Below are 112,371 nucleotides of genomic sequence, written 5' to 3' on the forward strand. Positions count from 1 at the left end.
GCGCGGGCCTCGCTGCGCACATGGGCGAGGACCTCGCCGGTGCACACCCGGGCGAGGGCGGCGAGGGCGGAGGAGGCGGTGGCGCCCGCGCCGAGGATCGCGGCGGACTCCACCTGTTCGATGCCCCGCTCGCGCAGCGCGGCGACCATCCCGGGGATGTCGGTGTTGTCGCCGTGCCGGCGGCCGTCCTCGGTGAACACCACGGTGTTGACGGCCTCGACGGAGGCCGCCGTCTCACTGATCCCGTCGAGCAGGGGGATGACGGCCCGCTTGAGCGGCATCGTGAGCGAGAGCCCCGCCCACTCGCCCCCGAGCTCCTCCAGGAACCCCGGCAGCCCCGCCTCGTCCACCTCGAACCGGTCGTAGGACCAGCCGGTGAGCCCCAGCTCCGCGTAGGCGGCGCGGTGCAGCACCGGGGAGAGGGAGTGGGCGATCGGGGAGCCGAGCACGGCCGCCCGGCGGTCGCTGTCGGAGCCGGTCATCTGCGCGTCGTCATCCCTTGTTCTGGTTTTCCAGGTACTTCTGGCGGTTCCGGTTCTGCTCCTCGTTGGTCTCGGCGAAGAGCGTCTTGTCCTCGCTGACCGAGACGAAGTAGTACCAGTTCCCCTCGGCCGGGTTGAGGGCGGCCTTGATCGCGACGTCGCCGGGGTTGCCGATCGGCCCGGGCGGCAGACCCTTGATCTTGTACGTGTTGTACGGGTCGTCGAGCTGGCGGAGCTGGTTCACGGAACCGGTGGCCAGCTTGGACTCGCCGCGCAGGTAGTTGACCGTGGAGTCGAAGTCGAGCAGCCCGTAGGTCTCGGTGTTGTCCTTCTTCAGCCGGTTGTAGACGACCCGGGCGACCTTCTCGAAGTCGGACTTGTTCTTGCCCTCCGCCTGGACCAGGCTCGCCACGGTGAGGACCTGCAGCGGGCTGTCGAGGCCGAGGCTCTTGGCCTTCGCGTCCAGGCCCAGCTCGGCGTACCGCTTCTTCGCCTGGTTGACCATGTCGGCGAGCACGTCCTCGGGCTTCATGCCCTTGGACGCGGCGTAGCTGGAGGGGAAGAGGAATCCTTCCAGCGGGTCCTTTATGGCCTCGTCGCTGTTGGCCCAGCTCGGCAGGCCGAGCTTGGACCACTTCTTCGCGGCGACACCCTTGGTGGTGCCCTTCTCCAGGCCGAGCTTCTTGTCGAGGTCCGCGTAGACCGCGGCGTTCCGCTCGCCCTCGAAGACGATCAGGCTGTTGCGGCTCTTGGGATCGAGCATCAGGGCGACGGCGCTGGCGGCGGACATCTGCTTGCGCAGCGTGTAGGCGCCCGCCTGGATGGTGTTGCCCTGCGGGTTGTTGGCCTGGGCGGCGACGAACGCGTCGACGCTCTTGACCACGCCGGCCTTCTTCAGCAGCTGCCCGATGGCGGCGCCGTTGGTGCCCTTCTCGACGGTGACCGTGACGTTCTCGCCGGTGCCCTCGCCCGCGTAGTCCGGGGCGGTGCCGTAACGGTTCTGGTAGAAGTGGTAGCCGACATATCCGACACCGCCGAGGCCGCCGCCGAAGACGAGGACGACCACCAGGCAGGCGCAGCCGTTGCGGCGCTTGCGGCCCTTGTCCTTGCCGCCCTTGGCGCCCTTGACGGGGGCACGCCCCTTGCCGCGGCGGCCTTCGGGGGCGTCCCGTTCCTCGGGGTCGTCGGAGTCCTCCGCCGGGTCGCCGGCGCCCGGCCCGTCCGGATCGCCCGCGAAGAAGGGGTGTTCCTCCTCCTCGGGCGGCCCCGGATCCCAGTCCGGGCGCGGCTCGGTGCCGGTGGCGGGCTGGGCGGCGTAGGCCTCGCCCTGCTCGGCGGCGTACGGAACCTGCGGCTGCTGCGCCCCCGCCGGGACCTGCGGCTGCTGTCCGGGACCGGGCGCCTGCGGCTGCTGTGCCATGCCGTCCCAGCCGGCGTTGCCCTGCCCCTGCCCGTACTGCTGGACATGGCCGGCGTAGCCCTGCCCGTCCTGCTGGGGGTAGCCGCCCTGCACGTTCTGGTACGGCCGGCCGTACTGGTCGTGGCCCTGGTAGTGCTGCCCCTGCTGCTCCGGGTACTGCTGCTGGTAGGGCTGCTGTCCCTGGTCGTAGCCGGGCTGCTGCTGCGCCTGGCTCCAGTCGCCGTAACCCTGCGCCTGCGGCTGCTGATGGCCGCCGTAGGGGGACTGGCCGGCGGGCGCCTGCTGTCCTCCCCATCCGCCGTCCCCGTACAACGGGTCCTCGGGATGCCACGGTTCGGAGCCCGGGCCCCGGCCATACTCAGTCATCGATCCCCTAGAGCCGCGAGGCCTCCATCGTGCCGCGCCCGTGCCCGGCTTTGGTTCCGCCTCTTGCTGTGCGGTGGCTGTTCGAACCCCATCCGCATGGCGCGGAACGTTACCGTATCGCGATCAGATGACCACTTCGACGCCCTCGCCGGGAGACGAACCTGACACCCGTTCGGATTCCAGGGCCTGCTGGAGGATGATCACAGCGGCGGCCTGGTCGATCACGGAACGCCCCTTCTTGGACTTCACGCCGGAGGCGCGCAGCCCCTGGCTCGCCGTGACGGTCGTCATCCGCTCGTCGAGCAGGCGCACCGGCACGGGCGCGATCAGCCCCGCCAGTTCCTGGGCGAAACCGCGCACCTTGACGGCCGCCGGGCCCTCGCCCCCCTTGAGGGAACGCGGCAGCCCGACGACGACCTCGATCGGCTCGTACTCCTCGACGAGCTGTTTGAGCCTGCGGTGGGCGGCGGGCACGTCCCGCCCCGGGACCGTCTCCACCGGGGTGGCGAGGATCCCGTCGGGGTCGCAGGAGGCGACCCCGATCCGGGCGTCCCCGACGTCGATCGCGAGGCGGCGTCCCCGGCGCACTACTTGACCGTCTCGGCGACGAGGCGTTCGACGGCGTCCACGGCCTCGCCGACGGCGGCCGGGTTCTGCCCACCGCCCTGGGCGACGTCCGGCTTGCCGCCACCGCCGCCACCGAGCGTCTTGGCGGCGGTGCGCACCAGGTCACCGGCCTTGAGACCGCGCTCGCGGGCGGCCTCGTTGGTGGCGATGACCGTGAGCGGCCTGCCGTTGTTCACGGCGAACAGGGCGACCACGGCGGCCCGGCCGCCCTGGATGCGGCCGCGCACGTCGAGGACCAGCTTGCGCAGGTCGTCGGCGGAGGTGCCGTCCGGGACCTGCCCGGTGACCAGGGCGAGGCCGCGCACGTCCTTGGCGGACTCGGCGAGGCCGCCGGCGGCCTGGAGCACCTTCTCGGCGCGGAACTTCTCGATCTCCTTCTCGGCGTCCTTGAGCCGGGCGAGCATGCCGGCGACCTTCTCCGGCAGTTCCTCCGGGCGGCCCTTGACCAGCTCGGTGAGCTGGTGGACGACCGTGTGCTCGCGGGCCAGGAAGCTGTAGGCGTCGACGCCGACCAGGGCCTCGATGCGGCGCACGCCGGAACCGATGGACGACTCGCCCAGCAGCTTGACCAGGCCGAGCTGGGCGGTGTTGTGGACGTGCGTACCGCCGCACAGCTCCTTGGAGAAGTCGCCGATGGTCACGACGCGCACGCGCTCGCCGTACTTCTCCCCGAACTCGGCGATGGCGCCCTGCTTCTTGGCCTCGTCGATGCCCATGACGTCGGCGCGGACGTCCAGGTCGCGGGCGAGCACCTCGTTGATCTTCTGCTCGACGTCGGTCATCACGGCCGTCGGAACGGCGGCCGGGGAGCCGAAGTCGAAGCGGAAGCGGCCGGGCTGGTTCTCGGAACCGGCCTGGGCGGCCGTCGGGCCGAGGGCGTCGCGCAGGGCCTGGTGGGTGAGGTGGGTGGCCGAGTGGGCGCGGGCGATGGCCTTGCGGCGGCGGTCGTCGATCGAGGCCTGGGCCCTGGCGCCGACGGTCACCTCGCCGACCTGGACGACGCCCTTGTGGACGTAGACGCCCGGCACCGGCTTCTGGCAGTCGCGGATCTCGATGACGGCACCGGAGTCGGTCCGGATGCGGCCGGTGTCACCGATCTGGCCGCCGCCCTCGGCGTAGAACGGGGTGCGGTCGAGGACGATCTCGACCTCGTCGCCCTCGGTGGCGGCCGGCGAGGAGAGGCCGTCGACGAGGATGCCGACGACGGTGGACTCGCCCTCGGTCTCCGTGTAGCCGATGAAGTCGGTGGCGCCGGCACTGTCGGCGATCTCGCGGTAGGCGCCGAGGTCGGCGTGACCGGTCTTCTTGGCCAGGGCGTCGGCCTTGGCGCGCTCCCGCTGTTCCTTCATCAGGCGGCGGAAGCCGTCCTCGTCCACGGACAGCCCCTGCTCGGCGGCCATCTCCAGGGTGAGGTCGATGGGGAAGCCCCAGGTGTCGTGGAGCAGGAACGCCTTGTCGCCGGCGAGCACGGTGGAACCGGCGGCCTTGGTCTCGGTGACGGCGGTGTCGAGCACGTTGGTGCCGGCGTTGAGGGTCTTGAGGAAGCGGGCCTCCTCGGCGAGGGCGACCTTCTCGATGCGCTCGCGGTCGGTGACCAGCTCCGGGTACTGCTGTCCCATCGTGGCGATCACGGTCTCGACGAGGTCCTTGACGACCGGACCGGTGGCGCCGAGGAGGCGCATGTTGCGGATGGCGCGGCGCATGATGCGGCGCAGCACGTAGCCGCGGCCCTCGTTGCCCGGGGTGACGCCGTCGCCGATGAGCATCACGGAGGTGCGCATGTGGTCGGTGACCACGCGCAGGGAGACGTCCGAGTCGTGGGCGTCGCCGTAGGCGACACCGGTCAGCTCGGTGGCCTTGCCGATGACGGCCATGGAGGTGTCGATCTCGTACAGGTTCTGCACGCCCTGGAGGATCATGGCGAGCCGTTCGAGACCGAGACCGGTGTCGATGTTCTTGCTCGGCAGGTCGCCGAGGATCTCGAAGTCCTCCTTGCCGATGCCCTCGCCCCGCTCGTACTGCATGAAGACGAGGTTCCAGATCTCCACGTACCGCTCGTCGTTGACGGCGGGGCCGCCCTCGACGCCGAACTCGGGGCCGCGGTCGTAGTTGATCTCGGAGCAGGGGCCGCAGGGGCCGGGGACGCCCATGGACCAGAAGTTGTCCTTCTTGCCCAGGCGCTGGATCCGCTCGGCGGGGACGCCGACGATGTCGCGCCAGATGCGCTCGGCCTCGTCGTCCTCCTCGTAGACGGTGATCCAGAGCTTCTCGGCCTCCAGGCCGTAACCGCCCTTGTCCTGGGGCGTGGTGAGCAGCTCCCAGGCGAGCTTGGCGGCGCCCTCCTTGAAGTAGTCGCCGAAGGAGAAGTTGCCGCACATCTGGAAGAACGTGCCGTGCCGGGTGGTCTTGCCGACCTCCTCGATGTCCGGCGTGCGCACGCACTTCTGGACGCTGGTGGCACGGTCGAACGGCGGCTTGACCTCGCCCAGGAAGTAGGGCTTGAAGGGCACCATGCCGGCGGGAACGAGGAGCAGAGTCGGGTCGTCCGCGATGAGCGACGCCGAAGGGACGACGGTGTGCCCGCGCTCCTCGAAGAAGCTCAGCCAGCGGCGGCGGATCTCGGCCGACTCCATCAGTGGTCCTCATTCCGGTTGTACGAGTGGTACGTCGGCCTCTCGACGTACCGCGGTGTGTCGTGGTTCTCGATGGCGGCGTACCGCCGGGGCGCGGGGAGTTCGTGCTCGGGGACGGGGGCGTTGATGCCCAGCGCGTCGCCCAGCTCCGCCTCCCGGCGGGCCATGTTGTCGCGGACGTCGAGCGCGAAGCCGACGGCCCGGTGCTTGATCCGGTGGCCGGCCTCCAGGGCCTTGTCGGCCGCGGTGGCGGCGAGGCTCTCCGGGGTGAGCCGCCTCAGCTTGCGGTTGACCTTGGTGGTGGCCCAGACGCCTGCGGCGACGCCGGTGCCGAACCAGAACGTACGGCGGAACATGGCTGGGTCAGTTCCCCTTTTCGCGGTGGGCGCGGTCGGCGGCCCGCTGGGCGCGCCTGACCCGGCGGGCCGACGGGACGGTGCGCCCGACGATCACCTCGCGCCGGGGCTCGGCGGACGGCCGGTCCTCGCGGCGGCCGGTGAGGGCGCGGCGCACGCCGTAGCCGAACGCGGCGACCTTGACCAGGGGGCCGCCGAAGGTGGAGGCGACGGTCGTGGACAGCGCCGAGGCGTTGGACGTGACTTCCTGGACGTCGCTCGCGATGGCGTCGACCCGGTCGATCTGGGTCTGGGCCGAGCGGACCGCCGCGGAGGCGTCGTTGAGCAGCGGGACGGCCTGTTCGGTCACGTCCGCGACGAGTTTGGTGGTCGCCCGGAGCGTCTGGGCCAGCCTCGCCAGTGCCACGGCGAGGAAGGAGACCAGGATCGCCCAGAACACGGCCACCAGGATCCCGGCCACCTCTCCACCGGACACCTGTGCGCACCCGCTCCCTGAAACGTGTCTGACCGTCGAGTCCACTGAACCCGTCGGTCGTGTCGAAACGCGCCGGACCCGGCGACGAGCAGTACCCCCGAGCCTATCGCGCCCGGGGTGCCGGTCCGTACCGCATTACCGGCGCCGGCGCCCGCAAACGCCGGAGCCCGCCGCCCCGGCCACGAGGGCGGGGCGACGGGCCCGGGCACACGGTGTGCGCCGCGTCCGCTGAGGGGTGATCAGCGGGCGTAGTACTCGACGACGAGCTGCTCGTCGCAGATCACCGGGATCTCCTTGCGGTTCGGCTCGCGGTCCAGGCGGAACGCCAGGGCCTTGAGGTTCACCTGGAGGTAGCGCGGGGTCTCGCCCTCGGGGGCGAAGCCGCCCTCGCGGGCGATGGAGAAGAGGGTCTTCTCACGGCTGCGCTCACGGACCATGACGACGTCGTCCGGCTTCACGCGGAAGGACGGCTTGTCGACCTTGTGGCCGTTGACCTCGATGTGGCCGTGGACGACCATCTGCCGGGCCTGGTAGATCGTGCGGGCGATGCCCGAACGCAGGACCAGCGCGTCGAGACGGCGCTCGAGCTCGATGACCAGGGCCTCACCGGTCTTGCCCTGCGTCTTGGCGGCACGCTCGTAGGCGCGGACGAGCTGGCGCTCGGACACGTCGTACTGCGCGCGCAGACGCTGCTTCTCGAGCAGACGGACCTTGTAGTCCGAGTTCTGCTTGCGGCCGCGGCCGTGCTCACCCGGCGGGTAGGGGCGGGCCTCGAAGTACTTGACGGCCTTCGGGGTCAGCGCGATGCCGAGGGCACGCGACTTCTTGACCTTGGGGCGGGACTGGTTCGCCACTTCTTCTTCTCTTCTCTTCGCTTACGGCTTCACCAGGGTTACGGGAGGTCGCATCCGCAGCCGGGGAAACCCGCCGGGTCCGGTGAACCGGGCCTGCCGGGCAGCCGCTCCCCTGATCTGGGCACATACGTGCAGCACGCGAGTGGCCCACCGACCGGGGCCCCGGGGTCCGTGGGGACCTCGGGGGTGGTGGTGGGCTGCCCGCGACACCTTCGACGGTGCGCGACGCTCCTGGATCCTCCCGCCGCGGGGCGAGGAGGTTCCGGCTGGGTGTCCCGCTCTGGTGGCGTCGACCGGGGCCGACACGGGACGCAGCACTTCGGGCGAGTCTACAGGGCGGCGGGCACTGCTCTCGACCGGGGCGGCCGCGGCACGGAGCCGCCCGGGGCCCGGCGCCGGTACCGCCGCCCCGGCGCCCCGGCGTCCGTGTCGCCGCGGGGCCACGGCTGCTCGCCGTCGCTACGGCTGCTTGCGGCCGAGGTGCTTGCGGGTCCACTCCACGGCGTCCGCGTACCGGGCCTCCCCGCCGTGCCGGGTCGGTTGGTAGTAGGCGCGGTCCTTCAGTGCGTCCGGGGCGTACTGCTGGGCGGCGATGCCCTCGGGCAGGTCGTGCGGGTAGACGTAGCCCTGGGCGTGGCCGAGCTTGGCGGCGCCCTTGTAGTGCCCGTCGCGCAGATGGGCGGGGACGGGGCCGGCGAGGCCCTTGCGGACGTCCTCCAGGGCGGCGCCTATCGCGGTCGTCGCGGCGTTGGACTTGGGGGCGAGCGCGAGGGCGATGGTGGCGTGGCTGAGGGTGAGCGCGGCCTCCGGGAAGCCGATCATCGCGACGGCCTGGGCTGCGGCGACGGCGGTGGGCAGGGCCGTCGGGTCGGCGAGGCCGATGTCCTCGCTGGCGGAGATCATCAGCCGGCGGGCGATGAACCGGGGGTCCTCCCCGGCCTCGATCATGCGGGCCAGGTAGTGCAGCGCGGCGTCCACGTCGGAGCCGCGGATGGACTTGATGAGGGCGCTGGCCACGTCGTAGTGCTGGTCGCCGGAACGGTCGTACTTCACCGCGGCCCGGTCGACCGTCTCCTCCAGGGTGGTCAGGCCGATCTCGGGCTCGCCCTTGTCCAGCGCGGCGCCGGCGGCCGCCTCCAGGGCCGTCAGCGCCCGCCGGGCGTCGCCGCCCGCGATCCGCAGCAGGTGCGCCTCGGTCTCCTCGGGCAGGGTGACGGCGCCCTTCAGGCCGCGCTCGTCGGCCAGTGCCCGGTGGAGCAGCCCGCGCAGATCCTCGTCGGTGAGGGGTTCGAGGGTGAGCAGGAGGGAGCGGGAGAGCAGCGGGGAGATGACCGAGAAATAGGGGTTCTCGGTGGTCGCGGCGATCAGGGTGACCCAGCGGTTCTCGACGGCGGGCAGCAGGGAGTCCTGCTGGGCCTTGCTGAAGCGGTGGATCTCGTCGAGGAAGAGCACGGTCTCCGTGCCGTAGCCGCCGGTGGCGCGGCGGGCGCCGTCGATGACCGCGCGGACCTCCTTGACGCCGGCGGTGATCGCGGAGAGCTCCACGAACCGCTTGTTGGTGGCCTTGGAGACGACGTACGCCAGGGTGGTCTTGCCGGTGCCGGGCGGGCCCCAGAGGATCACCGAGGAGGGGCCGGCCGGGCTGCCCGCGGAGGTGCCCTCGCCGACCAGCCGGCGCAACGGGGAGCCGGGCTTGAGCAGGTGCTGCTGGCCCATGACCTCGTCGAGGCTGCGCGGGCGCATCCGGACGGCCAGGGGGCTGGCGGCCGGGTCCTTCTCCTGACGGGCCTCGGCGGCGGCGGTGAACAGGTCGGGTTCCACGGAGAAAACCCTAAGTCACGCCACTGACAAACCGCGGCCGGCCGTCGGGAGCGCCCACACCGGGGCCGGCCCGGGAAGGGCCACGGGCTCAGGAGGCCCAGAGCTGGCTGCCCCAGCGGGTGAACACCAGCATGGCGATGATGCCCACGTGGGTGACCGGCAGGACCCAGGTGAACTCGCTCAGGAAGTTCTTCACCGGGCGGGGGGCGGGAAGGAAGTCGTTGCGCACGTTGTGCGAGGTCACGTACCAGAACATGGTGATCGTGATCACCCAGGCCAGGGAGCACCACAGGCACAGGGCGTTGATCTCGTAGAGCGTCTGGAACTGCAGCCAGGTGCAGAAGCCCACGCCGAACAGCGTGCCGAAGTTGAAGGTGAGCCAGTACCAGCGGGGGAAGCGGACGCGGGTGAGCAGGGTGACGCCGACGCAGATGACGATGCCGTAGCAGACGAGGCCGAGGAACGGGTTGGGGAACCCGAAGACGGCGGCCTGCTTGCTCTCCATCACGCTGCCGCAGGAGACGATCGGGTTGATGCTGCAGTTCGGGGTGAACGTCCTGCCCTCGGCCTTGGCCTCGGCAATCTTGATCTTGTCCAGGGTGATGACCCAGGAGGCGAGCAGGCCGAGGGCGCCGGTGATCACCAGCATCACGGAGAAGGCGCGGCCGGCGCCGACGGGGCGGGGCGCGTCGCCGCGCTGGGGCTCCGGGTCGGTCGCTTCTGTGGAGACGTCCCTGACTGTCGTCTTGCTCATCACGCCGATTCCGTCGTTGAGGTGGCTGGGCGGGCAGGGTCATTGTGCCGCACGGAAGGGCCTGTTCACCGTTGGCTGCGAATAAGGAGGGGCGGCCGGGGGGTACGAGGTGCCGGGTTCACGCCATCGAAGGACGGCGCGGGGGCACGGGTGAGCGAACGCGGGGGCGGGCGTTCGTTTCCCCGACGGCGCCGACGCCCCGCTCCCCCGTGCGGGAGGCGGGGCGCCCCTGGCGCCTCAGCCCAGGCGGGTCTCCAGCTCGGCGACGATCTCGTTGAGGCCCACCGGGGCCTGCTCGCCGGACTCCATGTCCTTGAGCTGGACGACGCCCTCGGCGAGATCCCGCTCGCCGGCGACGATCGCGTACCGCGCACCGCTGCGGTTCGCGTTCTTCATCGCGCCCTTGAGCCCCTTGCCGCCGTAGGCGAAGTCCGTCGCGATGCCGAGCCTGCGCAGCTCGGTCACCTTCGCGAACAGCACCCGCCGTGCCTCCTCGCCGAGCGGCACCGCGTAGACGCTGGTGACCGACGGCAGCGGCAGTTCGATGCCCTCCGCCTCCAGTGCGAGGACCGTGCGGTCCACGCCCAGCGCCCAGCCGACCGAGGGCAGCGCGGGGCCGCCGATCATCTCGGAGAGCCCGTCGTAGCGGCCGCCGCCGCCCACCGCGGACTGGGAGCCCAGGCCGTCGTGGACGAACTCGAAGGTCGTCCGGGTGTAGTAGTCCAGGCCGCGCACGAGCCGCGGGTCGTCCTCGAAGGCGACGCCGGCCGCGCGGAGCAGCTCGCGGACCTCCTCGTGGTACGCCTTGCACGCGTCGCACAGGTAGTCGCGCAGGATCGGGGCGTCGGTGAGCTGCTTCTGGACGTCGGGGCGCTTGTCGTCGAGGACGCGCAGCGGGTTGATCTCCGCGCGGCGCAGGGTCTCCTCGTCGAGGTCGAGGCCGCGCAGGAAGTCCTGGAGGGCGGCGCGGTAGACCGGCCGGCACTCCTTGTCCCCGAGGCTGTTGAGCAGGATGCGGAAGCCGCGCAGACCCAGCGAGCGGTACGCCTGGTCGGCGAGGATGATCAACTCGGCGTCGAGCGCCGGGTCCTCCGCGCCGATCGCCTCGGCGCCGACCTGGGAGAAGTGGCGGTAGCGGCCCTTCTGGGGGCGCTCGTAGCGGTAGTAGGAGCCCGAGTACCAGAGCTTGACCGGGAGGTTGCCCGCCTTGTGGAGGTTGGCCTCCAGGGCGGCGCGCAGCACGGAGGCGGTGCCCTCGGGGCGCAGGGCGAGCCGGTCGCCGCCCTTGGTCTCGAAGGCGTACATCTCCTTGGTCACGATGTCGGTGGACTCGCCGACGCCGCGGGCGAAGAGGTCGACGCTCTCGAAGCCGGGCGTCTCGATGTAGCCGTAGCCGGAATTGCGCAGCGGCCGGGCGATCGCCTCGCGCACCGCCAGGAAGGTGGCGGAGTCGGGCGGCAGCAGGTCGTACGTGCCCTTGGGGGCCTTGAAAGTGCTCACGGAGGGTTTCTCGTCACATTCCTCGTCGGGGAGCGCCGGACGTGCCGCTCTCGCGGCCGCCCGCGGCCACCTGCCGCAGATACGGGTTGGTGGTGCGCTCCTGGCCGATGGTCGTCTGGGGACCGTGCCCGGACAGCACCACGGTCGGGTCCTCGAGCGGCAGGCACACGCGGGCCAGCGACGCGAGCAGCTCTTCCGTGTCACCGCCGGGCAGGTCGGTGCGTCCCACGGAGCCGGCGAACAGCAGGTCGCCCGAGAAGAGGATCGGCGGGACGTCCGCCGCCTCGGGCAGCCCGAAGGTCACCGACCCCTTGGTATGGCCGGGCGCGTGGGCGACGGAGAACTCCAGGCCCGCCAGGGGCAGCGCGGCCCCGTCGGCCAGTTCCCTCACGTCCTCGGGTTCGCCCACGGTCAGCTCGCCCATGAGCTGCGCGCCGATGGAACGGCCGAGCGCCTTCTCGGGGTCGCCCATCATGTAGCGGTCCTCCGGGTGGATCCACGCCGGTACGTCGTGGGCGCCGCAGACGGGCACGACCGAGGCCACGTGGTCGATGTGGCCGTGGGTGAGGACGACGGCGACGGGCTTGAGCCGATGCTTGCGCAGCGCGTCCTCGACTCCCTGGGCGGCCTCGTGGCCCGGGTCGATGATCACGCACTCCTCACCGGCGGCGGGGGCCACGAGGTAGCAGTTCGTCCCCCAGGCACCGGCGGGAAATCCGGCAATGAGCACGTTCGTCCTTCGTGTCGTCTTCTGCCCGCTCTTGTCGTCGTACGGCCGGACATGGACGTCGTACTCGGACGGGCGGGCACCGGTCAGAGCCTACCGGCGCTGCCGTTTCCTCAGCGAACCCATATACGGTACGGGGCTACACGCAGACGGTCGGCCACATCACGCAGCCGGACCGGTCGACGCACGAGACGCTTCGTCCCAGACGCTTGAGGAGACAACACCGTGGTCAGCCAGGAACAGCGGCGGCGCCAGCTCGCCCGGGAGAAGTTCTTGCGGCAGCAGCAGCGGCGCACCGAGGCGCGCCGCCGCGCGAAGGTGCGCAACTCCGTGATCGCCTCGGTGCTGGGCGTCGTGATCATCGGCAGTGTGGCGCTGTACACGACCGGTGTCATGAAGGACGACGACAAGAAGGAGAACGCGGGCGCGGAGGTGACGCCGAGCGCCTCCCCCACCACCAAGGCGCCGGACCCCTGCGAGAAGCCCGCCAAGGGCAAGGTCAAGCCGCTGAACTGGAAGAAGGAGCCGGCGGTCACCATCGACAAGTCGGCGGACTACACCATGAAGCTGGACACAACGTGCGGTGACATAGACATCGCGCTGAAGGCGGCGGCCGCCCCGCACACGGTGAACTCCTTCGACTTCCTGGCGGGCAAGGGGTACTTCGACCACACCAAGTGCCACCGGCTCACCACCAACAGCATCTACGTGCTGCAGTGCGGCGACCCGACGGGCAGCGGCAGCGGCGGTCCGGGCTACACGATTCCGGACGAGAACCTGAAGGACAAGGTCCTCAAGAAGAAGACCTACCCGGCGGGCACGGTCGCGATGGCGAACACCGGCCAGAAGCACACCGGCGGCAGCCAGTTCTTCCTGGTCTACAAGGACAGCCCGCTGCCGCCCAGTTACACCCCGTTCGGCACGGTTTCCGCCTCCGGCATGAAGGTGCTGAAGAAGATCGCCGATGCGGGTGAGAACACGGGCGCGGGCGACGGCGCCCCGAACGCGACCGTGGTGATCGACAAGGCCACCGTGACGAAATCCTGACCGTCAACTGCGTAATTTCGGTCGTGCGGGATGCGGACAGCCGCCCCGCCGGTCGCCTAGATTGGCCGTGACGAAACTGTGGACGATGCCCGGGGGTGTACCGCTCCCCCGCGCGCATCATGTGGAGGAGGCGCTGTGAGCAGCGACCCGTGGGGCCGCGTCGACGAGACGGGGACCGTGTACGTGCGTACGGCCGAGGGCGAGCAGGTCGTCGGTTCCTGGCAGGCCGGCTCCCCCGAGGAGGCGCTGGCCTATTTCGAGCGCAAGTACGAGGGCCTGGTTGTCGAGATCGGCCTCCTCGAACGGCGGGTGCGGACGACCGACCTGTCCGCGAAGGACGCCCAGGCCGCGATCGGCCACCTGCGGGAGCAGGTGGACGCGCACCACGCGGTCGGCGATCTGCAGGCCCTCCGCGACCGGCTGGACAAGCTGGTCGCGACCGTCGAGTCGCGCCGCGAGGAGCGCAAGGCGCAGCGGGCGAAGCAGTCCGACGAGGCGCGGCACGCCAAGGAGGCGCTGGTCGCCGAGGCCGAGGAGCTGGCCGGGTCCGAGCAGTGGCGCTCGGCCGGTGAGCGGCTGCGGGCGCTGGTGGACACCTGGAAGGGGCTGCCGCGGCTGGACCGCAAGTCGGACGACGAGCTGTGGCACCGCTTCTCGCACGCCCGTTCGGCGTTCTCCAAGCGCCGCAAGGCGCACTTCGCGCACCTGGACGCGCAGCGCGAGGACGCCCGCAGGATCAAGGAGCGGCTGGTCTCGGAGGCCGAGGCGCTGTCGGGTTCGACCGACTGGGGTCCGACGGCCGCGCGCTACCGCGAGCTCATGACGGAGTGGAAGGCAGCGGGCCGCGCCCAGCGCGAGCACGAGGACGACCTGTGGAACCGTTTCCGCGGGGCGCAGGACGTCTTCTTCGCCGCCCGCGGCTCGGTCTTCGCCGAGCGGGACGCCGAGCAGGCCGAGAACCTCAAGCTCAAGGAGGAGCTGGCCGAGGAGGCGGAGAGGCTGCTGCCGATCGGCGACCTCAAGGCGGCGCGGGCGGCGTTCCGGTCCATCAACGAGCGCTGGGAGGCCATCGGCCATGTGCCGAGGGACGCCCGGCCCCGGGTCGAAGGACGGATGCACACGGTCGACCGGGCGCTGCAGGAGGCCGAGGAGGCCGAGTGGCGCCGCACCAACCCCGAGGCGCGGGCGCGGGCGGAGGGGCTGACGGGTCAGCTCCAGGCCGCCGTGGACAAGCTGAAGGGGCAGATCGAGCAGGCCAGGGCGCAGGGCAACAACGCGAAGGCAGACAAGCTGGAGCGTGAGCTCGAGGGACGCCAGGCGCTGCTGGACCAGGCCCTGAAGGGGCTGCAGGAGTTCGGCGGCTGAGCCGCCCGCGGCGATGACCGTGTCCGCCCCCGGTGCCTGGTGCACCGGGGGCGGTTGCGTGTGCGGGGCCCGCGTCGGGGATGCTCAGGGCCGGCGTGCGGAGGTCACGCGGTAGACGTCGTAGACGCCCTCCACGCCCCGTACCGCCTTCAGGACGTGGCCCAGGTGCTTGGGGTCGCCCATCTCGAAGGTGAAGCGGGAGGTGGCGACCCGGTCGCGGGAGGTCTGGACGGCGGCCGAGAGGATGTTGACGTGCTGGTCCGAGAGGACCCGGGTCACGTCCGACAGCAGGCGGGAGCGGTCCAGGGCCTCGACCTGGATGGCGACCAGGAAGACCGAGGACTGCGTCGGCGCCCACTCGACCTCGAGGATCCGTTCGGGCTCGCGCGAGAGCGAGTCGACGTTGACGCAGTCGCTGCGGTGCACCGAGACGCCGCTGCCGCGGGTGACGAAGCCGATGATCGGGTCGCCCGGCACCGGGGTGCAGCAGCGGGCCAGCTTGACCCAGACGTCCTCGACGCCCTTGACGACGACGCCCGGATCGGCGCTGGAGCGCCGCTTGCGGCGGCCGCGGGAGGGCGGGACGCTCTCGTCGATCTCCTCGGTCGCGGCCTCCTCGCCGCCGAGGGACTGCACGAGCTTCTGCACGATGTTCTGCGCGGAGACGTGGCCCTCGCCGATCGCCGCGTACAGCGCGGAGATGTCCGAGTAGCGCATCTCGTGCGCCAGGGTGACGAGGGAGTCGCCGGTGAGGATGCGCTGGATGGGCAGGTTCTGCTTGCGCATCGCGCGGACGATCGCGTCCTTGCCCTGCTCGATCGCCTCGTCGCGGCGCTCCTTGGAGAACCAGGCGCGGATCTTGTTGCGGGCGCGGGGCGACTTGACGAAGCCGAGCCAGTCGCGCGAGGGGCCCGCTCCGGGCGCCTTGGAGGTGAAGACCTCCACCAGGTCGCCGTTGTCCAGGGTGGACTCCAGCGGCACCAGGCGGCCGTTGACGCGTGCTCCTATGGTGCGGTGGCCGACCTCGGTGTGGACGGCGTAGGAGAAGTCGACCGGGGTCGATCCGGCCGGCAGCGCGATGACGTCGCCCTTGGGGGTGAAGACGAAGACCTCGTTGCGGGAGAGGTCGAAGCGCAGCGACTCCAGGAACTCGCTGGGGTCCTCGGTCTCCTTCTGCCAGTCCAGGAGCTGCCGCAGCCACGCCATGTCGTTGATGGCGGCCGCTTCCTTGCCGGACTTCCCGCCCGCCTTGGGGGCGTCGGTGCGGACCTTGGAGGCGCCGGCGACGGCCTCCTGCTTGTACTTCCAGTGCGCGGCGATGCCGTACTCGGCGCGGCGGTGCATGTCGAAGGTGCGGATCTGGAGCTCGACCGGCTTGCCGTTGGGCCCGATGACCGTCGTGTGCAGCGACTGGTACATGTTGAACTTGGGCATCGCGATGTAGTCCTTGAACCGCCCCGGAACCGGGTTCCAGCGGGCGTGGACGGTGCCCAGGGCCGCGTAGCAGTCGCGGACCGTGTCCACCAGGACGCGGATGCCCACCAGGTCGTAGATCTCCGCGAAGTCCCGGCCGCGGACGATCATCTTCTGGTAGACGCTGTAGTAGTGCTTGGGCCGGCCGGTGACGGTGGCCTTGATACGGGCGGCGCGCAGGTCCTGCTGGACCTCGTCGGTCACTATCGCGAGGTACTCGTCCCGCTTGGGGGCGCGCTCGGCGACCAGGCGCACGATCTCGTCGTACATCTTGGGGTAGAGGATCGCGAAGGCGAGGTCCTCCAGCTCCCACTTGATGGTGTTCATGCCCAGCCGGTGGGCCAGCGGCGCGTAGATCTCGAGGGTCTCGCGGGCCTTCTTCTCCTGCTTCTCGCGCTTGAGGTAGCGCATGGTGCGCATGTTGTGCAGGCGGTCGGCGAGCTTGATGACCAGGACGCGGGGGTCCTTGGCCATGGCGACGACCATCTTGCGCACGGTCTCGGCCTGGGCGGCCTCGCCGAACTTGACCCGGTCCAGCTTGGTGACGCCGTCGACGAGCAGGGCGACGACGTCGCCGAAGTCGCGGCGCAGGTCCTCCAGGCCGTACTCGGTGTCCTCGACGGTGTCGTGCAGCAGCCCGGCCATGAGCGTGGCCGGGTCCATGCCGAGCTCGGCGAGGATGGTGGTCACCGCGAGGGGGTGCGTGATGTACGGGTCGCCGCTCTTGCGCTTCTGGCCGCGGTGCCAGCGCTCGGCGACCTGGTAGGCCTTCTCGATCTGGCGGAGCGTGGACGTCTCGATCTTGGGGTCGTTGCCGCGCACTATCCGCAGCAGCGGCTCCAGGACCGGGTTGTACGGGTTGGAGCGCTGGACACCGAGGCGGGCGAGACGGGCGCGGACGCGGTTGGAGGAGCCGGAGCGCGCGGTCTGGCCGGTGTTGGCGCGGGCCGCCGGGGCGGTGGGGTGCTCGGGGGGAGCCGGCTTGGGACGCGTCTGGGACGCGGGCTTGTCGACCGGCGCCGGGCCGTGCTCCACCGGCCCGCGGGGGTCGTTCTTGGCGTCCGACGCGGGAGTGGCCGCGGGCTTGGGGGTCGCCCCGGGCTTGGCGGCGGTCAGTGGCTGGGCCTCGTCTGGCAAGAGGACTCCTCGTGCGCGATCCGGGTCCCCCGGCAGGCTCCGGAGACCCCATGGTAGCGATCCCGGGCCGTGGGCTCCCGGTCAGGCGGCGGAGACGGGACGCTACCAGCGAAACACACGGGGCGGGCGCCGGATTCCTCCGGGCCCGCCCCGTTCTGTCACGACCTGCGTCCTGCCGGGTCAGACCTGCAGCAACGCCTCCAGCGGGGCGCCGTCGAGGGCCGGCTCCAGGCGGGCCCGGCCGCCCAGGAAACCGAGCTCCATCAGCACCGCGACCCCGGCGACCTCGGCGCCCGCGCGCCGGACCAGTGCCAGCGAGGCCTCTGCGGTGCCGCCGGTGGCGAGCACGTCGTCGATGACCATGACGCGATCCCCGGCGCTCAGGTCCTCGGCGTGCACCTCGATCTCGGCGGAGCCGTACTCCAGGTCGTAGGCCTGCCGCAGGGTGGCCCCGGGGAGCTTGCCCGCCTTGCGCACCGGGACGAAGCCGACGCCGGCCCGGAGCGCGGCGGGGGCGCCCAGGATGAAGCCGCGGGCCTCCAGGCCGACGATCTTCGTGGCGCCGTGCCGCACGGTCAGTTCCGCGAGGGCGTCGGTGAGCGCGGTGAACGCGGCCGGGTCGGCGAGCAGCGGGGTGATGTCCTTGAACACCACGCCCGGCTCCGGGTAGTCCTCGACGTCCCGGATGCGGCTCAGCAGCAGCGCCGTGATGTCGGTCAGCTCGCTCATCGGCGCTTCCCCGAGGGCCGGCCGCGACCGCGGTTGCGGGAGGACGGCTGGGTGCGCGGGCCGGAGGACGTGGCACCGGTGCCGGAGCGCGGACGGGGGCCGACGACGGCCGGGGCGGCGTCCTCGGAGTCCGCGGAGTCCTCGGAGTAACCGCCCTCGGAGCCGGCGCCGGTGTGCCCGTCGTCCGCGGCCTGGGCCCGCTTGGCGCGGACCCGCTTGGCGAGCGCCCTCATCGCCGGCTCGCGCTCCTTGAGGTCGGCGACGAGCGGGGTGGCGATGAAGATCGAGGAGTACGCGCCGGCCGCGAGACCCACGAACAGCGACAGCGAGATGTCGTTGAGCGTGCCCGCGCCGAGGAAGCCGCCGCCGATGAAGAGCAGTCCGGCCACCGGGAGCAGGGCGACCACCGTGGTGTTGATGGACCGGACCAGGGTGCCGTTGATCGAGCGGTTGGCGACCTCGCTGTAGGTCCAGCGGGTCTGTTTGGTGAGGTCCTTCGTCTGCTCCTTGAGGCTGTCGAAGACGACGACCGTGTCGTAGAGCGAGTAACCGAGGATCGTCAGCAGACCGATGACCGTACCGGGCGTGACCTCGAAACCGACGAGGGCGTAGATGCCGGTGGTGATGGTGATGTCGTGGATCAGGGCGACGAGGGCGGCGACGGCCATCCGCCACTCGAAGGCGATGGCCAGGTAGATCACGACCAGCACCATGAAGATCGCCAGGCCCTCCCAGGCCTTGTTGGCGATCTGCTCACCCCAGCTGGGACCGACGAGATCGGCGTTGATGTTCTCCGTGTCGATCTTCATGTCCTTGGCGAGGGCGGCCTTGATCTCGTCGGACTTCGACGTGTCCAGACCGGCGACCTGGATGCGCAGGCCGCCCGTGCCGAGCTTCTGCACGACCGCCTCGTGGCCGGCCGCTTCCTCCGCGTACGTCTCGGCCTGGGAGACCGAGACGCTCGTCTTCGGGGTGGTGAAGACCGCGCCGCCCTGGAAGTCGATGCCCATGTTGAGGCCGCGGACCGCGAGACCGACGATCGCGGTGATCGTGATCAGGATCGAGACGCCGTACCAGATCTTGCGGTGGCCGACGAAGTCGTAACCGACCTCGCCGCGGTGGAGCCGGGCACCGAGATTGCCGAGCTTCGACATGTCTCACGCCTCCTTCGGGTCGACGGGGCCCGCGGCAGGACCGGAGGGACGACGGGTGCGCCGCAGGGGCGGCTTCGCGCCGAGGCGCTTGGGGTCGAGACCGGACCAGCTGTGGCCGTCGTGGAAGAAGCGGCGGCGGGCGAGGATCGTCATCAGCGGCTTGGTGAAGAGGAAGACGACGACCACGTCGAGCAGGGTGGTCAGGCCGAGGGTGAAGGCGAAGCCCTGGACCTTGCCGACGGTGACGACGAACAGCACCGCAGCGGCGAGGAACGACACGAAGTCGGAGACCAGGATGGTGCGCCGGGCGCGGGGCCAGGCTCGTTCGACGGCGGGGCGCAGGGTGCGGCCCTCGCGGATCTCGTCCCGGATGCGTTCGAAGAACACGATGAACGAGTCCGCCGTGATGCCGATCGCGACGATGGCACCGCAGACCGCCGGCAGGTTGAGCGCGAAGCCGATGGTCGGGCCCAGCAGCGACATGATCACGTAGGTGAGGGTCGCAGAGACCAGCAGCGAGGCGATGGCGATGAGCGACAGGCCCCGGTAGTACGCGACCAGGTAGATGATGACCAGCGCCAGGCCGATCGCGCCGGCGATGAGACCGGCGTGCAGCTGCTCACCGCCGAGCGCGGCGGTGACGGTGGTGACGCTCTGCTCCTCGAAGGAGAGGGGCAGGGCACCGTAGGACAGCATGTTGGAGAGGCCCTGGGCCTCCTCCTGGGTGAAGCTGCCGGAGATCTCCGCGTTGCCGCCGGTGATGGACTGCTGCACGAAGGGGCTGGAGACGACCTCGCCGTCCAGCACGATGCCGAACTCGTTCTGCGGCTGCTGCTTCTGGGCCAGCTGACCGGTGATGTCGGCGAACTTCTTGGAGCCGCTGCCGGTGAAGGTCATCTGGACCTGCCAGCCGGAGGCGCCCTGGGTGTCGAAGACGGCCTGGGCCTTCTTGACCTCGGTGCCGTCCACGGCCGCCGGGCCGAGCAGGTACTTGAACCAGACGCCCTGGTTCTTGCCGCAGCCGACGGTGGAGTCGCCGGGCTTGGCGTTGTCACCGGCGGCGGCGCGGTCGGAGGGCTTGCTGCAGTCGAGCGCGGCGTACTGGGCCTGCAGCTTGTTGTCGTCGTCCGAGGCGCCGGTGCTGGAGGACTTCTTGCCGCTGGCCGAGGAGGACGGGCTGGCGTCCGCCTTCAGCGCGCCGGTGACCGCACGGCCCTGGGAGGTGGCGGTGGACGACGGGGACGAGGACGTCTTGTCCTTGGAGTCCTTGGACTCCTTGGAGTCCGGCGCGTCGACCTTGGCCGAGGAGGAGCCGCTGGGCGAGGCGCCCGGGGACTCGCTCGAGGAGGTGCTCGGCGAGGCGTTGGCGGCGGGGCCGCTGGCCTCGGTGGCGAGGACCGGGCGGAAGTACAGCTTCGCGGTGGTGCCGACCTGCTCGCGGGCCTCCTTGGAGTTGGTGCCCTTGGGGATGTTGACGATGATGTTGTCGTTCCCCTGGGTCTGCACCTCCGCCTCGGAGACGCCGAGACCGTTGACACGGCGGTTCATGATCTCGACCGCGGTGTCCATGTTGGCCTTGTTGATCGCGGACCCTTGGTCGGCCTTCGCCTTCAGCGTGATGCTGGTGCCGCCGGCGAGGTCGATGCCGAGACGCGGAGTCGTGTGTCCCGAGGCGAACATTCCCCCGGTGAGCGCCACGATGGCGATCAGGATCAGGGCCAGGGCGCGCCACGGCTTGCTCTGGGCACTCGCGCTCCGGCCCTTTTTCGGTGCTGCCACCTTCTGTTACTCCCTCTCGGGCCGTTCGCGCGCGGGGTCGGCGCAGGACGGCCTGCCATGGTGTCGGGATTCCGTGCGTCGCCGCACACCCCGGTCGCCGCGCGGCCCGAGCCGGTCGCGCCGCGCTCCGGGGCGGCTACTTCGCGTCGGCCTCGCCGTCGGTCTTCTTCGGCTCCGCATCGTCGGCCTTGGTGGCGCCGGCGTCCGCCGGGACGTCCTCGCTGTCGGCGGCGGGCTCGGCGTCCTTCTTGCCGAGGTCCACGGGCTGCTCGTCGGAGGCGTCGGTCACGGCGTCGGCGGCGGGCTCGTCGGTCTCGGTGAGGGAGGAGGCGTCGTCCGGCACGATGCTGCCGTCGGCCTTCAGGTCGTGCTCGACGCCGTGCACGATGCGGTTGTACTCGTCGTCGGTGAGGACGGCGCCGATCGCGTTCTTCGCGAAGAGGAGGTCCACGCCCGGGCCCGCGTCGACAAGGACGGTGTCGTCGTTGACCTCCTTGACCGTCGCGTACATGCCCCCGATCGTGCGGACGCCGGAGCCGGGCTGCATGTCGTTCCGCATCTGCGCGGCCTGCTGCTGCTTTCGCTTGGCCGATCGGGTCATCAGGAGCATGGCCCCGATGAGCACGATGAACGGGAGAAGGGTCACGATATTCACGGGACGGAGTTTCCTTCGCACGACCGCCCGGAAGGGCGGCCTGTCGGATGGGGGTGGTCGGCGCCGCCCACAAGGGCGGCATCGGCGGAGTCTAAGGGAGTCCGCACGCCAGGAACAACGCCCAGCATGGCACCCGGGTTCCTGCCGGGGCGAGTACCGGTGCGTCACACTCCGGCGTCGGACACCCTCCGGCGGGCCGCGGCGGACGCACCGGTGGGGGTTTCAGGCGCCGAACAGGTCCTGCTGGCCGCCGCCCGCGGCGGTGGAGCGGGGCGGGGTGAGGCCGAGGTGTGCCCAGGCGGCGGGCGTGGCGACGCGGCCGCGCGGGGTGCGGGCCAGCAGCCCCTCCCTGACCAGGAAGGGTTCGGCGACCTCCTCGACCGTCTCGCGCTCCTCCCCCACCGCCACGGCGAGCGTGGACAGGCCGACCGGGCCGCCGCCGAACAGCTTGAGCAGCGCCTGGAGCACCGCGCGGTCGAGCCGGTCCAGGCCCCGCGCGTCCACCTCGTAGACCTTCAGCGCGGCGGCGGCGATGTCCCGGTCGATGATGCCGTCGGCCTTGACCTGCGCGTAGTCCCGTACCCGGCGCAGCAGCCGGTTGGCGATGCGGGGGGTGCCGCGGGAGCGGCCGGCGATCTCGGCGGCGCCGTCCGTGTCGATCTCGACGTCGAGCAGGCTCGCCGAGCGGTGCACGACGCGCTCCAGCTCGGTGGGTTCGTAGAACTCCATGTGGGCGGTGAACCCGAACCGGTCGCGCAGCGGGGGCGGCAGCAGTCCGGCCCGGGTGGTGGCGCCGACCAGGGTGAACGGGGGCAGTTCGAGCGGGATGGCGGTGGCGCCGGGGCCCTTGCCGACGACGACGTCGACGCGGAAGTCCTCCATCGCCATGTAGAGCATCTCCTCGGCGGGCCGGGACATCCGGTGGATCTCGTCGAGGAAGAGGACCTCGCCCTCCTGGAGGGAGGAGAGGATCGCGGCCAGGTCGCCCGCGTGCTGGATGGCGGGCCCGGAGGTGATGCGGATCGGGGCGCCCATCTCGGCGGCGATGATCATGGAGAGGGTGGTCTTGCCGAGGCCGGGGGCGCCGGAGAGCAGTACGTGGTCGGCGGTCGCTCCGCGGGCGCGGGCGGCGCGCAGGACGAGGTCGAGCTGTTCGCGGACCTTCTCCTGGCCGATGAACTCGCCCAGGTCCTTGGGGCGCAGGGCGGCCTCGACGGCCTGGTCCTCGCGGTCGGCGACGGAGCCCACCAGCCGCTCCTCGGCGGAGGCGGCGTCGGTGGTGTCGTCCCAGTTCATGGAGTGTGCCTCGGGGTCTCGTCGGGGCTGCGGCGGTGGGCGGGGGCGCGGGCCGGCGGGCGCTGCCGCGGGGGTCAGCGGGCTCTGTTGAGGGTCTGCAGGGCGGCCCTGAGCAGCGGGCCCACCTGGGGGGTGCCCTCGGCGGCCTCGGCCTGGGGGGTGACGGCGGCGACCGCCTCGTCGGCCTCCCGGGTGGCGTAGCCGAGGCCGATGAGGGCCGCGTGCAGCTGGTCCCGCCAGCCCTGACCTGCCGGGGCGCCGACGACGGGGGCGCCGAGGGGCTCGCCGAGCCGGTCCTTCAGTTCGAGGAGCAGCTTCTGGGCGCCCTTCTTGCCGATGCCGGGGACGGCGGTGAGGGCCTTCTCGTCACCCGTGGAGACGGCGCGGCGCAGCGCGTCCGGGGAGTGCACGGCGAGCATGGCCTGAGCCAGCCGGGGGCCGACGCCGCTGGCGGTCTGGAGCAGCTCGAACACCTGGCGCTCGTCCTCGTCGGCGAAGCCGTAGAGGGTCAGCGAGTCCTCGCGGACGACGAGGGAGGTGGCCAGCTTGGCGGGGCGGCCGAGCCGCAGTGTCGACAGGGTGTTCGGGGTGCACTGGACGGCCATGCCGACGCCGCCCACCTCGAGCACCGCGGTGTCCGGGGCGAGGGCGGCGACCGTGCCGCTGACGAAGGCGATCATGCCGTTCGGCCTTTCGATGCGGGGTTCGGTGCGAGGGGGGCCCGGCCGGCGTGCTGGGCGGCGGCCCGCTGGAGCCGGTTCTGGGCGGGGGCGCGCCAGATGTGGCAGATGGCGAGGGCGAGGGCGTCGGCCGCGTCGGCCGGCTTGGGCGGCGCGGCCAGCCGGAGCAGCCGGGTGACCATGGCGCCGACCTGCGCCTTGTCGGCCCGGCCCGAGCCGGTGACGGCGGCCTTCACCTCGCTGGGCGTGTGCAGGGCGACCGGGATGCCGCGGCGGGCCGCGCACAGCATGGCGACGGCGCTGGCCTGGGCGGTGCCCATGACGGTGCGGACGTTGTGCTGGCTGAAGACGCGCTCCACCGCCACGTACTCGGGGCGGTGCGCGTCGAGCCACTCCTCGATCCCCTGCTCGACGGCGACGAGGCGGTGGCCCAGCTCCGCGTCGGCGGGGGTGCGGACGACGCCGACGCCGAGCATGGTCAGCGGCCGCCCCGGGACCCCCTCGACGACGCCGACACCGCAGCGGGTCAGCCCCGGGTCCACCCCCAGTACGCGCACCTGCCGCCCCTTTCCCCGCTCACCCGTCCGTACAGGCTCTCGCTCACCTGTTTGTGCAGGCTATCGGGTGCCACTGACAGAGCGACGGGCCGACGGGGTGTGTCCCGCCGGCCCGTCGGTGGTGGACGCGTCAGGCGTCGACCTTCTCCATGACCTCGTCGCTGACGTCGAAGTTGGCGAAGACGTTCTGCACGTCGTCGCTGTCCTCCAGCGCGTCGATCAGCTTGAAGATCTTCTTGGCGCCCTCCTCGTCCAGCTCGACCTGCATGGTCGGGACGAAGTTGGTGTCGGCGGAGTCGTAGTCGATGCCCGCCTCCTGGAGCGCGGTGCGGACCGCGACCAGGTCGGTGGCCTCGCTGAGGACCTCGAAGCTCTCGCCGAGGTCGTTGACCTCTTCCGCGCCGGCGTCCAGGACGGCGGTCAGGACGTCGTCCTCACCGAGGTCGCCCTTGGGGACGATGACGACGCCCTTGCGGTTGAACAGGTACGACACCGAGCCCGGGTCGGCCATGGAGCCGCCGTTGCGGGTCATGGCGACGCGGACGTCGGAGGCGGCGCGGTTGCGGTTGTCGGTGAGGCACTCGATGAGCACCGCGACACCGTTCGGACCGTAGCCCTCGTACATGATCGTCTCGTAGTCGGCGCCACCGGCCTCGAGACCGCCACCGCGCTTGATGGCGGAGTCGATGTTCTTGTTCGGCACCGACTGCTTCTTGGCCTTCTGGACGGCGTCGTAGAGCGTCGGGTTGCCCTCCAGGTCGACGCCGCCCATGCGCGCCGCGACCTCGATGTTCTTGATCAGCTTCGCGAAGAGCTTGCCGCGCTTGGCATCGATCACGGCCTTCTTGTGCTTCGTCGTAGCCCATTTAGAGTGGCCGGACATCTGCCTGTCTCCTTCGCGTAACCCCATCACTGCAACGAACGCAGGAATCCTACAAGGACTCGGCCGCCCGCTCGGCGCGCACCATGTCCACGAAAAGGGCGTGCACGCGGTGGTCTCCGGTCAGTTCGGGGTGGAACGAGGTCGCGAGCGCGTTCCCCTGGCGCACGGCGACGATGTGACCGCCGTGTTCGGCGAGCACCTCGACACCGGCGCCGACGGACTCCACCCAGGGGGCGCGGATGAAGACGCCCTCCACGGGAGCGCCGGCCACGCCCTCCACCTCGACTGCGGCCTCGAAGGACTCGTTCTGCCGGCCGAAGGCGTTGCGGCGCACGATCATGTCGATGCCGCCGACGGTCTCCTGGCCCGAGCGCGGGTCGAGGATCTTGTCGGCGAGCATGATCATGCCCGCGCAGGTGCCGTAGACGGGCAGGCCGTCCCGCACACGGGCGCGCAGGGGTTCCATCACGCCGAAGAGGACGGCGAGCTTGGAGATGGTGGTGGACTCGCCGCCGGGGATGACCAGGCCGTCCACCTCGGTGAGCTCCTCGGGGCGCCGTACCGGCCTGGCCACGGCGTCGGCCACGGCCAGGGCGGTGAGGTGCTCCCGTACGTCGCCCTGGAGGGCCAGGACGCCGATCACGGGGGTGTCGCTCATGGAGGGGCGCCTCACCAGCCGCGGTTGGCGTAGCGCTCGGTCTCGGGAAGGGTGTCGCAGTTGATGCCGACCATGGCCTCGCCGAGGTTCCGGGACGCTTCCGCGATGATCTTCGGGTCGTCGTAGAAGGTGGTCGCCTTGACGATGGCGGCGGCGCGCTTGGCCGGGTCGCCCGACTTGAAGATGCCGGAGCCGACGAAGACGCCCTCGGCCCCGAGCTGGCGCATCAGCGCGGCGTCGGCCGGGGTCGCGACCCCGCCGGCGGAGAACAGCACCACCGGGAGCTTGCCCAGCTCGGCGACCTCCTTGACCAGCTCGTAGGGGGCGCGCAGTTCCTTGGCGGCGGCGTACAGCTCGTTGTTGTCGCAGCCGCGGAGCTTGGCGATCTCACCCTTGATCTGGCGCAGGTGGCGCACGGCCTCGACGACGTTGCCGGTGCCGGCCTCGCCCTTGGAGCGGATCATGGCCGCGCCCTCGGCGATGCGGCGCAGGGCCTCGCCCAGGTTGGTGGCGCCGCACACGAAGGGGGTGGTGAACGCCCACTTGTCGGAGTGGTTGACCTCGTCGGCCGGGGTGAGGACCTCGGACTCGTCGATGTAGTCGACGCCGAGCGACTGCAGGACCTGGGCCTCGACGAAGTGGCCGATGCGGGACTTGGCCATCACCGGGATGGAGACCGCGCCGATGATGCCCTCGATCATGTCCGGGTCGGACATCCGGGCCACGCCGCCGTCCTTGCGGATGTCGGCGGGCACCCGCTCCAGTGCCATGACGGCGACCGCGCCGGCGTCCTCGGCGATCTTCGCCTGCTCCGGCGTGACGACGTCCATGATCACGCCGCCCTTGAGCTGCTCCGCCATGCCGCGCTTGACGCGGGCGGTGCCGGTTTCGGGGGTGGGGGCGGGGGACGTGACGGACATGAGGTGACCTCGCTCGGGGGAAGGGGTTCGCTCGGCTTTCTGCCGGTTCGAGGAAACGGCAGGCGGCCGGTCCACGGCAAGGGCCAATGAGGGGGCGGTGGATCGTTTTCGCTCCGCCGCTCCGCAGATCCGCGGCTCCGCCGGTCCGCAGATCCGCCGCTCCGCCGGAACGAGGCGCGCGAACGGCGGCCGTGCCGCGCCGGCCGCGCCGCCCCTCGGCGGGCGCGCCGGTGACCGTCCGGCGCTCCCTACCGGTCCGTCAGGGCCGTCGGCGGCTCGTCGTCCATCTCGAAGGCCATCGGGAAGGGGGCGTGGCCGGCCAGCCGGAACCAGCGGACCTTGCGGTGCAGGCGCAGCGCCCTGGCCGCGCGCACCGCGTCGTTGTGGAAGCGGCGGGCCATCGGCACCCTGCGGACGGCCTCGGTGAGCTCCCGTGCCGCGTCCTGCCCGCCGGGCGCCCGGCGGACCTCCTCGACCTGCTGGGCCTCGGCGAAGACCGCGCGCAGCGCCTGGCTCAGCTCGCTCTCGGCGACCTCCCGCTGCTCCTCCTCGGCCTGCCGGGCCGCGTGGGCTGCCTCGTACAGGACGATGGAGGCGGCCGGGTCCAGCACGCCGGAGGTGGCCAGTTCCTGGGCGACGGAGGCGCGGCGCAGCAGGGTCGCGTCCAGTGCGGCGCGGGCCGCGTCGATCCGGGCGTGCAGCCGGTCCAGCCGCCCCGCCGTCCAGCTCAGGTAGAGGCCCACGACGACGAGGGCGCCGAGGGCGGCGAGGATCCAGATCAGCGTTGCGGTCACGGGCGGCAAGGCTACCGGTCCCCGCGCTCAGACCCTCCCGGCCCGTCCGGGCCCCCTGGCCCGCCCGCCCGTCAGTCCCGGGCCAGCCGCAGCCGGGCCCGCAGCCCCGGGGTCCGGTCGTCGTCCTCGGCGGCGGCCACGGCCGCCGCGCCGGCCGTCACCGTCTCGTAGACCGAGAGGATGTCCGCCCCGACCGTGGACCAGTCGAAGCGCCGCACGTGGGCGCTCCCCCGCTGCCGCAGTTCCTCGCGGCGGCCGGGGTCGCCCAGGAGGCGGATCGCGGAGTCGGCGAGGGCGTCGGCGTCCTCGTTGGCGAAGAGTTCGCCCGCGGTGCCGTGGTCGAGCACCTGGGCGAAGGCGTCGAGGTCGGAGGCGAGCACCGGGGCGCCCGCCGACATCGCCTCCACGAGGATGATGCCGAAGCTCTCGCCGCCGGTGTTGGGCGCCACGTAGAGGTCGACGCTGCGCAGGAAGCGCGCCTTGTCCTCGTCGCTGATCATGCCGAGGAACTCCACGCGGGCGCGCAGTTCCTTCGGCAGGTCCGCGACGGCCTCCTTCTCGTCGCCGCGACCGGCGACCAGGAGCCGGGCCTCCGGGTGGGCGGCGAGGATTCTCGGCAGCGCCCGCATGAGCACGGGCAGGCCCTTGCGGGGCTCGTCGATGCGGCCCATGAAGCCGATCGTGCCGCCCTGCCACGCGGGCTCGGGTTCGGCCCGCGCGAAGAAGTCGACGTCGACGCCGTTGGGGATGACCACCGCGTCCCCGCCCAGGTGTTCGACGAGGGTGCGGCGGGCGTACTCGCTCACCGCGATCCGCGCGCTGATCTTCTCCAGGGCCGCCTGGAGGATGGCGTACGCCGCGATCATCGCCCGGGAGCGCGGGTTGGAGGTGTGGAAGGTGGCCACGATCGGGCCCTGGGCCGCCCAGCAGGCGAGCAGGCCCAGTGAGGGCGAGGTCGGCTCGTGGATGTGGATGACGTCGAAGGAGCCCTCGTGCAGCCAGCGCCGCACCCGGGCCGCGGACAGGAAACCGAAGTTCAGGCGGGCCACCGAGCCGTTGTACGGGACGGGCACCGCGCGGCCGGCGGAGACGACGTAGGGCGGCAGCGGGGTGTCCTCGTCGGCGGGGGCGAGCACGGAGACCTCGTGGCCCTGCCGGAGGAAGTACTCGGCGAGGTCGCGGATGTGGAACTGGACGCCGCCCGGCACGTCCCAGGAGTACGGGCAGACGATGCCGATCCTCACGAGGGCTCCCCGGCGGCCGGGACGGCCCCGTCGGCCCCGTCGGTGGCCGCGGGCGCGGACCGGCCGGTGCCGGTCCCCTCCCCGTCGGCCGGCGAGCGGCGCGGTTCCAGGTCGGCGAGCCACAGTCGCTGCAGCATGTGCCAGTCCTCCGGATGGTCGGCGATCCCCGAGGCGAAGGCATCGGCCAGCGCCTGTGTCATGACAGACGTCTTCTCCGTGCGCGTACCTGACTCGGGTACCTCGATCGGGGGATGCACCCGCCCCCGCATGACGGGCGAGTCGTCGTACCAGAGGGTGACCGGGAGCAGCAGGGCGCCGGTCTGCTGGGCGAGCAGCGCGGGGCCGGCGGGCATTCGCGCGGTCTCGCCGAAGAAGTCGACGGCCACGCCGGAGGAGGACAGGTCGCGGTCGGCGACCAGGCAGACCAGGCCGCCGGCCCGCAGCCGCCGGGCGAGGGTGCCGAAGGCGGCGCCGCCGCTGTGCGGGAGGACCTCCATGCCGAGGCCCTCGCGGTAGGCGACGAAACGGTCGTACAGCGTCTCGGGCCTGAGGCGTTCGGCGACGGTGGTGAAGGGGGTGTTCAGCTCCGTGGTGACCCAGGCGCCCGCGAGGTCCCAGTTGGCCAGGTGCGGGAGGGCGAGGATGACGCCGTCGCCCGCGGCGAGGCCGTCGGTGAGGTGGTGCACGTCCTTGGGGGCGAATCCGCCGCGCACCCGGTCGGCGCTCCACGCGGGCAGGCGGAAGGACTCCATCCAGTAGCGCAGGTAGGAGCGCATTCCGGCGCGGGAGAGCGCGGCGAGCCGCTCGGGGCTCGCGTCGGGCACCACGCGGGCGTAGTTGGCCTCCAGGCGCAGCACACCCTTGCCGCGCCGGCGCCAGGCGAGGTCGGCGATGCTCCGCCCGAGGCGGACGGCGGCCGGTTCGGGGAGTTTCTTGACGGTGCCCCAGCCGAGCCCGTAGAGGGCGTCCGTCAGGCGCTCGCGGGCACCGCTCACTGCCGGGCTCCGCTGCCCTGCTCGGCGGCGCTCTCCCCGGCGGCGGCCTCGGCCTCGGCGGATTCGCGCCGGACCGTGACGACCCGCTGGATCAGCGTGACGAGGCTGCCCACGGCGACGATCCACAGGGCGACCGGGAGCAGGTACTGGATGCCCGGCACCCCGAACTTGTGGAGTCCGGCGAAGCCCGCCGCGACGAGCGAGATCACCAGCCGCTCGGCACGCTCCACCAGCCCGTTGACGGCGACCGGCAGGCCGATCGACTCGCCGCGCGCCTTGGTGTACGAGACCACCTGGCCGCTGGCCAGGCAGAAGATGGCCACCGCGCAGAGCAGGTTGTCGTCTCCCCGGCCCGCGTACCACAGGGCGAGGCCGCCGAAGATCGCGCCGTCGGCCACCCGGTCGAGGGTGGAGTCCAGGAAGGCGCCCCAGCGGCTCGTGCGGCCGAGCTGGCGGGCCATGTTGCCGTCGACGAGGTCCGAGAAGACGAACAGGGTGATGACGACCGTGCCCCAGAAGAACTCGCCCCGCGGATAGAACACCAGCGCTCCGGCGACGACACCGGCGGTGCCCAGGAGCGTGACCGTGTCGGGGCTGACCCCGCGGCGGATGAGGAACGAGGCGAACGGTGTGAGAACACGCGTGAAGAATGCACGCGCGTACTTGTTCAGCATGGCCTTCCCGACGGTCGGTGTGGCCGCGGCCCCTGCTGACCGCCGGCTGGCCCATCGTAGTCACGCGGGCGCGGCGGCGGCGGGTGGGCACCCGCGGCCCCGGGTCACGGCCTGGCGGCGCCCCGGTCACGGTGCGGTCGCGGGCGGCGGGGTGCCGGTCGGGGAGCGGTCGCGGGCACGGTTCCGGGGCCGAGGGTGTCGCTCGTATGGACGCACAGTGACAGCGGTGCCAAGCTCGAAGGACCGCGGGCGTCGCCGGAGCCGTCAGTGCACGCGGTCCCGCGTGTCCGCGCCCACAGTGACCTCACCGTGTACGGGAGGCAGGACCATGGGCGACAAGACGCACACCCACCCCGGGGCCGCCGGCAGGGCGCCGGCGGTCGACCGTCCCACGTCCGTGCGGAACGTGGTGCTGGTCGGCCACAGCGGATCGGGCAAGACGACGCTGGTGGAGGCGCTCGCGCTGACGGCGGGGGCGGTGAACAGGGCGGGCCGTGTGGAGGACGGCGGCACCGTCTCCGACTACGACGACATCGAGCACCGCCGGCAGCGCTCGGTGCAGCTCTCCCTCGTTCCCGTCGAATGGGACGGCATCAAGGTCAACCTGCTGGACACCCCCGGATACGCCGACTTCGTCGGGGAGCTCAGGGCCGGTCTGCGCGCCGCGGACGCGGCCCTCTTCGTCGTCTCCGCCGCCGACGGCGTGGACGGCTCGACCCGGATGGTCTGGGAGGAGTGCGCCGCGGTCGGCATGCCGCGCGCGCTGGTGATCACGCACCTGGAGGCGGCGCGCGCCGACTTCGAGGAGACGACCCGGGCGTGCGCGGAGGCCTTCGGCGCCGACGACCCGGACGCCGTGCTCCCCCTCTACCTGCCGTTGCGCGGCCCCGCGGGCCCCGACGGACACGCGCCCGTCACCGGGCTGATCGGGCTCCTCACCCAGCGCCTGTTCGACTACGCCTCCGGGGAGCGCGAGGAGGCCGAGCCGGGCCCCGAGCAGCTCCCGCTGATCGAGGAGGCCCGCAATCGGCTGATCGAGGGGATCATCGCCGAGAGCGAGGACGAGACCCTCATGGACCGCTACCTCGGCGGCGAGTCCCTCGACGTGAAGACGCTCATCGGGGACCTGGAACGGGCCGTGGCGCGCGGCTCCTTCTTCCCGGTGCTGGCCGCCGCCCCGGCGGCCGACGGGGCACGGCAGGGCCTGGGCACGGTGGAGCTCCTGGAGCTGATCACCGGTGGCTTCCCGACCCCGCCCGAGCGCGTGGCCCCCGCGGTCACCACTCCGGACGGGCGGGAACGCGCGCTGAAGACGTGCGATCCGGAGGGCCCGCTGGTCGCGGAGGTCGTCAAGACCGCCTCCGACCCGTACGTGGGCCGCGTCTCGCTCGTACGGGTGTTCTCCGGGACACTGCGGCCCGACGAGACCGTCCATGTGTACGGACACGGCCTGACCGACCGCGGGGGCGAGGGCCGCGCCCGGCACGAGGTCGACGAGCGGATCGGCGCGCTGTCCACGCCCTTCGGCAAGCAGCAGCGTCCGGTCGCGCACTGTGTCGCCGGGGACCTCGCCTGTGTGGCGAGGCTCGGCCGGGCGGAGACCGGCGACACCCTGTCCGCGAAGGACGATCCGCTGCTCATGGAGGCCTGGCGGATGCCCGACCCGTTGCTGCCGCTGGCCATCCGGGCGCACAGCAAGGCCGACGAGGACAAGCTCTCCCAGGGGCTGGCCCGGCTGGTCGCCGAGGACCCCACGATGCGCCTGGAGCAGAACCCGCACACCCACCAGGTGGTCCTGTGGTGCCTCGGAGAGGCGCACGCGGACGTGGCGCTGGAACGGCTGCGCAGCCGGTACGGCGTGCAGGTCGACACCGAGCCGCACCGGGTCTCCCTGCGGGAGACGTTCGCGGCCCGGGCCACCGGGCGCGGCCGGCACGTCAAGCAGTCCGGCGGGCACGGCCAGTTCGCGATCTGCGAGATCGAGGTGGAGCCGCTGCCCGCCGGTTCCGGCATCGAGTTCGTCGACAAGGTCGTCGGCGGCGCGGTGCCCCGGCAGTTCATCCCCTCGGTCGAGAAGGGGGTGCGCGCGCAGGCCGCCAGGGGCGTCGTCGCGGGATATCCGCTGGTCGACGTGCGGGTGACGCTGGTCGACGGCAAGGCGCACTCGGTGGACTCCTCCGACGCGGCGTTCCAGACCGCGGGCGGGCTCGCGCTGCGCGAGGCGGCCGCCGGGGCGCGGATCCACCTGCTGGAGCCGGTGGCGGAGGTCTCGGTACTGGTCGGCGACGACTTCGTGGGCGCCGTGATGAGCGACCTGTCCGGACGCCGGGGCCGGGTGCTGGGCACCGAGCAGACGGTGGGCGGGCGGACCGTGGTACGGGCGGAGGTGCCCGAGATCGAGATCGGGCGCTACGCCGTGGACCTGCGGTCCCTCTCGCACGGCACCGCGCGCTTCGACCGCGTGTACGCCCGGCACGAGCCGATGCCGGCCCAGGTCGCGGAGCGCCTGCGGGAGGAGGAGAAGCAGGCCTCCTGAGGGGGTCACGGTCGGACTTTTCCCCGCACGATGTCGGTACGGGCCGTTACGCTGATCACGTGATCGCTTGATGGCGTGATCGGGACGCACGGCCCGTTCAACAGGTGTGCGGAGCAAGGAAGTCGGGAAAAGCCGCAAGCAGCGGGGTACAGCGGCGAGTGGGGGCGGCAGTGGCGGACGACGGATTCGATTTCACCCCGGGGGCGCAGGTCCCCCTCGCGGGTGCCGCGGGCCAGACGGCGGCGACCTACGCGCTGGCGTCCGCGGCGTACCGCGACGACGAGGTCACCAAGATCCTCGAGGCCGACAACGAGTGGCACAAGTCCAAGGTCTCCGAGCCGCGCGTCAAGATGCTGCGGCCCCGGCTCGGGGAGGCGTACTCCCGTGCCGTGATCGACCGCATGCTGGGCGCCGGCCGGGCTCCGCTCATCCAGTCCTTCGGCACCGAGCCGCAGGTCGTCGTGGAGCACTGTCTGGCCGCCCACCGCATACGCCGTGAGCGGGACAACTGGCTCACCGCGGTGACGGTGCTGTGCGGGCTGCTGTTCCTGCCGGGGTTCCTGGTCTGGCTGCTGATCTTCATCCTGCGGGCCAATGTCGCCAAGGCCACGGACAAGCGGGCCTCCGCGCTGGGCACGGGAGTGCTGGTCGCCTTCGGGGCCCTCGCCGTGCTGTTCCTGATCAAGATGCCCTTCGGCGGCTTCTGGGGCTGGTACGCCCGGGCCGCGGTCGTGGTGCCGGTCCTGGGCTGGGTGTGGGCCAAGCGCATCTGCGAGCGGACGGCGCGGGACCTGCGGGAGCGGTGGGACAGCCTGCTCGCCGGCGGCGGCCTCGGGGCGAAGATCCCCGAGGCGGTGCCCGGTAGTCCCGGGGAGTCGGCGGCGGAGCAGCTGCGCAAGGAACTGGTCCGGCTCAGCGCCGAGCAGCGGTCCAACTCGGTCTTCTACGCCGGTCCCAAGGGCATCCTCGGCATGGGGACGCGGTGGGGAAGCTGGCAGCTCGCGGAGGACCTCGTCCCGCGCGAACCCGGCAAGGAGATCAACCCCTTCCGCAGCTGGGACGTGGTCCGCGCGATCCACGACCAGCTCAAGCTGCTGGAGCGGGGCCCGCTGAACACGGGCGGTTTCCCGGCGCCCTCGGTGAAGCACTGGATCGTCACGCCGGTCGGGGAGAACGCGGGGGCGGTGTCCCGGCCCAGCGGTACGGACGTGGACGCCTACCAGGTCAAGTCGCACGCGATACAGGAGATCTGCAACAAGCAGCAGTTCGGCGCGGGTGACCGGCACTACCTCGGCGTGCAGTGGACGCTGTGGGACGGGCAGCTCGTGCTCACCATGATGATCACGGTGACCGTGCTGCACGAGACGCTGCGGATCGAGGTGACCGGGCACGCGCTCGGGCCGGTGCACTCGCTGTTCACCAGCAAGCCGGCGGCCAAGACGAAGACGGTGCAGAAGTCCGTCAAGTTCTGGGAGACGCGCTCGGTGAAGCTGCCGCTGGTCGACGCGGACGAGGTGGTGCGGCTGGCGGCGCGGGCGCCGCTGACCTGGTACCCGCCGCTGCTGAACTGGCTGGGCGGCACGCTGTCGCTGCCGGAGCCCTTCGGCCTGCGGCACGCGTGGGCGGACCAGCCGTGGCGCCACCGCTTCATGGCCGACGACGCGCTGCGTGCGGCGACGCCGGTGCTGCGAGTGGTGCACTCGGCCGCGCTGAAGGTGCTCGCGGAGAACGGCGTGGACACGGAACGGTTCGGGGCCCGGTCCTCGGCCCTCAGCGGGCAGGTGCAGGAGGTCTCGCCCCGCAAGGCCGACGTGTACGACGCATAGGGGACGGGGGTGGGAAGTCCTCGACTCCCCACCCCCGTGCCCTGTGGCGCTCCGGGCGCCGGTGTTCCGGCGCCCGGACCCCGCGACGATCGCCTTATGCCGTCGGCCAGGCGTCCGCGAGCATCTTGCGGGTGTCCGCCAGGAGCTGGGGCAGCACCCTGGTGTGACCCACCACCGGCATGAAGTTGGTGTCGCCGCCCCAGCGGGGGACGATGTGCTGGTGCAGATGGGCGGCGATGCCCGCGCCCGCCACACTCCCCTGGTTCATGCCGATGTTGAAGCCCTGGGCGCCCGAGGCCGTGCGCAGGGCCGTCATCGCCTGCTTGGTGAGCTCGCCCAGCTCGGCCGTCTCGGCGGGGCTGAGGTCGGTGTAGTCGGCCACGTGGCGGTACGGGACCGTCATCAGATGGCCGCCGTTGTACGGGTACAGGTTCAGCACCGCGTAGACCTGCTCGCCGCGGCGGACGACGAGGCCGTCCTCGTCGGACTCGGCCGGGATCGAGCAGAAGGGACAACCGTCGCCGGACCCTGGACCGGTCGGCTTGTTCTCGCCCTGGATGTAGGCCATCCGGTGGGGTGTCCACAGCCGCTGGAAGGCGTCCGGGGTACCCACTCCGATCTGCTGCTCCGGCTCACTCGTCATGCTGTGCAGCATATGGCGTCACCCTTGGGCGGCGTGTCCCCGGGGCGCCGGGAGGCCGGTCCCGGGCGAAGCTGGGGCGGTGCGGGACGACAGTCGTACGAAGGCGTGGGAGCGGCGCAGTGAGCTGCCGCTCGGTGTGGCGTCCCTGCTGTTCCTCGGCGCGTACGCCGTGCACGTGCTCGGGCCCGGGCTGCCCACGTGGGTGCACGTGGTGTGCCTGACGGTGATCTGCGCGGCCTGGGCGTTGTTCGTGGCCGACTTCCTGGTGCGGTGGGGGGCGGCCGGCCGGCGCCTCGCCTTCGTCCGACAGCACTGGCTGGACGTCGTCGTGGTGGTGCTGCCCCTGCTGCGGCCCCTGCGGGTGGTGCGGTTCTACGAGGCGGTGCAGCGCCGCAACGGGCGCCCCCGGCTCTCGCTGCACGTGCGCGTGATGCTCTACGCCGGGCTGTCGGCGGTGCTGCTGGGGTTCGCGGCCTCGCTGACCGTCTACCAGCACGAGCGGACGGCCCCGCACGCCACGATCCACACCTTCGGCGACTCGGTGTGGTGGGCCTGCTCGACGCTCTCCACGGTGGGGTACGGCGACGTCGCCCCGGTGACGGTGGTGGGGCGGCTGGTCGCCGTGGGGCTCATGGCGTGCGGGCTCGCCCTGCTGGGGGCGGTGACCGGCTCGTTCTCCTCGTGGCTCGTGGAGGTCTTCACCCGCGAGGAGCCCCCGGAGCCCTGAGCCCCCGCCGACGGTTGCCGCCAACGCCCCCGTGATGCGGGCGAGTTCGATCGCCACATCGCAGAACCGCAAAGGCTCCTGCCCGTGTTGGTCTCTTCGGGCGTACGCCGCAAACGACCCGGGTATCACCGAACCGGCAGCGAAGGGGACATCAGCTGCCGTGGGTGAACAGGGAGTTGGTGCGGGTGGCGAGCTGGTACGAGGGGCCCCTGGCGGCCTTCGACACGGAGACGACGGGCGTGGACGTCGAGGGCGACCGCATCGTGTCGGCCGCCGTCGTGGTGCAGGAGGCGGCGGGCGCCCGGCCCCGGGTGCGGCGCTGGCTGGTCGACCCGGGAGTGCCGGTGCCCGCGGAGGCCACGGCGGTGCACGGCCTGACCGAGGAGCACCTGCGGCGCAACGGGCGGTGGCCCGCGCCCGTGATGCGGGAGATGGCAGACGAGCTGCAGTACCTGGCCGCGGCGGGACGGCCGCTGGTGGTGATGAACGCGCCCTTCGACCTGACGCTCCTGGACCGGGAGCTGCGGCGGCACCGCGCCTCCTCGCTGGACCGGTGGCTCGCCGCCTCGGCGCCGCTGCGCGTCCTCGATCCCCGGGTCCTGGACAGGCACCTGGACCGCTACCGCAAGGGCCGCCGCACGCTGACCGACCTGTGCGCCCACTACGGGGTCACGCTGGAGGGGGCGCACGACGCGGCGGCCGACGCCCTCGCCGCACTGGAGGTGGTCCGGGCGCTGGGCCGCCGTTTCTCCACACGGCTGGAGCGGCTCACCCCCGCGGAGCTGCACACCCTGCAGGGCGGCTGGCACGCGGCGCAGACGCGGGGGCTGCAGGCGTGGTTCACCCGGACGGGATCCGAGGAGTGCGTGGACCCGCAGTGGCCGGTGCGACGGGAGCTGCCGACGGCGGCCTAGGGCGTGTTCCGAAGCACGCCCTGGCGAAGCGGGGGCCTGATGGACCTCGCACACGCCCGCTGCGACGCGCGCGGGCCCCGTGAGTTGCTGATCGATAACTGTGGGTGAGGCGGCCCGTCCAGCGAGCCTGAACAACGTTAAGGTATCCGGTATGAACAAGGGCGTCACCCGGGACCGGATCGTGACAGCGGCGCTGGACCTTCTCGACGAGAAGGGCATGGACGGCGTGACCGTGCGTGCCCTGGCGACCAGGCTCGACGTACGCCCCTCCGCCTTGTACTGGCACGTGCGCAACAAGCGGGAACTGCTCGACGAGATGGGCACCGCCGTCATGCGCCGGGTCGGCTCCGCCCTGTCGGAACTCCCCCCGGGTGACGACTGGCGCGATGATCTGGCGGCGTTCGCGAGTGTGCTGCGAGCGGAGTTCCTGCGTCACCGCGACGGCGCTCGCATCTTCAGCGGCACGCGCATCGCCGACCCGGAAGTGGTACGGGTGAAGGAGTTCTGGTTCGTCCGCTGGACCGCGTGCGGGGTCGGCCTCTCCGACGCGGACGACGCCGTCGACCTGGTGACCGCCTTCGTCGTCGGCTTCGTGATCGAGGAACAGGAACACCGCCAGTCCGCCGAGACCGACCCCGCTCGCTATTCCCTCGCCGAGCGCGACGCATGGCTGGGCGGGGACGCGCCCCTGGTCAAGCGAGCGGGCCACCTTCACGACCACGGCGACCAGCGCTTCGAGCGGCACCTCGACATCGTCCTCGACGGGCTCGCCGCCCGGCTGAAGGTCTGACACCGGGCCAGGCCGCCTGCCGGCGGACCGTCATGTCGTCCGGAGTGTCCGCTCCACGGCGGAGCGGCTGATCGTCGCCCTTCCACGCCCGGACCCGCCGGGGGTTGCGTGAGGTCCGGTCCAGGACGGTCCTGACCGCGCCGGCCGGAGGGCAGGCCCAGCGCCTCCGGCTCCACGGCCTCCCCTGGTGCGCCACACACCCGTTCGAGAACTCGTCGGCCTGAGCACCCTGCGACCTGAACTAAGTTCATGCTATAAAGAACACAGCGCCTGAACGACGTTAAGGAGTCGCCGGACGCTGAAGCCCTTGCCCATCGGCGAGGGCGGGGAACGTCCTCCGGTCCATGCCCGGTCGGCATGGGCGGGGGTGTTCGCATCGGCATTACCGGCCGGACCGAGGCACTGGTTGGATCACCGAAGGACGTTCGACATGCCGACCGGACGGAGCGTCACGCGGACGGCTCGCCCCGGACGGCTCACCCCTTGCCGCGCCGAACTCGCGTGTCCCTCCCCGCAATGCGCGACCCGCACGCCGCCGGCACCACCGAGGAGACTGGATGCGCATCGGAATTGTCGTGGATGAGGCAGGACCGTCCTTGGGGGCGGTCCTCGACCAGACCCGGGCTGCTGCCGCAGCCGGTTTCGACGGGGTCTGGCTGAGCCAGCGTACGAGCCGGGACGCACTGACCACACTGGCGGTCGCGGGACGGGAAGTGCCGGGCATCGAGCTCGGCACGGCGGTGGTCCCCACGTACCCCAGACACCCGCTGGCACTCGCCGCACAGGCGCTGACCGTGCAGGAGGCCGTAGGCGGCCGCCTGGTGCTGGGCGTCGGCGTCAGCCACCGGGCCGTCGTCGAAGGCCGGTACGGCTATTCCTTCGACCGTCCCGCACGCCACCTCCGCGGATACCTGTCCGCGCTGATGCCCGCGCTGCGCGGCGAACGCGTCTCCTACCGGGACGAGACACTGACGGCGATCGGTGAGGTTCAGGTGCCGACGCGCGGCGCACCCACCGTACTCGTCGGTGCGCTCGGCCCGGCGATGCTCCGGGTGGCCGGCGAACTGGCTGACGGAACCATCACCACATGGGCCACCCCGACGGCCGTCGCCGATCACATCGTGCCCACGATCACCAAGGCGGCGGGGCGACGTACGCCTCGCGTGGTCGCCTCGGTGCCGGTCTGTCTCACCGCCCGCGAGGACCGACTGCGGGCTTGGGCCGCCGAGAACCTCGCCGCGGTCGCCGACCTCCCCAGTTACCGCGCCATCCTCGACCGCGGCGGCGCCGCGGGCCCCCAGGACGCGATCGTCCTCGGCGACGAGGTACGCGTCGAACAACAGATCCGGCGTCTGTTCGACGCGGGCGCCACTGACGTCGTGGCGGCGCTTCTGGGATCACGCGAGGAACAGACACGAACCGCCGAACTATTGACCGCTCTGACTGGCTCACTGACTGGCTGACTGACGGCCGTCCGGCGATGAGAAGCACGACGCCCTGTCAGAGGGGGCGGCCGGCAACGTCGGTAGGGGGGCGCGCAGCGCCCCCCCTCATCGAGAAACGAGGAGAAGATGCGGAAATCGCTGGTGCGGAAGAACCTGGCCATCGGGCTGGTCATCACGACCGTCATCACGACGCTGTCGGTGATCATGGCGGACGACGGCAGCAGGATGGAGGAACTCAAGATGTCACTGATGGTGGGCTTACTGGTGACGGGGACAGTGACAGGCGGTACCTGGTTGCTGCAGCGCAAACGTTCGGCGCCGTGACGGGCGTGGGAGCACCGGCCCCACGGTTGCCGATGCTCCCACGGGAGTCCATGTTGTCCATGCCCTCCTCCTGCGCGAGCAGGGCATGAGCCGTTCCTGTCCGCCTCTTCGCTCGTCGTCCTGGGCGCGGGGGCGGGGTCGGCGTTCATACGGGCGAAGGCACCCCCGGCCTACAGGGGTGCCTTGAGGGAGCCCTTCGAGGTCCCCGCCCATCACGGTGCCCGCAGCGCGGGCGCACCGGGCTCCGGCGTCACGCATCGTCCCTCCTCGACGCGGACGCCGTCGTCACCGCGACGTGCCGGACAGCGCCGAGGCCCGCGACCCGCCCGCCTCCGTCGCCGACCGGCGGCCGCGGATCCTGCGGGCCAGACCGAGAAGGACCGAGCGCAGCGCCTCGGCCCGACGGCTGGACGGGACGAACATCTGCTGCTTGAGGCGCGCGGTGCGCTGGTGCTTGGTGATGAACGGACGCAACCCGGTCTCCCAGGCCTCCAGGGCGGCGGCGAGGTCGTCGGGGTGCTCCCGCAGGGCCGCGCCCAGTGCGGCGCCGCCGCGCAGCGAGGACGTGGCGCCCATGCCCGAGTAGAGGTTCATGCACCAGGCCGCGTCCCCCACCAGCACGACCCGCCCCGCGCTCCACCGCGGCATCCGCACCTGGTGCACCGAGTCGAACAGGTGGTCGGGGGCCTCCTCCAGGGAGTCCAGGACGTGGCGCACCACGGGGTCGTCGTCCATCCCGGAGAAGACCGCACGCAGCCGCTCGACCCGCGATCCGCCGAACTGCTTCTGGACGTCCTTCGTCCGGTAGGTCAGCAGCGCGGTGGGCGCGTGGTCGGCGAGCCCGAACACCCACACCGCCCGCTTGGCGCGCGCGATGATGACGCTGTCGCTCGCCTCGTAGGTGGGCACCTGCTCCTTCAGCTGGAAGGCGCAGATCATCGCGTTCCACGTGGTCAGGTGGTCCTCGTGCGGACCGAACACCATCCGGCGCACGCTCGAGCGCATTCCGTCCGCGCCGACCACGAGATCGAAGTCCTCGCTGTACCGCTTCCCGGTGCCGGCGTCCTCGAGCAGGACCCGCACCCCGTCGGCGCCCTCGGCGATCTCGACCGGAGTGGTCCCGAACCGCACCTCGACGCCCGTGATGCTCTGCCACAGCGCGGCCTCGATGTCCCCGCGCAGCACCGCTGCCGGCTCCCCGGGCTGATCCAGGAATCCCAGAGCCGGCCTGCGCCTGCCCCGGCGATCCACCGACCACGCATTCGTGCCGGCCGCCTGTTCCGGGTTGCGGGTGTGCAGATGGTCGGCGATCCCCAGGTCGACCGCGGCCTGCCGGCCCTCCGGGAACAGCCCGACGAAGTAGCCCCCGGTGCGCCGTTCGGGCGCCCGTTCGACGATCACCGGCGTCCAGCCGGCCCGGCGCAGCCCGATCGCCGCGGACATCCCCGCGATCCCGAGCCCGACCACCAACGCCCTCTTCGCCATGGCGGTCACCGGGCCGTACCGGACGGGGCGGCGACCGCCGCCGCGGTGAACTCCGCTGCCATCCGGCGGTGGACGACCCTGCGGAGCAGCTCGAGAGCACCCGAAACCACTACTTGGACCGGACGGCTGGACGGTACGAACCGCTGTTGCTTGACCCGTGCGGAGCGCCGCTGCCTGGTGATGTAGGGACGCAGGCCGGCCTCCCACGCCTCCAGAGCGGCGGCGAGATCGTCGGGGTGCTCCCGCAGGGCCGTGCCCAGTGCGGCGCCGCCGCGCAGCGAGGAGGAGGAGCCCATGGCCGAGTAGGTGTTCATGCACCAGGCCGCGTCCCCCACCAGCACGACCCGCCTCGTGCTCCACTTGGGCATCAGCACCTGGTGGATCGAGTCGAACACGTGGTCAGGGGCCTGGTCCAGGGAGTCCAGGACGTGGCGCACGACGGGGTCGTCGTCCATCCCGGAGAAGGCCGCGCGCACCTGTTCGACCGACGGCCCGGCGAACCGGTCCGGGATGTCCTCGGTGCGGTAGGTCAGCCAGGCGCAGGGTGCGTGGTCGGCGAGTCCGAACACCCACATCGCACGCTTGGGGCGCGAGACGATGATGCTGTCGCTCGCCTCGTAGCCAGGCACCTGCTCCTTCAGCTGGAACGCGCAGATCATCGCCTTCCAGTTCGCCAGGTACTCCTCGTCCGGACCGAACACCATCCGGCGCACGCTCGAGCGCATCCCGTCCGCACCGACCACGAGATCGAAGTCCTCGCTGTACCGCTTCCCGGTGCCGGCGTCCTCGAGCAGGACCCGCACCCCGTCGGCGCCCTCGGCGATCTCGACCGGAGTGGTCGCGAACCGCACCTCGACCGCGTCCTCGGTCCCGTCACCGGTGATGCCCTGCCACAACGCGGCCTCGATGTCGCTGCGCAGCACCGCTGCCAGCCCGCTGGGCGCGTCCAGCAGTCCCAGAGCCGGCTTCCGCCTGCCCTTGCGATCCACCGACCACGAGTTCCCGCCCGGGCGCCACTCCGGATTGCGGGTGTGCAGGTGGTCGGCGATCCCGAGGTCGGCCGCGGCCTGCACACCCTCCGGGAACATGAAGATGAAGTAGCCCCCGGTACGGCGCTCGGGTGCCCGTTCGACGATCACCGGCGTCCAGCCGGCCTGGCGCAGCCCGATGGCCGCGGACATCCCCGCGATCCCGAGCCCGACCACTAATGCCCTCTTCTGCACGGTTCTCTCTTCTCCGAGCCTCAAGGCTCTCCTTAACTAAGTTCAGGACTGTGACCAGCTTGCCTGAACGCTGTTAAGGTGTCAACCGTGATCGAGGGCAGCACCCGGGAGCAGATCGTCGGGGCGGCGTCAGAACTCCTCGGTGCAGGGCATGGACGCGCGCACCGTCCACGCGCCCGCTTCCCGGCCGGACGCGCGACTCGTCCTCGACTCGGACATCGCCGTCCTCGGCGACGCCGGACAGCCCGGCGGGCCGCGTTCAGCACCCGCGGAGAGGGCCGTCCAAGGAGTTCGTCCGTCGTGTGCCGGAGGGCGTCACGGCCCGCCGGGGTGGGTCCGGATCGCTTCCAGCCCGCCGATGACCATGGCCACGGAGAACTCGGTCGCGGTGGCCAGGTCGTAGCGCGAGTGGTCCACCGACGCGGTGTAGGCGGGGAGGGTTTCGCGGATGTGATCGGACATGGCCGGCGCCGGCAGACCCTGGGCAAGACCGAACGCCTGGAACTCGACCATGGCGACGACCAGGCGGAGCTGGTCTCGCCGGAAGCCTCCGTCGATCAGCGCGGCGAACATCGGCTCGTACACCGCGAGGGAACGGTCGCAGGTCATCGCGGTGGCGGCGAGGAGCGGCAGGATGCGCCGGTGCGTGGCGTACAGGGTGGTGAGCCGGCGCAGGAGGTCGGCCACGGCTTCGCGCCAGTCGTGCGCGGGGCCGAGGGGTTCCATCCGTTCCAGCATCCGCAGCCGGGCGAGGTCGATGACCTCCGCCCGGCCCGAGACGTGGGAGTAGAGGGATGACGGGGCGACACCGAGGTGCCGGGCCAACTGAGTCATCTGGACGTCACCGGTGCGGTCGGCGAGTTCGATCGCACCGTCCGCGATCCGTTCGGCGGACAACAGCGGCGTCTTCGGCCTGGCCACGCCCGCCACCCCCGTCGAATGGTGTTCAGCGCAGCAGGTAGCCGCGCTCCTCCAGCGTACGACGCAGGTTCTCACGCCCGTCCATGTACTCCAGGCCCGTGCCCATCACGACGGAATGGCTCCACGTCTTGTCACGCAGTCCGTACTCGGTGCGGAAATCCTTGAACGCGATCTCGTAGTCCTCGATCCACTCCTTGGTCGGCCGTGTCCGGTAGCGCTCGCGGTGCAGCACGACGTCCTGCGCCGGGCGGGGATGCACCGCGCTCGGGCGGTGCGGGTCCGGGGTGCCGATGGCCATGCCGAATACGACGTAGGCGTACGCGGGAAGCCCGATCAGGTCGGCGAGCTCCTTGGCGTGGTTGCGCAGCGAGCCCAGGTACACGCCTCCCAGGCCGATCGCCTCTGCCGCGACGAGACCGTTCTGGGCGGCCAGGGCCGCGTCGACCGACGACATCAGGAAGGAGTCGACGTAGTCGGTGACGACGGGGTCACCGCCCTGCTCCACGCTGATCTCGTGGCTGCGCGACATGTCCGCCACCCACAGCAGCACGCTGGGGGCCTGGGCGACGAAATCGAACCCGGCGAACTTCGCGCCGTGTGTCAGCCTCGCGAGCTCGGCCTTCGTCCCGGGGTCCGATACGGCCACGAGACTCCACTGGTGAAGGTTCGACGACGTGGAGGCCGACTGGGCGGCCGCCACCACCGTCTCCAGAGCACCGTCGGGCAGCGGTTCGTCGGTGAACGCGCGCACTGAGCGGTGCGCGAGCAGCGTTTCGATCTGCTCGTTCCAGATGATGTTCTCCGGCGTCGCCTGCTGCCCGTAGCGGGCCTCCAGGAGTGCGCGCCGCCGCGAGGAGTCAGTCATGACTGTCCTTCCACTATCCGAATCAGATTCGGTTATGGCAACCACGAGTCCGCCGGGTCCATTCCCCGCCGTCCTGGTCTGTCGGAAAGAAGCCGGGCGGATGCCGTGCCGGCCGCGCGGACGGTTGTCCGCCCGTGCTCCACAACAGCTCCGCGCCCGGCGCTGCGCGTGGACGCGTGCAACAGGCCGAGCATCATGTGCGGCACGTGCGGCATGTGCGGCATGTGCGGCTCGTGCGCGTCTTCGCCGTGCCGCTCACATGGTGCGGTGGGTCACCGGCGCTCGTGGCCGGGGGCGTCCTCGCGGGGTCCGCTGCTCAGTTCGCGGGAGATCGCTCGTGCGCAGGTGCGGACGGCGGGTGTCATCGCCCTGTGGTCGACGGTCCCGCTCGGCAGGACCACCGACAGGGCGCCGCAGAGGGTGTCGTCGGGGCCCAGGAGCGGCGCGGCCACGGAGGTCCGCGGCCACGGAGTGCCGAGTGTCACGGTGGCGAACCCGCCTCGGCGTACGTCGGCCAGGGTCCGGCGCAGTTCCGTGAGGTCCGGCGCCTGCGCTCCGGCGGGCCGGGCGGAGATGCCCTGCAGGATCCGCTCCTGCTCGGCGGGGGGTGCGCCGGCGAGCAGGACCAGTCCGGCCCCGGTGGAGTGCAGCGGCATGCGGCCGCCGACGCGGTAGAGCACCGGATCGGCGTCGTGGGCGGACAGCCGTTCGACCAGCAGTGCCTCGTCGCCGTCGCGGACGGCCAGCAGGACGTGCTGGCGGGTGATGTGGAAGAGGTCCTCCATGAACGGCATGGCGACGGCCCGCAGGCCATGACCGCGAAGTGCCAGCGAGGCGATCTCCAGGAGCCGCAGGCCGATGGCGTACCGGCCGTCGTCGCGTCGTTCCAGTGCTCCCGTTCCGACCAGTTTCCTCGCCAGGCGCAGGGTGGTACTGCGCGGCATACCCGTGCGCCGCGTCAGTTCGGCCAGGGACAGGACCCGATGCGTCGGGTCGAAGGCGCCCAGGATCGTGAAAGCGCGGTCGACGACCGCGTCACCCTGCGCGGGCCTGCGCCCGCGCCGCGGCGCCGGTTCACCGGGTGGGACCGCCTGAGCCATTCCCCAGCTTCCTGTTCCATTCATTGGCATCTGTGCTGCCACTCTACGGCACACACTCCTACGGTGGCCGGTACCCGCGGGGCGACGTCCCGCCGGTACCGCGTCCCCCACCCAGGAGCGATCCATGAAAATCCTCTCCAGTGACATCACGCTGCTCCACGGCAGGACGACCGGCATCGCCGCTCTGCCGGACGAGGCCACCGACCAGCCCCTGCTCGTGTTCGTGCACGGCGGTGGCGCCACCTCGCGGTCGTTCGACATCCCGGGCCACTCGCAGATCCTGCGGGCCGCGCGGAACGGATTCCCCGCCTACGCCCTCGACCGCCCCGGCTACGGCGGCAGCGAGCCTCTGGGCCTGCCGGCCGACTCCGACACGGGGGTGCTGCGGGCCGCCGCGGAACGGCTCGACCAGGCCGTCACCGAGCTGTGGCAGCGCCATGCCACGACCGCGCCCGGGGTCGTCGTGATCGGTTGCTCCATCGGCGGCGCGGTCGCCACCCACCTGGCCGCCCTGTGGAGCGACCAGGAACGGCCGGGCTGGCCGCTGCTCGGTCTGGCCCTCGTGGACATCGGCCAACTGCCGCCGGAGAACGTGGTCGACGCCTGGCGGTCCACTCCGGCCGAGGAACGCATCGACATGTCGGAACTCCGGGGCAGGATCACCGCGCCTCCCCTGTGGACACTGGCCCCCCATCAGTTCGGCCTGCACAGCCTGCCGGGCATCCTGGAACCCGTCGTACGGGCCGAGGGGCTGGAGATCGTCGGCGGCTGGCCGCGGGAGTGGCGGCACGTCGCCTCGCGGATCACCGTGCCCGTCCACTACCGGCTGGGGGAGTTCGACACACTGTGGACCGCCCGTCCTGACCTCGTCGCCGAGTTCGCCGACGCACTGCGCACCCGGTCGCCCTTTGTCGACGCAGCCCTGTTCCCCGGTTCCGCACACGGCGTCGCCGACAGCGTCGTCGGCCGCGAGTACTGCCTCCAGGTCCTCGGCTTCGCCGAGCGCTGCGCCGCCGTGGTGAGCACCCCACAGCTCCTGGACCCGGCCGTCACCAACAACCCGGCCATTCACGGAACTTGATCGACCTCTGGTCCAGCAGGCGGTCGCCGGCCGCGAAGTGATCGAAGCCCACGCCGTCAGCGTGGCGTGGGGCGCGGAACACACCGGCTCCGTCGTCGAGCGGCCGGCGCGGCTGAAGAGGCGCTGGACATGCGAAAGGCCGGTCCGCGCTGGCGGACCGGCCTCTCCCCGGTGGGCGATACTGGGTTCGAACCAGTGACCTCTTCGGTGTGAACGAAGCGCTCTCCCACTGAGCTAATCGCCCGGGAACGCACTGAACAATACAGGGCGCCGCGCGTTTCCATCAAACCGCTCGGCGCTCGCCGGGCCGGTCGCCACCGAGGTGCGCCAGGAGGCCACGCCGTCCGGCCCGCATCATCAGCCGGTGGTTGGCGAGGAACAGCGGGCGTCCGGGCACGGCGAACCGCCGGAGCAACGCCTTGCGCACCTCGACGACCTGGTCGTAGCGGACCAGGCTGCCGGGGCCGACGGCGGTCACCGTCCACCCGGCCCAGCCCTCGATGTCGCCGGTGAGGGAGCTTCGCAGCACACCGGCCGCCCGGTCGCGCCGCAGGGCGTGCGCGGTGAAGGTGAGGTCGTAGGGCAGCAGGGAGCGGACGCGCAGGACGCCGGTGGTGTCGTCGCGGCGGGCGACCTCGCGGACCTGGGGCCACCAGCGGGGGTAGTCCTCGACCCGTTCCAAAGCCTCGTACACGGTGTCCGGAGGCACGGGCAGGGTCCACAGGCTGCGGAAGCGGTACCGGGTCCAGTCCATGGGGGGAGTGTGCCCGCGAAGGGGTACCGGCACGTCACCTGCCGTGGCCGTACGCGCGCCTCGCACGGAAGCGGAGATTCTCTTTTCCGGGAACGGGCGGCTCCGCCGACAGAGCGGAAGGCTCCGCTTGTCGTACTTCCGAAGAAATGTGACGGCCTTTCGGAAAAGGGCCGGACGGATTTCCACCGGGCACCCGCGTCCGGCACTTCCCGCGGCACTTCCCCGGAAAAGGCGCGCAGCGCTGGAAGTCGGTCGTGTCTCGGGTCGCGGATAGTCCTTCTCGCGAGGAACTCGACGACGTGACGGCGCCGGCCGCCCTTTCCGGCCGTTCTTCCCCGCTCCCCGTGGGTGACGGACCGTCACCCACGGACCCCGGGCACACGAGAGCGGCCCCGGCACGGTGTCCGTGCCGGGGCCGCCTGTGGGCTGTGGGCGATACTGGGTTCGAACCAGTGACCTCTTCGGTGTGAACGAAGCGCTCTCCCGCTGAGCTAATCGCCCGGGCGCACGGAGAACATTACCCCATGTCAGGGGGTGCCCCCGACGCCCGCCCGGCGGGCGCCCGCCGGGGACGCACCGAGGGCGCCGGAGACCTACTGCTCGATGTTCCAGGGCATCTCGAAGCCGAACTTCCACACGTACACGGCCACGAACGCGGCGATCAGCACCAGGCCGACCGAGGTCAGGATGATGTTCCGGCGGCGCACCCGGGGGTCGAGCGCGGCCTGTGTCGCCTCGGTCACCTTCCGCTTGGTCCAGCGCAGCACGAGCTGGGCCCAGACGAACTCGGTCGCCCAGATCGCCATGCCCGCGAAGATCACCAGCCAGCCCGGGCCGGGCAGCGGCAGCATCACCACGCCGGCCGCGACCACGGCCAGGCCCACCACGAAAACGCCCACCTGCCAGCTCAGGTGCAGTACGCGGCGCCGCTTGATGAACTCCGGCGCCCGGGATCCCAGACCCTGTCCGCCGTCGGCTTCGTCGGTGGCCACGGCACTCTCGCCCGACTCGTCACTCCCCGTATTCATACGCCCAAACCTTACCGGAGGGAATCCGGTCACCGGAATGGCCGTACCGGGCCAAGACCCCCTCCGCCGGAAGAGTTACGTAAAGGCAGGCAAAACACGCAGAGGGGTTTACAACGGCACCGTAGGTGGCATGTCGATTTCGCCGACGTGCGAATCCCCGAGCGCACACTGAGCGAAAGGCCCTGGCGCTTATGAACACCACGGTCAGCTGCGAGCTGCACCTGCGCCTCGTTGTGTCGAGCGAGTCCTCACTGCCTGTTCCCGCGGGACTGCGGTATGACACGGCCGATCCCTACGCCGTGCACGCCACCTTCCACACCGGAGCCGAGGAGACCGTCGAGTGGGTGTTCGCCCGCGACCTCCTCGCCGAAGGCCTGCACCGGCCCACCGGCACCGGCGACGTCCGCGTCTGGCCGTCCCGGAGTCACGGTCAGGGGGTCGTCTGCATCGCGCTGAGCTCCCCGGAGGGCGAGGCCCTGCTCGAGGCCCCGGCGCGGGCCCTGGAGTCCTTCCTGAAGCGGACGGACGCCGCCGTGCCCCCGGGCACGGAACACCGGCACTTCGACCTCGATCAGGAGCTGTCCCACATCCTGGCGGAGAGCTAGACGACCGAAGCCCCCCACTGATCCGCCCGATGCCGTCCACTCGGGGAGACGGCTCGGGCCTCGACGAGCCCTGTCCGGCACACCGGCGCCGTCACCGCCCAGCTCAGCTCGGCGGTGACGGCGCCGAGGTGTGTGTACGCGGCGCACCGAGGTGTGTCCACGGAGCGTGAGGACGCCGGGGCCTCCCCGGCGCGGGCAGGCCGGCCGCGGGCCTCCCGCGGCGACGGCCGGGCCCCGCCCGGGGCGTGAGCCGCTAGGCTCGGCCAGCATCAAGGCGGGCGCCCGCCCGTCTTCCAGGGCCAGGGAGCGATACGTGCTGATCACCCACGACACCCGGCGGTCACTGGACGCCGCGGTGGAACTGGTGAACACCGTGCCGGAGGACGAGGGCGCGGCCGACGGGATGGCGGATCTCGCCTCCCTCGACGCGTTCGTACGGCGCCACCGGATGAGCGACGTCCAGTCGCTCTCGGAGTTCGACCTGTCCGCCGTGCGGAAGGTGCGCGGCAGGTTCGCGCAGATCTTCGCCGCGCCCGACGCCCGCGCCGCGGCCGGGCTGATCAACGAACTGGTCGCCGCCGCCGGGACGACGCCCCGGCTGACCGACCACGACGGCCACGACTGGCATGTGCACTACTTCGCGCCCGGGGCCTCCGTCGCGGACCACCTGGCGGCCGACTGCGGAATGGCGCTGGCCTTCTTCGTGGTCGCCGGGGAGCAGGAGCGGCTGCGCCGGTGCGAGGCGCCCGACTGCCGGCGCGCCTTCGTCGACCTGTCCCGCAATCGTTCGCGCCGCTACTGCGACAGCCGCACCTGCGGCAACCGTCTGCATGTGGCCGCGTACCGGGCGCGCCGCAAGGAGGCGGCCGGCTGACGCGTCCGCGCGGACGGCCGGGGAGCGGGCGGGTCGGGGCGACGGAGCCCTCGGCGGGTGGCGCCAGGGGCTCCGCGTACGGCTCAGAGCAGCAGCAGATCGTGCAGTGATGCCATGAGCAGCAGGCAGCCGATCACCGCAAGGAAGATCATCAGCGGTGGCTGGGAGAGTGCGAAGAGACAGCCTCGCCGCTCCTCGGGTGGAGTGACGGGGTCGCTCTGGGGTGTGTCCAGCATCTCGCGGCGATGATGACGCAGCACCACCCCTCTACGCGATCAACACGCCCGTAATGACCGTGAGTTCGCCATTATCCGTGCGCGGCGGAACGAACGTGATCGTTTGGGTGCGCAGCGGTGATCCCCGGTGTCGTTTCAGCAGGTCGCCACGGGGGCGGTCATATCCCGTGCTTCTTGAGGATGGCCTCGATGTCGCTGAAGTCGTCCCCCGCGCCCTTGGAGCGCGGCGGAGCGGACTGCGGCCGGGCGGCCGACGTGGGGCCGCGGCCCAGGGAGGGCTCGGAGACCGCGGGAGCCACGGCGTCCCGCCCGGCCGCCGCCCGGGCCGCCCTGCGTTCCTTGCGTGTTCCGCCGCCGCGCCGCTCCACCGCCCGGGTCGTCGCGAACAGCACCCAGGCCAGTCCGAGCACGCCGAAGCCCGCCCAGGCCGTGGGGCTGAAGGCCGTGTCGGCCAGCCAGCCGACCACGCCGGTCATCACCAGCCCGATCGGGACGAGCGAGTAGGCGGCGATGCGGAACGCGGAAAGGAAGCGCTTGCGGTAGGCGGTGACCGCGGCGACGCCCAGGCCGGCCGCGGAGACGGCGGAACAGACGGTCTCGGCAAGCATCCGGTCCTCCAGGCGAAGCTCGACAGGGCTGGCAGTGGGGCGCGAGGCGACGTCGTCGGGAACGCGGCTCGGCGGTCGGGGTCGGCGGGTCGGTCGGTTCGTCCCTTCCATCCTGCACCGTCCGCGGCCCGAAGTGCCACGGTCCGGCCCGAACCTCAGGGACAACCTCAGGGTCGTCTCCGGGTCGGTTCCTCCCTCGGCCGGGGCGGGGCCTTCGTTTTGGGCCGGTCCACCGGCCCTGGGAGACTGAGCGCATGAACGACTCCTCCCCCGACTCCCCCGACTCCCCCGCCGCACCCGTCGTGCTGGACATCTGGTGCGAACTCCAGTGCCCCGACTGCCGTCGGGCCCTCGAGGACCTGCGTGCGCTGCGTGCCCGCTACGGCGACCGGTTGGAACCGCGGCTGCGGCACTTCCCGCTGGAGAAGCACAAGCACGCCTTCGCCGCCGCGCAGGCCGCCGAGGAGGCCGTGGCACAGGGCCAGGGCTGGCCGTACGTCGAGGCCGTCCTCGCACGGGTCGAGGAGCTGGAGCGGGCGGGCGAGCCGCTGCTCGTCGAGGTGGCACGGGAACTGGGTCTGGACGCCGAGGAGTTCGACACCGCGCTGATCGACGGCCGCCACATCCTGATCGTCGACGCCGACCAGGCCGAGGGCAAGGCGATCGGCGTGACCGGCACGCCGACCTATGTCATCGGGGACGAGCGCCTCGACGGCGGTCGGAGCCAGGAGGGGCTGCGCGCCCGCATCGAGGAGATCGCCGACCGGCTGCTGGCCGCGTCCGGAAGCTGAGCGGCGGCCGACGGGGCCGAGCGGAACCCGCGCCCGCCGCTCGCCCCGCGCCGGGCAACGACTCCCCGCCGGAACGACTCCCCCGGAGCCGCGCGCCACCCCGCCCCGCCCCGCCTCGCCTCGCCTCGCCTACCTCAGGCTCTTCTGCACCCGGTACGTGACCGTCCGATAGCCGAGCGACTCGTACAGGCGCTCGGCGGGGGTGTTGCCCGCGAAGACGTTCAGCCCGATCTCGGAGCTGCCCAGGCCGAGGGCGTACCCCTCCGCCGCCAGCATCAGGGAGCGACCGTGCCCTCGGCCCCGGTGGGCGGCGTCGACCTCGACGTCCCAGACGTAGGCCATGCCCTCCCGCGGGCTCAGCCACAGGTGACCCACCGGGTCCCCCTCGTGCTCCAGGACGCTCAGCGCCACCCCCGGGGTCGCGGGCCCTTGCGGGAGCATCCGCGCCTGGTCCCGTTCGGCCAGCTCCCTTGCCTGCTGCGCGGGCAGGCCCCGGGACGCGCCGGCGTCCACGTAGCGCTGGACCGCCTGTCCGCGCCAGACCTCGTACTCCGCCGAGGTCATCGTCCGCGCCCGGCTGCCGGCGGGCAGCGCGGGCGGGGTGCCGTCGAGGGGTTTCGACATGATCCGGCTGCGCGTCACGTAGCCGAGCACGGTGGCCAGCCGCAGGGCGGGCCCGGCCTCACCCGGGACATCCGCCTCGATCCGCTCGCAGCCCCAGCCGCGGGCGACCTCCTCGGCGGCGAGCACGGCGACCGTGGCGCGGCCGCGCCGCCGGTCCGGCTCCTCGATGCGCAGCCCCTCCACGAGACCGGCGGCCACGCCGTAGCGCGGGTCGGTCGAGAGGGTTATCTCGCCGATCGGACGGCTGTTGTCGCACACCTGGTAGTGGCGTCGCAGGGCGCCGTCCGGGGACTGCTGGAGCGGCTCGGTCGGCCGCAGGGTGGTGGTCATCAGGTCTTTTCTACCGGGTGACCGGCCCGGCGTCAGCGGGGTTTTCCCCCGCTGACGCCGCCCGCCGCCCGCCGGGCCGCCTCCCCTCGGGCCGCCGGGCGCGCGGCCCTGCCGCCGGCTCACGGGTCGAGGTCGTCCGCCGCCCGCTCCGCGAAGATCCGCATCGCCTTGGCCGTCACCGGGCCCGGGGCACCGGGGAGTTCCCGGTCGTCGATCCGGTGCACGGCCTGGACGTCGCGCAGGGTCGAGGTGAGGAAGACCTCCTCCGCGCGCTCCAGCACGTCCAGCGGCAGTTCCGTCTCCTTCGCGCCCGTCCACTCCACGGTCAGCGCGCGCGTGATGCCCGCGAGGCAGCCGGAGGCGAGGGGCGGGGTGTGGATCTCGCCGTCCAGGACGACGAAGACATTGGACCCCGTGCCCTCGCAGAGCTGTCCGACCGTGTTGGCGAAGAGCGCCTCGGAGGCGCCGTGCTCCCGGGCGCGGGCCAGGGCGACGACGTTCTCGGCGTACGACGTGGTCTTCAGCCCGGCGAGCGCGCCCCGTTCGTTGCGGGTCCAGGGGACGGTGATCACGGCGGTGGAGTCGGGCCGCGGGGCGGTCTCGCCCAGGGCGACGACCAGCGTGGTGCCCCGGCCGCCGCGGTCGGAGCCGAGCGGGCCGTGGCCGCCCGTGTAGGTGAGCCGCAGCCGGCCCAGGGGCATGGGGTTGGCCTCGAGGACGGCGGCGCAGGCGCGGCGGATCTCCTCGTGGTCGGGGTCGGGCAGGCCGAGCCCGCGGGCCGAGCGGGTCAGCCGGTCCAGGTGCCGGGTCAGCGCGAACGGCCTGCCGTCGGCCGCCTTCATCGTCTCGAAGATGCCGTCGCCGACGGTCAGTCCGTGGTCGAGGACGGAGACGCGGGCGGAGTCGATGTCCTGCAGCCCGCCGTCCAGCCAGATCTTCACGCGGTTCCTCCACACTCGTCGTCGTACGTGCCCGACGCTATCGCCAGCAGCCGGGAGGCCTTGAGCTCGGTCTCCCGCCACTCCCGTTCCGGGTCCGAGCCCCAGGTGATCCCGGCGCCGGTGCCGAAGCGGAGCAGACCGGCCCCGCGGTCGGCCCAGAAGGTGCGGATGCCGACGGCCAGTTCGCCCGTGCCCCGGTCGGCGTCGACCCAGCCGATGCCGCCGCAGTAGGGGCCGCGGGGCGCCGTCTCCAGGGCCTCGATGATCCGCAGGGCGGCGGCCTTGGGCGCGCCGGTGACCGAGCCGGGCGGGAACGTGGCGGCCAGCAGGCCGGGCCAGCCGGTGTCCGCGCGCAGTTCGCCGCGGACCGTGGAGACCAGGTGCACGAGGCCCGGGTGCTTCTCGACGGCGCAGAGGTCGGGGACGCTCACGCTGCCGGGGACGCACACGCGTCCGAGATCGTTGCGGACGAGGTCCACGATCATCACGTTCTCGGCGTGGTCCTTGTCCAGGAGGTCGGCCTCGGTCCGCCCGGTGCCCTTGATGGGGCCGGACTCGACGGCCGTCCCTGTGCGGCGCAGGAAGAGCTCGGGCGAGGCGGTGGCGATCTCGACGCCGTGCCCGGGCAGCCGGATCGTTCCCGCGTACGGCGCCGGGTTGCCCGCGGCCAGCAGGGCGGTCAGCGCGTCGAGGTCGGCGTCCGGCGCCAGCGGGGCGGAGAGCACGCGGCAGAGGTTGGCCTGGTAGACCTCGCCGGCCGCGATGTGCGCACGGATCCGCCGTACGCCCGCGGTGTAGGCGGCCCGGTCCAGGGAGGACGTCCAGGTGCCGGGGGCGGGGCCCCGCCAGGCGCCCGGCACGGGTGCGGGCACCGGAGCGGGGCGTACGTCGCGGAAGCGGGCGCAGACCGTGCGGCCCTCGAAGTCGGCGCACACGGCCCAGAAACCGGTGGAGTCCAGCGCGGCCGGATCGCCGGTGACGTCGAGGAGCCCGGTGGCGAGGAGACCGCCGAAGCGGGCGAGAGGGGGCAGGTCCAGCACGTGGACGAGTCTAGGCGGGCGCGCCGTGCGCGGTCCGGCCGTGCCCCCTGAGCAGGTGCGGGGCAGCACGCTGCGCAAACGCGTTTTTGTGCTGGCCCCGGAATCCGCTAGAGTTCAACACGTCGCCGGGCCGCGCGAGCGGGCCGGAAGGACAGGCGGACGTAGCTCAGTTGGTAGAGCGCAACCTTGCCAAGGTTGAGGTCGCGAGTTCGAGCCTCGTCGTCCGCTCGAAGGCAGCGGGGAACCCCTCGGGGTTCGCCCGCTCCTGGTGGAGTGGCCGAGAGGCGAGGCAACGGCCTGCAAAGCCGTCTACACGGGTTCAAATCCCGTCTCCACCTCCAAGGACGATTAGCTCAGCGGGAGAGCGCTTCCCTGACACGGAAGAGGTCACTGGTTCAATCCCAGTATCGTCCACTGGATCCGCCGGAACCTTCGGCGGGATCCGGACCCGCGCGATTAGCTCAGCGGGAGAGCGCTTCCCTGACACGGAAGAGGTCACTGGTTCAATCCCAGTATCGCGCACGCGGCATCCGCAGTACCCGTGACCACGGCTCGCAGCAGTCCGTACGGTCGCGGTCCCGAGGACGATTAGCTCAGCGGGAGAGCGCTTCCCTGACACGGAAGAGGTCACTGGTTCAATCCCAGTATCGTCCACACCTCGAAGCCCCCGGTCCTGGACCGGGGGCTTCTTCGTGTCCGCTTCTCCGCGTCCGCTCAGCTGGAGAACAGCATGTGGCCGAAGCTCTTGTGGCGGCGGTGGTGGCCACCGTAGTGGCCGCCCTGCGGGGCGCCCCAGGCGGGCGCGGCGGGATAGGCCTGCGGTCCGGCGGGGGGCGGCGGCGCGGGCTGCGTCCACTGGGACTCCACGCGGGTCAGCGCCTCCAGCTCGCCGTAGTCCAGGAAGATCCCCCGGCAGCCGCTGCACTGCTCGATCTGGACGCCGTTGCGGTTGTAGGTGTGCATCGGCGCATGGCACTTCGGACACTGCATGCTCGGCTCAACTCCTCGCCGGTCGGTGGTACTTCGCCAGGTAGAGACACTGCCCGGCGGGTCTTCGGTTGCAGCCTATGTCCCCGGGGCCGGTCCGTGACCGGCCGGTGCGCGCCCTTCCGCCCCCGGCGGCCTGGCTAAGCCATACGGTCACAGGCGTCCACGACCGCCTGTTCGACCTCGTCCAGGTCGCGGCCCGCGGCGAGCGCCTTGACGAGGGTGAGCGCGGCGGTCTGCACGGTCAGGGCGCGGGCGGCGGTCTCCAGGGCGGGCCAGGGGTCGCCCGCCGGGGGTACGGCGGGGCCGCCGGCCGTCCGGTAGGCGGTGAGGAACCGGGACCACTCCTCCGGGGGCAGCAGGCCGCAGGCGTACCAGGCGGCGGGGCGGGCGAGGTCCCAGGCGGGGACCCCGGTGCCGAGGTCGTCGACGTCGATCAGGCGCCAGGGTCCGGGAGCGGGCGGGGTGTCCGCGGCGGCGGGGGCGCGGACGAGCTGGCCGAGGTGCAGGTCGCCGTGGCACACGGTGGTGGACGGCGGCATCGGGGCCTCGGCGCGCGCCCAGGGCGGAAGCGTGGACCAGGCGCGTTCGACGGGGGCGCGGGCCGGGTGCGGACCGGCGGCCCGCAGCCGGGCGAGGGCCCGGGCGGCCTTGGCGGGGCCGCGCATGGGCGGCAGCGGGGCCGGGGCGGGGCTCGTGTGCAGCCGGGCGAGGAGGGTGGCGGCGGCCTCCCAGGGGGCGTCGTCCGGGGTGTCGGGGTCCACGGGGGTGCCGTACGGCCAGAAGGTGACGAGACGGTCGTGGACGGGGAGGGGGTCGGGGCGCAGGGGTGCGAGGAGGACGCCGGGCAGGGCGCGGGCGGTCGCGAGGCGCAGGGTGAGGGCGGCGGGGTCGGTGCCGGGGGCGTGGGCCTTGGCGACGGTCCCGGCGTGGCGGACGACGGTGGCGTCCGGGCGGTCGGCGAGGGTGTGCGGGGCGCAGCCGCAGGGGTGGTGCGGGCGTGGGTGCGCGGCCGCGCGGGCGGCGGTGTGGAGGGCGGGGAGTACGGTCACGGGTTCCTCGGGCGGGACGGGGCGAGGGTGCGGCTGCGAGGGTACGGGGTCCCGCGACGGCACCGGCCACGGCGGGGAGAAACGCAAAAAACAACGCCCGCGCAGCTCCCCAGCTGCGCGGGCGTCTTTTGCCGTCCGCCGCACCCCCGTCCCCACGGGGTTTCTCTGGCCGGATGTCCCCGCCCGGACCGCTCTTCCGGGCCTGGGGCGCCGCTCAGCGCCCCAGCATCACGCCCACGGACGACGCCTGTGTGGCCACTGTCTCCCAGCCGTCGAAGACGAGCAGGAGCAGGACCGCCAGGGGAAGGGCCATCGCCGTCGCCACCAGTGGGTGACGGCGGCCCGTACGGCGGGTGCGGAACGTGGTGCCGTACACCCTGCGTCCTCGCGTGCGGAGCACTGTCCGCGGTGCCGTGTGGGCCATGGTCCTCTCCTGACCGAATGTGGTGACAGCGGCGGGTGTCTGACCTCGGGGGACGAGTGCTGCACCCGCCGCTTGACGACAAATCTAGGCGGGCGGCGCCTCCTGGACGTCATGCCCTCGTACCGATTGCCGGGCCTCCCGGAGGATGAGCGGCACCCCGGGGACTACTCCCCTGGGTGGAGACGGGGACATGGGTCTTAAGGGTGTTCCCCGAGGGGGCGTCCGATCTGTCCGGTGCCGGGCCCGGGAGCGGGTCGGTATGTCCCTCCCGGGGCGGACGGCGGGGCGCCGCCGGGTGACTTCGCTCACTCCCGGACGGGCCCGGTGGGCTCGCCGTCCGCGACCGTCCGGTCACGGGCGGCTCCGGGGCGGGTCCTCGTCCCCTCCCCCGCCGCGGGATCCGGCGCCTTCGGGGCGCTCGCGGGGCGGACCGGCGCGTGCCCAATGCGCCGTGCCGTGCCGGTGGTTGGGATCTTGCACGGCGGGCGGCCCGCCCCCGGGCGGGCGCGCTGACCCTCCTTCAAGTGTCGTACCCGGTACTGACAATCGACAGGAACGAGAGGGCGCGGCCTCTGCGCGCACCCGGCCCCCGGTACGTAAGCTGTGCTCGTCAGACGGAGCGGGCAGCGGGGATGGACATGGCGATGATGCGCCTGAGGCGTGAGGACCCGCGTGTCGTCGGCTCGTTCAGGCTTCACCGGCGGCTCGGCGCGGGCGGCATGGGTGTGGTCTACCTGGGTTCCGACCGGCGCGGCCAGCGGGTCGCGCTGAAGGTGATCCGGCCGGACCTCGCCGAGGACCAGGAGTTCCGCTCGCGTTTCGCGCGCGAGGTCTCGGCGGCACGGCGGATCCGGGGCGGCTGTACGGCACGGCTGGTGGCGGCGGACCTGGAGGCGGACCGGCCGTGGTTCGCCACGCAGTACGTGCCCGGGCCTTCCCTGCACGACAAGGTGGCCGACGAGGGCGCGCTGCCGGCCGCCGACGTGGCCGCCGTGGGCGCCGCCCTCTCCGAGGGACTGGTGGCGGTGCACGAGGCCGGCGTCGTCCACCGCGATCTGAAGCCCTCGAACATCCTGCTGTCCCCCAAGGGGCCCCGGATCATCGACTTCGGCATCGCCTGGGCCACCGGCGCCTCCACGCTCACGCACGTCGGCACGGCGGTCGGTTCGCCCGGCTTCCTCGCGCCCGAGCAGGTGCGCGGCGCCGCCGTCACGCCGGCCACGGACGTGTTCTCGCTCGGGGCCACGCTCGCCTACGCGGCGACGGGCGACTCGCCCTTCGGGCACGGCAGCTCCGAGGTGATGCTGTACCGCGTGGTGCACGAGGAGGCGCACTTGCGCGGGGTGCCGGACGCGCTGGCGCCACTGGTGCGGGCCTGTCTGGCCAAGGATCCCGAGGAGCGGCCGAGCACGCTGCAGCTGTCGCTGCGTCTGAAGGAGATCGCCGCCCGTGAGGCGCAGGGGCTGACGGACGCCCGGCCGCCGGCCCAGCGCGGCTCCCCCGATCTGCCCGACCGTCCCTCGGGGCGGCTCGCGGAGATGTACGCGGAGCAGCGCACCCAGCGGCGTCCGCAGGACCCCTCCGCCACTCCCCCGCCCCGCTCCGGCGGCCCCTCCCGTACCGGTGGCTCCGCCCGTACGGGTGGCGACACGCGGCCGACCGGCGGCGCGCGGACCGGCGGTGAGGCCCGGCCCACGGGCGGTTCCCGGCCCACCGGGGGCTCCCGCCCGACCGGTGGCGCGCGCTCCGGCGCGCGGCAGCAGCCGCCCGCGCAGCGGAAGGGCGCCCGTCCCGCCCCGGGCTCGGGGCGCCGGCCCGGGCCCCGCGACGGCCGGCGCACGACCGGCACCGGGCGGCGGCCCGCCAACCCCCGGCTGCTGCGTCAGCGGCTGTTCGTGTTCGTGGTGGTCACACTGCTGGTCGCGCTCGGCATCGCCGCGGCGCAGGGCTGCCAGGGACCGGCCAACGGCCTGCGCGAGGGCGGCCGCACGGACGTTCGTCACGCGCGGGTCCACGGGCAGCCGGACCGGCAGCCGTACGCGCCCGCGCACGAGACCGGTGCCGGACGGTCCGCCGTGGCCGGGCGGGCCTGACCCGGCGGTCAGTCCCGCGGGCGGCCCGCCGTGACGGCGTAGAAGGCGACCGCGGCGGCGGCGCCCACGTTGAGGGAGTCCACTCCGTGCGACATGGGGATGCGGACGGGTTCGTCGGCGGCGGCCAGCGCCCGTCGTGACAGGCCGTCGCCCTCCGCGCCGAGCATCAGCGCGACCCGGTCGCGGCGGTGCGGGGCGGCCTCGTCGAGGCTGCGGGCCCCGGCGTCCGGGGTGAGCGCGAGCAGGTCGAACCCGGCCTCGGTGACCGCCGCCAGGCTGCCCGGCCACCGCTCGAGGCGGGCGTAGGGCACCGAGAAGACCGCGCCCATGGAGACCTTGACGCTGCGGCGGTAGAGGGGGTCGGCGCAGTCCGGGGAGAGCAGGACGGCGTCCATGCCGAGGGCGGCGGCCGAGCGGAAGATGGCGCCGATGTTGGTGTGGTCGTTGACCGCCTCCATCACCACGACCCGGCGCGCCCCTCGCAGCAGGTCGGCGGCGGCGGGCAGGGGCTTGCGCCGCATGGAGGCGAGGGCGCCGCGGTGCACGTGGTAGCCGGTGACGCGTTCGGCGAGCTCGGGGCCGACCACGTACACGGGCACCGTGAGCGCGTCGATGACGTCGCGCATCGGCTCGACCCACTTCGCGGACAGCAGCATCGAGCGCATCGCGTAACCGGCCTCGCCCGCCCGCCGGATGACCTTCTCGCCCTCGGCGATGAACAGGCCCTCGGCGGGTTCGCGCCGACGGCGCAGCTCCACGTCGGTGAGGTCCGTGTAGTCGTGCAGACGCGGGTCCTCCGGGTCCTCGACGGTGACGATCTCTGCCACGGCGCTACTCGCCCTTCTCCGGGCCCACGTGCACGACGGGGCCGATCACGATGACCGCGGGCGGCTTCACGTCCGCGGTCCGTACCGTCTCCTCGACCGTGGCCAGCGTGGCGTCCACCCGGCGCTGGGCGGCCGTGGTGCCCTCCTGGATCAGGGCCACCGGGGTGCCGGGGTCCTTGCCGTGGGCGACCAGGGTGTCGGCGATCCGGCCGATCTTGTCGACGCCCATGAGGATCACGAGGGTGCCGGTGAGCCGGGCGAGGGCCGGCCAGTCGACCAGGGAGCGCGCGTCCCCGGGGGCGACATGGCCGCTGACCACGGTGAACTCGTGGGCCACACCGCGGTGGGTGACGGGGACGCCGGCCGCGCCCGGCACCGAGATGGAGCTGGAGATGCCGGGGACGACGGTGCAGGCGATGCCCGCCTCGGCGAGCGCCCGCACCTCCTCCATGCCCCGCCCGAAGACGTAGGGGTCGCCGCCCTTGAGCCGCACCACCGACTTGCCCTGCCTGGCGTGCTCGATCAACGCGTTGTTGATGGCCTCCTGGGCCATGTAGCGGCCGTAGGGGATCTTGGCCGCGTCGATCACCTCGACGTGCGGCGGGAGTTCGGCGAGCAGGTCGCGGGGGCCGAGGCGGTCGGCGATGACGACGTCGGCCTCGGCGAGCAGCCGGCGGCCGCGCACGGTGATCAGGTCGGGGTCGCCGGGGCCGCCGCCGACCAGGGCGACGCCGGGGGTGCGGGTGCGGTGGTGCGGGGCGACGAGGGTGCCGTCGCGCAGCCCTTCGACGACCGCGTCGCGGACGGCGGCGGTGTGCCGGGGGTCGCGGCCGCGGGCGCTGGTGGTCAGCACGGCCACGGTGACGCCCTCGCTGTGCCCGGTGGCCGGGGTCCAGGCGGTGGCGGCGTCGGCGTCGTCGGACCGCACGCACCATACGCGCCGGCGTTCGGCCTCGGCGGAGGCGGCGGTGTTGGCCTCGTGGTCGCTCGTGGCGATCAGCGCGTACCAGGCCTCGTCGAGGTCGCCGTCCCGGTACGGGCGGCGGCTCCAGGTGATCTCGCCGGTGTCGGCCATCGCCTCGACGGAGGGGGTGGCGGCCGGGGAGATCAGGTGGACGTCGGCGCCGGCCGCGATCAGCGCGGGCAGGCGGCGCTGGGCGACCTGGCCGCCGCCGAGGACGACGACGCGGCGGCCGGCGAGGCGCAGGCCCACGGGGTAGGCGGGGTGTTCGGCCATGACGGTGCGGCTCCTCGTACGGCGGGGAGGGGGAGGCGGGGCGCACGGGTACGCGCGCCGGGCGGCCGCTGCGGCGTCGGAGCGGGCTGACTTGCGATGTTATGCGGCGGGCCGCGGGGGTGCGGGCCGGGGCGTGGTGGGCTTCGTCTCCCGCCGGACCGGGCGGGCCCGTTTCGCCCCGGCCCGGGGAGTTCGTCCCCGGGCCCGCGGCCCGCACGGTGGCCGGGATCCCGGTGGGGTTCCCGGCCGTGCGGCTGCTGCTACTTCTCGGTCACGCCCGCCGAGTCGAACGTCGCGACCTCGTGCATCGCGCGGGCCGCGCTCTGCACCAGCGGCAGGGCCAGCAGGGCGCCGGTGCCCTCGCCGAGGCGGAGGTCCAGGTCGACCAGGGGGCGCAGGCCCAGCTTGTTGAGGGCGGCGACGTGGCCCGGTTCGGCGCTGCGGTGCCCCGCGATGCAGGCGGCGAGGACCTCGGGGGCGATCGCGCGGGCCACCAGGGCGGCGGCTCCGGCGCTGACGCCGTCGAGGATCACCGGCGTGCGCAGCGAGGCGCCACCGAGGAGCAGGCCGACCGTGGCCGCGTGCTCCAGGCCGCCGAACGCGGCGAGGACGCCGATCGGGTCGGCCGGGTCCGGCTGGTGCAGTTCGATGGCGCGCCGGACGACCTCGGTCTTGCGGGCCAGCGTCTCGTCGTTGATGCCGGTGCCGCGCCCGGTGACCTCGGCCGGGTCGGCGCCGGTGAACACGGAGATGAGGGCCGCCGACGCGGTCGTGTTCGCGATGCCCATCTCACCGGTGAGCAGCGCCTTGTTGCCGGCCGCGACCAGGTCGCGGGCGGTCTCGATGCCGATCTCGATGGCCTGCTTGACCTCCTCGCGGGTGAGCGCGGGACCGGCGGTCATGTCGGCGGTGCCGGGGCGGACCTTGCGCGGCAGCAGCCCGGGGGTGGCGGGGAGGTCGGAGGCGACGCCCACGTCGATCACGCACACCTCGGCGCCGACCTGGTTGGCGAAGGCGTTGCACACCGCTCCCCCGCCGAGGAAGTTGGCCACCATCTGGCCGGTGACCTCCTGCGGCCAGGGGGTGACGCCCTGGGCGTGCACCCCGTGGTCGCCGGCGAAGATCGCCACGGCGGCGGGTTCCGGGATCGGCGGCGGGCACTTGCGGGACAGACCGGACAGCTGGGCGGAGATGATCTCCAGCATGCCGAGCGCGCCCGAGGGCTTCGTCATCCGCTTCTGCCGGTCCCAGGCCTCGCCGAGCGCCTTGGCGTCCAGCGGGCGGATCCCGGCCATCGTCTCGGCGAGCAGGTCGTGCGGCTCCTCGCCGGGCAGGGCGCGCCGGCCGTACGTCTCCTCGTGCACCACCCAGGACAGCGGGCGGCGCTTGGACCAGCCGGCCTGGAGCAGTTCGGGCTCCGGCGGGAACTCGTCGACGTAGCCGACGCACAGGTACGCCACGACCTCGAGGTGCTCGGGCAGGCCGAGGGCGCGGACCATCTCGCGCTCGTCGAAGAAGCTGACCCAGCCGACGCCGAGGCCCTCGGCGCGGGCGGCGAGCCACAGGTTCTCGACGGCCAGCGCGGAGGAGTACGGGGCCATCTGCGGCTGGGTGTGCCGGCCCAGGGTGTGCCGGCCGCCGCGGGTGGGGTCGGCGGTGACGACGATGTTGACCGGGGTCTCGAGGATGGCCTCGATCTTCAGTTCCTTGAACTGCTTGGCCCGGCCCTTGGGCAGCGACTTGGCGTAGGCGTCGCGCTGACGCATGGCCAGTTCGTGCATGGCGCGCCGGGTGTCCTCGGAGCGGATGACGACGAAGTCCCACGGCTGGGAGTGGCCGACGGAGGGGGCGGTGTGGGCCGCCTCCAGGACGCGGCGCAGGACCTCGTGCGGGATGGGGTCGCTGCGGAATCCGTTGCGGATGTCACGGCGCTCGCGCATCACCCGGAGCACGGCCTCGCGTTCGGCCTCGTCGTAGCCGGGGGCCGCGGGGCCTGCCGGCTCCGCTGGCTCGGCGGGCTCGGCGGGTTCCGGCGCCGCGGTCTCCTCCGGTGCCTCGGCGGTGCCGGACCGCGGGTCCTGCGGGTGCGGGACCTCGGCGGTTCCCGGCTGCGCCGGGGGTGCGGCCGTGGTGGGCGCGTTCCCCTCGCGGGGTGCCGGGACGGTCACGGGCGCCGGGGCCGCGCCGGCCTGCGGGTCCTGCGGACCGGGGGGCACGGCGGCGGCCGGGGGTGCGGGCACGGCGTCCGCGTCCGGGGCCCGGTCGGCGAACTCCTGTGCCGGGACCGGGGAGAGGTGCGGGGTCGCGGGGGCGAGCTCCTCGGCCGGTACGAACGGCTCGAGCGGCCGGCCGGCCGTCGGGGCCATCGCCTGGTCGGCCAGGGGCTCGGTCACCTGGAGGAGGGGCCCGCCGGGCAGCTCGCCGGCGTCCTGGCCGGCGACGGGGCCGACGGGCGCGCCGGGGTGCGGCTCGGCCGGAACGCCGGCGCCCGGGGCCTCGGCGGCCGGGTCCACGGCCACGAGGGGGACCGCCGGGACGGCGGTGCCGGGCTCGGCCGGGGCGTCGGCGGGCTCGGCCGCGGGGGCGCCCGGCTGCTCCGCCGGGACGGTGTTCGGCGGCGCGTCGGCCGCGGGGGTCCCGTCGGCCACCTCGGCCGTCTCCGCCGCCTCTACCGTCAGCGCCGTCTCTGCCGCCTCTGCCGCCTCAAAGGTCTCGGCCACCGGGGTCTCCTGTACGAGCGCCTCGGCGGGGCCCGCCTCCGCGAGCGGCGCGGGCACGCCCAGCCCGGCGGTCGTCTCCTCGGTCACCACCGGCGGGGCACCCGCGTCCGCGGTCGCGGCCTGCGCGGCGAGGGGCTCGGCCCCGGCGTCCGCGGACGGGTCGTGCGCCTCGCCCGCGGGTCCGGCGGCGGCCGGGTCGGGCTGGGCCGGGGCGACGGCGGCCTGCGGAGCCTCCGGCGCGAGAGCGGCCTGCGGGTCGGGGGCCGGGGCGTCGGGGTGCGGCGCCTCAGCCGCGACCGGGGCCTGCGGATCGGCGGGGGTCCCCGGGTCCATGGACTCGGGTGCCGGGGCCTGCGGCTCCGGTGCGGCGAGGGCGGCGTCGGGCGCCTCCGGGTGCACGGGCTGCGGCGGCGCCTGTTCGGCGTACGGAACCGGCTGGGGCTCCGGGGCCACCGGGGCGGCGTCGGCACCGCTCCCCCGCGCCTCGGTGACGAGGGCGGCCGGCGGCTCGGCGGCACCGGCCTCCGGCGCCGCGACGGGCTGCTGCCCGTACGGGTCGGCCGGTGCGGCGGGCTCCTCGCCCTGCGCCGGGGCGGCGCCCTCGGTCACGGGGAGCGCGGTGCCCTCCGCCGGTGTGGCCCCCTCGGCTGCCGGGACGGCGGCAACCGGCGCGCCGCCCTCGGGAGCGGGCGTCGGCTGCGGGGTCGCGGAGGCGTCCGGGACCGGGACGGCCGACGGCTCCACGGACGCGGGCTCCTGCCCGTGCCCCTCGGGAAGCGGGCTCTGCGGCCCCGCTCCCGGGCCGCCCTGCGGCGCCACGGCCTCGGGCATGCCGGCCGGGGCCTCCTGCCCGGGTCCCGTGAACTGTCCGGTGGCGGCCACCGGTTGCTGCGGCCGCTCCTGCGGTACGTCGGCCCGGGCCGCCTGCGGGAACTGGCCGTAGCCGGCCTCGGCGGCGGCCGCCGGGACCGGGGACACGACCTCGTGGGCGGGCTCCGCCACGGCGGTGCCGAGGCCGGTCGCCCCGGCGTGCGGGGCGGCCGCCTCCACCGGCACCGCGCCCGGGCCGGCCTGCGGGGTGGCGCCCCACGGAGCGGCACCCTGCGGGACGGTCTCCTGCTCCTGGGTGGTGTCGAGGTACTCGGGGCCGAGCGTGGCCGGGCCCGTGGGCCGCAGGGGTGCGGCGGCGGGGCCCCGGTCGGCGAGGGAGCGGACGGGGCTCGCGATGGGCGTGGGGGTGGGCGGACCGAGGTGCAGCGGGCGGCGGGACGGCCCGGCGTGGGCGCCCGGCGCGGCGGGGGTGCGCACGGCGCTCAGGTCGACGGAACCGCTGTCCCGGCCGCCCGTCTCGTGCGCCCCCGGCTCGTGGTGGGCGGGGGCGGGCGGGGCCATCTCGTTGCCCCAGGCGCCCTGCTGGCCGGGCATCAGCAGCTGGTCCTCGTCCTCAACGGCGGTGTCGGAGGGTTCGAGGTAGGTGTACGCGGCCGGCGCGGTGACGCCCGGCTGCTGCACCATGCCTGCGTTCTCCGGCAGTCCCTCGCCCGGGACCTGGCCGGTGTCGGTCATGCGTACCCCTCGCCCATCGGTTCGTGCTCCTCAACCCACTGGCCCGGAACGGCGCACCGACCGCCCCGTGTGAAGAACGAGCGTGCGCGCCCAGCGGCACGAACGACTCGCCATCAAGTCGACAAAGCCATGGACTGACATTGTCTCGGTCGGCCTGCCCTTGCGACAGCGTGATCCGCGAGGGTCCGCTGTGGACTGCGCCACGTTGCGCGTCCTCCGGTCCTGCCGTACCACACACTCCTCAAAAGAGGGGCGCTTTCCGGACATTGGCCGATGAAGGCCGTGATCACCCGGAAGCGGTACAACGATCGGCCAGCCTACCTCGCCGGTACGACAACCCGATCGCGGGGCGCCCCCGGTCGAGGGCGCCCGGGAAGCGCGGCCCCGTGGCAGCTCAGCGGCCGTTTTCCCGCCGCAGCTCCCCGGTGAGGAGGAAGGCGACGCTCCGCTCCTTCTCCGTCCAGGCCCTGGTGTCGAGTTCGACGGACTGCAGCAGTGCGCACTCGACCTCGTACCCGTGTTCGCCGAGGTCCCGGCCGATGAGTTCGGCGGCGTCCCGGGTCGCGGCATGGGTGACGATGCGCTGCGGGCGGCGGTCGGCGACGGCCGAGACGACGGGGGCGCCCCCGCCCCCGACGCGCACGACGTCGGGCTCGGGGAGGTCCTCCAGGACATGCGGGGCGGTGCCGCGCACGACGTGCGGATGGACGCCGAAGCGGCGGGCGGCGGACTCGGTGCGGGCGCAGGCGCCGGGGTCCTCGTCGACCGCGATGACGGCGGCGCCGGAGCGGGCCGCCTCCACGGCGAAGGCGCCGCTGCCGCAGCCGATGTCCCAGACGAGGTCGCCCACGCGCGGCCCGAGCCGGGCGAGTTGGGCGGCGCGCAGCGGCTGCGTCTCCCCCTCGCCGAGCACGCCCTCGTAGGCCTCGGCGGGCAGGGTCCAGCCGCGCGGTCCGGCGGCGGGGGCGCGACCGGCGAGCCAGCCGCCGTCCTCGGCCGCCGTGACGGGTCCGCCGAGGACGATGACGAGGTTGGGGTCGCGCCAGGTGTGGTCGGCCGCCTTGTCGGAGGTGACGACGGTGACCTGTTCGCGGGCGGTGCCCAGTTCCTCGCAGATGACGAAGGTGCGGTGCACGCCCTGCAGGAGCAGGCCGAGTTCGGCGGGTCCCGCGCCGGGCGAGGTGAGGACGGCCACCTTGGTGTGGGCGCGGCACACGTTCACCGCGCGGCGCAGGGAGCGCCGGTGGGCGACGACCACCTGGGCGTCGTCCCAGGGCATCCCGGCGCGGGCGAAGGCGGCGGCCACGGCGGAGACGGCGGGCACGACCTCGACCTCGAGGCCGAACTCGGGGGCGCGCAGGGTGCGTACGACGCCGAAGAAGCCGGGGTCGCCGTCGGCGAGGACGACGGCGGTGCCGCGGTGGCCGGCGATGCGGCGGGCGGCGAGCGCGATGCTGCCGAGGCGGATGCGTTCGGCTCCGGCCGGTACTTCGGGGAGCGCGAGGTGGTGGGCGGCACCGGCGACGAGCGTGGCGGCGCCGAGGGCGGAGCGCGCCGATTCGGTCAGCGGCGAGCCGTCCCAGCCGATCACCGTGACCCGGTCGGCCATCGTCGTGTTTCTCCAGGGGTTACGCAGGTGGGAGGGTGGGCCCGCGAGCGGGGCGTGGTGGGGGGCCGTGCGGGACCATGTGAGACTACCGCGTGTGCGCGGTGGGTCCGTCGCGTGCGGCGGCCCGGGCCGGTTCCGGCCGGTGCGGGGTCAGTTCCAGTCGGAGAACGAGGTGTACCCGGTGCGGTCGGCGAGCTCTCCGGCGCCGCCCTCCAGGTCCTCCGGCAGCAGGCTCCACACGATGAAGTCGGTGCGCACGTCGGTCCAGGTGCCGTCCTCCGCGCGCGCGTGGGCTATGCAGGCGTTGCGCAGGACGCCCTCGCTGATGCAGCCGATCTTCTGCGCGACCTGCTGCGAGGCGGTGTTGTCGGCGGCGGTGCGCAGTTCGATGCGCTCGAACTTCTGCTCGCGGAAGAGCCAGCGGGCGGTGGCGAGCGCGGCCTCGGAGGCGTAGCCCTCGCCGCGTGCCCAGGGCGCGACGACGTACGACAGTTCGGTGGACCGCACGTGCCAGTCGGTGTGGCGGAGCTGGATGATGCCGACCAGGCGCTGGGTGAGGAACTCGGTGACGGCCAGGTCGAGGCCGCGGCCCGCGGCGCGCTCGGCGGGCGCGTCCTCCTCGATCCAGGTCCGGGCGCCCTCCTCGGTGAAGGGCTGGGGAACGTCGGTCCAGGCGGCGATCTGCTCGTCGTTCATCATCGCGGACAGGGCCGTGACGTCGTCCTCGTCGAAGGCGCGCAGGACCAACCGCTCCGTGCTGATGGAGATGCTGGGGAAGGTGCTCGTCATGCGCCGCTCCGTAACCTGTGGACCGTCAAAGCTGATCAGCCGTCATGCGACCCGCTGAACTGCCCAGCATGCAGCATGAACCCGTCCCACCGCACCACGGGGTCCGCTCCGGGCTGTGAGGGAGCGGACCCCGTGCGTGGCGGCGGGCGGGCCGCCGGGAGGGCCGGGGCCGGGGGCCCCTCGGGCTCAGAAGGCCGGGACGACGGCGCCCTGGTACTTGTCCTCGATGAACTTCTTCACCTCGGGCGAGGTGAGCAGCTTGGCCAGCTTCTCCACGCGCGGGTCCTTCTCGTCGCCCTTCTTCACGGCGAGGAAGTTGGCGTAGGGGTTGTCCTTGGCGGACTCTGCGGCGAGGGCGTCCTTGGCCGGGCTGAGGTCGGCCTCCAGGGCGTAGTTGCCGTTGATCACCGCGGCGTCGACGTCACCGAGGGAGCGCGGGAGCTGTGCCGCCTCCAGCTCCTTGAACTTCAGGCCCTTGGGGTTGGACGTGACGTCCTTGGGGGTGGCGTCGTAACCGGCGCCCGACTTCAGCTTCAGCACGCCGTTGGACTCCAGCAGCTTCAGCGCGCGGGCCTCGTTGGTGGTGTCGTTGGGCAGGGCGACGGTGGCGCCGTTCTTCAGCTCGTCGAGCTTCTTGAGGCTCTTGGAGTAGATGCCCAGCGGCTCCAGGTGCACGGTGCCGCCCGGGACCGGGACGATGTCGGTGCCGTTCTTCTTGTTGAAGTCGTCCAGGTAGGGCTTGTGCTGGAAGTAGTTGGCGTCGACCTCGCCCTGCTGGACGGCGGTGTTCGGGGTGACGTAGTCGGTGAACTCCTCCACCTCCAGCTCGAGTCCGGCCTTCTTCGCCAGCTTGTCCTTGACGTAGGTGAGGATCTCGCCCTGGGGGGTGGGGGTCGCGGCGACCGTGAGGGTGGCGTTCGGGTCGGCCTTGCCGGAGTCCTCGGAGTCCGAGCCGCAGGCGCTGAGCCCGAGGGTGAGGGCGGTGACGGCGAGTGCGGCGGTGGTGATCTTGGCGGTGTTACGCACGAAAAGTGCCTTTCCTTGCATGGGTGAGGCGTCCCCGTGTCGGGTGGACGGGGAGGTCTGTGGGTGGGGTGGTACCTGCCGGGCGTCAGCCCTTGTGGACGGCGTCCGTGACGGCCGGGGCCTCGGCGGGGGCGGGGACCCCGGCGGGGCCGGCGGCGGCCGGGACCGTACGGGGGCGGCCCAGCGGCCGGAAGAGGAGCAGCCGGCCGGAACCGGCGCCCCGGCGGTGCAGCGAGCGCGCGGCGAAGTCACCGGCGAACTGCAGCAGGGAGATCACGACGGCCAGGATGGCGACGGTGATCCACATGATGCCGCTCTCGAAGCGCTGGTAGCCGTAGCGGATGGCGATGTCGCCGAGCCCGCCGGCGCCGACGGTGCCCGCCATGGCCGAGTAGCCGATGAGGGCGATGACCGTGGTGGTGGCGCCCGAGATGAGGGAGGGGAGCGCCTCGGGCACCAGGACACTGCGGACGGTCTTCCAGGTGCTGCCGCCCATCGACTGCACCGCCTCGACGAGTCCGCCGTCCACCTCGCGCACCGACATCTCCACCAGGCGGGCGTAGAAGGGGATGGCGCCGATGGCGAGCGGCACGATCGCGGCCTCGCGGCCGATGGTGGTGCCGGTGACCCAGCGGGTGAAGGACATCAGCGCGACCATGAGGATGATGAACGGCATCGAGCGGGCGACGTTCACGACCTGCCCGATGACCTTGTTGGCGAGGAGGTTGCGCAGCAGCCCGCCGCGGTCGGTGAGGACCAGCAGCACCCCGAGCGGCAGACCGACGACGACCGCGATCACGGTGGACCAGCCGACCATGTAGAGCGTGTCCCAACTGGCCTGGGACAGCAGGGGCCGCATCTCCGACCAGGTCACTTGGCACCTTCCTTGACGAGCGGGGACGTCTGCGCGCCGGCGGCCGGGGCGTCGTCGGCGACTCCGACGACGTCGACCCCCAGGCCCTGCTCGCGCAGGAAGCCGACCGGGACGACGTTGTCCTCGTAGCGGCCGGGCAGTTCGATGCGCATCCGGCCGACCTGGCGTCCGGCGACGGTGTCCATCGCGGCACCCAGGATCGAGATGTCGATGTTGTAGGTCCGTGCGAGCTCGGAGATGACGGGCCGGGTGGCGGCGTCGCCGTGGAAGGTGACGTCGACGACCGTGCGGTCCTCGCCGGTGGCGCGGCCGCCGACCGGGAAGAGGGCCCCGGCCAGCCGGGAGCCCGGGGTGGCGAGCAGTTCGCTCACCGTGCCAGATTCCACGATCCGCCCCCGCTCCATGAGCGCGGCCGAGTCGCAGACGGACTTCACGACGTCCATCTCGTGCGTGATGAGCAGGACGGTCAGGCCGAGCTGCTGGTTGAGGTCGCGCAGCAACCGGAGGATGGAGCGGGTGGTGTCGGGGTCCAGGGCGCTGGTCGCCTCGTCGGAGAGCAGCACCTTGGGGTCGCCGGCCAGGGCGCGGGCGATGCCGACGCGCTGCTTCTGGCCGCCGGAGAGCTGTGCCGGGTACGCCTTCGCCCTGTCGCCGAGGCCGACCAGGTCGAGCAGCTCCAGCGCCTTGCGGGAACGTTCCTTCCCGGAGAGGCCGAGGATCTCCAGCGGCAGCTCGACATTGGCCTGGACGGTGCGCGAGGACAGCAGGTTGAAGTGCTGGAAGACCATGCCGATCCGGCTGCGCGCCCGGCGCAGTTCACGGCCCGCGCGGGCGCCGCGCCCGGCCAGCGCGGTGAGGTCCCGCCCGTCGACGGTGACCGTGCCCGAGGTGGGGCGCTCCAGCAGGTTGACGCAGCGGATGAGGGAGGACTTGCCGGCGCCGGACTGGCCGATGACGCCGTACACCTCGCCCTCGCGGACGTGGAGGTCGACTCCGTCGAGGGCGACGATCTCCTGGGGCGTGCGGGTGCCGGGGGCGCCGCCCCGGCTTCCGTGCGGGTGGTAGACCTTCGTCAGTCCCGATGTGGTGATCACGTGGGTTTCCGTCGCTGTCGAGTGCGCGGGGGTGCCCGGCACGCGGTGGACTCCGGCCGGTGTGGTGGCCGGAGGGGGTGGTCGGCGGTCGCCGCGGGCGGTGCGGGGGGCGTGGCGCGCTGCGGCGCCCCTGTGCGGGCGCACACGGACGAGGTGTGCGGCACGAGGGCGCGTGCGGGCGTGCGGATCACGCGGGGGCACCGCGTACGGGGGCTGCCTGGGGCTGCTCGCTTCGGGGCGCGAGCGGGGGTGCTGCGGGGGCCCTCTAGAAGGCGCGCATTCGGCCCGTGCGGCAGGAAGGACACATACAACGAGCACCGGGCGTGGTCGTCGCCTCGGTCGCAGGGGTGCGGTCGCTCGTGCTGCTCATGGGCGCAAGTAAAGCAGAAGGAAGGGCGCGGACGGACACGGGTGTCCGCATGCCGGACAGGGATGGACGGGGTGGGAGGGGCGCGGCCTGCGGAAACCGAGGAGCGGAGATCTTTGCTGTGGCCAACGCCACGGTGAGGGAATCGCCCGCCGCTCGCCGCCGCTCCCCTCGCGGGCCGGCCGGCGGCCCGGGAACGGAACCCGGCGGGCCGGGCGCCGCCGGCCTCGTAATAGGGTCGCCGCATGCTTGATGTCCTGACGTGGGTGACCGGGGTCGCCGCGCTGTTGCTCGCCGCGTGGTGCGGGTGGTCCGCCTCCCGGGACGAGCCGACGAAGGACTGGCACTTCATCGGCATGGCCGTCGTCACCGTGCTCGCCCTCGCGCAGCTCGTCGTCGGCATCGTGCAGCTGGCCCGCGGGGAGAAGCCGGACCAGGGCACCACGATCTTCGTCGCCTACCTCCTCGGCGCGCTCGCGTGCGTTCCCGTGGCAGGCTTCATGTCGCTGGCGGAGCGCACCCGCTGGGGTTCGGTGACCGTCGCGGCCGGCGGTGCGGTCCTCGCCGTCCTCGAAGTGCGGCTCTACGACATCTGGGGAGGCTGAGATGGCGGCGACGCGGGAGAAGGCCGACGGGGCCGAGGGTGCGGGCGGGGAGCGGCGGCCCGGGCGCGGCCGGCTCGTCAGCGGGCCCGGCATGCTGCTGGTGTGGCTGTACGGCGTGATGGTCGTCGGCGCGGTGTCGCGCTCGGCCGTGCAGATCTCCACGGACTTCGACCGCGCCCCGCTCGCCTACTCGCTGTCCGCGGTCGCGGGAGTGGTCTACGGCTTCATCACGTACTCGCTCGTCCGCGGCGGGGAGAGCGCCCGCCGGGCGGCGCTCGCGTGCTGTGTGGCGGAGCTGGCGGGCGTGCTGTTGGTGGGCACCTGGACGCTGGTGGAGCCCTCCGCGTTCCCGGACGCGACGGTGTGGTCGGACTTCGGGATGGGCTACCTCTTCATCCCCGTACTGCTGCCGCTGTCCGCCATCCGCTGGCTGCGCGGGGCGGGCGCGGCCGAGACCGCCTCCGTGTGAGGCCCCGGCCCGCCCTCTTCTCCTCGAACCCGTCCGTGGCGGCCTATGCCGTGGCCACGTACGAGGTCTCCGGTGCCGGCTTCTCCAGAACGATCATGCGGACGCCGTCGGGTCCCTCGGCGGTGCCCACCGTCTCGTAGCCCACCTTGCGGTAGAGCCGCAGGTTGTTCTCGCTGCGGTGTCCGGTGCTGAGCCGGAACCGCTTCGCCCCCCGCTCCTCGACCAGGGCCGCCTCGGCGGCGCGCAGCAGCCGGGCGCCGATGCCGTGGCCCTGCAGCCGGGGGTGGACGCACAGTTTGCCGATGGCGGCGGCGCCGTCCTCGGTCACCGTGCCGTGCACCGAGCCCACGACCTCCTCGCCGAGTCGCGCGACGAAGACGCAGTCGGCGGCGACCTCCGCGCGGACCGAGTCCAGCGACTGGACCAGCGGGGGCAGCCGGTAGTTGCCGTAGAGCGCGGCTTCGCTCTGGAAGCACAGGTACTGCAGTCTGAAGATCTGCTCGACATCCTGCTCGGTCGCCACCGAGATGGTCACGCTCATGCCCATGTGCGCACGCCTCCCGCTCACCTGATCACCGGTTGTCCCCCATGCCTATCCCCGCCCTTCGCGCCCCGCAACCTCCGCCGCCAGCAATCGGCGCAGACAAGCCAGACATCTGGAGCGTTCCGGTCCGAGACTGCCCTGTGAGATACCCAACTCCCCCGCGATCTCCCGGTAGGTCGGATCCTCGGGGGACAGCAGGGCGGCGATCAGCCGGGGGCAGCGGCCGGGCAGCCGGCGCACCGCCGCGTGCAGCGCGCGGTGGCGGGCCGCGGCGAGGGCCCGCGCCTCAGGACCTGCCCCGCGGTCCTCGGCGGGTTCGCCGGCGCCCGGCGTGTAGGGCCTCTCGCGCCGGGCGGTACGACGGCTGCGGCGCGCCTCGGCGCGGACGGCCCGGCGCAGCCAGTCGGGCGGGTCGGCGGGCGGGGCGTCCGCCGCCAGCCGTTCCAGGAGGCGCAGCCAGACCGCCTGTTCCAGGTCGCCCGGTTCCGCGCCGCAGGCGCGGCCTTCCGCCAGGGCCTCGGCGGCCAGCAGCGGGCGCAGAAAGGCCAGCAGGTCGTGGGTCATGTGCGGCGTGACGCGGCCGCCCCGGCGGTGGTTGCCGGGGCGGCCGTACGTCACTCGATCGTGGGCCCGGCAGTGACGTGGCGTCAGGCCCCGGGGGCGGTCACCGGTTCTTCCGGAAGTCCTCGCGGGCCAGGACGCCGGTGTCCGCGTTGTCGGTGAAGACCCCGTCGATGCCGGTGGCGAAGTAGGCCGCGAACGCGCCGAAGGCGTCCCCGTAGCCGTCCGGGTCGGTGCCCCGGCGGAACTCGGCGGGCAGGAAGGGGTTCTCGTTGCGCATGGTGTACGGGTGCAGGATCAGGCCCGCCCGGTGCGCGTCGGCGACGAGCGTGGTGGGGCGGGTGAGCCGGCCGGCGGAGTCCTTGGGGATGATCAGGTCGAGGGTGGGGCCGATGCCCTGTGCGTAGCCGGCGATCTCCTTGAGCCCCTCGGGCGTGATGAGGTCGGCCACGGTGCGCGGGTCCCCCGTGGCGACGAAGTCCCAGGGGCGGGAGCCCGCGTCGGACAGCAGCACGGCGAGGGTGTTGTCGACGAGCCCGCTCATCCGCCGGATGCTGGTGGGTTCGAAGGACTGCAGGAGCACGGGCGAGGTGCGCCGGTGCTTGCCGTGCCGGCGCAGCACCCGGGCGAGCCGCTCCTCGATGCCGAGGCCGAGCCCCCGGAAGTAGGTGGGGTGCTTGAGCTCGGGGTAGATCCAGACCTGCTTGCCCCGCCTGCGGGTCTGCTCGTCCTGCCACTTCAGGACCTCTTCGAAGGTGGGGATCTCGAAGCGCCCGTCGTAGAGGGTGTTGTGCGGCCGGTTGGCGGGGATGCGCTCCACGGCTCGCAGGGTCTTCAGCTCGGCGAGGGTGAAGTCCTCGGTGAACCAGCCGGTGGTGGAGACCCCGTCGAGCGTCTTGGTGGTGCGGCGGCCGGCGAACTCGGGGTGGTCGGCGACGTCGGTGGTGCCGCCGATCTCCGGTTCGTGCCGGCAGACGAGGTGGCCGTCCTTGGTGGGGACGAGGTCGCCGGCCTCGACGATGTCGGCGCCGAGGTCGAGGGCGAGTTCGTAGGAGCCGAAGGTGTGCTCCGGCCGGTAGCCGCTGGCTCCGCGGTGCCCGATGATCGTCGGCACCGGCAGCCCCTTCAGCCCGCCGCCGTGCGGGCCCGCCGTGCCGGCTCCCTCGGCTTCGGCGGCTCTCGCCGTGCCGGACAGTCCGAGGACGGCGCCGCCCGCGCCGAGCACCGCGGCGCCGAGCAGTGCCCGCCGCCCGGTGCCGCGCTCCCGCCCGTACGGCTCTCCCGGCTCTCGCGGATCCACCGGCCGGCCCGTCTGTCCCGACTCCATGAGCGCTCCTCCTGCCGCTATGTCCTGCATGTCCTGCACCTGCCAACGCGGACGATCGTAGGTCGCCGGAGGTGACGGTGGGGAGACGCGCGGCGGAACACGCGGGTGAGACGGCATGTCGCGCGGGGTACGGAGGATGACGGACCGTCGTGGCCCTCCGGGGTGCGGATCTTCCCCTACGGCCGCCGGCCCGGGAGCGGCGAAGCTCACACCGTTCCGGCGCCCGAGTGGGCCGCGCGTCACACGCTGTCGCGGGTGAACGTGCGTCAATAGGGTGTACGCGCCGCGCGAACCCGAGGTGCGCGCGGCGGTGGGGCGCGAGTATCGTCCTCACCTGCACGAACTTCATACCGAATCCATTGACGTTCCCCGACACCGGAGGGCCCGTTGTCCCGCTTCGCGCTCATCAAGGCAGTGCTCGGACCGATCATGCGTCTGATGTTCCGCCTACGGGTGGAGGGCGCGGAGCGCATCCCGGCCGACGGCCCGGTCATCCTGGCCGGCAACCACCTCACCTTCATCGACTCGATGATCCTTCCGCTGGTCTGCGACCGGCAGGTCTTCTTCATCGGCAAGGACGAGTACGTCACCGGCAAGAGCCTCAAGGGCCGCCTGATGGCCTGGTTCTTCACCGGCGTCGGCATGATCCCGGTCGACCGCGACGGCGGCCGCGGCGGCGTGGCCGCGCTGATGACCGGCCGACGCGTGCTGGAGCAGGGCCGTGTCTTCGGCATCTACCCGGAGGGCACGCGCTCGCCCGACGGCCGTCTGTACCGGGGGCGCACGGGCATCGCCCGGCTCACCCTGATGACCGGCGCCCCGGTCGTCCCCTTCGCCATGATCGGCACGGACAAGCTCCAGCCGGGCGGCTCGGGCCTGCCCAAGCCGGGCAAGGTGACGGTCCGCTTCGGCGAGCCGATGGAGTTCTCCCGCTACGAGGGCATGGACCGCGACCGGTACGTGCTGCGCGCGGTGACCGATTCCGTCATGGCCGAGGTGATGGAGCTGTCCGGCCAGGAGTACGTGGACATCTACGCGACCAAGGCGAAGGCGGCCTGAGTCCCGCCACCGGGCAGACGCAGCCGAAGGCGCCGTCGTGACCGACGGCGCCTTTCGCGTGCCCGGCCGCTCGCCGACCGGACCGGGCTCAGTGCCAGGGCAGCCGCGACCGGTGGGCCCAGTAGGCGGCCGGGTCCTCCGAGAGCGCGGCCAGCCGGGCCGTCTGCTCCTCCGTCAGCTCGACGGCGGCCGCCCGCAGGTTCGAGGTGAGCTGGACCGTGGTGGCCGCCCCCGAGAGCACCACGCCCGCCCAGGGCTGCCGCAGGACGAAGGCGAGGGCGACGGCGTCGGGGCCGGCGCCGGTCTCCTCGGCGACCGCCGCGAGCGGCGCGGGGGCCTCCGGGGCCGCCAGCCGGCCGTTGGCCATGCCCTCCTTGACGAGCACCGTCAGACCGGCCTCGTGCGCCTCGGCGAGCGCCCGGCCCGCCGAGGTCTCCAGGACGTTGAACGTGGACTGGACCGTACGGAAGAGCGGGGTGCCGTCGACCGTCACGGCGAGGGCGGCGCGGATGGCCTCGGCCTGGGCGGGGCCGCTGGTGGAGAAGCCGATCGTGAGGCCCCGTGCGGCCGCCCCGGCGAGCCGGGCGTGCAGCTCGCGGTCGGTCAGGGCGGGGCTGTCGGGCGTCACCGAGTGGATCTGGTAGAGGTCGAGCCGGTCGCCGAGCAGCGCCTCGGTCTCGGCGCGCTGGCGCTCGTAGGTGGCCGTGCCATGGTCCTTGACCTCGTGCCGCTCGGCGTCGGTGGTCCAGCCGGCGGTGTAGGTGTAGCCCCACTTGCTGCCGACGACGACGTCGCGGACGTCCGGGCGGGCCCGCAGCCAGTCGGCGAGGAACTCCTCGGAGCGGCCGTAGGAGCGGGCGGCGTCGAGATAGCGCACGCCCCGCGCGTAGGCGGCGTCGAGGAGTGCGTGGGTGCGGGCGCGCAGCGCCTCCACGGTGCGCTCGGCCGGGAGGTCGCGGTCCCGGCCGAGGTTGATGTAGCCGGGGCGGCCGACGGCGGCCAGGCCGAGCCCCAACCGGGCGACGGGGGTGGCACCCGTGCGAGCGGGGTCGGGCTCTGGGTCGTAGGGAAGGGCGAAGGGCACCGCGGGGCTCCGTTTCCTCGGGTCCGTCCGGACGCCGACCAACGTAACCCGCGGGGCCCCGGCTCCCCCGGCGACCTGCTACTTCTTCAGGACGGCCGCCCCGGCCCAGGCGTGCTGCGCGGCCACGTCCTCCTTGACCTCGGCGAGCTGGACGGCGACCGCCTCCGGTGCCGTGCCGCCGCGGCCGTTGCGGGAGGCGAGGGCGCCGGGGACGTTGAGCACCGAGCGGACCTCGGGGGTCAGGTGGGCGGAGATCTTCGCGAACTGCTCGTCGGTGAGTTCGTCGAGCTCCTTGCCCTCCGCCTCGGCGGCCTTGACGCAACTGCCGGCCACCTCGTGCGCCACACGGAACGGCACGCCCTGCTTGACCAGCCATTCGGCGATGTCGGTGGCCAGGGAGAAGCCGGCCGGAGCCAGTTCCTCCAGCCGCTCGCGGTGCACGGTGAGCGTGGCCATCATGCCGGTGAAGGCGGGGAGCAGCACCTCGAGCTGGTCGATGGAGTCGAAGACCGGCTCCTTGTCCTCCTGTAGATCGCGGTTGTAGGCGAGCGGGAGGGCCTTGAGCGTGGCCATCAGTCCGGTGAGGTTGCCGATGAGCCGTCCGGACTTGCCGCGGGCCAGCTCGGCGATGTCGGGGTTCTTCTTCTGCGGCATGATCGAGGAGCCGGTGGAGAAGGCGTCGTGCAGGGTCACGAAGGAGAACTCCTTCGTGTTCCACAGGATGATCTCCTCGGCGATGCGGGAGATGTTGACGCCGATCATCGCGGTGATGAACGCGAACTCGGCGACGAAGTCCCGGGAGGCGGTGCCGTCGATGGAGTTGGCGGCGCTACCGTGCTCGAAGCCGAGGTCCTCGGCGACCGCCTCCGGGTCGAGGCCGAGGGAGGAACCGGCCAGCGCGCCCGAGCCGTAGGGGGAGACGGCGGTGCGGGTGTCCCACTGGCGCAGCCGTTCGGCGTCCCGGGTCAGGGCCTGGACGTGGGCGAGGACGTGGTGGGCGAAGAGCACGGGCTGGGCGTGCTGGAGGTGGGTGCGGCCGGGCATCGCCACGTCGGGGTGCGCCTCGGCGAGGCCGATCAGCGCGTCCTGGAGGTCGGCGATCAGTCCGCCGAGGACGCGGGCGTGGTCGCGCAGGTACATCCGGAAGAGGGTGGCGACCTGGTCGTTGCGGGAGCGGCCGGCCCGCAGCTTGCCGCCGAGGTCGGGGCCGAGGCGCTCGAGCAGGCCGCGTTCGAGGGCGGTGTGGACGTCCTCGTCGGCGATCGTGCCGGTGAAGGAGCCGTCGGCGACGGCCGCCTCCAGCTCGTCGAGCCCGGCGATCATGCGGGTCAGCTCGTCCTCGGTGAGGAGTCCGGCCGTGTGCAGCACGCGTGCGTGGGCGCGGGAGCCGGCGATGTCGTAGGGGGCGAGCCGCCAGTCGAAGTGGACGGACGCGGACAGCTTGGCCAGGGCCTCGGCGGGTCCGTCGGCGAACCGTCCGCCCCAGAGCCTTACGTCACCGCTGTTGCTGCTCACTTGCGTGCTCCTCGGAGGGTGTCGATGGGGCGCCGCCTCCCCGCGGCGGGAGTGCCCGGCGGCCTGCGCGAGATCGGCATGCATGATTATGCAGAACTCTGCATGGATAGTCAATTTCGGCGTGTCCTGCGCCACGGGCGCCGCACCCGCTGAACGCCGACGGCTCCCCGCGCGTACCCCTCCCCGACCGGGAGGGCCGGGCGTCGCCGGACACCGCCGGACGGGCGGCCCCCACCCCGCCCGCGAGCGCCGCCCCCCGGTCGCCTGCGCTCCGCGCGAGCCGCAGGCACCGTGGCCGCCCCGCGCGCCGGCCGGGGCGGCCACGGCCCGTCCGCGGCCCGTCCACACGTCCGCGGCCCGTCCGGACCCCAAAACGGCGTCTCAGCGGGCGGAAAACATCTGTCGGGCGCCGCCCGCCCCCGCGATACTTCCGTTCATGGGAAAAAGCTACGCGCGTATAGACGGCAGGCTGCGCACCTTCATCGAGGAGCAGCCGGTCTTCTTCACCGGGACCGCTCCCCTCTCCGCCGACGGCACGGTCAACGTCTCCCCCAAGGGCCTGCGGGGCTCCTTCGCCGTGCTCGACGAACTCACCGTGGCCTACCTCGACTTCGCGGGCAGCAACGCCGAGACCATCGCCCACCTGCGGGAGAACGGCCGCATCACGCTGATGTGGTGCGCCTTCCAGGGGCCGCCCGACATCGTGCGGGTGCACGGCCGCGGCGAGCCCGTCTTCCGCGACGACCCGCGCTTCGAGGAACTCCTCACCCACTTCCCGGACATCGACGCCGGCCGGCACGGGCTGCGCTCTGTCATCGTGGTGCGGGCCGAGCACATCCGGGACACCTGCGGGTACGCGGTGCCCTTCATGGCCTACGAGGAGGACCGCGATCTGCACGGCAAGCGGTTCGCGCGCGAGGACGACGCCTCGCTGAGCGCGTACTTCGCCAAGAAGGACCACGTGGCGACCAGCCTGGACGGACTTCCCGGGCTGCCGTTGCCGCTGCCTCCCCGTAGCGTCTGAGGCATGCGCCCCGGTACCCCCGCCCTGCTGACCCTGCCCTTCTGCCTGCTGCTGCTCGCCGCCACGCCCGGCGCCGGGCAGCGGCGGGCCCCGCTGCCGGAGCGGATGGCGGACACCGGTGGCGGCACCCAGCTCCTCACCGCCGTGGCACCCGGCACGGGCGCCACCACCGGCACGCTCACCTGGTGGGACCGCCGCGAGGGCCACTGGGTGCGGGCGGGCTCGGCACCCGCCCGCTTCGGCGCCCGCGGCCTCGTCGAGGGCACGAAGCGCCGGCAGGGCACGGACACGAGTCCGACGGGGCTGTACGACCTGCCGTACGCCTTCGGCATCCGGGGCGCGCCGCCCGGCACCGCGCTGCCGTACCGCAGGGTCCGCCCGGACTCCTGGTGGTGCGAGGACACCGCCTCCAGGGCCTACAACCGGTGGGCCGAGCCCCGCCCCGCCGACTGCCGGGCGGGACAGGCGGAGCACCTGGCCGGGTACGACCCGCAGTACCGGTACGCGCTGGTCGTGGGCTTCAACTACCACCGTCCGGTGCGGGGGCGCGGCGCCGGGATCTTCGTGCACGTGAACGGGCGCGGGGCGACGGCCGGCTGCGTGTCCGTGCCCGAGGGCGCGACGCGGCGGATCCTCGCCTGGGCCGACCCGGCGCGCGTGCCGCACCTCGCCATCGGGACGACGGGCGGCGACACGGCCGTGACCCGGTACTGAGGCCCCGAGGCGCCGAGCCGGGGCCGGGCCGGTCGCCGCGCGCCCCCGCCCGGCAAACGGAGCACCGGCCTCCGCGGATGATCCTGTGAACCGCCGTCCTCGTTGAACACCGGGCACGTGCCGCGCGTACTCCAGGCCAAGCGGGCCCCGGGCCCGACCACGCAGGACCACGGAGGAGACCGTGTCCACGATCGCCGGTGGCCGCGCCGCGCGGCGCCAGACGATGCGCCGCATCCGCCCACGCCGCTCCCCCGCCGTCCCGCTGCTGATCGCCGTCTGGGCGGGCGCTGTCGCGGTGCTGTGGCTGTGGTGGGCGAACACGCCGTCCCTGGCCGACACCAACGCCAAGATCCTCAACGCGGGCCGGATCACCGGACTGCTCGCCGGCTATCTGATGGCCCTCGTGGTGCTGCAGATGGCCCGGGTGCCCGCGCTGGAGCGCCGGGTCGGCTCGGACCGGGTGGCCCGCTGGCACGCGATGAGCGGCCGCTACACCATCAGCCTCGTCCTCGCCCACGTGGTGCTGACGATGTACGGCTACGCGCTGCAGGCCGGCAAGGGCTTCGGCGACATCGTCCAGCAGACCGTGGACTCCGTCGGGCAACTGCCCGACCTGGGCAAGGCCACGATCGGCACCGGACTGCTGGTCCTGATCGCGCTGCTGTCCATGGGCCCGGTCCGCCGCCGCATCCCCTACGACTTCTGGTACCACGTCCATCTGCTCACCTACGCCGTGGTCTTCCTGACCTTCTGGCACCAGCTGTCCACCGGCAACGACTTCGTCGTGGAACCGACCGCGAAGACGTTCTGGTACGCGCTGTACGGCTCGGTGACGGCACTGGTCCTCTGGTACCGCATCCTCACCCCGCTCCGGCTGAACCTCCGGCACCGGATGCGGGTCGAGGCCGTGATCGAGGAGACGCCCGGAGTGGTGTCGGTGCTGATCACCGGGCGCCGGCTGCACCGGATCGGTGCCGAGCCGGGGCAGTTCTTCCGCTGGCGGTTCCTCGCGCCGGGGATGCGGTTCAGCTCGCACCCGTACTCGCTGTCGGCGGCGCCCCGCCCGAACATGCTCCGCATCACCGTGAAGGCCATCGGCGACCACAGCTCCGCGCTGCGCGGGCTGAGGCCCGGCACCCGGGTGTGGGCCGAGGGACCGTACGGGGCGCTGACCGCGCAGCGGCGCAGCCGGGGAAAGGTGCTGCTGGTGGCGGGCGGGGTCGGCATCACGCCGATGCGGGCCCTGTTCGAGACGCTGCCCGGCGCGGCCGGCGACCTCACCCTGCTGTACCGGGCCAACACCACCCAGGACCTGGCGCTGTGGGACGAGCTGGCGCAGATCGCCCAGGAGCGCGGTGCCCGGCTGATGTACGCGGTCAACAGCCCCGAGGGGGAGCGGCCGGACATCTCCGCGGACACCCTGCGCCGCAAGCTGCCGGACATCGACCGGCACGACGTCTTCATGTGCGGGCCGCCCGGGTTCGCGCAGCAGGTCTACGAAGCACTGCGCGGTGCGGGCGTCCCCGCCCGCCGCATCCACCACGAGTCGTTCGAGATGTGACGACGGGACGCACGGGAGATCAGGGAGCGATGAAGAAGAGCCACCCCATACGCCGGATCGTGCTGGCCTCCGCGGCCACCGTGTCCGGGATCGTGCTGCTGCTGTCGCTGAAGCCGTCCACCGGCCCGGCCGGCGCGGTCGCGGCCGGCACGCCCCCGCAGCAGTCGGCGCCCGCCCAGGAGTCGCCGCAGGGCGGCACCGGGCAGAAGGCGGGCGCGACGACCGTCACCGGCGACGCCGCGCAGACCCAGTACGGCACGGTCCAGGTCCGCCTCACCCTCGCCGACGGGAAGATCACCAAGGCGGAGGCGGTGCAGGCGCCGAGCGGCGGCCACAGCACCGAGGTCACCGACGACGCGGTGCCCAAGCTGAACCAGGAGGCCCTCAGCGCGCAGAGCGCCGACATCGACGCGGTGTCGGGTGCCACGTACACCAGCGGCGGCTACCGGAAGTCGCTGCAGTCCGCGATCGACAAGGCCGGTGGCTGACCAGGTGGACGACGACCGTGTGACCGAACCCGCCGAGCCCGCCCGGCACGCCGACTCCGCCGGCCCCGCCCCCGTCGGGGCACCGTCCGTGGTGCGGCACACGGAGGAGGTGATGGGCACCGTCTTCTCCTTCGACGTGCGCGGCGGTGATCCGGACGCCGTCCGGCGGACGCTGGCCGAGGCGGTCGCCCGGCTCCACGAGGTGGACGAGGTGTTCAGCACCTACCGCGAGCACAGCCAGATCTCCCGGCTGGCCCGGGGTGAGCTGAGCGTGGCGGAGTGCGATCCGGAGGTCGCCGAGGTGCTGGCGCTGGGCGCCGAGGCGGAGCGGCGCAGCGAGGGCTGGTTCAGCCTGCGCTACGAGGGCCGCCTCGACCCGACCGGCATCGTCAAGGGCTGGGCCTGCGAGCGGGCCGCCCGCGCGCTGTCGGCGGCCGGTACCACCGGCGTCAGCGTCAACGGCGGCGGTGACGTCCAGGTGTTCGGCGTCCCCGGGCGGCAGCGGCCCTGGCGGGTCGGCATCTCCGACCCCCTGCGGCCGGGCGCCCTCGCGGCGGTGGTCTCGGCGGCCGGAACGGACCGCCTGGCGGTGGCCACGTCCGGCACGGCGGAACGCGGCGCGCACATCGTGGACCCCCGCACCTCCCGGTCGGCGGTGACCGACCTCGTCGCGGTCACGGTGGTCTCCCCCAGCCTCACCTGGGCGGACGCCTGGGCCACGGCCGCGTTCGCGATGGGCTCGCGCGAGGCCCTGGCCTGGCTGGAGTCGCTGCCGGACGCGGAGGCCCTGCTGATCACGGCGGGCAACGAGGTGCGGGCGACGAGCGGCCTGGCGTCCCGGCTGGGCTGAAGGCGCCACCGCGTACCCGTGCGGGGCGCGGCGCCGGTGCCGACGGGCCGCCCGCCGTCAGTGCGCGTTCTGAGCGAGTCTCAGCAGATGGTCCGCCAGGTTCTGCCCTCCGGTGGGGTCCCGGCTGATGAGCAGCAGCGTGTCGTCGCCCGCGATCGTGCCCAGGATGTCGTGCAGCTCCGCCTGGTCGATCGCCGAGGCCAGGAACTGCGCCGCCCCGGGGGGCGTGCGCAGGACCACCAGGTTCGCCGAGGCCTCCGCGGAGATCAGCAGCTCCGCGGAGAGCCGCCGCATCCGCTCCTCCTTGGCCGACTCCCCCAGCGGGGCGCGCGGCGTCCGGAAGCCCCCCTCGCTCGGCACGGCGTAGATGAGGTCGCCCTCGTTGTTGCGGATCTTCACCGCGTTGAGCTCGTCGAGGTCCCGGGAGAGCGTCGCCTGGGTGACGCTCAGCCCGTCGTCCGCCAGCAGCTTGGCGAGCTGGCTCTGCGAGCGCACCGGCTGCCGGTTGAGGATGTCCACGATCCGGCGGTGGCGCGCGGTACGCGTCTGGGGCACGGCGGGGCCGCCCGCCTGGTCCTGCTCCTGGTCCTGCGCCTGGCTCATCGTCGTCTCACTCCGGATCATCCGTCCCCGTGGGTCTGCTCCAGGACACCGGGAAGCGCCCGGAGGAACGCCTCCACCTCGTCGTCGCCGAGGTTCAGCGGCGGCATCAGCCGTACGACGTCGGGGGCGGGCGCGTTCACCAGGAGGCCGGCGTCCTGAGCCGCCGCTTGCGCCTTCTGGGCGAGCGGCTCGGTGAGCACGATACCCAGCAGCAGTCCGGCGCCCCGGACGTGGTCGATCAGCGGGTGACCGAGGCCCTCGACGCCCTGGCGCAGCTTCTCGCCCTGGCGTTTGACGTTGTCGAGCAGCCCCTCGTCGGCGATCGTGTCGAGGACGGCGAGTCCGGCGGCGCAGGCGACCGGGTTGCCGCCGAAGGTGGAGCCGTGGTGACCGGGCCGGAGCAGTTCGGCGGCCCGCCCGAAGGCGACGGTCGCGCCGAGCGGCAGTCCGCCGCCGAGGCCCTTGGCGAGCGTGACGACGTCCGGCAGGACGCCCTCGTGAGCCTGGTACGCGAACCAGTCGCCGGTGCGGCCGACGCCGGTCTGCACCTCGTCCAGGACCAGCAGCGAACCGCTCGCGGCGGTGATCGCCCGGGCCGCCTTGAGGTAGCCGGGGGGCGGGACGACGACGCCGTTCTCGCCCTGGACGGGTTCGATGACGACGAGGGCGGTCTCCTCGGTCACCGCGGCGGCCAGCGCCTGCGCGTCGCCGTAGGGGACGTGCGTGACGTCGCCGGGCAACGGCAGGAACGGCTCACGCTTGCCGGGCTGGCCGGTGAGCGCCAGGGCGCCCATCGTGCGGCCGTGGAAGCCGCCCTCGGTGGCGACCATGTGCGGCCGCCCGGTCAGCCGGCCGATCTTGAAGGCGCCCTCGTTGGCCTCGGCGCCGGAATTGCAGAAGTAGACCCTGCCGTCCCGGCCGAAGCGCTGGAGCAGCCGCTCGGCGAGCGCGACGGGCGGCTCGGCGACGAACAGGTTGGAGACGTGGCCGAGGGAGGCGATCTGGCGGCTGACGGCCTCGACGACGGCCGGGTGGGCGTGGCCGAGCGCGTTGACCGCGATGCCGCCGACGAAGTCGAGGTACTCGGTGCCGTCGGCGTCCCACAGCCTGGCGCCCTCGCCGCGCACGAGGGGCAGCCGGGGGGTGCCGTAGTTGTTCATCAGGGCGCCCTGCCAGCGGGCGGTCAGTTCCTCGTTGCTCACGACTCCCCCTGTTCGTCCGGCACGACCATCGTGCCGATGCCCTCGTCGGTGAAGATCTCCAGCAGGATCGAGTGCGGCACCCGGCCGTCGATGACGCGGGCGGTGTGGACGCCGCCCCGCACGGCGTGCAGACAGCCCTCCATCTTGGGCACCATGCCCGAGGACAGTTCGGGCAGCAGCTTCTCGAGCTGGCTGGCGGTGAGGCGGCTGATCACCTCGTCGCTGTCGGGCCAGTCCTCGTAGAGGCCCTCGACGTCGGTGAGGACCATCAGGGTCTCGGCGCCCAGCGCCGCAGCGAGTGCCGCAGCCGCCGTATCAGCATTGACGTTGTAGACATGCCCCTTGTCACCTCCGTCCTGACTGCGGGCGATCGAGGAGACGACCGGGATGCGGCCGTCGGCGAGCAGGGCCTCGATGGCGCCGGTGTTGATCTCGGTGATCTCGCCGACCAGCCCGATGTCCACGAGTTCGCCGTCGATCTCGGGGGTGTGCCGGGTGGCGGTGAGGGTGTGCGCGTCCTCACCGGTCAGGCCGACCGCGAGCGGGCCGTGCCGGTTGAGCAGCCCGACCAGCTCGCGCTGCACCTGCCCGGCCAGCACCATCCGTACGACGTCCATGGCGTCCTCGGTGGTGACGCGCAGCCCGGCCTTGAACTCGCTGACGATGCCGTGCCGGTCGAGGGCGGCGCTGATCTGCGGGCCGCCGCCGTGCACGACGACCGGCTTGAGCCCGGCGTGCCGCAGGAAGACGACGTCCTGGGCGAAGGCGGCCTTCAGGTCCTCGTCCACCATGGCGTTGCCGCCGAACTTGATGACGACGGTCTTGCCGTGGTGCCGGGTGAGCCAGGGCAGTGCCTCGACGAGGATGCGGGCCTTGGGGAGCGCGGTGTGCTTCCGCGTCTGGTTGCTCATGAGGAGTACGCGCTGTTCTCGTGGACGTAGTCGGCGGTGAGGTCGTTGGTCCAGATGGTGGCGGTCTCCGCGCCGGCCGCGAGGTCCGCCACGATGTGCACCTCGCGGTAGCGCATGTCGACCTTCTCGCGGTCCTCGCCGACGCCGCCGTTCTTGCACACCCAGACGCCGTTGATGGCGACGTTGAGCCGGTCCGGCTCGAAGGCGGCCTTCGTGGTGCCGATCGCGGACAGGACGCGGCCCCAGTTGGGGTCCTCGCCGTGGATCGCGCACTTGAGGAGGTTGTTGCGGGCGATGGAGCGGCCGACCTCGACGGCGTCGTCCTCGCTCGCGGCGTTGACCACCTCGACCTTGATGTCCTTGCTGGCGCCCTCCGCGTCCCGGATGAGCTGCTGCCCGAGGTCGTCGCACACGGCACGGACCGCCTCGGCGAACTCCGCGTACTCGGGGGCGATGCCGGAGGCGCCGGAGGCGAGCAGCAGCACGGTGTCGTTGGTGGACATGCAGCCGTCGGAGTCGACGCGGTCGAAGGTCACCTTCGTGGCCGCGCGCAGGGCGCGGTCCAGGGTCGCGCCGTCGAGGTCGGCGTCGGTGGTGAGGACGACGAGCATGGTGGCGAGGCCGGGGGCGAGCATGCCCGCGCCCTTGGCCATGCCTCCGACGCTCCAGCCGTCCTTCGTGACGACGGAGGTCTTGTGCACGGTGTCGGTGGTCTTGATGGCGAGGGCGGCCTTCTCGCCCCCGTGCTCCGACAACTGCGCGGCCGCCGTCTCGACGCCCGGCAGCAGCTTGTCCATGGGCAGCAGGACGCCGATCAGCCCGGTCGAGCAGACGGCGACCTCGGCGGCGTTCAGGTCCAGGGCGTCGGCCACCTTCTCGGCGGTGGCGTGCGTGTCCTGGAAGCCCTTGGGTCCGGTGCAGGCGTTGGCGCCGCCCGAGTTGAGGACCACGGCGGAGACCGAGCCGCCCTTGAGGACCTGCTCCGACCACAGCACCGGCGCGGCCTTGACCCGGTTGGAGGTGAAGACGCCGGCGGCGGCCAGGCGGGGCCCGTTGTTGACCACGAGGGCCAGGTCCGGATTGCCGTTCTGCTTGATCCCCGCGGCGATGCCGGAGGCGGTGAAGCCCTTGGCGGCGGTGACACTCACGCTGACTCCTCGTTCGCTTCTCCGCCCGCGCGGCGCGGCGGCGCGGGCATCGTCCTCGTCCATGTCCTCGGGGTGGTGGCCGCGCGTCCGTCGCTCACGGTGCGACTCCGGTCGTGGAGAGACCTGTCGTCTCGTCGTACCCGAGGGCGATGTTCATGCTCTGCACGGCACCGCCCGCGGTGCCCTTGGTCAGGTTGTCGATGGCGCTGATCGCGAGGACGCGGTGCGCGGCGGGGTCGAGGGCGACCTGCACCTGGACCGCGTTGGAGCCGTACACCGAGGCCGTGGCGGGCCACTGCCCCTCGGGCAGCAGGTGGACGAAGGGCTCGTCGGCGTAGGCCTTCTCGTACGCGGCGCGCACGGACTCGGCCGTGACGCCCTCCCGCGCCTTCGCGCTGCACGTGGCGAGGATGCCGCGAGGCATCGGCGCGAGCGTCGGCGTGAAGGAGACGGTGACCGGCTCACCGGCCGCCGCGCCGAGGTTCTGCATCATCTCGGGGGTGTGCCGGTGGACGCCGCCGACGCCGTAGGGGGACATGGACCCCATGACCTCGGAGCCGAGCAGGTGCGGCTTGGGCGCCTTGCCCGCGCCGGAGCTGCCGGAGGCGGCGACGACCACGGCCTCCGGCTCGGCCAGCCCGGCGGCGTAGGCCGGAAAGAGGGCCAGCGAGACGGCCGTGGGGTAGCAACCGGGCACCGCGATGCGCTTGGACCCCTCCAGCGCAGCGCGGCCGCCCGGCAGTTCGGGGAGGCCGTAGGGCCAGGTGCCGGCGTGCGGGGAGCCGTAGAAGCACTCCCAGTCGGCCGGGTCCTTCAGCCGGAAGTCGGCGCCCATGTCGACGACGAGGACGTCCGGGCCGAGCCGCTCGGCGACGGCGGCGGACTGCCCGTGGGGCAGCGCGAGGAAGACCACGTCGTGCCCGGCGAGGGCCTCGGTGGTGGTCTCCTCCAGCACGCGGTCGGCGAGCGGAAGCAGGTGGGGCTGGAGCGCGCCGAGGCGCTGTCCCGCGTTGGAGTTCCCGGTGAGCGCGCCGATCTCGACCTCGGGGTGCGCGAGAAGCAGGCGCAGGACTTCCCCGCCCGCGTATCCACTCGCTCCGGCCACTGCCGCACGTACAGCCATGAACCCTCCATCCGTGATGGCATGACTATACGTTTCGACGCAGAGTTATGCAATCACGAGGGGTTCGGATCAGGCCAGAGTGACGCGCATGCCCCCTTCCGCCAGGAGCTCGAGGACCTGCGCGAACGGGTCGTGGGGCCGGCCGTCGATGACGCACTCGATGGCGACATCGCTCGTGAAGGGCCTCTCCGGCGGGTTCGCGGAAGGACGGTCAGGCCGCGGCACGGTCGGCCGGCGGGCGGCGCCGCAGGTCCGGGTTCTCCACGGCCGGGGGCCGGTAGGCCTGGTCGAGGGTGCCGACGTCGGTGCCGGGCGGGACGATCTCGTCGATGCGGTCGAGGACGTCGTCGGTGAGGGTGACGTCCAGGCCGCCGAGCAGGCCGTCGAGGTGTTCCATGGTGCGCACCCCCATCAGCGCGCTGGTGACGCCGGGGTGGGCGAGGGTGAAGGCCATCGCGAGGTGGGTCATGGGCATCCCCGCCTCGGCGGCGAGCGGGATCAGCTCCTCGACGACGTCGAGCCTGCGCTCGTCGTTGAGGTGCTGGAACAGACCGGCGCGCCGCAGGGTGTTGTCCTGACCCCTGCGGACGCGGCCGGTGAGCAGTCCCTGCCCCAGCGGCCCCCACACCAGGACGCCCATGCCGTAGCGCTGGGTGACGGGCAGGATCTCCCGCTCGATGCCGCGGTTGAGGAGGGAGTAGGCCGGCTGCTCCGTGTGGAACCGCGCGAGTCCGCGCCGCTCGGCGACCCACTGCCCCTCGACGATGCCGGAGGCGGGGCTGTGCGACGCTCCGATCGCGCGGACCTTGCCGCTGCTGATCAGGTCGGTGAGCGCGGAGAGGGTCTCCTCGATGTCGGTGTGGGGGTCGGGGAGATGGAGTTGGTAGAGGTCGATGTGGTCGGTGCGCAGGCGGCGCAGGGAGTCCTCCACGGCGGCGACGATCCAGCGCCGGGAGGCGCCCCGCCGGTTGGGGTCCTGGTCCTTGTCCCTGGGGCGGCTGAACTTGGTGGCGAGGACCACGCCGTCCCGACGCCCCTCCAGCGCCCTGCCCACGACGTCCTCGGAATCGCCGTAGGCGTCGGCGGTGTCGACGAAGTTGATGCCGGCGTCCAGGGCCTTGTGGATGATCCGGGCCGATTCCCCGGGCTCGTTGCCCATGGCGGTGGCGAACATCAGCGTGCCCAGGGCGTAGGGGCTGACCTGGATGCCGGTCCGGCCAAGAGGGCGATAGCGCATGGGTCTCTCCTTGTGAGCCGCACACTGGTCAGCAGCGTGCGAGCGCCGTACGCTGCCCTAAACGGAAAACCTTTCCGGAACTATAGCGGAAAAGTTTTCCGCTTGTACGCACGGAGGTGAGGGTGTGTCCCGGAACCGGGCACAAGCTGCAGCGACGCCCCCGGGCCAGGAGGGCCCGCCGCGGCGGCGGCGAGCGGACGCGCGCCGCAACGTCGACGCGTTGATCGAGGCCGCGAGAACCGTCTTCGCCACCTCCGGCGTCGACGCGCCCGCGAAGGAGATCACCGATCTGGCGGGTGTCGGTGTCGGAACGCTGTACCGGCACTTCCCGCGCCGTGCCGACCTGATCCAGGCCGTCGTGGAGAGCGGGATCGACGCCGTCGCCGACGCCGGTCCCGAACTGAGCGCGGCGCTGGCACCAGCCGAGGCGCTCACCGAGTGGATCGGCCGGCTCGCAGGGCTGCTGGCGACCAAACGCGGGCTGGCCTCGGCACTCCACTCCGCCGATCCGGCCTTCGCCGGCCTGCCCGGATACTTCCGGCAGCGGCTCGGCCCCATCCTGGAGACGCTGCTGAACACGGCGGTGGCCGCCGGCACGGTGCGCGACGACGTCAGCGCCGAGGACATCCTGCACGCCGTCGCCCAGCTGTCCCAGCCCGCTCCCGGGAAGGAGCCGGAACACAACCAGCGTGTCGTCAGGGTGTTCGCCGAGGGGCTGCGCCGCACGACGGACCGCCCGTGATGCCGTGCGCCGGTGACGGCGCACGGGAACCCGTCCCGGACGGGCGCACCACCGGCCGTCTGCGCGCCGGACTCGCTCAGCCTACGAAGGCTGACTCGTGGTGCTGTGGGCGGGCGGTGGCGCCGGGGTGGGGCGGGCGGCGTTTCGTGCGGGCTTCGGCTGCATGATCATGCGGGAGACCAGGAACGTGACCGGAATCGCCGCGCCGGAGGCCAGGAGGGGGGCGAGGCGGTCGTCCGAGTGCGTCACGTGGACGATCAGGTAGAGGCCCGCGGTGGTGAGGGTGAAATTCGTGGCGTTGGTCAGCGGAAAGAGCAGGAATTTACGCCAGGTGGGGCGGGTGCGGTAGGTGAACCGAGCGTTGAGGAAAAAGGACCCGGTCATGCTGATGAGAAATCCCAGCAGGTGCGCGGCGAAATAGGGCAGCCGGGTGAGGAGCAGCAGATAGGAACCGTAGTAGGTGCCGGTGTTCACCACGCCGACGGCGGAGAAGACGAGGATCTGCCGGGTCACGGGGCGGGCCGGCGGTGCCGGGGGGGTCGTGGCGGTGGTCGTGCCGGTCGTGGGCATCAGGGGACGAGATTCTTCCGTGTGGTCTTCGGGCCGTCCTCCACGTCCGCCCCGCTCTCCGCGGCCGCCGGGTCCGGCGCGGCCGCCGCGTCCTGGACGTTGCTCGCCTTCACCAGGAAGTGCGGGCGGCGCTTGGCCTCGTAGTAGATCCGGCCGGTGTACTCCCCCACGACGCCCAGCATCACCATCTGCACCCCCGCCAGCGCGGTGACGGCGGTGATCGTGGTGACGTAACCGGGGGTCCGGACCCCGTGGACGAGGGCCGCGCCGACGATCCACGCGGTGTAGAGCGCGGCGCACAGCAGCAGACCGAGGCCGAGATGGAGGGCGGCGCGCAGGGGCCGGTTGTTGAAGGACAGCAGGCCGTCGAGGCCGTAGTTGAGCAGGGACTTCAACGTCCAGGAGCTGCGGCCCCGGGTGCGCGCCTCGTTGCGGTAGGCGAGCGTGGTGCCGGGGAAGCCGACCCAGGCGAACAGGCCCTTGGAGAAGCGGTTGTACTCGCTCATGGACAGCACCGCGTCCACCACGCGCCGGGACAGCAGCCGGAAGTCCCCGACGCCGTCGACGAGTTCGACGTCCACCAGCCGGTTGACGATCCGATAGTACAGGCGGGCGGTGAGGGTGCGGGTGAGGCGGTCGCCACCGCGGTCGCGGCGGGCCATCACCTGGTCGTAGCCCTGTGCGTGCAGTTCGACCATGCGAGGGATCAGCCGCGGCGGGTGCTGCAGGTCGGCGTCCATGACGACGACGCAGTCCCCCGAGGCGTGGCGCAGTCCGGCGAGCAGGGCGGCCTCCTTGCCGAAGTTGCGGCTCAACGAGACGTACCGTACCCGCCGGTCCCGCTCGGCGAGGGACCTCAGCAGAGGAAGGGTGCGGTCGCGGCTGCCGTCGTCGACGTAGACGAACTCGGTGTCGTGGCCGAGCGGCAGCAGGGCGTCGGCGGCCTTCGCGACCTCCTCGTGGAAGTGGGCGACGACGTCTTCCTCGTTGTGGCAGGGGGCGACGATCGAGATCAGCATGGTGCGGTTCTCCCGTGACACGGTCAGCGAGCGTCGGTCACGCGCTCGCGGGGTGGGGCGGCCGTCGGCGGGGCCGAGGGGGCCGGTGTCCGTCGGCGGCGGGCGGCGGTGAGGACGGCGAGTGCCGTCGTGGCGAGCAGCGCGAGGCCTCCGATCGCGGAGCCCAGCCGCAGGCCGGGCGGGTGGAAGGTGCAGGTGAGGGTGGTGGCGGAGCCGTCCAGGGGGGCGGCGACGAGTCCGTGGTACGTGCGGGCGGGCCGTTCGGCCCCGTCGCCGGTGGCGCAGCGCCAGCCGACGATCCGGGGTGCGGCGAGGACGGCGGTCCCGGTGCTGCCGGCCGGGAGCCGGGCGTGGACGGTGGCGCCGGAGACGGTGACCTCGAAGGCGCCGGTGGCCGTGAGCCGGTCGACGGCGGTGCGCAGCCGGGCGGTGTCGAGGCAGCCGACGGCACCGTCGGGGACGGTGGCGCCGGCGCGGTTCGGGGCGAGCGAGATGTCCAGCCGGCCGGAGTCCGGGACGGTGCCGAGGGGCTGCATGGCGGCGATCGCCTTGCCCCGGGCGTCGGAACGGTAACGGGCGACCGGGACGGCGGTGGCCGTCCCCGTGAGCCGTGCCACCCCGGAGAAGTGCGGGGCCCACAGGAACGCCTCGCTGCCCGCCCGGCACCGCGCCGTGACGGCGACCGGTCCCAGGGCGTCGGTGCGGAGGGCGAGGCGGGGCACGGTGTAGACGCGGCTGCCGAGCAGCAGTTCCTGGTTCCGGTAGGGCGAGGCCCCGAACCCGGTCGCGGAGCCCCTGTCGGGCCGCACGGTGACCAGGGGCGGCACCGGCCTCCGGGAGACGGTCACCGGGCTGTCGCCCCGCGGGTTGGCGCGCTGGTGCGGGTCCGGCGGGGAGTGCACCCGGGCGCCGACGGAGAAGACGGCGTCGGTGACCGGGTTGTCGAGGCTCTGTACGCTGCGGCCGCGCGAGGTCGAGCCGCCACCGAGCGCGGTGAGGGTGCGGCTGAGCACCTCGGAGGTGAGGCTGCTGTAGTACTGCGCGCCCTGGCCGCCCACCATCAGCGGGTCGTTGGACACGGTCTGCTCCCGGCCCGGGTCGGTCCGCCGGCGGGGCCAGTCCTCGGCCCGTGCGACGGCCGCGGCCTGCTCCTCCTGGCGCGCGCCCCAGGGCGCGTAGTCGTCCATGTGACCGAGCCGCAGCCGGTCGGCCACGGCGTCGGTCGCCGCCGCCTCGCCGAGCTGGGTGCCCAGCAGCAGGACCACGGCGAGACCGGCGAGCGCGGTGCGGCCCCGGCCGGGACCGGGGCCGGTCGTGGCGGATCCGGCACCGGCCGTGGCGGTCCCGTCCGCGCGGCCGGCGTCCCGTCCCCCGGCGTGCCGGGCGAGCAGGGCGAGGCCGGTGAGCGAGCCCGCGGCGGCGAGGAGCAGCACCGGCAGGGCGTACGAGGGGTGCTCGAGACGGCTGCGGTACGCCCAGGCGGCGAGCACGGCGAGCAGCAGGCCCCCGGCGCCGAGCGCGCGCCGGTCGGGCAGCCCGTGGGCGAGCGTGTGCCAGGCGGCGCACACCAGGACCGCGCACACCACGAACGCCTGCCGGTACGGGCTGCCGTTGGGGGCGCTGAAGGCGTGCCAGGCCAGATGGGTGGGCGTCCACTGCAGGGAGAGGACGACGGCGAGGACGAGCACCGTCCAGCCTGCCCGCTCCCGCACGGGTACCGCCCGGTGGAAGGGGAGGGCGAGGGCGAGCACCAGCGCGGTGACGCCGACGTAGAGGCCCGGGCTCGCGTAGGAGTACGTCGTCGGCAGCAGGCGGGCCAGCAGGTTCTCGGTGGCCACCGGGGTGAAGTCGCCTGCCCGGCCGGGGTGGGCGTGGCGCGTGCCGGCGTAGACGGTGACGACGAGCGGTGCGGCCAGGCCCACCCCGAGGACGGTGGTGAGCGCGGCCCGGCCCACCGTCGCGAGCGCCGGCCGGCGGGGCGATCCGTCGGTCCACAGCCGCAGCAGGAGGACGAGGGCGGCGCCCAGGGTGGCCATGTAGGCGGTGTAGAAGTTGGCGGCCCAGGCGAGCGCCACGATCAGGACGCCCGCCACCCGGTGCCGCCCCTCCCGCGCCCACTCGCCGACCAGGCACAGCAGGGGCAGGGCGAGGAGGCCGTCGAGCCACATCGGGTTGTACGAGGCGTAGGACAGGGTCCAACCGCACAGGGCGTACGAGGAGCCCAGGAGCCCGGCCGCCCACCACGGGCCGGGGCGCAGGCGGGGCAGCAGCCAGGCCATGGCGGCTCCGGCGCACGCGGCCTTGAGGAGGGTGATCACGTAGACCGCGAGGTCGATCTCGTCGCGCGGGAACAGCGCCACCAGCGGGGCGAAGGGGCTGCTGAGGTAGGTGCCGAGGTCGGGCAGAAAGCTGGAGCCGTACCCGGACTGCCAGTTGACGAGCAGTCCGCCGTCGGCCCTGCCGTGCAGCAGGTCCCACAGGTGCGCGTGGAAGGGCACGTACTGGTTGCCCAGGTCGTTGACGTCGCGGGTGCGGGGGCCGAAGGGGAAGCCGCGGGCGAGGACGTCACCGCCGCAGAACCCGGTGGCGGTGAGTAACGCGGCGAGCAGCGCGGCTGCCCTCCGCTCGCGCGGCGGTGTCGACCCGATCATTTTCGACGGACTCTCCCTTTGTTGATTCGCCCATTCAGACGGCCCGTCTTTCCGCATGGTTGTACCCGGCAGTGGAATTTTCGCGGCGGACTCGCGGGGATGCGGAATATGGGTCGAGTTTTCCGAACGGAATTCCTCGAAAGGGAAAACACAATGCGTCGGGCATACGACGGGAGGGTTAATGCGCCATGCGGTCGGAAGCCGGGACGGTCCGCCACCCCGGGGACCGGCCACCACCTCGGCCACTCACAATGGGGTGGGTGCGAGGCCACGCCGAGCGGGCGTGCGGCGCCGGGGCGCATGAAGGGGCGGGAGGGACGGACGGGATGGACGAGTTCTGGCCGGTACCGGACGTACTGGCGTTTCTGGCCGGGAACTGGCGGGTGGAGCGGTCGGTGCGGGACCTGTCCGGCGGCGAGGAGGGCCGCTTCACCGGGGCCACCGGGTTCGGCCCGCTGGACGGGGGTGGACTGCTGCACGAGGAGGCCGGGACGTTCGTCTGGCAGGGCGTGGCACGGCCGGCCACCCGCACCCTGCGTTATCTGCCGGGCAGCGGCGGGGCGGGCACGGCGGACGTGCGGTTCGCGGACGGGCGCCCCTTCCACGCACTGGACCTGAGCACCGGGCGGTACGTCGCCGACCACCCCTGCGCGGCCGATTTCTACCGGGGCGAGTTCACCGTGCGGGACCGGGACCACTGGCGGACGGTGTGGCGGGTGGGCGGCCCGGCGAAGGACCTGGTGCTGACCACCGACTACGTGAGGGTCGGCTGAGACCGGATTCCGGGCGGGTGCGCGCTCACGCCCTGGTGGGCAGGGGTGCGACGCCGTCGAAGCGGAGGTTCCAGTAGCCGGCGCGGCCGGTCAGGGTGGTCGTCGACAGGGGGTGGACGTCGAGGTTCCAGTAGGTCGCGGGGGGCGCCTTCAGTGCGTAGACGAGGACCGCGCGGATGACCGAGGGCTCGGCGACGGCCACGATGCGGCAGCCCTCCTCGGCGGGCCGGGTGTCCAGCCAGCCGCCGACCCGGGAGATGAAGGACAGCAGGGACTCGCCGCCGTGCGGCGCGGCGCGCGGGTCGGCGAGCCAGGCGTCCACCGCCTGCGGCTCCCGGGCCATCGCCTCGCCGAGGGTGAATCCGCGCCAGCGCCCCATGTCGCAGTCGCGCAGGGCGAGTTGCACCAGCGGGGAGTAGCCGAGGGCGTCGCCGGTGGCGCGGCTGCGCGGGGTCGGCGAGCAGTAGCGCAGTTCTGATGCCGCCAGTGGCAGCAACTGCTGGGCCACGTGCAGCACTTGGTCCCAGGCCGCCTGGTCGAGCGGTCGGTCGTCCTCGAAACGCTCGGCGAGCAGCGAGGCGTTGCGTGCCGCGGCGACGAACGTGACCCGAACGTGCATGCGGTGATGGTGGGCCGCGCAAGTACGCAGGTCAAGGGCCGTTACGCGCCAGTTACCGAGGGTATGCGCCTCCTCACCCGAAAACGGACGTCGAGAAGACGTCCTCCCAGGCCGCCCGCAGCCGCCGCACTCCCTCGGTGATCTCGGCGGTGCTCGCGACCGCCGCGAAGCTCAGCCGCAGGTGGGCGGCCGGGGGTTCGGCGCTGAAGTAGGGGCGGCCCGGGGTGAGCGCGACACCGGCCCGCAGGGCGGCGGCGACCAGCACGGACTCGTCGGTGCCCTCGGGCAGCCGGGCCCAGAGGTGGTAGCCGCCGGACGGCACGTGGGGCAGGGCGAGCGCGGGCAGCTCGCGGTGCAGCGCGGCGGTCATCGTCTCCCGGCGGGTACGCAGTGCGGCGGAAAGGGCCCGCAGGTGGCGCGGCCAGGCGGGTGCCGTGAGGAGTTCCAGCGCGGCCTCCTGCAGCGGGCGCGGCACGAAGAAGGTGTCGACGACCTGGATGGCCCGAAGCCGCTCGAACACCGGGCCCCGGGCGGCGAGCGCGCTGACCCGGAAGCTGGGCGAGGTCACCTTGGTGAGCGAACCGACGTGCACCACCACCCCGTCCGGGTCCTCGGCGGCGAGCGGCGGCGGCAGCGGGCCCGCGTCCTCGTGCACCAGCCGCCGCACGAAGTCGTCCTCGACGACGAACGCCCCCGCGGCGCGCGCGATCCGCAGCACCTCGGCCCGGCGCCCGGGGGCCAGGACGGCGCCGGTCGGGTTCTGGAACAGCGGCTGGCAGACGAGGACGCGGGCGCCGCTCGCCCGGAAGGCGTCGGCGAGCAGGGCGGGCTTGATGCCCTCGGCGTCGACCGGCACGGGCACCGGGCGCAGTCCGGCGGCGCGGGCGATGGCCAGCATCCCGGGGTAGGTGGGTGACTCCACGAGGACGGGGGCGCCGGGCGGGGCGAGCGCGCGCAGGGCGGTGGTGAGCGCGGACTGGCCGCCCGCGGTGACCAGCACGTCGGCGGCGGTGACGGCGCCGCCGATGCCGCGCGCGAACCATTCGCGCAGCTCCGGCAGCCCTTCCATGGGCGGACGGCCCCAGGCTCCCGGGCGGCGGCCGGCCCGGGCCAGGGCGGCGCCCATCGCCCGCTCCGGCTGGAGCGAGGGGTGCGGATAGCCTCCGTTGAACTCGATCACCCCGGCGGGCGGGGCGGCGAGGGAGACGAGCACGCCGGAGGCGTCCACGGTGCGGGGCACGTGCTCGGTCGTCGGGTCGGCGCTGAGCGCCACCTCCTGCCAGGCGGTGTCCCCGGTGGGGGCCGGGGCGGTGCGCGGGTCCGCGCGGAAGGCGCCGGAGCCGGGGCGGGTGACCACCAGGCCCTCGGCGGCGAGCTGTGCCAGCGCGCGGGAGACGGTCACCGGGCCGGCCCGGAACCGCTCCACGAGGGCTCTGCTGGACGGCAGTTTCTCTCCTACCGAGTAGCACTTCAGTTCCTCGCGGAGGGTTTTCGCCAGCTCTGCCACGCTGTTACGCTCGTGCATGAGAGCTGAGGGTAGCGCTATCGACGAGAGCACGGTAGCGGTCGGACAGGGGTCGCGGAGTGGCCCGGGCGCCCCGGAGGGGGGCGCGGGGCGGTCGGCACGGCATCGTCCGCTCGGGGGCGTGGTGCAGGCCGCATCCGGGGTCCTCGCCTTCTCCCTCACGTTTCCCGCCACCGTCTGGGGTCTCGAGGGCTTCGGCCCCTGGTCGCTCGTGGCGGTGCGCAGTGTGCTGGCGGCGGTGCTCGCGGGCGGATGCCTGCTTGCCCTGCGGATACCGGTGCCGCCGCGCAGGCACTGGGGCGGGCTCGCGGTGGTGGCGGGCGGCGTCGTGGTCGGGTTCCCGCTGCTGACCACGCTGGCACTGCGCACCTCGACGACCGCGCACGCGGCCGTGGTGGTCGGCCTCCTGCCGCTCACGACGGCGCTGTTCTCGGCCCTGCGGGTGGGCTCACGGCCGTCCCGGTCCTTCTGGCTCGCCGCGTGTGCCGGGGCGGCGGCCGTGATCGCGTTCACCGTGGGGCAGAGCGGGGGCGCGCTGAGCGGGGCGGACGTCTATCTCTTCGGGGCGCTGGTGGTGTGCGCGGCCGGCTACACCGAGGGCGGGCGGCTGGCGCGGGTCATGCCGGGCTGGCAGGTGATCGGCTGGGCGCTGGTGCTGTGCCTGCCGGTGTCCCTGCCGGGGGCCTGGGTGGCGCTGGCCCAGGAGCCGGTGACGTCGGGGTGGCACGGACTGGCGGGCCTGGCCTGGCTGGCGGTGGGTTCGCAGTTCCTGGGGCTGGTGGTCTGGTACCGGGGGATGGCGGCCGTGGGCATTCCCCGGGCGAGTCAACTGCAGTTGGCGCAGCCGCTGTTGACGCTGGTGTGGGCGGTGCTGCTGCTGGGCGAGGGGCTGACGTGGGCGGCGCCGGTGACGGCGGCCGCGGTGCTGGTGTGCATCGCGGTCACGCAGCGGGCGCGGACCTGAGGGCCTTCCCTCCTTCTTCCCTCCTTCGCCGTACGGTCGGTGACGGTCAGGCGAAGCGCCGCCGGGTCGCCTCGTCGGCCGGCAGGAAGGTCTCCATGTGGAGGCCCTCCAGGGCGGCGTCGGTGGGGGTGGTGAGCCGGGCCGAGGTGCTGAAGAAGCGCAGGGGCGGGCCCTCCTCCATGGCGAGTTCCAGGGTGAGGACCGGGCCGCCGGGCGGCGCGGCCCGGTGGGTGCCCTCGAGGTGCCTCCCGGCCTCCTCGGCGAGCGCGAGGTGGCGCGGGTCGTGGGAGCGCTCGGCCCGGTGCACGAGCTGGTGGTACAGGTGCGAGGCCCACTCCGCGAAATTGCCGATCCGCGGCGCCAGGCCCTCGGGGTGCAGACACAACCGGACGACGTTGACCGGCGGTTCGAGCAGGTGCGGGGCGCAGCCCGCCAGCAGCGCGTCGAGGCCCGCGTTGGCGTCGACGACGTCCCAGTGGTCGCCGAGGAGCAGCGCCGGGTAGGGCAGGTGCGCGTCGAGCAGTCCGCGCAGCCCGTCCATGACCAGGGCGACCGAGGTGTCGTCCAGGCCGTGCTCCGGATACCGCGGCGCGTATCCGCCCGCCAGCAGGAGCCGGTTCCGCTCGCGCAGGGGCACGTCGAGGTGGTCCGCCAGGTGCAGGATCATCTCCGGGGTCGGACGCGCCCGGCCGGTCTCCACGCGGCTGAGGTGCCGGGTGGAGACCGCGGAGCGGTTCGACAGTTCCTGCTGGCTGAACCGGCGGCGTTCGCGCCAGCCGCGCAGCAGCGGGCCCACTTCGCCGGTGTCCGTGGCCGTGGTCATGCCAGGCAGCGTAGAGCCCCCGGGCGTGCTCGCCATGACCTCGCAGGTCATGGTCCGGCGCGCGGTGCCCGTCCACTCTGGTCCCGTCAACGCAGCGAAGAACACCAAACGACGGCACGACGGCACGACGGGCCGACAGAGCGACGGAGGACGGACCATGGACACGAAGAGCGTCGTCGAGGCATACCTGGCCACGTGGAACGCCGAGGGCGAGCAGCGTGCGAAGCTCCTCGCCGCGCACTGGGCGCCCGACGTGACCTACACCGACCCGCTGGCCGACGTCAGCGGTCACGCCGGGCTCACCGCGCTGATCGACGGGGTGCGGGCGCAGTTCCCCGGCTGGGTGTTCACGCCGGTCGGCGAGCCGGACGGCCACCACGGCCGGCTGCGGTTCCGCTGGGGCCTGGGGGCAGCGGGCGAGGAGCCGACGGTGGTCGGCTTCGACGTCCTGGTCCTGGACGGCGAGGGCCGCATCCGTGAGGTCCTCGGCTTCCTGGACAAGGTGCCCGCCGGCGCCTGAGCGGCCGAGGAGACGGTCCGGGCAGCCCCCCACGGCCGAGGGGGCTGCCGCCGGCACCGTGCGGCTCCTCAGTGCAGCGGCCGCCGCCCCGGGCGCGTCCGCCGCGCGTAGTGGTCCTCGACCACCTTCGTCATGGCACCGATCGGGTCGGCGCCCACCTCCTTGGCCGAGAAGAAGACGTGCCCCGTCACCTCGGGGTACTCCGCCGCGAAGGTGAGGTGGCGGGAGAGTTCCGCCGTGTCCTGCCAGGCCTCGGGCTGCGCCGGGTCGCCCGCCTTGTACAGCGCCTCCCCCACGTAGAGTTCGACGCCCGTACCCTTCGCCACCGCCGACCACCACGGCACCAGTTCCGCGTAGTCCGCCGCCGGGAAGCCGATGTTCCAGTAGACCTGCGGGCAGAGGTAGTCGATCCATCCCTCCCGCACCCATTTCCGCGTGTCCGCGTACAGGTCGTCGTAGGTCTGCACGCCCGCCCGGGTGTCCGAACCGCGCGCGTCCGTGGCGGCGTTGCGCCAGACGCCGAAGGGGCTGACCCCGAAGCGCGCGGCGGGCCGCGCCGCGCGGATGCCGGCGGCGGTCTCGAGGATCAGCTTGTCGATGTTGTCGCGGCGCCAGGCGGCCCGGTCGGGGAAGCCCTCACCGTGCGCCGCGAACGCCGCGTCGTCGTCGAAGGTCTGGCCGGCCACCGGGTACGGGTAGAAGTAGTCGTCGAAGTGGACGCCGTCCACGCGGTAGCGGCGCACCGCGTCGAGCATGGCGTCCCGCACGAAGGACCGGACCTCCGGCAGCCCGGGGTTGTAGTAGAGCTTGCCGCCGTAGGGCACCACCCAGTCGGGGTGGCGGCGGGCGGGGTGGCTCGCCACCAGCCGGCTGGGGTCGGTGTGGTTGGCGACGCGGTAGGGGTTGAACCAGGCGTGCAGTTCGAGTCCGCGGGCGTGGGCCTCCTCGACGGCCGTGCCCAGCGGGTCCCAGCCGGGGTCCTGCCCCTGCGTGCCGCTCAGGTACTCCGACCAGGGCTCGTACGGCGAGGGCCACAGCGCGTCGGCGGTGGGCCGGACCTGGAAGAAGACGGCGTTGAGCTTGCGTTCGACGGCGACGTCGAGGTGGGCGCGGAGTTCGGCCCGCTGCTGGGCCGCGGTCAGTCCGGGCCGGGTGGGCCAGTCACGGTTGGAGACGGTCGCCAGCCACATGCCACGCATCCGGTTGCTTCCGCCGCGCCGGCGGCGGCCCTCGGCGTCCCGGTCGACCGCCGCCGCGTCGCCCGCGACCACCAGTGACGTCAGCGCGGCCATCGCGAACGTCCGCCGTGACAACCGTCCCATCGCACACCCCCACACTCCGCCGGCCCGCCCGGCGCGGGTCGTCCGGCGCACCAGCATGCCCGACCCGGGCGATCGATCATCGGTACTTGAGGGTAACGTGCACGATCGGAGCAGGCGCCGGACCACGGACGCCGCACCGGGGGGCTCGCGCACCGCGAGGGCACGAAGTGGACCGAAGCAGAACGAAGGGGACGATGTGACCGACATCGAACGCGTCGGAGTGGTGGGCTGCGGCCAGATGGGCGCGGGCATCGCGGAGGTGTGCGCGCGGGCCGGCCTGGAGGTCAAGGTCGCCGAGACCACCGGCGAGGCTCTCGAGATCGGCCGTACCCGGCTGTTCAACTCGCTGAGCAAGGCGGCCGAACGCGGCAAGATCAGCGAGGAGGAGCTGGCGGCGACGCAGGCGCGGCTGAGCTTCACCACCGATCTGGGCGAGTTCGCCGACCGCGACCTGGTGATCGAGGCCGTCGTCGAGAACGAGCTGGTCAAGACGGAGATCTTCCAGGTCCTCGACCAGGTGGTGACCCGCCCCGACGCGATCCTCGCCTCCAACACCTCCTCGATCCCGCTGGTGAAGCTGGCCGTCGCCACCTCGCGGCCGGACCACGTGGTCGGCATCCACTTCTTCAACCCGGCCCCGGTGCAGAAGCTGGTCGAGCTGATCCCCGCGCTCACCACCTCCGAGGGCACGCTCGGCCGGGCCCAGCTCTTCGCCGAGAAGGTCCTCGGCAAGCACGCGATCCGGGCGCAGGACCGCTCCGGCTTCGTGGTGAACGCGCTGCTGATCCCGTACCTGCTCTCCGCGATCCGGATGTTCGAGTCGGGGATCGCCAGCCGCGAGGACATCGACAACGGCATGGAGATGGGCTGCGCCCACCCGATGGGCCCGCTGAAGCTGTCCGACCTGATCGGCCTGGACACGGTCGCCTCGGTGGCGGACAGCATGTACCAGGAGTACAAGGAGCCGCTGTACGCCGCTCCCCCGCTGCTGCAGCGCATGGTCGACGCGGGCCGGCTCGGCCGGAAGACGGGTTCGGGGTTCTACACCTACGCCTGACCCCCGTTCCACGGGCCCGGCACTCCCTCGGGAGCGCCGGGCCCGTGGCGTTCGCCTCATGGGCGGGCGGCGGCACGGGCGCTCAGGGCCGCATGTCCCCGCCGAGCCGCAGGTGATGCAGGAGCAGTAACGCGGCCGCCATGGTGGCGGCCGGGACCTCCCCGCGGGCGACCAGGTCGGGGACGAGCTTGAGCGGGACCCACTCCCTGCGCTCGGACTCGAAGTCGTCCACGGGGTGCCCCGTGTAGGCGCCCTCGTCGGTCCAGTAGACGTGGTGCCGTGCGTCGGTGAGCCCGTTGGACGGTTCGGCGCTCATCAGGTGCCGCAGCGGTCCCGGCCGCCAGCCGGTCTCCTCCTCCAGTTCCCGGGCGGCGGCCGCCGCGAGGTCCTCGCCGTCCTCGACCACGCCCGCCGCGAGTTCCCAGCCCCAGCTGTCGGTGATGAAGCGGTGCCGCCACAGCAGCAGCACCTCGTTGGCCTCGTTGACCACGGTGGCCGCGGCGACGGGCCGCAGCCGGATGAGGAAGTGGTCGAGGTGCCGGCCGTCCGGCAGGACGACGTCCGCCAGATTGACGCGGAACCAGCGGTTCTCGTACACCCTCTGTTCGTTCTCTTTCGTCCACTGCACGGTTCTGCCACCTTTCGTTTCGACGAGGTGGCAATATCCCAGCGGTCCTTCCACCGGGAGGGACCTACAGCGGCACGCGCAGGGCGCCGTCGATGAGGGCTGCGGCCTCCGCCGTGCCCGCGCAGCCGCTGCGGACCAGGTGCTCGCGGACCGCGCGGAGCCGGTCGCGCAGCCGCTGGGACTCCATGCCGCGCGCGGCCTCCGTCATCTCCACGGCCGTCGCGGCCGCCTTGTCGGCATCGCCCCGGCGCAGCTCGATGTGGCTCAGCATGGCCAGCCGGTGTACCCGGCCGCGGTCGTGCGCCGGGGTGCCGACCGCGGCGGCCGCGTGCCGCTCGGCCGCCGTCAGGTCGCCGAGACTGAGCAGCGCCTCCGCCACCTGGACGTTGACCAGACCGGGCTGGACGTATCCCGTCTCCTCCGGTTCCCGGCCGCGCCGGATGCGCTCGGCTGCGGACTCGGCCCGCCGGATGCGGGACAGCGCGCCACTGCCGTCGCCGAGGTGCGCGTACGCCTTGGCCTGCATCGCGTACAGGTCCGAGGCGAGCGCGGGGGTGATTCGCTTGCCCGCCGTGCGCAGCGCGGCCTCGGCGAAGGCGAGGGCCTGCCGGTACTCCCGCAGGAACAGCGACTGGTTGACGAGCAGCGCGATCACGTACGCGCCGAGCCCCCGGTCGCCGCTTGCCTTCGCCAGGCGCAGCGCCTGGTGGAAGTAGCGCTGGGCAAGTCCGTGGGCGTCGGAGTCGTAGGCGCAGATCCCGGCGACCGCCACCAGACCGCCGGTGGCACGGTGCAGCTGCCTGCCGGTGGCGTCGGTGTAGCCGCCGCGCAGCAGCGGGGCCGCCTCGGCGTTGAGGAAGCCGACGATGCGGGCGCGGGTCGCGACACCGCCCGCCTTGCGGTACATCTGCTCGTAGTGGCCCCGCGCGCTGCGCAGCAGTTCGATGTCGGCGGGGCTGACACGGTGCCGGCCGCCGCGCGAGACGTCGGTGTCCTCGGGCGGGTTCTCCCATTCCCACACCGGCATCACGGCGGGCGTACCGGTGACGGCGGGGGCGCCGAGGACGTGCGGGCGCTGCTGCTCGTCGGAGCGCCACAGGGCGGTGGCCCGCTCCACGAAGCCGGAGAGGCTGGAGTGGCCGCCCGCGTACGGGGCGGCCCGGTCGCCGGGAAGGCCGAGCCCGATGTCGTCCAGCGTCACCGGGCGGTGCAGCCGGGCGGCGAGCACCTCGCAGATCAGGTCGGGCACCTGGCCGCGCGGGCGCTGCCCCTTCAGCCACCGGGCGACGGCGGTGTGGTCGTAGCGCGGTGCCAGGCCGCGGGCGCGGCCCGCCTGGTTGACGTGCGCGGCGAGGCCGGCGTGCGAGACGCCCGCCTCGTCGAGGATCGCGTCGAGCAGAGTGTTGGGCTGCATGCCGGGCCCCCCGGTCCCTCGCCGTGCGCGGTGCGCGTCCCTCGCGGTGCGCGATGCGCCGTGCGCACAGGGTAGGACGCGCCGGTTCACACGGGGTGCGAACGGAGTGCGCGCATCCGGGGCGTGCGCCCGCTGTCGCGGGGCGTGGCCGGTGGGTTGACTGGGGTGCCTCGCAAGAGGCGGCCGGGCCGCCGGCTCCCCCTCGTACCCGACGGCGGCCCGCCCCGGCGTATCGGTTCCCACCGATACGCCGGGGGCCTGCGCGCCGCTGAGGGGCGCGGGGCCTCAGCCCCGCAGTACCGCGCCCGTGCGGCTGCCCGCCAGGGCGACCGCCGCGTCGCGCGCGGCGGACGCCTCGTCCACCGTCAGCGTGCGGTCCTCCGCGCGGAAGCGCAGCGCGTACGCGAGGGACTTGCGCCCCTCGCCCAGCTGCTCCGCGTTCTCGTACACGTCGAACAGCCGGACGGACTCCAGGAGTTCGCCGGCACCCTCGCGCAGCGCGGCCTCGACGTCGGCGGCGGGCACGGCCCGGTCGACGACGAGGGCGACGTCCTGCGTGGCGACGGGGAACGTGGCGATGCGCGGCGCGGCGAGCATGCCCTGCCCGGCCCGCTCCAGCACGTCGAGCTCGACCTCCGCGGCACAGGACCGCTCCGGAAGGTGCATCGCCTTGACGACCCTCGGGTGCAGCTCACCGGCGTGACCGACGAGCGTCTCGGTGCCGTCGACCAGCGCGTAGAGCGCCGCACACCGACCGGGGTGCCAGGGGGCGTGCTGCTCGGCGCGCACCGTCAGTTCCACGCCGTACTCGCCGGCGACGGTCCGGGCCGCCTGGATCGCGTCCGCCCAGTCGGAGGGACGGCCCTTGCCCCACCAGCCGGCCTGCTCACGGGCGCCGGCCAGCACGACGGCGGCGTGGCGCGGCTGGCGCGGCAGCGCGGCGTCGAGCGCGGCCAGGTCGGCCTTCGAGGGCCTGCGGTCCACGGGCAGCCGCTCGGGGATCCGCTCCTCGCCCGTGGGCCGGAAGACCAGGCCGGTCTCGAACAGCGCGAGGTCGTGGCTGCCGCGCCCGTCGTTGCGGCGCAGCGCGCCGAGCAGGCCCGGCAGCAGCGTCGTACGGAGGGCGGGCTCCTCGTCGGAGAGCGGGTTGACCAGGGTCACCAGCGTCCGGCGCGGGTCGCCCGCGTCCAGGCCGAGCTGGTCGAGGGCGGCCTCGCCGAGGAACGGGTAGGTGAGCGCCTCGACGTAGCCGGCGCCGGCCAGCGCCCGGCCGACCCTGCGGTGCAGCCGCTGCCGCTCGGTCAGCCCGTGGCCGGGCAGCGGCCGGGGCAGCGTGGAGGGCAGGTTCTCGTATCCCTCCAGGCGGATGACCTCCTCCGCCAGGTCGTTGGGGTCGGTGAGGTCGGGCCGCCAGGACGGCACGGTGACGAGCAGTTCGTCCTGCCCATAGACGTCGCAGCCGATCTGCTGCAGCCGCCGGACGACGGTCTCGCGGCCGTAGGTCACGCCCGCCACCTTGTCCGGGTGGTCGGCCGGGACGGTGATCGTGTGCGGCGCGGAGGGCGCGATGATCTCGGTGACGCCGGCCTCGGCGGTGCCGCCGGCGAGCAGCACCAGCAGGTCGACGGTGCGCTGGGCGGCGGCGGAGGCGGCCTCCGGGTCGACGCCGCGCTCGAAGCGCCGGGAGGCCTCCGAGGACAGTTTGTGCCGGCGGGCGGTGCGCGCCACGGACACGGAGTCGAAGTGGGCGGCCTCGACGACGACCTCGGTGGTGGTGCCCTCGGTGTCGTCGATCTCGCTGTTGGCGCCGCCCATGACGCCGGCCAGGCCGATGGGACCGCGGTCGTCGGTGATGACCAGGTCGTCGGTGGACAGCTCGCGGGTGACGCCGTCGAGGGTGGTGAGCCGCTCGCCCTGCTCGGCCCGGCGTACGCCGATGGCGCCCTGGACGCGGGAGCGGTCGTAGGCGTGCAGCGGCTGACCGAGCTCCAGCATCACGTAGTTGGTGACGTCGACGGCGAGGGAGATCGGGCGCATGCCCGCCTTCTGCAGCCGGCGGGTCAGCCAGATCGGGGAGCGCGCCTCGGGGTCGAGGCCGGTCACCGTGCGGGCCGTGAAGCGGTCGCAGCCGAAGGGGTCGGCGACCTTGACCGGGTGGCCGAAGGCGTTGGGCGCGGGCACGTCGAGCAGCGCCGGGTCGCGCAGCGGGAGGCCGTAGGCGATGGCGGTCTCGCGGGCGACGCCGCGCATCGAGAGGCAGTAGCCGCGGTCGGGGGTGACGGCGATGTCGAGGACCTCGTCGACGAGCTGGAGCAGCTCGATGGCGTCGGTGCCCACCTCGTGCTCGGGCGGCAGCACGATGATGCCGTGCGTGCCGTCCTCACCCATGCCCAGCTCGTCGCTGGAGCAGATCATGCCGTGCGAGACCTTGCCGTAGGTCTTGCGCGCGGAGATCGCGAAGCCGCCGGGCAACTCGGCTCCGGGCAGCACCACGACGACCTTGTCGCCGACGGAGAAGTTGCGGGCGCCGCAGACGATCTCCTGCGGCTCGCCGGTGCCGTTGGCCTGCCCGACGTCGACGGTGCAGAAGCGGATCGGCTTCTTGAAGCCCTCCAGCTCCTCGACGGTCAGCACCTGACCGACGACCAGCGGGCCCTTGAGGCCGTCGCCGTGCTGCTCGACGGTCTCGACCTCGAGGCCGGCCGAGATGAGCTTGGCCTGTACGTCGCGGCCGGTCTCGGTGGCCGGCAGGTCGACGTACTCCCGCAGCCAGGAAAGCGGGACCCGCATCAGATCTCCATCCCGAACGGCCGGGTGAACCGGACGTCACCCTCGACCATGTCTCGCATGTCTTCGACGTTGTGGCGGAACATCAGCATCCGCTCGATGCCGAACCCGAAGGCGAAGCCGCTGTACTTCTCCGGGTCGACGCCGCAGGCGGTGAGCACCCGGGGGTTGACCATGCCGCAGCCGCCGAGCTCGATCCATCCCTCGGAGGAGCAGGTGCGGCAGGGCCGGTCGGGGTTGCCGACGGAGGCGCCCTTGCACACGTAGCAGAGCATGTCCATCTCGGCACTCGGCTCGGTGAAGGGGAAGTAGTTCGGGCGCAGCCGGGTCTTCATCTCCGCGCCGAACAGCGACTGGACCATGTGGTCGAGGGTGCCCTTGAGGTCGGCCATGGTGAGGCCCTCGTCGATGGCGAGCAGCTCGATCTGGTGGAAGACCGGGGTGTGCGTGGCGTCCAGCTCGTCGGTGCGGTAGACGCGGCCGGGGCAGACCACGTAGACCGGCGGTTCGCGGTCGAGCATGCTGCGGGCCTGCACCGGGGAGGTGTGGGTGCGCAGCACGACACCGCTGTCCTCGCCCTTGCCGCCCTCGACGAAGAAGGTGTCCTGCATGGTGCGGGCGGGATGGTTCGGCGCGATGTTGAGGGCGTCGAAGTTGAACCACTCGGCCTCGGCCTCGGGGCCCTCGGCGATCTCGTAGCCCATGGAGACGAAGACGTCGGCGACGCGCTCCATCATCGTGGTCAGCGGGTGCCGGGCGCCGGCGGGGACGCGGTCGTAGGGCAGCGTGACGTCGACGGCCTCCTCGACCAGCACGCGGGCGTCCCGCTCGGCCTCCAGTTCGGCCTGCCGGCCGGCGAGGGCCTTGTTCACCGCGCCGCGGGCCATGCCGACGCGCTTGCCGGCGTCCGCCTTGGCGTGCGGGGGCAGGGCGCCGATCTCGCGGTTGGCGAGGGCCAGCGGCGAGGCCGGCCCGGTGTGGGCGACCTTGGCCTCGTGGAGCGCGTCGAGGGAGTCCGCGGCGGCGAAGGCGGCGAGCGCCTCGTCCCGCATGCGCTCGATCTGTTCCGGTTTCAACGCCTCGACCTCGACAGGGTCGTACGACTTATTGGGTGCCGACATCTCTTCCCGTGCTTCCGGTTGCTGGCTGATGGGTCCCCGTCACCGATCCGAGCTGGGATCGTCACCGACTTCGGGACGCAAAGGTGCCAAAGGCCGAGTCTAACGGGGGTGAGGTGTGCGAATGCGCCCGTGGGTCCGGGGCCGCTCTCAGACGAGGTAGGCCGGGAGTGCCACGGGCAGCGTAAATCGGAACAGGGCGCCGCCGCCGGGGGCGCGGCCGACCGTGATGACACCGCCGTGGGCTTCGACGATGCCCTTGACGATGTACAGCCCGAGGCCCGTGCCGCCGCGCTTGCTGCCCCGCCAGAAGCGGGTGAAGACGCGGTTCATGGACTCCTCCGGGATGCCGGGGCCCTCGTCGCTCACCGTGACCGACGTGCCGGCCTCCTCCCCTTCTCGGGGGGACGCCGAGGGCGTGATCTCGATGGTGACGGTTCCCTCCCCGTGGCGCACGGCATTTTCCAGCAGGTTGCTGAGCACCTGGTCGATCTTGTCGGGGTCGGCCCACAGAGCGGGCAGCGGGTGCTCGATGCGGAGCAGGAACCGGTCGGCGGGCTGACCGGCGGCGACGTAGGCCTGGATGTGCCGGCCGACGGCGGCACCGATGTCCACGGGCTGGCGGCGGACCTCCAGGCGCCCGGAGTCTATGCGGGAGATGTCGAGGAGTTCGGCGATGAGCCGGGTGACCCGGTCGGCGTCGGCGTCGACGGTCTCCAGCATCAGCCGCTTCTGGTCGTCGGTGAACCTCTCCCACTTGGCGAGCAGGGTCGCGGTGAACCCCTTGACGCTGGTCAGCGGGGAGCGCAGCTCGTGGGCGACGGTGGCGATCAGCTCGGCGTGGCTGCGCTCGGTGCGGCGGCGGGCCTCGGTGTCGCGCAGGCAGACGACGACGCGGCGGACCGGGCCGCCGGGGCGCACGCGTACGTAGCGGGCGGAGACGAGGACCTCGCGGCCGCCGGGCAGCAGCAGGTTCCGCTCGGGCTGGCGGGTGCGGATGGCGAGGCCGCCGTAGGGGTCGGTGAGCTGCCACCAGCGGCGGCCCTCGAGGTCCTCCAGCGGCAGCGCCTCGGCGAGGGGACGGCCGAGGACGTCGGCGGCAGGGCGGGCGGTGATGCGCGCGGCGGCGGCGTTGAAGCGGACGACGAGGCCGTGCGCGTCGGCGACGACGAGGCCGTCGGGGAGGTCGTCGAGGACGAGGCCGGGCCCGGCCGGGTCCGCGTCGGGATCACCGGCCTCGCTGTCCCGAGGGTGTCCGGCCCCGGTCCCCGGTTCCCTGCTCGTGCCGACACTCATCCCCGCACCCCACCTCTCTTCCGGCGTGGGCCCCGAACCCTGGTCACCCTACTGGCCGCCGGTGACGGACCGGCACCCTCCGGCGGCACGCTGTGCCCGCGCGGACGCGTAGAGACATACGGCCGCGGCGGTCGCCAGGTTCAGGCTCTCGGCCCTTCCGTGGATCGGGACGCGGACGACGGCGTCGGCGAGGGCGCGGGTCTCCTCGGGCAGTCCCCAGGCCTCGTTGCCGAACACCCAGGCGGTGGGGGTGCCCATCGTGCCCCGGTCGAGCTCGTCGTCGAGGTCGTCGGCCCCGGCCCCGTCGGCGGCGAGGACGCGCACCCCGGCGTCCCGGAGCCCGCCCACGGCCCGCTCCACGGTGACGCCGACGGCCACCGGGAGGTGGAAGAGCGAGCCGACGGAGGCGCGCACCGCCTTGGGGTTGTACAGGTCGACGGAGGCGTCGGTGAGGACGACGGCGTCCGCGCCGGCGGCGTCGGCGCAGCGCAGCACGGTGCCGGCGTTGCCGGGGTCGCGGACGTGGGCGAGGACGGCGACGAGGCGGGGCCGGGCGGCGAGGATCTCCTCGAACGGCGTGTCCAGGAACCGGCAGACGCCGACCAGGCCCTGCGGGGTGACGGTGGTGGAGATGTCCGCGATCACCTCCTCCTCGGCGAGGTGGACGCGGGCGCCCGCGGACCGGGCCGCCGTGACGATGTCCGCGTAGCGCTCGGCGGCCTCGGCCGTCGTGAAGAGCTCGACGAGCGTCGCCCCGTCCCCGTCCGCTCCGCGGTGTCCGACGGCCTCCCGCACGGCCTGCGGCCCCTCGGCGAGGAACAGCCGCTCCTTGCCCCGGAAATTCCGCCGGGCCAGCCGCCTGGCGGCAGAGACGCGGGGGGAACGGGGAGAGATGAGCATGGGTGACCTTCGGACGGGTGCGGCGGACGGTGGGACGGGTGCGGCGGGCCCCCGGCGGCGTACCTCCGGAGGTGCCCCTGACGCAGTCGGACCCGCAGGCCGGTGGGGGCCTGCGGGTCCGACTTCACGACGGCTCAGCGTCGGTACGGCGTCACGCGGCCTTCGGCGCGTTGACGTCCGACGGCAGCGCCTTCTGCGCGACCTCGACCAGCGCCGCGAACGCGTTCGCGTCGTTGACCGCCAGCTCGGCCAGGATCTTGCGGTCGACCTCGACGTTCGCGGCCTTCAGACCCTGGATGAAGCGGTTGTAGGTGATGCCGTTGGCGCGGGCAGCGGCGTTGATGCGCTGGATCCACAGCTGACGGAAGTCGCCCTTGCGCTTCTTGCGGTCGTTGTAGTTGTAGACCAGCGAGTGGGTGACCTGCTCCTTGGCCTTGCGGTACAGGCGCGAACGCTGACCGCGGTAGCCGGAGGCCTGCTCGAGGATCGCCCGGCGCTTCTTGTGGGCGTTGACTGCCCGCTTGACGCGTGCCACTTGATTAACTCCTTGTAGCGGGGCCGCGGTTTGTCCTCACGCGGCCCGGAAACGACTGGGTCCCGGTCCTGACGTACGGCGCTCGGTGGCGCCCGTACGTCACTTGCCGAGAAGCTTCTTGATCTTCTTGGCGTCGCCCGGGGCCATCTCGGCGTTGCCGGTGAGGCGACGCGTCAGACGGGACGACTTGTGCTCGAGCAGGTGGCGCTTGCCGGCGCGCTCGCGGAGCACCTTGCCGGAGCCGGTGATCTTGAACCGCTTGCTGGCACCGCTGTGCGACTTGTTCTTCGGCATAGCGCCGTTCTCTCCTCGTCGGTGGCGTTCCGGTGCCCGGTTCGGGGAACCGGGCACGGTGGAACGTCGCTCTTGTATCGGTTACGTCCTGAGGGCTCGCGCCCCCGGGATCACGCCTCGGCCGAAGCCTCGGCCGGCACCTCGGCACCTTCGGCGCCGGTGGCGCTGTCGGTGTCCTCGGCGTCCGCGGCGTTCTGCGAGCGGCCCGGGTGGGCCTTCGCCTCCGCCTTGCGGGCTTCCTGCGCCTGGCGGGCCTCGGCCATCGCCTCGGTCTTCTTCTTGTGCGGACCGAGAACCATGATCATGTTCCGGCCGTCCTGCTTCGGGTTCGACTCGACGAAACCGAGGTCCTGGACGTCCTCCGCGAGCCGCTGCAGCAGCCGGTAGCCCAGCTCGGGCCGGGACTGCTCGCGACCACGGAACATGATCGTGATCTTGACCTTGTCGCCCTGCTTGAGGAACCGGACGACGTGACCCTTCTTGGTGTCGTAGTCGTGCGGGTCGATCTTCGGCCGGAGCTTCATCTCCTTGATGACCGTGTGCGCCTGGTTCTTGCGCGCCTCACGGGCCTTCATGGCCGACTCGTACTTGAACTTCCCGTAGTCCATGAGCTTGCACACGGGCGGACGGGCGGTCGCCGCGACCTCGACCAGGTCCAGGTCGTACTCCTGCGCAAGCTCCAGGGCCTTGGCAAGCGGGACAATCCCGACCTGCTCGCCGCTGGGACCGACAAGTCGCACCTCGGGAACGCGAATCCGGTCGTTGATGCGGGGCTCGGCGCTGATGGATCCTCCTCGGTTAGCACCACACGGCGGTCTGGCGGACAGCCGTGGTTTGTCTGGGTGACATAGGGACCAACCGTCGCGGCGCATCAAAAATGCCCCGACGGGACACAGGCGGGACTCCGAAGGGCCGGAGCACCGCCGCGGTCGACCGCGGGGCGCGCTTTCGGACGACTGCGCCGACCGTACGAGGACGTACGGATCGGTGACGATCGTCTGACCGGTGACCCGCCGTCCCTCAGGACGGTCAGGTGGGAGATCGGAGCCTCCACTTGTGGGCCGGACACGTACGTGTTCGGCCGGTCGTCACTCAAGGTTAACAGCCCGCGGAGGCGCGCGCCAATCCCGTGCCCGCCCCACCGTACCCGCGGGCCGGGGGCGGGTACCGCCGCCTCCGGTGTCGGGCCGGCGGGCGGCGGGCCCTATCGTGTCCTGCATGAGTGACACCTCCCCCTCGGACCGCCCCGAGACCGCCTCGCAGGGCCCCGAGGCCCCCGGCACGCCCGGCTTCGACGAGATGACCCGCGACATCGCCGAGGTCCCGGCCGTCGAGGTCATCGTGACCGTCGCGGTCAACCTGATGAGTGCCGCCGCCGTGAAGCTCGGGCTGACCGAGGAGGGCGACAAGTACAAGGACCTCGACGAGGCCCGCAAGCTGGTGACCGCCCTGGCCGGCCTGCTGGACGCGGGCGCGACCGAGATCAGCTCCTTCCACGCCGCCCCGCTGCGGGACGGCCTGAAGTCGCTCCAGCTCGCGTTCCGCGAGGCCTCGCTCGTACCGGACGAGCCGGGCCAGGGCCCGGGCGAGAAGTACACGGGCCCGGTCTTCGGCTGAGCCCGGTCGCCGCTCCGAGAGCGGCCGCTAACCCCTGATGTACAGCGCCTCGCCCGGCGGGTTGCTCCCCGCCGGGAGGAGTGCCAGGTCCAGTCCCCGCACCAGCCGGGCCCGCAGGGTCTCGTCGGCGGCGAGGCGGCCGGCCACCGCGCGGGCGGCCTGCGCCGGGTCCCCCTGAGGGTCCAGGACGAGCGCGAGCGTGCCGTCCGCCCGGCCCGGGCCCAGATAGGCGCCGAGGACCGCCGGCTCGGCGGCGACGGCGGTGCGCACGGCCTCGCGCACGGCGGGATCGGCCAGTGGATCGACCGTCGTCCGCCCCTCGGCGAGCGCACGCAGCGCCGGGCCGGTCAGCTCGTACGGCACCGGTCCCGACAGGTCGAGCACGAGCGTGTCCGCCTTCTCGTGCGCCGCGGCCTGCAGCGCCTGGTGCAACGGGACGGCGACGGGGCGCGCGGCGGGGTCCCAGCGGGCCAGCGCGGCGGTGGAGGTGAACGCGGGCAGCGCGGTACGCCCGCCGGCCTTCAGCGTGGGCACGGCCATGTCACTGGTCTTCTCGCGGCGCAGCCCGCCCACCCGTCTCCCCCCACCGCCCTCGCTCGACGCCTCGCGGCCCCCTTCATCGTCCTCCTCGACCTCCTCGACCTCACCGAGCACGGCGACGATGGGGACGAGCAGACGGGCGCCCTTGAGCGCCTCCAGGACGGGCGCGTGCGCGGAACGGTCCTCGGCCCAGGCGGCGAG

At 72.9% G+C, this 112,371-nt stretch carries 103 protein-coding genes, 7 tRNA genes and 3 pseudogenes (2 of these 113 running past the window's edge); 33 read left to right on the plus strand and 80 right to left on the minus strand.

From position 1 onward, the window contains the following. The 11 genes from OHB09_RS05600 to OHB09_RS05650 form a co-directional block, all read right to left on the minus strand. Positions 1-482 carry the 5' portion of a shikimate dehydrogenase gene (locus tag OHB09_RS05600; RefSeq protein ID WP_006141594.1) on the minus strand. It extends 355 nt beyond the left edge of the window, so 482 of the gene's 837 nt are visible here — the first part of the coding sequence; its start codon is at positions 480-482; its stop codon lies off the left edge, out of view. A gap of 10 nt (positions 483-492) precedes the next feature. Continuing rightward, a complete protein-coding gene (mltG, locus tag OHB09_RS05605) occupies positions 493-2,268 on the minus strand; it encodes an endolytic transglycosylase MltG (protein ID WP_191854443.1) in 1,776 nt (591 codons plus the stop codon). 123 nt (positions 2,269-2,391) lie between these two features. Further along, complete coding sequence (gene ruvX / locus OHB09_RS05610) at positions 2,392-2,856, minus strand: Holliday junction resolvase RuvX (RefSeq protein WP_006141598.1); 465 nt, start codon at positions 2,854-2,856, stop codon at positions 2,392-2,394. Then, the gene (alaS, locus tag OHB09_RS05615) at positions 2,856-5,528 is read right to left on the minus strand and encodes an alanine--tRNA ligase (protein ID WP_167795550.1); all 2,673 of its coding nucleotides are present in this window, start codon (positions 5,526-5,528) and stop codon (positions 2,856-2,858) included. Before alaS ends, ruvX begins: the two co-directional genes overlap by 1 nt. Further along, on the minus strand, positions 5,528-5,884 hold the full coding sequence (locus tag OHB09_RS05620) for a hypothetical protein (RefSeq protein WP_006141600.1): 357 nt from the start codon (positions 5,882-5,884) through the stop codon (positions 5,528-5,530). The genes alaS and OHB09_RS05620 overlap by 1 nt, the downstream gene beginning before the upstream one ends. 7 nt (positions 5,885-5,891) lie before the next feature. Continuing rightward, entirely contained in the window at positions 5,892-6,359 is a 468-nt protein-coding gene (locus OHB09_RS05625; RefSeq protein WP_006141601.1) for a DUF948 domain-containing protein, read from the minus strand. Positions 6,360-6,598: 239 nt separating this feature from the next. Then, positions 6,599-7,213: a 30S ribosomal protein S4 gene (gene rpsD, locus OHB09_RS05630; RefSeq protein WP_006141602.1), complete on the minus strand. Its 615-nt coding sequence runs from the start codon at positions 7,211-7,213 to the stop codon at positions 6,599-6,601. A gap of 459 nt (positions 7,214-7,672) precedes the next feature. Then, positions 7,673-9,034, minus strand: coding sequence for a replication-associated recombination protein A (locus OHB09_RS05635; RefSeq protein WP_006141603.1), 1,362 nt, complete (start codon positions 9,032-9,034; stop codon positions 7,673-7,675). 88 nt (positions 9,035-9,122) lie between these two features. Beyond that, positions 9,123-9,788, minus strand: coding sequence for a vitamin K epoxide reductase family protein (locus OHB09_RS05640; protein WP_006141605.1), 666 nt, complete (start codon positions 9,786-9,788; stop codon positions 9,123-9,125). Between the two features lie 237 nt (positions 9,789-10,025). Beyond that, complete coding sequence (hisS, locus tag OHB09_RS05645; protein ID WP_093592649.1) at positions 10,026-11,288, minus strand: histidine--tRNA ligase; 1,263 nt, start codon at positions 11,286-11,288, stop codon at positions 10,026-10,028. 13 nt (positions 11,289-11,301) lie between these two features. Continuing rightward, positions 11,302-12,018, minus strand: coding sequence for an MBL fold metallo-hydrolase (locus tag OHB09_RS05650; RefSeq protein WP_328921680.1), 717 nt, complete (start codon positions 12,016-12,018; stop codon positions 11,302-11,304). A 222-nt stretch (positions 12,019-12,240) separates the two neighbouring features. Between OHB09_RS05650 and OHB09_RS05655 the strand changes: the two genes are divergently transcribed. Both OHB09_RS05655 and OHB09_RS05660 read left to right on the plus strand, forming a co-directional pair. Then, positions 12,241-13,062 (plus strand): peptidylprolyl isomerase, encoded by an 822-nt coding sequence (locus OHB09_RS05655; protein ID WP_328919148.1) that lies wholly within the window; start codon positions 12,241-12,243, stop codon positions 13,060-13,062. A 135-nt stretch (positions 13,063-13,197) separates the two neighbouring features. Next, on the plus strand, positions 13,198-14,427 hold the full coding sequence (locus OHB09_RS05660) for a DUF349 domain-containing protein (RefSeq protein ID WP_006141610.1): 1,230 nt from the start codon (positions 13,198-13,200) through the stop codon (positions 14,425-14,427). 84 nt (positions 14,428-14,511) lie between these two features. On the opposite strand, the gene OHB09_RS05665 is transcribed toward OHB09_RS05660, so the two are convergent. The 15 genes from OHB09_RS05665 to pgsA all read right to left on the minus strand — a co-directional run bounded on the left by OHB09_RS05665 (position 14,512) and on the right by pgsA (position 30,055). Beyond that, entirely contained in the window at positions 14,512-17,037 is a 2,526-nt protein-coding gene (locus OHB09_RS05665) for a RelA/SpoT family protein (protein ID WP_191891794.1), read from the minus strand. Between the two features lie 180 nt (positions 17,038-17,217). Then, positions 17,218-17,766: an adenine phosphoribosyltransferase gene (locus OHB09_RS05670; protein ID WP_006141613.1), complete on the minus strand. Its 549-nt coding sequence runs from the start codon at positions 17,764-17,766 to the stop codon at positions 17,218-17,220. Then, complete coding sequence (gene secF, locus OHB09_RS05675; protein ID WP_006141614.1) at positions 17,763-18,920, minus strand: protein translocase subunit SecF; 1,158 nt, start codon at positions 18,918-18,920, stop codon at positions 17,763-17,765. The genes OHB09_RS05670 and secF overlap by 4 nt, the downstream gene beginning before the upstream one ends. A 3-nt stretch (positions 18,921-18,923) precedes the next feature. After that, the gene (gene secD, locus OHB09_RS05680) at positions 18,924-20,699 is read right to left on the minus strand and encodes a protein translocase subunit SecD (protein ID WP_328729769.1); all 1,776 of its coding nucleotides are present in this window, start codon (positions 20,697-20,699) and stop codon (positions 18,924-18,926) included. A 136-nt stretch (positions 20,700-20,835) separates the two neighbouring features. Next, positions 20,836-21,354 (minus strand): preprotein translocase subunit YajC, encoded by a 519-nt coding sequence (gene yajC / locus OHB09_RS05685; protein WP_006141616.1) that lies wholly within the window; start codon positions 21,352-21,354, stop codon positions 20,836-20,838. A 222-nt stretch (positions 21,355-21,576) separates the two neighbouring features. Then, entirely contained in the window at positions 21,577-22,650 is a 1,074-nt protein-coding gene (ruvB, locus tag OHB09_RS05690; protein ID WP_006141617.1) for a Holliday junction branch migration DNA helicase RuvB, read from the minus strand. 74 nt (positions 22,651-22,724) lie between these two features. Then, entirely contained in the window at positions 22,725-23,330 is a 606-nt protein-coding gene (gene ruvA / locus OHB09_RS05695; protein ID WP_319118591.1) for a Holliday junction branch migration protein RuvA, read from the minus strand. Continuing rightward, entirely contained in the window at positions 23,327-23,887 is a 561-nt protein-coding gene (gene ruvC / locus OHB09_RS05700; RefSeq protein ID WP_006141619.1) for a crossover junction endodeoxyribonuclease RuvC, read from the minus strand. The genes ruvA and ruvC overlap by 4 nt, the downstream gene beginning before the upstream one ends. Positions 23,888-24,017: 130 nt before the next feature. Further along, a complete protein-coding gene (locus tag OHB09_RS05705) occupies positions 24,018-24,770 on the minus strand; it encodes a YebC/PmpR family DNA-binding transcriptional regulator (RefSeq protein ID WP_006141620.1) in 753 nt (250 codons plus the stop codon). Positions 24,771-24,819: 49 nt separating this feature from the next. Beyond that, positions 24,820-25,428, minus strand: a complete 609-nt coding sequence (gene pdxT, locus OHB09_RS05710; RefSeq protein ID WP_167793190.1) for a pyridoxal 5'-phosphate synthase glutaminase subunit PdxT — start codon at positions 25,426-25,428, stop codon at positions 24,820-24,822. 11 nt (positions 25,429-25,439) lie between these two features. Continuing rightward, complete coding sequence (gene pdxS, locus OHB09_RS05715; protein WP_006141622.1) at positions 25,440-26,348, minus strand: pyridoxal 5'-phosphate synthase lyase subunit PdxS; 909 nt, start codon at positions 26,346-26,348, stop codon at positions 25,440-25,442. A 248-nt stretch (positions 26,349-26,596) separates the two neighbouring features. Beyond that, positions 26,597-27,142 carry a LemA family protein gene (locus OHB09_RS05720; protein WP_006141623.1) on the minus strand — a complete coding sequence of 182 codons (546 nt, stop codon included), beginning with the start codon at positions 27,140-27,142 and terminating at the stop codon, positions 26,597-26,599. 71 nt (positions 27,143-27,213) lie between these two features. Then, positions 27,214-28,386, minus strand: coding sequence for a glycosyltransferase family 4 protein (locus OHB09_RS05725; protein ID WP_191854439.1), 1,173 nt, complete (start codon positions 28,384-28,386; stop codon positions 27,214-27,216). Further along, positions 28,383-29,381, minus strand: coding sequence for a phosphatidylinositol mannoside acyltransferase (locus OHB09_RS05730; protein WP_006141625.1), 999 nt, complete (start codon positions 29,379-29,381; stop codon positions 28,383-28,385). Before OHB09_RS05730 ends, OHB09_RS05725 begins: the two co-directional genes overlap by 4 nt. Continuing rightward, the gene (pgsA, locus tag OHB09_RS05735) at positions 29,378-30,055 is read right to left on the minus strand and encodes a phosphatidylinositol phosphate synthase (protein WP_006141626.1); all 678 of its coding nucleotides are present in this window, start codon (positions 30,053-30,055) and stop codon (positions 29,378-29,380) included. Before pgsA ends, OHB09_RS05730 begins: the two co-directional genes overlap by 4 nt. Before the next feature lie 328 nt (positions 30,056-30,383). Here pgsA and OHB09_RS05740 point away from each other — a divergent pair, with 328 nt between their 5' ends. Together OHB09_RS05740 and OHB09_RS05745 are read left to right on the plus strand one after the other, a co-directional pair. Next, complete coding sequence (locus OHB09_RS05740; RefSeq protein WP_234527367.1) at positions 30,384-32,591, plus strand: elongation factor G-like protein EF-G2; 2,208 nt, start codon at positions 30,384-30,386, stop codon at positions 32,589-32,591. A gap of 170 nt (positions 32,592-32,761) precedes the next feature. Continuing rightward, positions 32,762-34,417 carry a hypothetical protein gene (locus tag OHB09_RS05745; RefSeq protein WP_040896005.1) on the plus strand — a complete coding sequence of 552 codons (1,656 nt, stop codon included), beginning with the start codon at positions 32,762-32,764 and terminating at the stop codon, positions 34,415-34,417. A 94-nt stretch (positions 34,418-34,511) separates the two neighbouring features. Here the strand turns inward: OHB09_RS05745 and OHB09_RS05750 are convergent, their stop codons facing one another. Further along, complete coding sequence (locus OHB09_RS05750; RefSeq protein WP_006141631.1) at positions 34,512-35,072, minus strand: HIT family protein; 561 nt, start codon at positions 35,070-35,072, stop codon at positions 34,512-34,514. Between the two features lie 67 nt (positions 35,073-35,139). On the opposite strand from OHB09_RS05750, the gene OHB09_RS05755 reads away from it, so the two are divergent. From OHB09_RS05755 to OHB09_RS05775, 5 genes are all read left to right on the plus strand, one after another. Further along, complete coding sequence (locus OHB09_RS05755) at positions 35,140-35,787, plus strand: potassium channel family protein (RefSeq protein ID WP_328921681.1); 648 nt, start codon at positions 35,140-35,142, stop codon at positions 35,785-35,787. A gap of 185 nt (positions 35,788-35,972) precedes the next feature. After that, the gene (locus OHB09_RS05760) at positions 35,973-36,701 is read left to right on the plus strand and encodes a 3'-5' exonuclease (RefSeq protein ID WP_006141633.1); all 729 of its coding nucleotides are present in this window, start codon (positions 35,973-35,975) and stop codon (positions 36,699-36,701) included. A 151-nt stretch (positions 36,702-36,852) separates the two neighbouring features. After that, complete coding sequence (locus OHB09_RS05765; RefSeq protein ID WP_319351600.1) at positions 36,853-37,491, plus strand: TetR/AcrR family transcriptional regulator C-terminal domain-containing protein; 639 nt, start codon at positions 36,853-36,855, stop codon at positions 37,489-37,491. Positions 37,492-38,048: 557 nt separating this feature from the next. Then, complete coding sequence (locus OHB09_RS05770) at positions 38,049-38,954, plus strand: TIGR03564 family F420-dependent LLM class oxidoreductase (RefSeq protein WP_328921682.1); 906 nt, start codon at positions 38,049-38,051, stop codon at positions 38,952-38,954. Positions 38,955-39,062: 108 nt separating this feature from the next. Next, positions 39,063-39,260: a hypothetical protein gene (locus OHB09_RS05775; protein WP_006141636.1), complete on the plus strand. Its 198-nt coding sequence runs from the start codon at positions 39,063-39,065 to the stop codon at positions 39,258-39,260. A gap of 285 nt (positions 39,261-39,545) precedes the next feature. Here the strand turns inward: OHB09_RS05775 and OHB09_RS05780 are convergent, their stop codons facing one another. The 5 genes from OHB09_RS05780 to OHB09_RS05800 all read right to left on the minus strand — a co-directional run bounded on the left by OHB09_RS05780 (position 39,546) and on the right by OHB09_RS05800 (position 44,854). Then, the gene (locus tag OHB09_RS05780) at positions 39,546-40,745 is read right to left on the minus strand and encodes an FAD-dependent monooxygenase (protein ID WP_328921683.1); all 1,200 of its coding nucleotides are present in this window, start codon (positions 40,743-40,745) and stop codon (positions 39,546-39,548) included. A 5-nt stretch (positions 40,746-40,750) separates the two neighbouring features. Then, positions 40,751-41,968 carry an FAD-dependent monooxygenase gene (locus tag OHB09_RS05785; protein WP_234527369.1) on the minus strand — a complete coding sequence of 406 codons (1,218 nt, stop codon included), beginning with the start codon at positions 41,966-41,968 and terminating at the stop codon, positions 40,751-40,753. 315 nt (positions 41,969-42,283) lie between these two features. Beyond that, positions 42,284-42,889, minus strand: coding sequence for a TetR/AcrR family transcriptional regulator (locus OHB09_RS05790; RefSeq protein WP_006141639.1), 606 nt, complete (start codon positions 42,887-42,889; stop codon positions 42,284-42,286). A gap of 25 nt (positions 42,890-42,914) precedes the next feature. Next, complete coding sequence (locus OHB09_RS05795) at positions 42,915-43,754, minus strand: NADPH-dependent oxidoreductase (protein ID WP_191852413.1); 840 nt, start codon at positions 43,752-43,754, stop codon at positions 42,915-42,917. A gap of 272 nt (positions 43,755-44,026) precedes the next feature. After that, positions 44,027-44,854, minus strand: a complete 828-nt coding sequence (locus tag OHB09_RS05800) for an IclR family transcriptional regulator (protein WP_328921684.1) — start codon at positions 44,852-44,854, stop codon at positions 44,027-44,029. 124 nt (positions 44,855-44,978) lie between these two features. Between OHB09_RS05800 and OHB09_RS05805 the strand changes: the two genes are divergently transcribed. Then, a complete protein-coding gene (locus OHB09_RS05805) occupies positions 44,979-45,935 on the plus strand; it encodes an alpha/beta fold hydrolase (protein ID WP_328921685.1) in 957 nt (318 codons plus the stop codon). Between the two features lie 172 nt (positions 45,936-46,107). Here the strand turns inward: OHB09_RS05805 and OHB09_RS05810 are convergent. The 4 genes from OHB09_RS05810 to OHB09_RS05825 all read right to left on the minus strand — a co-directional run bounded on the left by OHB09_RS05810 (position 46,108) and on the right by OHB09_RS05825 (position 47,717). Then, positions 46,108-46,179 (minus strand) — tRNA-Val (locus OHB09_RS05810). 39 nt (positions 46,180-46,218) lie between these two features. After that, on the minus strand, positions 46,219-46,689 hold the full coding sequence (locus OHB09_RS05815; RefSeq protein ID WP_006141643.1) for an SRPBCC family protein: 471 nt from the start codon (positions 46,687-46,689) through the stop codon (positions 46,219-46,221). A gap of 429 nt (positions 46,690-47,118) precedes the next feature. Beyond that, positions 47,119-47,190, minus strand: a tRNA-Val gene (locus OHB09_RS05820). 92 nt (positions 47,191-47,282) lie between these two features. Then, positions 47,283-47,717 (minus strand): TIGR02611 family protein, encoded by a 435-nt coding sequence (locus tag OHB09_RS05825; RefSeq protein ID WP_167793200.1) that lies wholly within the window; start codon positions 47,715-47,717, stop codon positions 47,283-47,285. A gap of 191 nt (positions 47,718-47,908) precedes the next feature. Here OHB09_RS05825 and OHB09_RS05830 point away from each other — a divergent pair, with 191 nt between their 5' ends. Next, positions 47,909-48,322, plus strand: a complete 414-nt coding sequence (locus OHB09_RS05830) for an SsgA family sporulation/cell division regulator (protein WP_004002642.1) — start codon at positions 47,909-47,911, stop codon at positions 48,320-48,322. Between the two features lie 313 nt (positions 48,323-48,635). Continuing rightward, the gene (locus OHB09_RS05835; RefSeq protein WP_093592595.1) at positions 48,636-49,196 is read left to right on the plus strand and encodes a CGNR zinc finger domain-containing protein; all 561 of its coding nucleotides are present in this window, start codon (positions 48,636-48,638) and stop codon (positions 49,194-49,196) included. An 83-nt stretch (positions 49,197-49,279) separates the two neighbouring features. Here the strand turns inward: OHB09_RS05835 and OHB09_RS05840 are convergent, their stop codons facing one another. After that, a complete protein-coding gene (locus tag OHB09_RS05840) occupies positions 49,280-49,432 on the minus strand; it encodes a hypothetical protein (RefSeq protein WP_167795594.1) in 153 nt (50 codons plus the stop codon). Positions 49,433-49,590: 158 nt separating this feature from the next. Further along, entirely contained in the window at positions 49,591-50,040 is a 450-nt protein-coding gene (locus tag OHB09_RS05845; RefSeq protein WP_328921686.1) for a hypothetical protein, read from the minus strand. 254 nt (positions 50,041-50,294) lie between these two features. Between OHB09_RS05845 and OHB09_RS05850 the strand changes: the two genes are divergently transcribed. Beyond that, entirely contained in the window at positions 50,295-50,831 is a 537-nt protein-coding gene (locus OHB09_RS05850) for a DsbA family protein (protein ID WP_234527371.1), read from the plus strand. A 129-nt stretch (positions 50,832-50,960) separates the two neighbouring features. On the opposite strand, the gene OHB09_RS05855 is transcribed toward OHB09_RS05850, so the two are convergent. The 3 genes from OHB09_RS05855 to OHB09_RS05865 form a co-directional block, all read right to left on the minus strand. Further along, positions 50,961-51,785, minus strand: coding sequence for a GNAT family N-acetyltransferase (locus tag OHB09_RS05855; protein ID WP_006141648.1), 825 nt, complete (start codon positions 51,783-51,785; stop codon positions 50,961-50,963). A gap of 119 nt (positions 51,786-51,904) precedes the next feature. Then, a complete protein-coding gene (locus OHB09_RS05860) occupies positions 51,905-52,726 on the minus strand; it encodes an aminotransferase class IV (protein WP_328921687.1) in 822 nt (273 codons plus the stop codon). After that, a complete protein-coding gene (locus OHB09_RS05865) occupies positions 52,723-53,766 on the minus strand; it encodes a chorismate-binding protein (RefSeq protein WP_191892202.1) in 1,044 nt (347 codons plus the stop codon). Before OHB09_RS05865 ends, OHB09_RS05860 begins: the two co-directional genes overlap by 4 nt. A 155-nt stretch (positions 53,767-53,921) precedes the next feature. Here OHB09_RS05865 and OHB09_RS05870 point away from each other — a divergent pair. From OHB09_RS05870 to OHB09_RS05890, 5 genes are all read left to right on the plus strand, one after another. After that, positions 53,922-53,994 (plus strand) — tRNA-Gly (locus OHB09_RS05870). A 39-nt stretch (positions 53,995-54,033) separates the two neighbouring features. Continuing rightward, positions 54,034-54,107: transfer RNA gene (locus tag OHB09_RS05875), tRNA-Cys, on the plus strand. Position 54,108: 1 nt separating this feature from the next. Next, positions 54,109-54,180, plus strand: a tRNA-Val gene (locus OHB09_RS05880). 36 nt (positions 54,181-54,216) lie between these two features. Continuing rightward, a tRNA-Val gene (locus OHB09_RS05885) sits at positions 54,217-54,288 on the plus strand. 60 nt (positions 54,289-54,348) lie between these two features. Continuing rightward, positions 54,349-54,420: transfer RNA gene (locus tag OHB09_RS05890), tRNA-Val, on the plus strand. Positions 54,421-54,480: 60 nt separating this feature from the next. On the opposite strand, the gene OHB09_RS05895 is transcribed toward OHB09_RS05890, so the two are convergent. The 3 genes from OHB09_RS05895 to OHB09_RS05905 all read right to left on the minus strand — a co-directional run bounded on the left by OHB09_RS05895 (position 54,481) and on the right by OHB09_RS05905 (position 56,229). Then, positions 54,481-54,756, minus strand: a complete 276-nt coding sequence (locus OHB09_RS05895) for a TFIIB-type zinc ribbon-containing protein (protein WP_006141651.1) — start codon at positions 54,754-54,756, stop codon at positions 54,481-54,483. Positions 54,757-54,893: 137 nt separating this feature from the next. After that, on the minus strand, positions 54,894-55,805 hold the full coding sequence (locus OHB09_RS05900; protein ID WP_328921688.1) for a phosphotransferase: 912 nt from the start codon (positions 55,803-55,805) through the stop codon (positions 54,894-54,896). A 214-nt stretch (positions 55,806-56,019) separates the two neighbouring features. Continuing rightward, a complete protein-coding gene (locus OHB09_RS05905) occupies positions 56,020-56,229 on the minus strand; it encodes a hypothetical protein (RefSeq protein WP_040896010.1) in 210 nt (69 codons plus the stop codon). 632 nt (positions 56,230-56,861) lie between these two features. On the opposite strand from OHB09_RS05905, the gene OHB09_RS05910 reads away from it, so the two are divergent. Beyond that, entirely contained in the window at positions 56,862-58,322 is a 1,461-nt protein-coding gene (locus OHB09_RS05910; protein WP_328729756.1) for a serine/threonine-protein kinase, read from the plus strand. A gap of 8 nt (positions 58,323-58,330) precedes the next feature. Here the strand turns inward: OHB09_RS05910 and OHB09_RS05915 are convergent, their stop codons facing one another. The 8 genes from OHB09_RS05915 to OHB09_RS05950 all read right to left on the minus strand — a co-directional run bounded on the left by OHB09_RS05915 (position 58,331) and on the right by OHB09_RS05950 (position 70,064). Continuing rightward, the gene (locus OHB09_RS05915; RefSeq protein WP_191852402.1) at positions 58,331-59,149 is read right to left on the minus strand and encodes a TrmH family RNA methyltransferase; all 819 of its coding nucleotides are present in this window, start codon (positions 59,147-59,149) and stop codon (positions 58,331-58,333) included. Positions 59,150-59,153: 4 nt separating this feature from the next. Further along, a complete protein-coding gene (cobA, locus tag OHB09_RS05920; protein WP_093592581.1) occupies positions 59,154-60,386 on the minus strand; it encodes a uroporphyrinogen-III C-methyltransferase in 1,233 nt (410 codons plus the stop codon). A 260-nt stretch (positions 60,387-60,646) separates the two neighbouring features. After that, positions 60,647-64,672 carry a nicotinate-nucleotide--dimethylbenzimidazole phosphoribosyltransferase gene (gene cobT, locus OHB09_RS05925; RefSeq protein WP_328921689.1) on the minus strand — a complete coding sequence of 1,342 codons (4,026 nt, stop codon included), beginning with the start codon at positions 64,670-64,672 and terminating at the stop codon, positions 60,647-60,649. A gap of 394 nt (positions 64,673-65,066) precedes the next feature. Further along, positions 65,067-66,281 carry a precorrin-6y C5,15-methyltransferase (decarboxylating) subunit CbiE gene (gene cbiE, locus OHB09_RS05930; protein ID WP_191852400.1) on the minus strand — a complete coding sequence of 405 codons (1,215 nt, stop codon included), beginning with the start codon at positions 66,279-66,281 and terminating at the stop codon, positions 65,067-65,069. A 150-nt stretch (positions 66,282-66,431) separates the two neighbouring features. Continuing rightward, positions 66,432-67,070: a GNAT family N-acetyltransferase gene (locus tag OHB09_RS05935; RefSeq protein WP_191852399.1), complete on the minus strand. Its 639-nt coding sequence runs from the start codon at positions 67,068-67,070 to the stop codon at positions 66,432-66,434. 186 nt (positions 67,071-67,256) lie between these two features. Continuing rightward, on the minus strand, positions 67,257-68,096 hold the full coding sequence (locus OHB09_RS05940) for a MetQ/NlpA family ABC transporter substrate-binding protein (protein ID WP_328921690.1): 840 nt from the start codon (positions 68,094-68,096) through the stop codon (positions 67,257-67,259). Between the two features lie 85 nt (positions 68,097-68,181). Continuing rightward, positions 68,182-68,970 (minus strand): methionine ABC transporter permease, encoded by a 789-nt coding sequence (locus tag OHB09_RS05945; RefSeq protein ID WP_006141662.1) that lies wholly within the window; start codon positions 68,968-68,970, stop codon positions 68,182-68,184. Continuing rightward, a complete protein-coding gene (locus OHB09_RS05950; protein ID WP_006141663.1) occupies positions 68,967-70,064 on the minus strand; it encodes a methionine ABC transporter ATP-binding protein in 1,098 nt (365 codons plus the stop codon). Before OHB09_RS05950 ends, OHB09_RS05945 begins: the two co-directional genes overlap by 4 nt. A gap of 612 nt (positions 70,065-70,676) precedes the next feature. On the opposite strand from OHB09_RS05950, the gene OHB09_RS05955 reads away from it, so the two are divergent. Both OHB09_RS05955 and OHB09_RS05960 read left to right on the plus strand, forming a co-directional pair. Beyond that, positions 70,677-71,036, plus strand: a complete 360-nt coding sequence (locus OHB09_RS05955) for a hypothetical protein (protein ID WP_191890144.1) — start codon at positions 70,677-70,679, stop codon at positions 71,034-71,036. Between the two features lies 1 nt (position 71,037). Beyond that, positions 71,038-71,505 (plus strand): hypothetical protein, encoded by a 468-nt coding sequence (locus OHB09_RS05960; protein WP_191890145.1) that lies wholly within the window; start codon positions 71,038-71,040, stop codon positions 71,503-71,505. Positions 71,506-71,548: 43 nt separating this feature from the next. Here the strand turns inward: OHB09_RS05960 and OHB09_RS05965 are convergent, their stop codons facing one another. The 3 genes from OHB09_RS05965 to OHB09_RS05975 all read right to left on the minus strand — a co-directional run bounded on the left by OHB09_RS05965 (position 71,549) and on the right by OHB09_RS05975 (position 73,967). After that, the gene (locus tag OHB09_RS05965; RefSeq protein ID WP_093592572.1) at positions 71,549-72,052 is read right to left on the minus strand and encodes a GNAT family N-acetyltransferase; all 504 of its coding nucleotides are present in this window, start codon (positions 72,050-72,052) and stop codon (positions 71,549-71,551) included. Positions 72,053-72,097: 45 nt separating this feature from the next. Next, on the minus strand, positions 72,098-72,613 hold the full coding sequence (locus tag OHB09_RS05970) for an RNA polymerase sigma factor (RefSeq protein WP_040896067.1): 516 nt from the start codon (positions 72,611-72,613) through the stop codon (positions 72,098-72,100). A 100-nt stretch (positions 72,614-72,713) separates the two neighbouring features. Then, positions 72,714-73,967 carry a glycerophosphodiester phosphodiesterase gene (locus OHB09_RS05975; protein ID WP_318295122.1) on the minus strand — a complete coding sequence of 418 codons (1,254 nt, stop codon included), beginning with the start codon at positions 73,965-73,967 and terminating at the stop codon, positions 72,714-72,716. Between the two features lie 293 nt (positions 73,968-74,260). Here OHB09_RS05975 and OHB09_RS05980 point away from each other — a divergent pair. After that, positions 74,261-74,996 (plus strand): annotated as a pseudogene (locus tag OHB09_RS05980) (lysophospholipid acyltransferase family protein). 88 nt (positions 74,997-75,084) lie between these two features. Here OHB09_RS05980 and OHB09_RS05985 read toward each other — a convergent pair. Both OHB09_RS05985 and argH read right to left on the minus strand, forming a co-directional pair. Beyond that, positions 75,085-76,080, minus strand: coding sequence for an aldo/keto reductase (locus OHB09_RS05985; protein ID WP_407077311.1), 996 nt, complete (start codon positions 76,078-76,080; stop codon positions 75,085-75,087). A 78-nt stretch (positions 76,081-76,158) separates the two neighbouring features. Then, positions 76,159-77,595 carry an argininosuccinate lyase gene (gene argH, locus OHB09_RS05990; RefSeq protein WP_006141671.1) on the minus strand — a complete coding sequence of 479 codons (1,437 nt, stop codon included), beginning with the start codon at positions 77,593-77,595 and terminating at the stop codon, positions 76,159-76,161. Between the two features lie 436 nt (positions 77,596-78,031). Between argH and OHB09_RS05995 the strand changes: the two genes are divergently transcribed. From OHB09_RS05995 to OHB09_RS06015, 5 genes and pseudogenes are all read left to right on the plus strand, one after another. Beyond that, entirely contained in the window at positions 78,032-78,619 is a 588-nt protein-coding gene (locus OHB09_RS05995; protein WP_006141674.1) for a pyridoxamine 5'-phosphate oxidase family protein, read from the plus strand. A gap of 3 nt (positions 78,620-78,622) precedes the next feature. Next, positions 78,623-79,333 (plus strand): L,D-transpeptidase family protein, encoded by a 711-nt coding sequence (locus OHB09_RS06000; RefSeq protein ID WP_319117083.1) that lies wholly within the window; start codon positions 78,623-78,625, stop codon positions 79,331-79,333. Positions 79,334-79,556: 223 nt separating this feature from the next. Then, entirely contained in the window at positions 79,557-80,894 is a 1,338-nt protein-coding gene (locus OHB09_RS06005) for a ferredoxin reductase family protein (RefSeq protein WP_167794670.1), read from the plus strand. A gap of 29 nt (positions 80,895-80,923) precedes the next feature. Further along, positions 80,924-81,373: pseudogene (locus tag OHB09_RS06010) on the plus strand (FMN-binding protein); the annotation flags it as partial. 121 nt (positions 81,374-81,494) lie between these two features. Then, the gene (locus OHB09_RS06015) at positions 81,495-82,232 is read left to right on the plus strand and encodes an FAD:protein FMN transferase (protein WP_040896068.1); all 738 of its coding nucleotides are present in this window, start codon (positions 81,495-81,497) and stop codon (positions 82,230-82,232) included. A gap of 57 nt (positions 82,233-82,289) precedes the next feature. Here the strand turns inward: OHB09_RS06015 and OHB09_RS06020 are convergent, their stop codons facing one another. The 6 genes from OHB09_RS06020 to OHB09_RS06045 form a co-directional block, all read right to left on the minus strand. Next, entirely contained in the window at positions 82,290-82,835 is a 546-nt protein-coding gene (locus OHB09_RS06020; protein WP_040896012.1) for an arginine repressor, read from the minus strand. Between the two features lie 17 nt (positions 82,836-82,852). Next, positions 82,853-84,037 (minus strand): acetylornithine transaminase, encoded by a 1,185-nt coding sequence (locus OHB09_RS06025; protein ID WP_167794666.1) that lies wholly within the window; start codon positions 84,035-84,037, stop codon positions 82,853-82,855. Continuing rightward, a complete protein-coding gene (argB, locus tag OHB09_RS06030) occupies positions 84,034-84,948 on the minus strand; it encodes an acetylglutamate kinase (protein WP_167794667.1) in 915 nt (304 codons plus the stop codon). The genes OHB09_RS06025 and argB overlap by 4 nt, the downstream gene beginning before the upstream one ends. Then, entirely contained in the window at positions 84,945-86,096 is a 1,152-nt protein-coding gene (gene argJ / locus OHB09_RS06035; protein ID WP_328921691.1) for a bifunctional glutamate N-acetyltransferase/amino-acid acetyltransferase ArgJ, read from the minus strand. The genes argB and argJ overlap by 4 nt, the downstream gene beginning before the upstream one ends. A gap of 94 nt (positions 86,097-86,190) precedes the next feature. Then, positions 86,191-87,219 carry an N-acetyl-gamma-glutamyl-phosphate reductase gene (gene argC, locus OHB09_RS06040; RefSeq protein WP_328921692.1) on the minus strand — a complete coding sequence of 343 codons (1,029 nt, stop codon included), beginning with the start codon at positions 87,217-87,219 and terminating at the stop codon, positions 86,191-86,193. A 211-nt stretch (positions 87,220-87,430) separates the two neighbouring features. Further along, the gene (locus OHB09_RS06045) at positions 87,431-88,456 is read right to left on the minus strand and encodes an aldo/keto reductase (protein WP_328921693.1); all 1,026 of its coding nucleotides are present in this window, start codon (positions 88,454-88,456) and stop codon (positions 87,431-87,433) included. Positions 88,457-88,676: 220 nt separating this feature from the next. Between OHB09_RS06045 and OHB09_RS06050 the strand changes: the two genes are divergently transcribed. After that, the gene (locus OHB09_RS06050) at positions 88,677-89,198 is read left to right on the plus strand and encodes a TetR/AcrR family transcriptional regulator (RefSeq protein ID WP_213087970.1); all 522 of its coding nucleotides are present in this window, start codon (positions 88,677-88,679) and stop codon (positions 89,196-89,198) included. Between the two features lie 81 nt (positions 89,199-89,279). Here the strand turns inward: OHB09_RS06050 and OHB09_RS06055 are convergent, their stop codons facing one another. The 3 genes from OHB09_RS06055 to OHB09_RS06065 are packed head-to-tail and all read right to left on the minus strand — an operon-like array spanning position 89,280 to position 93,438. Next, the gene (locus OHB09_RS06055) at positions 89,280-89,768 is read right to left on the minus strand and encodes a GtrA family protein (protein ID WP_328921694.1); all 489 of its coding nucleotides are present in this window, start codon (positions 89,766-89,768) and stop codon (positions 89,280-89,282) included. After that, on the minus strand, positions 89,768-90,787 hold the full coding sequence (locus OHB09_RS06060; RefSeq protein ID WP_191852391.1) for a glycosyltransferase family 2 protein: 1,020 nt from the start codon (positions 90,785-90,787) through the stop codon (positions 89,768-89,770). Before OHB09_RS06060 ends, OHB09_RS06055 begins: the two co-directional genes overlap by 1 nt. A 23-nt stretch (positions 90,788-90,810) precedes the next feature. After that, a complete protein-coding gene (locus OHB09_RS06065) occupies positions 90,811-93,438 on the minus strand; it encodes a YfhO family protein (RefSeq protein ID WP_328921695.1) in 2,628 nt (875 codons plus the stop codon). A gap of 326 nt (positions 93,439-93,764) precedes the next feature. Here OHB09_RS06065 and OHB09_RS06070 point away from each other — a divergent pair, with 326 nt between their 5' ends. Next, positions 93,765-94,211, plus strand: coding sequence for a DUF6314 family protein (locus OHB09_RS06070; protein ID WP_319117088.1), 447 nt, complete (start codon positions 93,765-93,767; stop codon positions 94,209-94,211). A 25-nt stretch (positions 94,212-94,236) separates the two neighbouring features. Here OHB09_RS06070 and OHB09_RS06075 read toward each other — a convergent pair whose 3' ends face one another. Then, the gene (locus OHB09_RS06075) at positions 94,237-94,830 is read right to left on the minus strand and encodes a histidine phosphatase family protein (protein WP_006141690.1); all 594 of its coding nucleotides are present in this window, start codon (positions 94,828-94,830) and stop codon (positions 94,237-94,239) included. A gap of 73 nt (positions 94,831-94,903) precedes the next feature. After that, on the minus strand, positions 94,904-96,355 hold the full coding sequence (locus OHB09_RS06080; protein WP_319350897.1) for an aminotransferase-like domain-containing protein: 1,452 nt from the start codon (positions 96,353-96,355) through the stop codon (positions 94,904-94,906). Here OHB09_RS06080 and OHB09_RS06085 point away from each other — a divergent pair. Beyond that, positions 96,354-97,319 carry a DMT family transporter gene (locus OHB09_RS06085; RefSeq protein ID WP_319350898.1) on the plus strand — a complete coding sequence of 322 codons (966 nt, stop codon included), beginning with the start codon at positions 96,354-96,356 and terminating at the stop codon, positions 97,317-97,319. The two genes, OHB09_RS06080 and OHB09_RS06085, sit on opposite strands and share 2 nt — an antisense overlap. A 46-nt stretch (positions 97,320-97,365) precedes the next feature. Here the strand turns inward: OHB09_RS06085 and OHB09_RS06090 are convergent, their stop codons facing one another. Then, positions 97,366-98,142, minus strand: coding sequence for a helix-turn-helix domain-containing protein (locus OHB09_RS06090; protein ID WP_319350899.1), 777 nt, complete (start codon positions 98,140-98,142; stop codon positions 97,366-97,368). 157 nt (positions 98,143-98,299) lie between these two features. Between OHB09_RS06090 and OHB09_RS06095 the strand changes: the two genes are divergently transcribed. Next, complete coding sequence (locus OHB09_RS06095; RefSeq protein WP_006141694.1) at positions 98,300-98,662, plus strand: nuclear transport factor 2 family protein; 363 nt, start codon at positions 98,300-98,302, stop codon at positions 98,660-98,662. Between the two features lie 68 nt (positions 98,663-98,730). Here OHB09_RS06095 and OHB09_RS06100 read toward each other — a convergent pair whose 3' ends face one another. Beyond that, a complete protein-coding gene (locus tag OHB09_RS06100; protein ID WP_319350900.1) occupies positions 98,731-99,984 on the minus strand; it encodes a glycoside hydrolase family 10 protein in 1,254 nt (417 codons plus the stop codon). A gap of 196 nt (positions 99,985-100,180) precedes the next feature. Between OHB09_RS06100 and OHB09_RS06105 the strand changes: the two genes are divergently transcribed. Next, on the plus strand, positions 100,181-101,041 hold the full coding sequence (locus tag OHB09_RS06105; protein ID WP_006141696.1) for a 3-hydroxybutyryl-CoA dehydrogenase: 861 nt from the start codon (positions 100,181-100,183) through the stop codon (positions 101,039-101,041). A gap of 82 nt (positions 101,042-101,123) precedes the next feature. On the opposite strand, the gene OHB09_RS06110 is transcribed toward OHB09_RS06105, so the two are convergent. The 9 genes and pseudogenes from OHB09_RS06110 to infC form a co-directional block, all read right to left on the minus strand. Then, positions 101,124-101,669, minus strand: coding sequence for an NUDIX hydrolase (locus tag OHB09_RS06110; RefSeq protein ID WP_006141697.1), 546 nt, complete (start codon positions 101,667-101,669; stop codon positions 101,124-101,126). A 64-nt stretch (positions 101,670-101,733) separates the two neighbouring features. After that, positions 101,734-103,083 carry a hypothetical protein gene (locus tag OHB09_RS06115; protein ID WP_006141698.1) on the minus strand — a complete coding sequence of 450 codons (1,350 nt, stop codon included), beginning with the start codon at positions 103,081-103,083 and terminating at the stop codon, positions 101,734-101,736. Positions 103,084-103,368: 285 nt separating this feature from the next. After that, positions 103,369-105,873, minus strand: coding sequence for a phenylalanine--tRNA ligase subunit beta (gene pheT, locus OHB09_RS06120; protein ID WP_328919134.1), 2,505 nt, complete (start codon positions 105,871-105,873; stop codon positions 103,369-103,371). Then, complete coding sequence (pheS, locus tag OHB09_RS06125) at positions 105,873-106,991, minus strand: phenylalanine--tRNA ligase subunit alpha (protein ID WP_006141700.1); 1,119 nt, start codon at positions 106,989-106,991, stop codon at positions 105,873-105,875. The genes pheT and pheS overlap by 1 nt, the downstream gene beginning before the upstream one ends. A gap of 147 nt (positions 106,992-107,138) precedes the next feature. Next, complete coding sequence (locus OHB09_RS06130; RefSeq protein WP_093592536.1) at positions 107,139-108,284, minus strand: sensor histidine kinase; 1,146 nt, start codon at positions 108,282-108,284, stop codon at positions 107,139-107,141. Positions 108,285-108,332: 48 nt separating this feature from the next. Then, positions 108,333-109,184 (minus strand): TrmH family RNA methyltransferase, encoded by an 852-nt coding sequence (locus OHB09_RS06135; protein ID WP_006141702.1) that lies wholly within the window; start codon positions 109,182-109,184, stop codon positions 108,333-108,335. Positions 109,185-109,335: 151 nt separating this feature from the next. Further along, complete coding sequence (gene rplT / locus OHB09_RS06140) at positions 109,336-109,719, minus strand: 50S ribosomal protein L20 (protein WP_006141703.1); 384 nt, start codon at positions 109,717-109,719, stop codon at positions 109,336-109,338. 99 nt (positions 109,720-109,818) lie between these two features. Beyond that, positions 109,819-110,013: a 50S ribosomal protein L35 gene (rpmI, locus tag OHB09_RS06145; RefSeq protein ID WP_003947156.1), complete on the minus strand. Its 195-nt coding sequence runs from the start codon at positions 110,011-110,013 to the stop codon at positions 109,819-109,821. A gap of 110 nt (positions 110,014-110,123) precedes the next feature. Continuing rightward, positions 110,124-110,823, minus strand: a pseudogene (gene infC, locus OHB09_RS06150) (translation initiation factor IF-3). A gap of 408 nt (positions 110,824-111,231) precedes the next feature. Here infC and OHB09_RS06155 point away from each other — a divergent pair. Next, positions 111,232-111,630 carry a DUF1844 domain-containing protein gene (locus tag OHB09_RS06155; protein WP_040896019.1) on the plus strand — a complete coding sequence of 133 codons (399 nt, stop codon included), beginning with the start codon at positions 111,232-111,234 and terminating at the stop codon, positions 111,628-111,630. A 27-nt stretch (positions 111,631-111,657) separates the two neighbouring features. Here the strand turns inward: OHB09_RS06155 and OHB09_RS06160 are convergent, their stop codons facing one another. Next, a protein-coding gene (locus OHB09_RS06160) for an SseB family protein (protein ID WP_328921696.1) crosses the window boundary here: on the minus strand, positions 111,658-112,371 show its 3' portion. It continues 75 nt past the right edge of the window; the window shows 714 of its 789 coding nt (coding positions 76-789); the start codon falls outside the window, past its right edge — the gene reads right to left on this strand; the stop codon is at positions 111,658-111,660.

Origin of the sequence: Streptomyces griseoaurantiacus (assembly GCF_036189845.1) — a bacterium.
Taxonomy (GTDB): Bacteria; Actinomycetota; Actinomycetes; order Streptomycetales; family Streptomycetaceae; genus Streptomyces; species Streptomyces griseoaurantiacus.

Coding starts and splice junctions, on each gene's coding strand:
- OHB09_RS05955 (WP_191890144.1), top strand. CDS start 70,677: ATGCTTGATGTCCTGACGTGGGTGACCGGGGTCGCCGCGCTGTTGCTC.
- pheS (WP_006141700.1), bottom strand. CDS start 106,991: ATGTCGGCACCCAATAAGTCGTACGACCCTGTCGAGGTCGAGGCGTTG.
- pdxT (WP_167793190.1), bottom strand. CDS start 25,428: ATGAGCGACACCCCCGTGATCGGCGTCCTGGCCCTCCAGGGCGACGTA.
- cbiE (WP_191852400.1), bottom strand. CDS start 66,281: ATGGCCGACCGGGTCACGGTGATCGGCTGGGACGGCTCGCCGCTGACC.
- OHB09_RS05995 (WP_006141674.1), top strand. CDS start 78,032: ATGGGAAAAAGCTACGCGCGTATAGACGGCAGGCTGCGCACCTTCATC.
- alaS (WP_167795550.1), bottom strand. CDS start 5,528: ATGGAGTCGGCCGAGATCCGCCGCCGCTGGCTGAGCTTCTTCGAGGAG.
- OHB09_RS05740 (WP_234527367.1), top strand. CDS start 30,384: ATGGGCGACAAGACGCACACCCACCCCGGGGCCGCCGGCAGGGCGCCG.
- OHB09_RS06000 (WP_319117083.1), top strand. CDS start 78,623: ATGCGCCCCGGTACCCCCGCCCTGCTGACCCTGCCCTTCTGCCTGCTG.
- OHB09_RS05850 (WP_234527371.1), top strand. CDS start 50,295: ATGAACGACTCCTCCCCCGACTCCCCCGACTCCCCCGCCGCACCCGTC.
- OHB09_RS06070 (WP_319117088.1), top strand. CDS start 93,765: ATGGACGAGTTCTGGCCGGTACCGGACGTACTGGCGTTTCTGGCCGGG.
- OHB09_RS06015 (WP_040896068.1), top strand. CDS start 81,495: ATGGGCACCGTCTTCTCCTTCGACGTGCGCGGCGGTGATCCGGACGCC.
- OHB09_RS06130 (WP_093592536.1), bottom strand. CDS start 108,284: ATGAGTGTCGGCACGAGCAGGGAACCGGGGACCGGGGCCGGACACCCT.
- OHB09_RS05935 (WP_191852399.1), bottom strand. CDS start 67,070: ATGACGAGCACCTTCCCCAGCATCTCCATCAGCACGGAGCGGTTGGTC.
- ruvB (WP_006141617.1), bottom strand. CDS start 22,650: ATGAACTGGGACGACACCACCGACGCCGCCTCCGCCGAGGAGCGGCTG.
- OHB09_RS05795 (WP_191852413.1), bottom strand. CDS start 43,754: ATGACTGACTCCTCGCGGCGGCGCGCACTCCTGGAGGCCCGCTACGGG.
- OHB09_RS05780 (WP_328921683.1), bottom strand. CDS start 40,745: ATGGCGAAGAGGGCGTTGGTGGTCGGGCTCGGGATCGCGGGGATGTCC.
- OHB09_RS06115 (WP_006141698.1), bottom strand. CDS start 103,083: ATGCAGCCCAACACTCTGCTCGACGCGATCCTCGACGAGGCGGGCGTC.
- OHB09_RS06005 (WP_167794670.1), top strand. CDS start 79,557: ATGCGCCGCATCCGCCCACGCCGCTCCCCCGCCGTCCCGCTGCTGATC.
- OHB09_RS06095 (WP_006141694.1), top strand. CDS start 98,300: ATGGACACGAAGAGCGTCGTCGAGGCATACCTGGCCACGTGGAACGCC.
- OHB09_RS05765 (WP_319351600.1), top strand. CDS start 36,853: ATGAACAAGGGCGTCACCCGGGACCGGATCGTGACAGCGGCGCTGGAC.
- OHB09_RS06135 (WP_006141702.1), bottom strand. CDS start 109,184: ATGCTCATCTCTCCCCGTTCCCCCCGCGTCTCTGCCGCCAGGCGGCTG.
- ruvA (WP_319118591.1), bottom strand. CDS start 23,330: ATGATCGCCTTCGTCAGCGGCACGGTCGCCGCCCTCGCCCCGGACACC.
- OHB09_RS06045 (WP_328921693.1), bottom strand. CDS start 88,456: ATGCGCTATCGCCCTCTTGGCCGGACCGGCATCCAGGTCAGCCCCTAC.
- cobA (WP_093592581.1), bottom strand. CDS start 60,386: ATGGCCGAACACCCCGCCTACCCCGTGGGCCTGCGCCTCGCCGGCCGC.
- OHB09_RS05705 (WP_006141620.1), bottom strand. CDS start 24,770: ATGTCCGGCCACTCTAAATGGGCTACGACGAAGCACAAGAAGGCCGTG.
- OHB09_RS05965 (WP_093592572.1), bottom strand. CDS start 72,052: ATGGGCATGAGCGTGACCATCTCGGTGGCGACCGAGCAGGATGTCGAG.
- OHB09_RS05815 (WP_006141643.1), bottom strand. CDS start 46,689: ATGGACTGGACCCGGTACCGCTTCCGCAGCCTGTGGACCCTGCCCGTG.
- secF (WP_006141614.1), bottom strand. CDS start 18,920: ATGTCGAAGCTCGGCAATCTCGGTGCCCGGCTCCACCGCGGCGAGGTC.
- OHB09_RS06020 (WP_040896012.1), bottom strand. CDS start 82,835: ATGAGCCAGGCGCAGGACCAGGAGCAGGACCAGGCGGGCGGCCCCGCC.
- OHB09_RS06100 (WP_319350900.1), bottom strand. CDS start 99,984: ATGGGACGGTTGTCACGGCGGACGTTCGCGATGGCCGCGCTGACGTCA.
- OHB09_RS05800 (WP_328921684.1), bottom strand. CDS start 44,854: ATGGCTCAGGCGGTCCCACCCGGTGAACCGGCGCCGCGGCGCGGGCGC.
- argC (WP_328921692.1), bottom strand. CDS start 87,219: ATGGCTGTACGTGCGGCAGTGGCCGGAGCGAGTGGATACGCGGGCGGG.
- OHB09_RS05620 (WP_006141600.1), bottom strand. CDS start 5,884: ATGTTCCGCCGTACGTTCTGGTTCGGCACCGGCGTCGCCGCAGGCGTC.
- OHB09_RS06060 (WP_191852391.1), bottom strand. CDS start 90,787: ATGCTGATCTCGATCGTCGCCCCCTGCCACAACGAGGAAGACGTCGTC.
- OHB09_RS05895 (WP_006141651.1), bottom strand. CDS start 54,756: ATGCAGTGTCCGAAGTGCCATGCGCCGATGCACACCTACAACCGCAAC.
- OHB09_RS05910 (WP_328729756.1), top strand. CDS start 56,862: ATGGACATGGCGATGATGCGCCTGAGGCGTGAGGACCCGCGTGTCGTC.
- OHB09_RS05855 (WP_006141648.1), bottom strand. CDS start 51,785: ATGACCACCACCCTGCGGCCGACCGAGCCGCTCCAGCAGTCCCCGGAC.
- OHB09_RS05960 (WP_191890145.1), top strand. CDS start 71,038: ATGGCGGCGACGCGGGAGAAGGCCGACGGGGCCGAGGGTGCGGGCGGG.
- rpmI (WP_003947156.1), bottom strand. CDS start 110,013: ATGCCGAAGAACAAGTCGCACAGCGGTGCCAGCAAGCGGTTCAAGATC.
- OHB09_RS05845 (WP_328921686.1), bottom strand. CDS start 50,040: ATGCTTGCCGAGACCGTCTGTTCCGCCGTCTCCGCGGCCGGCCTGGGC.
- OHB09_RS06085 (WP_319350898.1), top strand. CDS start 96,354: ATGAGAGCTGAGGGTAGCGCTATCGACGAGAGCACGGTAGCGGTCGGA.
- OHB09_RS05670 (WP_006141613.1), bottom strand. CDS start 17,766: ATGAGCGAGCTGACCGACATCACGGCGCTGCTGCTGAGCCGCATCCGG.
- OHB09_RS06155 (WP_040896019.1), top strand. CDS start 111,232: ATGAGTGACACCTCCCCCTCGGACCGCCCCGAGACCGCCTCGCAGGGC.
- cobT (WP_328921689.1), bottom strand. CDS start 64,672: ATGACCGACACCGGCCAGGTCCCGGGCGAGGGACTGCCGGAGAACGCA.
- OHB09_RS05825 (WP_167793200.1), bottom strand. CDS start 47,717: ATGAATACGGGGAGTGACGAGTCGGGCGAGAGTGCCGTGGCCACCGAC.
- OHB09_RS05975 (WP_318295122.1), bottom strand. CDS start 73,967: ATGCAGGACATAGCGGCAGGAGGAGCGCTCATGGAGTCGGGACAGACG.
- OHB09_RS05905 (WP_040896010.1), bottom strand. CDS start 56,229: ATGGCCCACACGGCACCGCGGACAGTGCTCCGCACGCGAGGACGCAGG.
- OHB09_RS05770 (WP_328921682.1), top strand. CDS start 38,049: ATGCGCATCGGAATTGTCGTGGATGAGGCAGGACCGTCCTTGGGGGCG.
- pdxS (WP_006141622.1), bottom strand. CDS start 26,348: ATGTCCGTCACGTCCCCCGCCCCCACCCCCGAAACCGGCACCGCCCGC.
- OHB09_RS06075 (WP_006141690.1), bottom strand. CDS start 94,830: ATGCACGTTCGGGTCACGTTCGTCGCCGCGGCACGCAACGCCTCGCTG.
- OHB09_RS06055 (WP_328921694.1), bottom strand. CDS start 89,768: ATGCCCACGACCGGCACGACCACCGCCACGACCCCCCCGGCACCGCCG.
- OHB09_RS06065 (WP_328921695.1), bottom strand. CDS start 93,438: ATGATCGGGTCGACACCGCCGCGCGAGCGGAGGGCAGCCGCGCTGCTC.
- OHB09_RS05805 (WP_328921685.1), top strand. CDS start 44,979: ATGAAAATCCTCTCCAGTGACATCACGCTGCTCCACGGCAGGACGACC.
- mltG (WP_191854443.1), bottom strand. CDS start 2,268: ATGACTGAGTATGGCCGGGGCCCGGGCTCCGAACCGTGGCATCCCGAG.
- OHB09_RS05830 (WP_004002642.1), top strand. CDS start 47,909: ATGAACACCACGGTCAGCTGCGAGCTGCACCTGCGCCTCGTTGTGTCG.
- pgsA (WP_006141626.1), bottom strand. CDS start 30,055: ATGCTGAACAAGTACGCGCGTGCATTCTTCACGCGTGTTCTCACACCG.
- OHB09_RS05775 (WP_006141636.1), top strand. CDS start 39,063: ATGCGGAAATCGCTGGTGCGGAAGAACCTGGCCATCGGGCTGGTCATC.
- argB (WP_167794667.1), bottom strand. CDS start 84,948: ATGAGCAACCAGACGCGGAAGCACACCGCGCTCCCCAAGGCCCGCATC.
- pheT (WP_328919134.1), bottom strand. CDS start 105,873: ATGCGGGTCCCGCTTTCCTGGCTGCGGGAGTACGTCGACCTGCCGGCC.
- OHB09_RS05750 (WP_006141631.1), bottom strand. CDS start 35,072: ATGCTGCACAGCATGACGAGTGAGCCGGAGCAGCAGATCGGAGTGGGT.
- OHB09_RS05640 (WP_006141605.1), bottom strand. CDS start 9,788: ATGAGCAAGACGACAGTCAGGGACGTCTCCACAGAAGCGACCGACCCG.
- OHB09_RS05840 (WP_167795594.1), bottom strand. CDS start 49,432: ATGCTGGACACACCCCAGAGCGACCCCGTCACTCCACCCGAGGAGCGG.
- OHB09_RS06090 (WP_319350899.1), bottom strand. CDS start 98,142: ATGACCACGGCCACGGACACCGGCGAAGTGGGCCCGCTGCTGCGCGGC.
- OHB09_RS06080 (WP_319350897.1), bottom strand. CDS start 96,355: ATGCACGAGCGTAACAGCGTGGCAGAGCTGGCGAAAACCCTCCGCGAG.
- OHB09_RS05970 (WP_040896067.1), bottom strand. CDS start 72,613: ATGACCCACGACCTGCTGGCCTTTCTGCGCCCGCTGCTGGCCGCCGAG.